Annotated in this window: 102 protein-coding genes, 1 pseudogene and 1 riboswitch (2 of these 104 only partly in view); of the genes and pseudogenes, 17 read left to right on the forward strand and 86 right to left on the reverse strand. The window is 48.0% G+C overall.

Annotated elements, in window-relative coordinates:
- A protein-coding gene (locus MRBLPE1_RS03290) for a hypothetical protein (RefSeq protein ID WP_364141465.1) crosses the window boundary here: on the forward strand, positions 1 to 161 show its 3' portion. 100 nt of this gene lie to the left of the window's left edge; only the last 161 of its 261 coding nucleotides appear in the window; its start codon lies beyond the left edge, outside the window; its stop codon occupies positions 159 to 161.
- 70 nt (positions 162 to 231) lie between these two features.
- Here the strand turns inward: MRBLPE1_RS03290 and MRBLPE1_RS03295 are convergent, their stop codons facing one another.
- The 26 genes from MRBLPE1_RS03295 to MRBLPE1_RS03420 form a co-directional block, all read right to left on the reverse strand.
- On the reverse strand, positions 232 to 999 hold the full coding sequence (locus tag MRBLPE1_RS03295; RefSeq protein ID WP_364141467.1) for a class I SAM-dependent DNA methyltransferase: 768 nt from the start codon (positions 997 to 999) through the stop codon (positions 232 to 234).
- Complete coding sequence (locus MRBLPE1_RS03300) at positions 996 to 1943, reverse strand: CvfB family protein (RefSeq protein WP_364141469.1); 948 nt, start codon at positions 1941 to 1943, stop codon at positions 996 to 998. The genes MRBLPE1_RS03295 and MRBLPE1_RS03300 overlap by 4 nt, the downstream gene beginning before the upstream one ends.
- Entirely contained in the window at positions 1940 to 2287 is a 348-nt protein-coding gene (rsfS, locus tag MRBLPE1_RS03305) for a ribosome silencing factor (protein WP_364141471.1), read from the reverse strand. Before rsfS ends, MRBLPE1_RS03300 begins: the two co-directional genes overlap by 4 nt.
- Positions 2288 to 2311: 24 nt before the next feature.
- Entirely contained in the window at positions 2312 to 2866 is a 555-nt protein-coding gene (gene yqeK, locus MRBLPE1_RS03310; protein WP_364141473.1) for a bis(5'-nucleosyl)-tetraphosphatase (symmetrical) YqeK, read from the reverse strand.
- On the reverse strand, positions 2856 to 3428 hold the full coding sequence (gene nadD / locus MRBLPE1_RS03315; RefSeq protein ID WP_364144458.1) for a nicotinate-nucleotide adenylyltransferase: 573 nt from the start codon (positions 3426 to 3428) through the stop codon (positions 2856 to 2858). Before nadD ends, yqeK begins: the two co-directional genes overlap by 11 nt.
- Before the next feature lie 137 nt (positions 3429 to 3565).
- Positions 3566 to 3871: a ribosome assembly RNA-binding protein YhbY gene (gene yhbY, locus MRBLPE1_RS03320; RefSeq protein WP_364141476.1), complete on the reverse strand. Its 306-nt coding sequence runs from the start codon at positions 3869 to 3871 to the stop codon at positions 3566 to 3568.
- Positions 3872 to 3941: 70 nt separating this feature from the next.
- Entirely contained in the window at positions 3942 to 4811 is an 870-nt protein-coding gene (gene aroE, locus MRBLPE1_RS03325; RefSeq protein WP_364141478.1) for a shikimate dehydrogenase, read from the reverse strand.
- 29 nt (positions 4812 to 4840) lie between these two features.
- On the reverse strand, positions 4841 to 5965 hold the full coding sequence (yqeH, locus tag MRBLPE1_RS03330; RefSeq protein ID WP_364144461.1) for a ribosome biogenesis GTPase YqeH: 1125 nt from the start codon (positions 5963 to 5965) through the stop codon (positions 4841 to 4843).
- On the reverse strand, positions 5965 to 6489 hold the full coding sequence (locus tag MRBLPE1_RS03335) for a YqeG family HAD IIIA-type phosphatase (protein WP_364141480.1): 525 nt from the start codon (positions 6487 to 6489) through the stop codon (positions 5965 to 5967). Before MRBLPE1_RS03335 ends, yqeH begins: the two co-directional genes overlap by 1 nt.
- Before the next feature lie 135 nt (positions 6490 to 6624).
- The gene (locus tag MRBLPE1_RS03340) at positions 6625 to 8880 is read right to left on the reverse strand and encodes a DUF4129 domain-containing transglutaminase family protein (protein ID WP_364141483.1); all 2256 of its coding nucleotides are present in this window, start codon (positions 8878 to 8880) and stop codon (positions 6625 to 6627) included.
- Positions 8877 to 10124 (reverse strand): DUF58 domain-containing protein, encoded by a 1248-nt coding sequence (locus tag MRBLPE1_RS03345; RefSeq protein WP_364141485.1) that lies wholly within the window; start codon positions 10122 to 10124, stop codon positions 8877 to 8879. The genes MRBLPE1_RS03340 and MRBLPE1_RS03345 overlap by 4 nt, the downstream gene beginning before the upstream one ends.
- A 3-nt stretch (positions 10125 to 10127) precedes the next feature.
- Entirely contained in the window at positions 10128 to 11084 is a 957-nt protein-coding gene (locus MRBLPE1_RS03350; RefSeq protein WP_364141488.1) for an AAA family ATPase, read from the reverse strand.
- Between the two features lie 140 nt (positions 11085 to 11224).
- Positions 11225 to 11575: a stage V sporulation protein AE gene (spoVAE, locus tag MRBLPE1_RS03355; protein WP_308998461.1), complete on the reverse strand. Its 351-nt coding sequence runs from the start codon at positions 11573 to 11575 to the stop codon at positions 11225 to 11227.
- A gap of 6 nt (positions 11576 to 11581) precedes the next feature.
- Entirely contained in the window at positions 11582 to 12595 is a 1014-nt protein-coding gene (spoVAD, locus tag MRBLPE1_RS03360) for a stage V sporulation protein AD (RefSeq protein WP_364141490.1), read from the reverse strand.
- 1 nt (position 12596) lies between these two features.
- On the reverse strand, positions 12597 to 13049 hold the full coding sequence (gene spoVAC / locus MRBLPE1_RS03365) for a stage V sporulation protein AC (protein ID WP_364144464.1): 453 nt from the start codon (positions 13047 to 13049) through the stop codon (positions 12597 to 12599).
- A gap of 387 nt (positions 13050 to 13436) precedes the next feature.
- Positions 13437 to 15461, reverse strand: a complete 2025-nt coding sequence (locus tag MRBLPE1_RS03370) for a beta-galactosidase (RefSeq protein ID WP_364141492.1) — start codon at positions 15459 to 15461, stop codon at positions 13437 to 13439.
- Positions 15462 to 15553: 92 nt separating this feature from the next.
- The gene (locus tag MRBLPE1_RS03375; RefSeq protein WP_364141494.1) at positions 15554 to 17263 is read right to left on the reverse strand and encodes an ABC transporter substrate-binding protein; all 1710 of its coding nucleotides are present in this window, start codon (positions 17261 to 17263) and stop codon (positions 15554 to 15556) included.
- Positions 17264 to 17338: 75 nt separating this feature from the next.
- Entirely contained in the window at positions 17339 to 18232 is an 894-nt protein-coding gene (locus MRBLPE1_RS03380; protein ID WP_364141497.1) for a carbohydrate ABC transporter permease, read from the reverse strand.
- 12 nt (positions 18233 to 18244) lie between these two features.
- A complete protein-coding gene (locus tag MRBLPE1_RS03385) occupies positions 18245 to 19204 on the reverse strand; it encodes an ABC transporter permease (protein WP_364141500.1) in 960 nt (319 codons plus the stop codon).
- A gap of 293 nt (positions 19205 to 19497) precedes the next feature.
- Positions 19498 to 21054, reverse strand: coding sequence for a response regulator transcription factor (locus tag MRBLPE1_RS03390; RefSeq protein ID WP_364141503.1), 1557 nt, complete (start codon positions 21052 to 21054; stop codon positions 19498 to 19500).
- Positions 21047 to 22849: a cache domain-containing sensor histidine kinase gene (locus tag MRBLPE1_RS03395; RefSeq protein WP_364141506.1), complete on the reverse strand. Its 1803-nt coding sequence runs from the start codon at positions 22847 to 22849 to the stop codon at positions 21047 to 21049. The genes MRBLPE1_RS03390 and MRBLPE1_RS03395 overlap by 8 nt, the downstream gene beginning before the upstream one ends.
- Before the next feature lie 175 nt (positions 22850 to 23024).
- Entirely contained in the window at positions 23025 to 23375 is a 351-nt protein-coding gene (locus MRBLPE1_RS03400; RefSeq protein ID WP_364141509.1) for a hypothetical protein, read from the reverse strand.
- Positions 23376 to 23538: 163 nt separating this feature from the next.
- The gene (locus tag MRBLPE1_RS03405) at positions 23539 to 26370 is read right to left on the reverse strand and encodes a glycoside hydrolase family 3 C-terminal domain-containing protein (protein WP_364141512.1); all 2832 of its coding nucleotides are present in this window, start codon (positions 26368 to 26370) and stop codon (positions 23539 to 23541) included.
- Between the two features lie 5 nt (positions 26371 to 26375).
- Positions 26376 to 28760, reverse strand: a complete 2385-nt coding sequence (locus MRBLPE1_RS03410) for a glycoside hydrolase family 95 protein (protein WP_364141515.1) — start codon at positions 28758 to 28760, stop codon at positions 26376 to 26378.
- Between the two features lie 235 nt (positions 28761 to 28995).
- Positions 28996 to 29832 carry a sugar phosphate isomerase/epimerase family protein gene (locus MRBLPE1_RS03415; protein ID WP_364141518.1) on the reverse strand — a complete coding sequence of 279 codons (837 nt, stop codon included), beginning with the start codon at positions 29830 to 29832 and terminating at the stop codon, positions 28996 to 28998.
- A gap of 31 nt (positions 29833 to 29863) precedes the next feature.
- The gene (locus MRBLPE1_RS03420; protein ID WP_364141521.1) at positions 29864 to 30946 is read right to left on the reverse strand and encodes a Gfo/Idh/MocA family protein; all 1083 of its coding nucleotides are present in this window, start codon (positions 30944 to 30946) and stop codon (positions 29864 to 29866) included.
- Between the two features lie 157 nt (positions 30947 to 31103).
- On the opposite strand from MRBLPE1_RS03420, the gene MRBLPE1_RS03425 reads away from it, so the two are divergent.
- Positions 31104 to 31988 carry an AraC family transcriptional regulator gene (locus MRBLPE1_RS03425; protein ID WP_364141523.1) on the forward strand — a complete coding sequence of 295 codons (885 nt, stop codon included), beginning with the start codon at positions 31104 to 31106 and terminating at the stop codon, positions 31986 to 31988.
- A 349-nt stretch (positions 31989 to 32337) separates the two neighbouring features.
- Here MRBLPE1_RS03425 and MRBLPE1_RS03430 read toward each other — a convergent pair whose 3' ends face one another.
- Positions 32338 to 33567 carry an MFS transporter gene (locus MRBLPE1_RS03430; RefSeq protein ID WP_364141526.1) on the reverse strand — a complete coding sequence of 410 codons (1230 nt, stop codon included), beginning with the start codon at positions 33565 to 33567 and terminating at the stop codon, positions 32338 to 32340.
- Positions 33568 to 33765: 198 nt separating this feature from the next.
- Here MRBLPE1_RS03430 and MRBLPE1_RS03435 point away from each other — a divergent pair, with 198 nt between their 5' ends.
- Positions 33766 to 34440: a GntR family transcriptional regulator gene (locus MRBLPE1_RS03435; protein WP_414698844.1), complete on the forward strand. Its 675-nt coding sequence runs from the start codon at positions 33766 to 33768 to the stop codon at positions 34438 to 34440.
- Between the two features lie 180 nt (positions 34441 to 34620).
- Here the strand turns inward: MRBLPE1_RS03435 and MRBLPE1_RS03440 are convergent, their stop codons facing one another.
- From MRBLPE1_RS03440 to fabF, 7 genes are all read right to left on the reverse strand, one after another.
- Complete coding sequence (locus MRBLPE1_RS03440; protein WP_364141532.1) at positions 34621 to 35436, reverse strand: uroporphyrinogen-III synthase; 816 nt, start codon at positions 35434 to 35436, stop codon at positions 34621 to 34623.
- 95 nt (positions 35437 to 35531) lie between these two features.
- The gene (locus MRBLPE1_RS03445; protein WP_364141535.1) at positions 35532 to 36611 is read right to left on the reverse strand and encodes an AI-2E family transporter; all 1080 of its coding nucleotides are present in this window, start codon (positions 36609 to 36611) and stop codon (positions 35532 to 35534) included.
- Between the two features lie 189 nt (positions 36612 to 36800).
- Positions 36801 to 37763 carry an ABC transporter substrate-binding protein gene (locus MRBLPE1_RS03450; protein ID WP_364141538.1) on the reverse strand — a complete coding sequence of 321 codons (963 nt, stop codon included), beginning with the start codon at positions 37761 to 37763 and terminating at the stop codon, positions 36801 to 36803.
- A 1-nt stretch (position 37764) separates the two neighbouring features.
- Positions 37765 to 38802, reverse strand: coding sequence for a FecCD family ABC transporter permease (locus MRBLPE1_RS03455; protein WP_364141541.1), 1038 nt, complete (start codon positions 38800 to 38802; stop codon positions 37765 to 37767).
- Position 38803: 1 nt separating this feature from the next.
- The gene (locus tag MRBLPE1_RS03460) at positions 38804 to 39808 is read right to left on the reverse strand and encodes a FecCD family ABC transporter permease (RefSeq protein ID WP_364141543.1); all 1005 of its coding nucleotides are present in this window, start codon (positions 39806 to 39808) and stop codon (positions 38804 to 38806) included.
- A 147-nt stretch (positions 39809 to 39955) separates the two neighbouring features.
- A complete protein-coding gene (locus MRBLPE1_RS03465; protein ID WP_364141546.1) occupies positions 39956 to 41575 on the reverse strand; it encodes an AraC family transcriptional regulator in 1620 nt (539 codons plus the stop codon).
- 100 nt (positions 41576 to 41675) lie between these two features.
- Positions 41676 to 42914 carry a beta-ketoacyl-ACP synthase II gene (gene fabF / locus MRBLPE1_RS03470; protein WP_364141549.1) on the reverse strand — a complete coding sequence of 413 codons (1239 nt, stop codon included), beginning with the start codon at positions 42912 to 42914 and terminating at the stop codon, positions 41676 to 41678.
- Between the two features lie 127 nt (positions 42915 to 43041).
- On the opposite strand from fabF, the gene MRBLPE1_RS03475 reads away from it, so the two are divergent.
- Complete coding sequence (locus MRBLPE1_RS03475; RefSeq protein ID WP_364144466.1) at positions 43042 to 43884, forward strand: helix-turn-helix transcriptional regulator; 843 nt, start codon at positions 43042 to 43044, stop codon at positions 43882 to 43884.
- A 47-nt stretch (positions 43885 to 43931) separates the two neighbouring features.
- Here the strand turns inward: MRBLPE1_RS03475 and MRBLPE1_RS03480 are convergent, their stop codons facing one another.
- The 14 genes from MRBLPE1_RS03480 to MRBLPE1_RS03545 form a co-directional block, all read right to left on the reverse strand.
- Positions 43932 to 44528, reverse strand: coding sequence for an ABC transporter ATP-binding protein (locus tag MRBLPE1_RS03480; RefSeq protein WP_364141552.1), 597 nt, complete (start codon positions 44526 to 44528; stop codon positions 43932 to 43934).
- The gene (locus MRBLPE1_RS03485; protein WP_364141555.1) at positions 44518 to 45441 is read right to left on the reverse strand and encodes an ABC transporter ATP-binding protein; all 924 of its coding nucleotides are present in this window, start codon (positions 45439 to 45441) and stop codon (positions 44518 to 44520) included. Before MRBLPE1_RS03485 ends, MRBLPE1_RS03480 begins: the two co-directional genes overlap by 11 nt.
- Positions 45442 to 45488: 47 nt before the next feature.
- On the reverse strand, positions 45489 to 46349 hold the full coding sequence (locus MRBLPE1_RS03490; RefSeq protein ID WP_364141558.1) for an ABC transporter permease: 861 nt from the start codon (positions 46347 to 46349) through the stop codon (positions 45489 to 45491).
- Positions 46346 to 47341 (reverse strand): ABC transporter permease, encoded by a 996-nt coding sequence (locus MRBLPE1_RS03495; protein WP_364141561.1) that lies wholly within the window; start codon positions 47339 to 47341, stop codon positions 46346 to 46348. Before MRBLPE1_RS03495 ends, MRBLPE1_RS03490 begins: the two co-directional genes overlap by 4 nt.
- A 21-nt stretch (positions 47342 to 47362) precedes the next feature.
- Positions 47363 to 48952 (reverse strand): ABC transporter substrate-binding protein, encoded by a 1590-nt coding sequence (locus tag MRBLPE1_RS03500; protein ID WP_364141564.1) that lies wholly within the window; start codon positions 48950 to 48952, stop codon positions 47363 to 47365.
- A gap of 163 nt (positions 48953 to 49115) precedes the next feature.
- A complete protein-coding gene (gene nikR / locus MRBLPE1_RS03505) occupies positions 49116 to 49565 on the reverse strand; it encodes a nickel-responsive transcriptional regulator NikR (protein WP_364141566.1) in 450 nt (149 codons plus the stop codon).
- Between the two features lie 49 nt (positions 49566 to 49614).
- The gene (locus MRBLPE1_RS03510; protein WP_364141568.1) at positions 49615 to 49917 is read right to left on the reverse strand and encodes a Dabb family protein; all 303 of its coding nucleotides are present in this window, start codon (positions 49915 to 49917) and stop codon (positions 49615 to 49617) included.
- A 180-nt stretch (positions 49918 to 50097) separates the two neighbouring features.
- Entirely contained in the window at positions 50098 to 53130 is a 3033-nt protein-coding gene (locus tag MRBLPE1_RS03515; protein ID WP_364141571.1) for a glycoside hydrolase family 2 TIM barrel-domain containing protein, read from the reverse strand.
- Positions 53131 to 53204: 74 nt separating this feature from the next.
- Positions 53205 to 54029, reverse strand: a complete 825-nt coding sequence (locus MRBLPE1_RS03520) for a carbohydrate ABC transporter permease (protein ID WP_364141574.1) — start codon at positions 54027 to 54029, stop codon at positions 53205 to 53207.
- Positions 54022 to 54861 (reverse strand): carbohydrate ABC transporter permease, encoded by an 840-nt coding sequence (locus tag MRBLPE1_RS03525; protein ID WP_364144468.1) that lies wholly within the window; start codon positions 54859 to 54861, stop codon positions 54022 to 54024. The genes MRBLPE1_RS03520 and MRBLPE1_RS03525 overlap by 8 nt, the downstream gene beginning before the upstream one ends.
- Before the next feature lie 187 nt (positions 54862 to 55048).
- Positions 55049 to 56350 (reverse strand): ABC transporter substrate-binding protein, encoded by a 1302-nt coding sequence (locus MRBLPE1_RS03530; protein WP_364141577.1) that lies wholly within the window; start codon positions 56348 to 56350, stop codon positions 55049 to 55051.
- 175 nt (positions 56351 to 56525) lie between these two features.
- A complete protein-coding gene (locus MRBLPE1_RS03535) occupies positions 56526 to 58301 on the reverse strand; it encodes a sensor histidine kinase (protein ID WP_364141580.1) in 1776 nt (591 codons plus the stop codon).
- A gap of 3 nt (positions 58302 to 58304) precedes the next feature.
- Complete coding sequence (locus MRBLPE1_RS03540) at positions 58305 to 59882, reverse strand: response regulator transcription factor (RefSeq protein ID WP_364141583.1); 1578 nt, start codon at positions 59880 to 59882, stop codon at positions 58305 to 58307.
- Between the two features lie 23 nt (positions 59883 to 59905).
- The gene (locus tag MRBLPE1_RS03545) at positions 59906 to 60835 is read right to left on the reverse strand and encodes an ArsR/SmtB family transcription factor (protein WP_364141586.1); all 930 of its coding nucleotides are present in this window, start codon (positions 60833 to 60835) and stop codon (positions 59906 to 59908) included.
- Between the two features lie 159 nt (positions 60836 to 60994).
- Here MRBLPE1_RS03545 and MRBLPE1_RS03550 point away from each other — a divergent pair, with 159 nt between their 5' ends.
- Positions 60995 to 62500 (forward strand): alpha-N-arabinofuranosidase, encoded by a 1506-nt coding sequence (locus MRBLPE1_RS03550; protein ID WP_364141588.1) that lies wholly within the window; start codon positions 60995 to 60997, stop codon positions 62498 to 62500.
- Between the two features lie 92 nt (positions 62501 to 62592).
- On the opposite strand, the gene MRBLPE1_RS03555 is transcribed toward MRBLPE1_RS03550, so the two are convergent.
- From MRBLPE1_RS03555 to MRBLPE1_RS03600, 10 genes are all read right to left on the reverse strand, one after another.
- Positions 62593 to 63864, reverse strand: coding sequence for an ABC transporter substrate-binding protein (locus MRBLPE1_RS03555; protein ID WP_364141591.1), 1272 nt, complete (start codon positions 63862 to 63864; stop codon positions 62593 to 62595).
- 113 nt (positions 63865 to 63977) lie between these two features.
- The gene (locus MRBLPE1_RS03560; RefSeq protein WP_364141593.1) at positions 63978 to 65069 is read right to left on the reverse strand and encodes a response regulator; all 1092 of its coding nucleotides are present in this window, start codon (positions 65067 to 65069) and stop codon (positions 63978 to 63980) included.
- On the reverse strand, positions 65062 to 66849 hold the full coding sequence (locus MRBLPE1_RS03565) for a sensor histidine kinase (protein ID WP_364141596.1): 1788 nt from the start codon (positions 66847 to 66849) through the stop codon (positions 65062 to 65064). The genes MRBLPE1_RS03560 and MRBLPE1_RS03565 overlap by 8 nt, the downstream gene beginning before the upstream one ends.
- A gap of 251 nt (positions 66850 to 67100) precedes the next feature.
- Positions 67101 to 67322, reverse strand: coding sequence for a hypothetical protein (locus tag MRBLPE1_RS03570; protein ID WP_364141599.1), 222 nt, complete (start codon positions 67320 to 67322; stop codon positions 67101 to 67103).
- 155 nt (positions 67323 to 67477) lie between these two features.
- Positions 67478 to 67738, reverse strand: a complete 261-nt coding sequence (locus tag MRBLPE1_RS03575; protein WP_364141601.1) for a hypothetical protein — start codon at positions 67736 to 67738, stop codon at positions 67478 to 67480.
- A gap of 256 nt (positions 67739 to 67994) precedes the next feature.
- On the reverse strand, positions 67995 to 68873 hold the full coding sequence (locus tag MRBLPE1_RS03580) for a TolB family protein (protein WP_364141604.1): 879 nt from the start codon (positions 68871 to 68873) through the stop codon (positions 67995 to 67997).
- A gap of 33 nt (positions 68874 to 68906) precedes the next feature.
- Positions 68907 to 69596, reverse strand: a complete 690-nt coding sequence (locus MRBLPE1_RS03585) for a metal-dependent hydrolase (RefSeq protein ID WP_364141607.1) — start codon at positions 69594 to 69596, stop codon at positions 68907 to 68909.
- A gap of 74 nt (positions 69597 to 69670) precedes the next feature.
- Positions 69671 to 70288, reverse strand: a complete 618-nt coding sequence (locus MRBLPE1_RS03590; protein ID WP_364141610.1) for a cyclase family protein — start codon at positions 70286 to 70288, stop codon at positions 69671 to 69673.
- A gap of 192 nt (positions 70289 to 70480) precedes the next feature.
- Positions 70481 to 70747 (reverse strand): hypothetical protein, encoded by a 267-nt coding sequence (locus MRBLPE1_RS03595; RefSeq protein WP_364141613.1) that lies wholly within the window; start codon positions 70745 to 70747, stop codon positions 70481 to 70483.
- Positions 70748 to 70949: 202 nt separating this feature from the next.
- A complete protein-coding gene (locus MRBLPE1_RS03600) occupies positions 70950 to 71675 on the reverse strand; it encodes a hypothetical protein (protein ID WP_364141616.1) in 726 nt (241 codons plus the stop codon).
- A gap of 396 nt (positions 71676 to 72071) precedes the next feature.
- Here MRBLPE1_RS03600 and MRBLPE1_RS03605 point away from each other — a divergent pair, with 396 nt between their 5' ends.
- A complete protein-coding gene (locus MRBLPE1_RS03605; RefSeq protein ID WP_364141619.1) occupies positions 72072 to 72287 on the forward strand; it encodes an alpha/beta-type small acid-soluble spore protein in 216 nt (71 codons plus the stop codon).
- A gap of 89 nt (positions 72288 to 72376) precedes the next feature.
- Here the strand turns inward: MRBLPE1_RS03605 and MRBLPE1_RS03610 are convergent, their stop codons facing one another.
- Positions 72377 to 74194 carry an APC family permease gene (locus MRBLPE1_RS03610; protein WP_364141622.1) on the reverse strand — a complete coding sequence of 606 codons (1818 nt, stop codon included), beginning with the start codon at positions 74192 to 74194 and terminating at the stop codon, positions 72377 to 72379.
- Between the two features lie 130 nt (positions 74195 to 74324).
- Positions 74325 to 74482, reverse strand: a riboswitch (cyclic di-AMP (ydaO/yuaA leader).
- A 282-nt stretch (positions 74483 to 74764) separates the two neighbouring features.
- Between MRBLPE1_RS03610 and MRBLPE1_RS03615 the strand changes: the two genes are divergently transcribed.
- Together MRBLPE1_RS03615 and MRBLPE1_RS03620 are read left to right on the forward strand one after the other, a co-directional pair.
- On the forward strand, positions 74765 to 75175 hold the full coding sequence (locus MRBLPE1_RS03615) for a VOC family protein (protein WP_364141625.1): 411 nt from the start codon (positions 74765 to 74767) through the stop codon (positions 75173 to 75175).
- Positions 75176 to 75356: 181 nt separating this feature from the next.
- Positions 75357 to 76430, forward strand: coding sequence for a GIY-YIG nuclease family protein (locus tag MRBLPE1_RS03620; RefSeq protein WP_364141628.1), 1074 nt, complete (start codon positions 75357 to 75359; stop codon positions 76428 to 76430).
- A gap of 56 nt (positions 76431 to 76486) precedes the next feature.
- Here the strand turns inward: MRBLPE1_RS03620 and MRBLPE1_RS03625 are convergent, their stop codons facing one another.
- The 17 genes from MRBLPE1_RS03625 to MRBLPE1_RS03705 form a co-directional block, all read right to left on the reverse strand.
- Entirely contained in the window at positions 76487 to 77116 is a 630-nt protein-coding gene (locus MRBLPE1_RS03625) for a spore coat protein (RefSeq protein WP_364141631.1), read from the reverse strand.
- Positions 77117 to 77253: 137 nt separating this feature from the next.
- Positions 77254 to 78804: an ABC transporter substrate-binding protein gene (locus MRBLPE1_RS03630; protein ID WP_364141634.1), complete on the reverse strand. Its 1551-nt coding sequence runs from the start codon at positions 78802 to 78804 to the stop codon at positions 77254 to 77256.
- A 225-nt stretch (positions 78805 to 79029) separates the two neighbouring features.
- Positions 79030 to 80556, reverse strand: coding sequence for an ABC transporter substrate-binding protein (locus MRBLPE1_RS03635; protein ID WP_364141637.1), 1527 nt, complete (start codon positions 80554 to 80556; stop codon positions 79030 to 79032).
- A 30-nt stretch (positions 80557 to 80586) separates the two neighbouring features.
- On the reverse strand, positions 80587 to 81477 hold the full coding sequence (locus tag MRBLPE1_RS03640; RefSeq protein ID WP_364141640.1) for a carbohydrate ABC transporter permease: 891 nt from the start codon (positions 81475 to 81477) through the stop codon (positions 80587 to 80589).
- A 15-nt stretch (positions 81478 to 81492) separates the two neighbouring features.
- Positions 81493 to 82398, reverse strand: coding sequence for an ABC transporter permease (locus MRBLPE1_RS03645; RefSeq protein WP_414698845.1), 906 nt, complete (start codon positions 82396 to 82398; stop codon positions 81493 to 81495).
- 252 nt (positions 82399 to 82650) lie between these two features.
- Positions 82651 to 84225, reverse strand: coding sequence for a response regulator (locus tag MRBLPE1_RS03650; RefSeq protein ID WP_364141643.1), 1575 nt, complete (start codon positions 84223 to 84225; stop codon positions 82651 to 82653).
- A 5-nt stretch (positions 84226 to 84230) separates the two neighbouring features.
- Positions 84231 to 85973 carry a sensor histidine kinase gene (locus tag MRBLPE1_RS03655; RefSeq protein WP_364141645.1) on the reverse strand — a complete coding sequence of 581 codons (1743 nt, stop codon included), beginning with the start codon at positions 85971 to 85973 and terminating at the stop codon, positions 84231 to 84233.
- 171 nt (positions 85974 to 86144) lie between these two features.
- Entirely contained in the window at positions 86145 to 87248 is a 1104-nt protein-coding gene (locus MRBLPE1_RS03660; protein ID WP_364141648.1) for a Gfo/Idh/MocA family protein, read from the reverse strand.
- A 22-nt stretch (positions 87249 to 87270) separates the two neighbouring features.
- Positions 87271 to 88140: a sugar phosphate isomerase/epimerase family protein gene (locus tag MRBLPE1_RS03665; protein ID WP_364141651.1), complete on the reverse strand. Its 870-nt coding sequence runs from the start codon at positions 88138 to 88140 to the stop codon at positions 87271 to 87273.
- Positions 88141 to 88427: 287 nt separating this feature from the next.
- A complete protein-coding gene (locus tag MRBLPE1_RS03670; RefSeq protein ID WP_364141653.1) occupies positions 88428 to 88907 on the reverse strand; it encodes a DinB family protein in 480 nt (159 codons plus the stop codon).
- A gap of 115 nt (positions 88908 to 89022) precedes the next feature.
- Positions 89023 to 89430: a response regulator gene (locus tag MRBLPE1_RS03675; RefSeq protein WP_364141655.1), complete on the reverse strand. Its 408-nt coding sequence runs from the start codon at positions 89428 to 89430 to the stop codon at positions 89023 to 89025.
- Positions 89431 to 89450: 20 nt separating this feature from the next.
- Positions 89451 to 90659 (reverse strand): MFS transporter, encoded by a 1209-nt coding sequence (locus MRBLPE1_RS03680; RefSeq protein ID WP_364141658.1) that lies wholly within the window; start codon positions 90657 to 90659, stop codon positions 89451 to 89453.
- Positions 90660 to 90735: 76 nt separating this feature from the next.
- On the reverse strand, positions 90736 to 91740 hold the full coding sequence (locus tag MRBLPE1_RS03685; protein ID WP_414698827.1) for an ROK family protein: 1005 nt from the start codon (positions 91738 to 91740) through the stop codon (positions 90736 to 90738).
- Positions 91741 to 91940: 200 nt separating this feature from the next.
- The gene (locus tag MRBLPE1_RS03690; protein ID WP_364141663.1) at positions 91941 to 92510 is read right to left on the reverse strand and encodes a manganese catalase family protein; all 570 of its coding nucleotides are present in this window, start codon (positions 92508 to 92510) and stop codon (positions 91941 to 91943) included.
- Between the two features lie 41 nt (positions 92511 to 92551).
- Positions 92552 to 92815, reverse strand: coding sequence for a spore coat protein CotJB (locus MRBLPE1_RS03695; protein WP_364141665.1), 264 nt, complete (start codon positions 92813 to 92815; stop codon positions 92552 to 92554).
- Between the two features lie 2 nt (positions 92816 to 92817).
- Complete coding sequence (locus MRBLPE1_RS03700) at positions 92818 to 93042, reverse strand: spore coat associated protein CotJA (protein ID WP_364141668.1); 225 nt, start codon at positions 93040 to 93042, stop codon at positions 92818 to 92820.
- A 91-nt stretch (positions 93043 to 93133) separates the two neighbouring features.
- Positions 93134 to 93763 carry a LysE family transporter gene (locus tag MRBLPE1_RS03705; protein ID WP_364141670.1) on the reverse strand — a complete coding sequence of 210 codons (630 nt, stop codon included), beginning with the start codon at positions 93761 to 93763 and terminating at the stop codon, positions 93134 to 93136.
- A 272-nt stretch (positions 93764 to 94035) separates the two neighbouring features.
- Here MRBLPE1_RS03705 and MRBLPE1_RS03710 point away from each other — a divergent pair, with 272 nt between their 5' ends.
- From MRBLPE1_RS03710 to MRBLPE1_RS03730, 5 genes and pseudogenes are all read left to right on the forward strand, one after another.
- Positions 94036 to 95253, forward strand: coding sequence for an MFS transporter (locus MRBLPE1_RS03710; RefSeq protein WP_364141673.1), 1218 nt, complete (start codon positions 94036 to 94038; stop codon positions 95251 to 95253).
- A 137-nt stretch (positions 95254 to 95390) separates the two neighbouring features.
- Positions 95391 to 96244, forward strand: a pseudogene (locus MRBLPE1_RS03715) (manganese catalase family protein).
- 156 nt (positions 96245 to 96400) lie between these two features.
- Positions 96401 to 97723 carry an amino acid permease gene (locus MRBLPE1_RS03720; RefSeq protein WP_414698846.1) on the forward strand — a complete coding sequence of 441 codons (1323 nt, stop codon included), beginning with the start codon at positions 96401 to 96403 and terminating at the stop codon, positions 97721 to 97723.
- 114 nt (positions 97724 to 97837) lie between these two features.
- The gene (locus tag MRBLPE1_RS03725; RefSeq protein WP_364141678.1) at positions 97838 to 98629 is read left to right on the forward strand and encodes a DUF2935 domain-containing protein; all 792 of its coding nucleotides are present in this window, start codon (positions 97838 to 97840) and stop codon (positions 98627 to 98629) included.
- 173 nt (positions 98630 to 98802) lie between these two features.
- Positions 98803 to 99678 (forward strand): arylamine N-acetyltransferase family protein, encoded by an 876-nt coding sequence (locus MRBLPE1_RS03730; RefSeq protein ID WP_364141681.1) that lies wholly within the window; start codon positions 98803 to 98805, stop codon positions 99676 to 99678.
- Positions 99679 to 99699: 21 nt separating this feature from the next.
- Here the strand turns inward: MRBLPE1_RS03730 and MRBLPE1_RS03735 are convergent, their stop codons facing one another.
- The 5 genes from MRBLPE1_RS03735 to MRBLPE1_RS03755 form a co-directional block, all read right to left on the reverse strand.
- Positions 99700 to 99978, reverse strand: coding sequence for a DUF2277 domain-containing protein (locus MRBLPE1_RS03735; RefSeq protein WP_364141684.1), 279 nt, complete (start codon positions 99976 to 99978; stop codon positions 99700 to 99702).
- Positions 99979 to 100057: 79 nt separating this feature from the next.
- Positions 100058 to 100948 (reverse strand): glycoside hydrolase family 43 protein, encoded by an 891-nt coding sequence (locus MRBLPE1_RS03740; protein WP_364141687.1) that lies wholly within the window; start codon positions 100946 to 100948, stop codon positions 100058 to 100060.
- A 139-nt stretch (positions 100949 to 101087) separates the two neighbouring features.
- Entirely contained in the window at positions 101088 to 102254 is a 1167-nt protein-coding gene (locus MRBLPE1_RS03745) for a sn-glycerol-1-phosphate dehydrogenase (protein WP_364141690.1), read from the reverse strand.
- The gene (locus MRBLPE1_RS03750; protein ID WP_364141693.1) at positions 102251 to 103057 is read right to left on the reverse strand and encodes an HAD-IIA family hydrolase; all 807 of its coding nucleotides are present in this window, start codon (positions 103055 to 103057) and stop codon (positions 102251 to 102253) included. The genes MRBLPE1_RS03745 and MRBLPE1_RS03750 overlap by 4 nt, the downstream gene beginning before the upstream one ends.
- 105 nt (positions 103058 to 103162) lie before the next feature.
- Positions 103163 to 103942 carry a DeoR/GlpR family DNA-binding transcription regulator gene (locus tag MRBLPE1_RS03755; RefSeq protein ID WP_364141696.1) on the reverse strand — a complete coding sequence of 260 codons (780 nt, stop codon included), beginning with the start codon at positions 103940 to 103942 and terminating at the stop codon, positions 103163 to 103165.
- A gap of 289 nt (positions 103943 to 104231) precedes the next feature.
- Here MRBLPE1_RS03755 and MRBLPE1_RS03760 point away from each other — a divergent pair, with 289 nt between their 5' ends.
- A complete protein-coding gene (locus tag MRBLPE1_RS03760) occupies positions 104232 to 105281 on the forward strand; it encodes an ROK family transcriptional regulator (RefSeq protein WP_414698847.1) in 1050 nt (349 codons plus the stop codon).
- 61 nt (positions 105282 to 105342) lie between these two features.
- Here MRBLPE1_RS03760 and MRBLPE1_RS03765 read toward each other — a convergent pair whose 3' ends face one another.
- The 3 genes from MRBLPE1_RS03765 to MRBLPE1_RS03775 all read right to left on the reverse strand — a co-directional run bounded on the left by MRBLPE1_RS03765 (position 105343) and on the right by MRBLPE1_RS03775 (position 110234).
- Positions 105343 to 106590: an MFS transporter gene (locus MRBLPE1_RS03765; RefSeq protein ID WP_364141700.1), complete on the reverse strand. Its 1248-nt coding sequence runs from the start codon at positions 106588 to 106590 to the stop codon at positions 105343 to 105345.
- Positions 106591 to 106767: 177 nt separating this feature from the next.
- Entirely contained in the window at positions 106768 to 108186 is a 1419-nt protein-coding gene (locus tag MRBLPE1_RS03770; RefSeq protein ID WP_364141703.1) for a glycosyl hydrolase family 28 protein, read from the reverse strand.
- A gap of 155 nt (positions 108187 to 108341) precedes the next feature.
- Positions 108342 to 110234 carry a beta-L-arabinofuranosidase domain-containing protein gene (locus MRBLPE1_RS03775; protein WP_364141706.1) on the reverse strand — a complete coding sequence of 631 codons (1893 nt, stop codon included), beginning with the start codon at positions 110232 to 110234 and terminating at the stop codon, positions 108342 to 108344.
- 151 nt (positions 110235 to 110385) lie between these two features.
- On the opposite strand from MRBLPE1_RS03775, the gene MRBLPE1_RS03780 reads away from it, so the two are divergent.
- Together MRBLPE1_RS03780 and MRBLPE1_RS03785 are read left to right on the forward strand one after the other, a co-directional pair.
- Positions 110386 to 111258 carry a helix-turn-helix domain-containing protein gene (locus MRBLPE1_RS03780; protein ID WP_364141709.1) on the forward strand — a complete coding sequence of 291 codons (873 nt, stop codon included), beginning with the start codon at positions 110386 to 110388 and terminating at the stop codon, positions 111256 to 111258.
- A gap of 163 nt (positions 111259 to 111421) precedes the next feature.
- On the forward strand, positions 111422 to 112489 hold the full coding sequence (locus tag MRBLPE1_RS03785) for a LacI family DNA-binding transcriptional regulator (protein ID WP_364141712.1): 1068 nt from the start codon (positions 111422 to 111424) through the stop codon (positions 112487 to 112489).
- A gap of 67 nt (positions 112490 to 112556) precedes the next feature.
- Here MRBLPE1_RS03785 and MRBLPE1_RS03790 read toward each other — a convergent pair whose 3' ends face one another.
- On the reverse strand, positions 112557 to 113507 hold the full coding sequence (locus tag MRBLPE1_RS03790; RefSeq protein ID WP_364141714.1) for a nucleoside hydrolase: 951 nt from the start codon (positions 113505 to 113507) through the stop codon (positions 112557 to 112559).
- Between the two features lie 142 nt (positions 113508 to 113649).
- Here MRBLPE1_RS03790 and MRBLPE1_RS03795 point away from each other — a divergent pair, with 142 nt between their 5' ends.
- Positions 113650 to 114426 carry an AraC family transcriptional regulator gene (locus MRBLPE1_RS03795; RefSeq protein WP_364141716.1) on the forward strand — a complete coding sequence of 259 codons (777 nt, stop codon included), beginning with the start codon at positions 113650 to 113652 and terminating at the stop codon, positions 114424 to 114426.
- Positions 114427 to 114452: 26 nt separating this feature from the next.
- Here the strand turns inward: MRBLPE1_RS03795 and MRBLPE1_RS03800 are convergent, their stop codons facing one another.
- Positions 114453 to 115343, reverse strand: partial view of a Ger(x)C family spore germination protein gene (locus MRBLPE1_RS03800; RefSeq protein ID WP_364141719.1) — the 3' portion only. It continues 282 nt past the right edge of the window; the window shows 891 of its 1173 coding nt (coding positions 283–1173); the start codon falls outside the window, past its right edge — the gene reads right to left on this strand; the stop codon is at positions 114453 to 114455.

Here is a 115343-nt window from a genome sequence, read left to right on the forward strand (position 1 = left end):
ATGCGACCCCGAAGCCGGCTCTCTCCTATTTGGACTATGAGATTGCTTACGAGCCCGCAGGCGATGGATTAAAGATTCTGAGCGTGGATTCGGGAGGGAACAATACGCCGGGGAAAGGCAAATGTTCAGGTATCCCCAAAAATCATTTAAGCAGCCGATAAAAAAGGGCGATCCTATAAGGTAAGATTACCTTTTAGGATCGCCCTTTTTGTTTATGTTTAGCATAAGTCATTATTTGATAGCGGCAAAGAATAAACGCTCTGAATCGCCGTTTGCCGGCCTCAGCTCAAAATCCGCATAACGGTCTACCGTTTGGAAGCCGGCACGCCGCAAGGCAGACTCGATCCAATCCGGATCATAGGCACGCTGCACATGCGATTCCTCGAACCGGTGAAATTTCGAATCCGGGTCACGCGAGAAAATCGTTAAGTGATGCTCAATCTCACAGCGTCCTTCATCAAAATCACAGGTCCATATGTACGCGACATCCCGCTCATCCAGCACAAAGGGCTGCTCCTCCGCATAGCGGATAAGCTGTTTTTGAGGGTGCATGTCAAACAGGAAGGAACCGCCGCTGCGCAAGCCCTCGTAAGTTGCACGGAAGGCTGCTTCAATATCGTCTTCCTCGGTTAAGTAATTTAGACAATCGCAAAACGATATCACCGCGTCAACGGGCTCCTGAAGCTCCCATTCGCGCATATCCTGCTGCAGCCACCGAAGAGAGCCTGCCCGCGGCCTTGCCACTAACTGAGGCGTCTCATCCCATTTACTGCGGGCAACGGAAAGCATATCAGAAGAGAGGTCAATGCCATAGACATGGAAGCCCGAGCGGGCCAGCGGAATAGAGAGACTCCCTGTGCCGCAGCCAAGGTCAACAACGGTCGCCGGCATCCCGTAACGCGACCAGCTTGCCCTTGCAAAGCCCAGCCAATCCGCGTAAGGCATGTCCTCCATCAGCTGATCATATACCGTTGCAAACTGTCCGTATGAGCGTGTCATTGCCCGTCAGTCCCTTCACCTTCGGTTCCTGAAGCGCTCGCTTGCTCCGTCGCTTCAGCTTGCGGATTTTCCGCCAGATATGTCCAGCTGCCTTTCTGCGTTACGAGTCTTTCACGCATCAGCTTGCCTATCGCGCGTTTAAATGCGCCTTTGCTGATTCCGAATTTTTGTTTAATAATGTCGGCATCCGTTTCGTCGGAGTATGGCATGCCGCCTCCTGGTCTTTCTTTCAAGAAAGCGAGGATCCGATCGGCATCCTCAATCCGTCCTACTTCCTTACGCTGCGCCATCGACAGGTTTGCTCTGCCGTCCTCGCGAATAAAGGTGACCCGGGCGCTCACGCGTTCGCCGAGCCGAAGCGGACGAATACGTTCAGCGCTTGGAATCAGACCGTAGACGCCAAAGCCTACAACGCCTCCGTCGATCATCACAAACGAACCGAGCTGAAGCGTTTTGGTTACCCAGCCCTCAACCCATTGGTTATTCCAGCTCTCGGGCGCAGGAAATACGAGCTCCGATAGTTCTTCCTCGAATGCGATCTTGGCAACGAGCCTTCCGATTTTGTCATGCTTCATGACAACGAAAACTTCGTCGCCAGGCAGAGGCCTATAGTCGATGCTCTCCGGCAGTTCCGAGAGAGGAAGCAGCAATTGCCTGCCAAGTCCCATTTCTAGAAAGCAGCCAAGTCTTGGATGAACGTCCGCGACACGCAGCCTAGCAAGCTCGCCGAGCTGCAGCAATGGCTTCTTCATGGTGGCGGCCAAACGATCCTCCGAGTCATAAAACAGGAAAGCCTCTACATCATCGCCGATTTTAGGCTTAGAGCCCACGAGCTCCGTATAATGCATAAGCACATCCGACTCCCCGTCGCTCAAAAAATACCCGTAGGGCGACACCTCGCGTGCCACCCTTAACGTTTGAGTCGTACCGGCTACAAAACTCATGCGAACTCCACAACCTTCGCGTCGGACCAAAGCCGCTCGATGTTGTAATATTCACGCTCGTCGCGGTGGAATACGTGAACAATCACGTCGCCGAGATCGATCAGTACCCATCTAGCCGAATCCATGCCTTCGATTCCCCGAACCCGGGTTCCGCTTTTCTCGGCTTGCTTGCGAATTTCGGTTGCGATTGCTTGTACCTGCGTATCCGAATTCCCGCTGCAAACGACGAAATAATCCGCAACCAATGATATTTCTTTTAGATTCAAAGCCACTACCCGCACTGCTTTTTTGTCTTCTGCCGCTGCAACCGTAATTTGAAGCAATTCATCTGAATGTACCGCCATAGCTCAACCTCCTGTAAAATATAATTATTCCAATAAACCGTTTCTCGCTTCTACCGTTAGCGGAAATATTCGTTTCCCTTTTTCTAACAAGAAGAAAATCGTAGAATTAAACCCTGCCAGCAGCGCCTTATCCAAAAACTGCTCGCTAAGCTCGCGTATCGTATCCACGCCCGGAAAGTCGCGCCCTGGTTCCATATAATCCGCCAGACACACAATCTTCTCAAGCTTCGACATTCCTCTGCGTCCAGAAGTATGATATCGGATGGCATCGAGCACTTCGGCATCCGTTACGCCGTATTCATGCTCAGCCACCCAGGCTCCAACCGGCGCATGCCACAGCTCTTTATCATAAAACAGCAGCTCGGCGGGCAAGGATTGCTCGCGTATGACTTGCTGCATGCGCTCTGTCGGCCAGTATTTGGCTACGTCATGCAAAATGGCAGCAAGTTCTGCCCGCACGGGGTCCTCGCCGAACCGTTCGGCCAGCAGGACAGCCGTTTCCATGACGCCTTGCGTATGAAGCCATCTCCGCTCCGGCATTTCTGCTTTTACCTTTTCGATCATTTGCTCACGATTCATACAGTTTGTACCTCCTCATGTAGCTGTTCACCGAATCCGGCACTAAATATTGAACCGTTTGCCCCGCATTTCTACGGCTTCGTATCGCCGTAGAAGAAATGTCGATTGCCGGCATATGAATAAGCTTTACCCGCTCCTGCAAGTAACGCGGCAGCGCGGCCAGATTAATCGGATCCCCGGGACGCTCCAAACCGATAAATGAAATACGGGAAGCAAGCTGTTCGATTTCATACCATTGCGGCAGGTCATTAATCCGATCCGATCCGATAATATACGAAAAAGAATCGTTCGGATTTTTTTTCTGCAGCTCCTTAACCGTATCGTAGGAGTAGCTGACACCGCCGCGAAGCAATTCGATATCTAGTGCGCGGAAAGCCGAGTTGCTGCTGATGGCTTCGCAAACCATCTCGTAGCGCCGCTCTCCGCTAACACCCGGCTCGTTAGCCTTAAGCGGAGGACCGTAAGACGGAATGAACCATACCTCGTGCAGGTCACACTGCTCGCGCGCTGTTTCCGCCGCAATCAGGTGGCCGATATGGATGGGATCGAAAGTGCCGCCCATTATGCCTATCTTGCTCACTCGTTGAACGCCTCCATTCGTCAAGCCGGATCAGAGCTCATAAACTCGCTGCGGTATTTTTAGTATGCCCTTTATGGTAAAAACCACATCCGGCATTAGCTCTGATCCATCCTAAGGCTTTACTTGCGAGCAGCGCTTGGAAGCTCTATTTGTTTGTAATCTTTTGATTCCTTATAGAGGACGATCGTTTTCCCAATGACCTGTACAAGCTCAGCTCCTGCTGCCGCGGCAACTTCCGCGCCGATTTCCTTAGGATCGTCCAGGCAGTTATTAAGCACGGAAACCTTAATGAGCTCGCGTGTTTCAATAGCCTCTTCGATATGGCGAACGAGGTGGTCGTTTGTACCGCCTTTACCCACTTGGAAAATAGGCGTCAAATGATGGGCAAGCGATCTTAAATAACGTTTTTGTTTACCTGTAAGCATAATAATGGTTCCTTCTTTCATCTCGATGTTTCGTCTGTTTATTATTTAATAAGAGTTAAAAAAATATCGGTCAGCCTTGCAAAGAAGCTAAGACCGTCTCGCGCATCGCCGCTGCCGGGGCAGGCTGTCCTGTCCAATATTCGAAGGCATATGCGCCTTGATAAATGAACATGCCTAGACCGCCGTGGATACGGCAGCCGCGCTGCTCGGCCTCGTGAAGAAATCGCGTCTTTAAGGGATTATATATTAAGTCGCTTGCGACCGCACCCGGCCTAAGCCAGCTTGCATCAATCGGTGTCTCATCCGTATTCGGGAACATACCGACGGAAGTCGTATTGATCACGATGTCCGCTTCCGTGCAGGCGCTTTGCAGCCCCTCCATTGAAATAGCTCTGATCTCGACTTTTCCGTGCAAGGAATCCGCAAGCGCCTTGGCGCGCTCAACGGAACGATTGGCTATCGTAATGCGGTCTGGCATCTCGTTTGCGAGGGCAAAAATAATTCCCCGGGCAGCGCCGCCTGCGCCGATCACGACGATTCGTTTGCCCGCAAGCTCGCGTTCCGCCTCTTCTTTTAGAGAACGAACGTAACCTATTCCGTCAGTGTTGTAGCCGATGAGCCGTCCGTCGTCATTGACGATCGTGTTTACTGCGCCGATTGCCTGTGCGCTCGGGTCGATCTCGTCAATCGCCGACATGATATCGAGCTTATGCGGTATCGTGACGTTAACGCCGCGAATCCCCATTGCCCGTACGCCTGCCGCGAAATCCCGGACGCGGTCTGAGGTTACGTGAAATGCCGTGTATACGCCGTTGATTCCCGTCTCCCGGAAGGCGCGGTTCATCATGATCGGTGATTTCGAATGTCTAATCGGATCGCCGATTACACCGAATAATAAAGTATTGCTGTCGATCCGGTTTCCTGCGCCCGCGTTCGTCACAGAGAATTCCCCTTCCGAGTCCCATGTCGTTAAATCATTGAGTCGCGAAGCATGACCTTTACGCCTTTTGGCGCGTAGATATCAATGACGGCTCCGCCTGTGCCATTCACCTGAATCCAGCCAAGACCGGAGATGAACACATCCTTGTTTAAGCCGCGTTTAACGCGCAGCGAATGTCTGGTCCAAGCCGGAATGGTCTCCAGCTCTTCGAGCGATGGGCCGCCGAGCAATTGCCCGCGGTGATCGGCATAAAGCTCATCCGCACGCTCCAGCTTCGTCCGGTGCATATTGAGCGCATTGGACACATAGAACGTAAAGGATTGACGATCGCCCTCAACGAAATCAAACCGTACCAAGCTGCCGATAAACAGGGATTGACCTGAATTCAATTGATAAACAAGCGGCTTGATCGGCTTGTCCGGCAGCAAAGAGCCTAGGAAGCTGCGCGGTACAACCTCCGTCATCCGCGAGGTATATACGATACCCGGCGTATCAATAATCGCTTTGCCGTCCTCAAGCGGAATATGAACGGCATCGAGCGTGGTTCCCGGGTACCGGGATGTTGTCAATTCGCGTTCCATATCGCTGTAATCGCGGATAAGCCGGTTAATTAAGGTAGACTTGCCGACATTCGTTGCGCCGACCACGTAAACGTCGCGGCCGTTGCGGTATTGCTCAAGCGCTTCAATGATACGCTCGAAGCCCATGTTGCGCTTCGCGCTGCACAGAACGACATCCACCGTGCGCAAGCCCTCTTCCTTCGCCTGCTTCTGTACCCAGTTTCTCAGACGGTTGACGTTCATCGCTTTCGGCAGCAGATCGATCTTGTTGACGACCAGCAGCACCGGGTTATTCCCGACAAACCGCTGCAAGCCTGAGATCAAACTTCCCTCGAAATCGTACAAATCGACAATATGCACGACTAAGCTGTCCGTGTTCCCAATGCTGCCAAGCAGCTTTAAGAAGTCATCCTGGTCAACCGCAACGGATGAAGCTTCATTATAATTGCGAATCCGAAAGCATCTTTGGCAAATCACCGGTTCGCGCCCAATAGCCGCTTCCGGCAAATATCCCGGCAAATCGGAGCTTTTTGTCTGAAGCGCCACCCCGCAGCCCGCACATGAACCAGATGCCTGACTAAGCTGTTGTTCCATCACTTTGTTTCCCCCTCATACCATAACCCTTTTTTCCTCAAGCGCACTAATGCAAAACGTTCGATCCGGCGGTTCACCCGCGTCATGATTCCTTCATCTAACGGAGCGATCGGCGTAACCAAAATCGTGTAAAGTCCCATTCGATTGCCGCCAAGCACATCGGTAAGCATTTGATCGCCGATAACAACTGTATGATCTGCTTCTAGGCCTAGTACCCCGAGCGCCTTCCTGAACGCTTTTCCAGCAGGCTTGCGAGCAGCGTGAATATATGGAATATTCAGCGGTGCCGCGAACTTCCCGACACGGGTTTCGTTGTTGTTCGACACGATCACAACCTGAAACCCGCGTGAGCGCACGTAATCAAGCCACTGCACAAGCTCAGGCGTAGCTAACGCCACCTTGGCACCGACGAGCGTATTATCCAAATCCGTAATGATGCCGCGAACGCCTCTCGCATGCAGCTCATCTAAATTAATCTCATAAACTGTATTAACGCGCATATGCGGCAACAGCCGTTCAAACATAATGGATATCCCTCTGCTTTCTGCCTGCTATCTTACGAAACTATACCATACAAACCAAATTAGTTGCAAAAAAATACCGCTGCCAATTTCTCAGGCAAGCGGTATTTTTTCATGCCAAACGACAAAATCCGATAATCACCTTAATTGATCGATTAACGATCTTACTTTAACAACAAATCGATCCGCTTCTTCCGGTGAAGCCATGGACGGGCTGTATTTTGCCTGCTCAAACCGGTCCAGAACCGCTCTGAAATCATCTCGCAGGCGCTTCTGGCTCTGAGACCAGCGCATAACCGCTTCCCGCAGCGTCTCATGCTCCTCGCGCTCCAGCCCTCGCTTCTTGCATACACGAAGCAGTTTTTGCGTCTCGATCACGATGCGGTCATTTGAAGTGTATGAGCCGTGCCGCAGCTTGCGCCAAGCAAAAACAAGTTTGTCGCGCCGAATGAAAAGCCAAGCCGCCGCAGCAATGAATAAGATTGCAGCAGAACTCCAAACCCAAAGCTTCGAGCTCGATGAGCTTTCAGTGCTGCTTACTGCAGCAACATCGCTTTCTTCCGTATCGACATCCGGCAAAGCTTCAGGCTGATCTTCCGCTAACGTATAAGGGAAAGTAAAACCGGCCGTTGCCTCGAACGGAATCCAGCCAAATCCGTCAAAATAAATCTCAACCCAGGAATGGGCATCTGAATTCCGTACCGTATAAGTACCGGCGCCGCTCGGATTAATATTCTCATCCGTAAATCCGCCCGGTGGCCCGTAATCGCTAATCGGCAGGACGCCTGGAGCGAAGCCTTTAACCCATCTGGCTGGGAGTCCCAAGCTTCTCGCCATGACCGCCATAGAAGTAGAGAAATAATCGCAATAGCCCTCTTTGAGCTCAAAAAGAAACTGATCCACGAAATCTTGCGACGATCCGGTAAGCTTGGTTTCATCAGGCAGGTTATTGTAAGTAAAATTAAGCCTCAAATAAGCTTCCAGCAATTTGGCCTTGTCATAATCGTTCGTGGCCTCCGCGGTAACTTCCTCCGCCAATTGCTTGACGCGATCCGGCAAAGTTTCCGGAAGATCCAAATAATAAGCATTTCTCGACGCGGCTTCCTGATCGGGCCAGCCCGCCGTTGTCTCCCGCAGCAGTGCCTCATCAATGACAGGCACCGAAGAGGTGACGGAATAGGTCTGCGGATATTTACGGTTTTTCATGGACCAGTTCAATAAACGCAGCTCGCCGGAGGAGGCTTCCCATCTTAAGCCAGAAGGAAGGGATGCGGTATCCTCATCCATCCAGTTTACGCTCGTCAGCGGAGCAGCCGCGAACAAGACCGGATAAACATCCTTTCGAATCATCGTAACAATTTGATCAATCTTGGTTGTTCCGGCTGCAGGCGGAGGATCGAGTGAAGTGAGCGTCTCGCCCTTAGGAACGGTAACAAGAACCTCACCGCCTGTTGCCGAATCAACATCCATCCAGCCGACACCCGTATAGACGGCTTTCGATTCACCGCGCCAATAACTGCGATGCGAGGTCGTGACGGTCATCATCGGCGAATAATCGAATTCAAATCCGCCGCCAAGCTGATCATCATTGCGGCTGTAACCAGAGCTCGCATTGCCGGTTTTATTCGGTGTTATCGTATCCGTGCCTTTATCGCCAAGAAATACTTGTACTTGCTCCCCTTTTGCTTCCTTCCAGATCGTATAGGGATCCTGCAGAAGCGGCGAAATGGACGGCATGTTTAGACCGACGGTCATCAGTACGGTAAGCACAAGCGCAATCGGCAAAATTAATTGCAGCGGATATTCGACCAGCTCTCTCCAACTGCTGGGATGCTCACGCTGCAGCCTTGCCATATGGCTGGCAACAAGCCAGAGCAAGCCTACGAACACAACCATCCCTACTTCATCCCACAGCCAGATTGGCGTAAACGAATCCGCAATGGTCAAGACCAAGATACTTACGCCGACGAAGCCGAACATCCGGATCCGCGTGGCCGTCCAAATGCCAAACAGAATATATAATAGAAGCAAAGCCAAGCTGATCCAAATAAATGGATTTAGCTGCGCCGCATGGACTTGAAGCCACCAAATCCATTCCTCCCAGCGTTTCGGAGCAGCGATAAGCCAATCCATTTGCGCCAGCCGGGACGTAATCACGATCGACGCTGCCGCTTGAAGCAGCAGCTTCAGCAGCTTCATCCGAACCGGCAGCAGAACATCGATTACCACTGCGGCAAACAGCGTATAATACGCAACGGAGAAGGTTTCCTCCCACCAAAAGTCTTCAAAAATCGTAATCGTATTGGATAGAATGATGGCAATAAAAATAAATCTGAGCTTATCGAACCAATTCTTAGCAAGATAGAGGCCTATCGATTTCATGCTGCGCTTCATGCAATACCGCTCCCTTCTAAGACAGCAGGGAGCTCTTGGAGCTGCCGAATTTCGAATATCGGCCAGCCGCGCTCGCGCATCACATGCTTCCATGACGTATTATGGCTTTTTGCGTCAACAGAGGATGAGATATGCAGCAAACATGGCGTAATTCCTTTTCGGGTCAGCCACTCCATGCTCTTAATCACGTCAGCACCGGTCTCTGGGGTTATCAAGACCGCAAAGCTGCCTGGCTCTAAAATCGTATCCGCCTGCTTGAGAGAAGAATACATGGGCCGCGGCGCATCCGCATTGACAAAGGTAAGATGTCTCATCATCACATTTCGTTGATCGACGCCTGACTTAGGAGGAATCATGGTCAACGATTCGCCAATGGAAAGCAAGCCCATTGCCGTGTCGTCTTTTAATCCATTCTCCAGCAATGAAGCAGCTGCAGATACGGCTACTTCAAAGCGGGTTGTCAATTCCCCGCTATAGCCGCCCGCATGCCGGTCAAGGATGACGACCGTACGCGGCAATGACTCACGTTCGAAAGCCTTCGACTTCCATTGTCCCGTCTTCGCTGTCGCATTCCAATGCACGCGCGATAAACGGTCGCCGTACAAATATTCCCGAACGCCGTTGATTTGGGTCGTCTCCTTCGCGGAACGGGAAGCAATGGCATGAGAGTACGGACCCCGAATCCCGCGTTGGATCCCATTCCATTGCCTAAGCGGAACCGTTTGAGGAAGCACGTTGAACACCGTTTCCGTGCCAAATTGGCCCGAATGTTCGAATAAACCGAATACATCGTAAGACAAGCACTGCGTGTGCGTAAATCGGTATTCTCCGCGCAGCAACGGAGGGGTCTGGTACGCCACCTGTCCCGATCGTTTCCAATTCGGCACGAAGGAGGTCTCGAAAGCCAGCTTTTGCCCGTTATGACGCTGGAGCTGATCTCTTACAATGACATAAGGAAGCGGATAATAGCCTGGTATTTTCATGGTTAGATTCACTTCTAGCGAGCTTCCGGCCGATAGGGACTGATCAAGCGCATTCGAACTCGGTACCGAGTAGCTCCTGCTTCCCGTAACCCTGTTTATGCCGCTCCAGCGCCCAAGCACTAAATAAATGAGCAATAGATTTAAAATCATGAAAAGCATCATAGCGGTTTTCCCGCCTTGGAACAAAAAATAAAAAAGACTGCTCAAATAAATAACGGCGACAAGCTGCCAGCGCAGCTTCGAAGATTTAGCCGCTGCCATCGATTAACGCTCTAGCCGAACCGGCACTTTCGTGGACTGGATCACCTGTTCGATGATGTCCTCCGCTTTAAGCCCGTTCATTCTAGCCTCCGTGCGAAGCAGAAGCCTATGGGAAAGAACATGGGGCGCCAGCTCCTTTACGTCGTCTGGCGTTACGAATGTACGCTGCTGGATATACGCACTCGCTTTAGCCGCTCTTGCGAGGGCCAGCGCCGCGCGGGGGCTTGCTCCAAGCATGACATTCGCGTGCTCCCTGGTTCCTCTAATTAAGCTTACCAAATATTTGCCTACCGCTTCATCGATATGCACCTGCAGCACTTGATCCTGAATATGAATCATATCTGATATATTGATCATCGGCTCTATTCGGTCGGATGGGTGTATTCCTTCATTAGATAGCACCATTCGCTGCTCATCGGATTCGCTCGGATAACCAAGCGAGAGCTTCATCATAAAGCGGTCGAGCTGCGCCTCGGGAAGCGTGTAGGTGCCTTCAAACTCGATAGGATTTTGTGTGGCAAGCAGAACGAATGGCCGGGGAAGCTCGTATGTATCTCCATCCACCGTTACATGCCCCTCTTCCATCGCTTCAAGCAGCGCCGATTGGGTCTTGGTTGTCGCCCGGTTTATTTCATCGGCTAGCAATATATTAGACATGACCGGACCCGGCCGAAATATAAAGGTTTCCTGCTTTGGATGATAAATGGAAACGCCTGTAATGTCAGTCGGAAGCAAATCAGGATTGCATTGAATACGGCGGAATTGACCTCCGATTGATTTGGCCAACGCTTTAACGAGCTGCGTTTTGCCTGTGCCGGGCACATCTTCCAGCAAAACATGTCCGCCTGCAATAACGGCGATGAGCAATCTCTGGATTTCTTCCTGTTTGCCAAGGATACAAGTTTCTAAGTTTCGTAGAATCGTAGCACATAATTGCATGTCTGCAGGACGAATATCCATATCATTACCTCCCGAAATAACGCTAAAGTACCTACTCAATACTACTATTTTACAGTACTTCCTTTCCCGTGCACAAACTTTTTCGCTACAAAAAAAATTGGAAGATCCCACAGGATCCTCCAACTTATGTCCTATATTTATTATCCTTTTGGTCTGACCACAAGCGCTGCCAGAAAGGAGAAAATTATAGCTGCAGAGATGCCGGCGCTGGTAACTTTAAAAATACCGGAAATGACGCCAATCCAACCTTGACTATGCAGCTCGGTCAATGCCCCGTGGACGAGCGCATTGCCGAAGCTTGTGATCGGAACGGTGGCTCCCGCTCCTGCGAACTTGACCAATGGCTCATATAAATCAAAGCCGTCAACAATGGCCCCGATAACCACCAGCGTCGCCATCGTATGCGCAGGCGTAAGCTTAAGCACGTCAAACATGAGCTGGCCGATTACGCAAATCCCTCCGCCGACTAGAAAGGCCCATAAAAAAATCATACTGTTTTACCCTCCTTTTGCGCTAATGGCGACAGCATGCGCGATACAAGGAATACTCTCCCCTTGCTGGAACGAGAGCGGTGACAGCAAGGCGCCAGTAGCAACAACTAAAATTCGCTTTAATTCACCCTTTTTGATTCGTTTAAGCAAATGCCCATAGGTCACTACGGCAGAACAGCCGCAGCCGCTTCCTCCAGCCTGCACCTTTTGCTTCTGCACGTCATATACCATCAGGCCGCAATCGCTGAAGACCGTATCATTCATGGGTACCCCGTTTTTCAAAAGCAGCTCTTTCGCAATCGGATGCCCTACTCCAGCCAAATCGCCCGTTACAATTAAGTCATAATCGCTGGGCGTGCGACCGGTATCGTTAAAATGGGCTTGTATCGTATCGACAGCGGCAGGTGCCATTGCTGCTCCCATATTAAAAGGATCCGTAATTCCTAAATCGATGACTTTACCGATTGTCGCGCATTCAACGACCGGGCCGTTACCTTCCGCTGCGACGACGGCAGCGCCTGACCCCGTAACGGTGAACTGCGCCGTAGGCGGCTTCTGAGATCCGTATTCGGTTGGATAACGAAATTGCTTCTCCGCGGTACAATTGTGGCTGCAGGTTCCCGCAAGCACATGCGTACCTGCTCCGGAATTCACGAGCAATGAAGCGAGCGCAAGAGTTTCCATCGATGTGGAGCAGGCGCCAAAAACGCCGATGTAAGGAACACCGAGCGAGCGAGCCGCGAAGCTGTTGCTTATGATTTGGTTCATCAAATCTCCGCCAATAAAAAATTGAAGCTGATCACGCTGTATGCCTGCATTTTGTATGGCAAATTCGGATGCTTGCTCAAGCAGGAGCCGTTCCGCCTTCTCCCAGCTTTTCTGCTGCATATCAAGTTCGGGATGTACGAGATCAAAATCAGCCGCGAGCGGTCCCTCTCCCTCGTCAGGACCGACCACGGTTGCTTCGCCAATAATAACCGGGCGCTTCTCAAACCACCACGTTTGCTTCCCACGCAGCATATTACTGACCCCCAGTACCAAGTATGAGATGGGCAATTCCGACGAAAAAAGCAGCTACTGTACCAAAAACGATGACGGATCCCGCCAGCTTAAACATATTTCCGCCTACGCCGAGCACAAGTCCCTCGCTTCGATGCTCCAAGGCTGCCGAACACATCGAGTTCGCGAACCCGGTCACGGGAACAGCGGAACCCGCACCGGCCCATTGCGCGATTTTGTCATACACGCCGAGACTCGTCAGTATAACGGATATTAAGATAAGCGTCGCAACCGTGGGGTTGCTTGCTGCTTCCTGACTCATTCCCATCAAATGAACGTAAAGCTCTTGAATGGCTTGTCCAAGCACGCATACTGCTCCGCCAAAAACAAATGCCTTCAAACAGTTTCCCAAAATCGATCTTGGCGGCTCCATGGATTTCGCGAAAGATTGATATTCCTTCGGCGACATCGCCATTTTTTTGTAGTTATTTCGGCTTTTGCTTTTTGTAGCCACTGCGCCATCCTCCTTTTCCGGCACGGTATCTCGTTAGGCATAAGCTCGAGGTTCCGTATCCGCATTACTTTCTTCCCGTTCATTATTTGTAATAGGAGGAAGCAATATTCCAGCAAAAAAAGGATTGTCTCAGACGAACATCCGTCTGGGACAATCCTTTTCTCAAATTAAAATCGCTAGCAATAAAAGAACGAGCAATACATACAATACAAGCACAAGTATGCTCAATAAATAACGCTGCCGTTTTTTCGACACAAGCGCTGCTCCCCTCACATCGGGCTTATAACTACAACATATGCCAAATACCCAGCAGGAGAGCTTGTTTAGATCGAATTTTCTAGGCAAAACCTAATCTTCAATGATCATAACGCCTTTCGCAGCAAGGCTGTGCTTGCCGTTAACAGGCTCGCCCGTCAACATTTCGGGACGCGGCTCAGCGCCCAGCTCGATCTCTGCGGCCTCTGCGTTATGGTTCAATATAAAGGTGTACGATTTGCCGTCCTTGCTTCTGCGCGTGACTTCCACGCCGGAAGGCGCTGCCAGTAACGGTTCGATGCCTTTATCTTTGCAAAGATTGCCAAGCAGCGCTTGAAGGAAATGCTGATCAGGGCTGGAAGCGATATACCAAGCTTCCCCTTTGCCAAATTTATTGACGGTAACTGCCGGCATGCCTTTGTAAAAATCAGAGCCGTACTCCGCAACAACCTCCGCGCCTTCGGAGTGAATCAAATCGCATAACAAGCTGCAGGTATAAGTGCCGCTTAAAGCGCCGTCAACTTTCTTCATAACCATTTGATTTTGTTGGCCCGGGAGCAGCGCGTCGATTTCTTCCGCCCAAATGCCAAGGACCTTGCGAAGCTTGCCCGGGTAGCCGCCCGTCGTTACCAGATCATTTTCATTGACGATGCCGCTGAAGAAAGTGGTAATGAACGTGCCGCCCCGCTCAACGAATGCTTCAACCTTCTCGGCAAAGCCGGGCTTAACCATATACATAACCGGAGCGATCACCAAGTCATATTGGTCGAGCTGTTCTTCGACGCTGATCATATCGGTTTGAACATTGAGCTCAAACAGCGCGTCGTAATATTTATGGACTTCATCTACGTATTTAAGCGCAATGCTAGGTCCGCTCGAAAGCTCGACGGCCCAGCGGTTTTCCCAGTCAAAAACGATCGCTGCCTTCGCATCGATCCGTGAATCGAGCAGCTTGTCTGAAAGCTTGGTAAGCTCATGCCCCAGCTCTGCGCATTCGCGGAAAACACGTGTGTGCTCATGCCCAACATGCTCGATGACTGCGCCATGGTATTTCTCGCAAGCACCGATAGAGCGGCGAAGCTGGAAGAACATGACCGTATCCGCTCCATGAGCGACCGCTTGATAGCTCCAAAGACGCATTACGCCGGGACGCTTCAAGGCATTGTAGGCCTGCCAGTTCTGTTGGCTTGGCGTTTGCTCCATCAGCATAAACGGCTGTCCGCTCTTAAGGCCGCGCATTAGCGCATGCGTCATAGCCGTAAAGCTAACAGGAGTGTCTATGGAAGGATAGTTATCCCAAGAAACAACGTCCAAATGCTTTGCCCATTTAAAATAATCAAGCTCCGGATAAGTGCCCATTAAGTTGGTCGTAATTTGAATATTAGCCGAATGCTTGCGAATTTCATCGTATTCGATTAAATAACAGTCAAGCAAAGCATCCGATTGGAATCTGCGGTAGTCAAGCGAAATGCTTTGGAAGTTGGTGCGGTTTCCTCCCCACTCCTCGCTTAGCGCATTGGGAGGTACAATCTCATCCCAATCATAGAACGTATGTCCCCAAAAACTCGTATACCATGCTTTATTCAATTGCTCAATCGTGTTATAGCGCTTTTGAAGCCATACGCGGAAAGCGTCGGCGCAGTTGTCGCAGTAGCAATAACCGCCGTATTCATTCGAAATATGCCATGCAACAAGCGATGGGTGGTCTTTGTACCGCTCAGCTAATTTGCCGGCGATCAGCTTCGTGTATTTACGGTATGTAGGGCTGCTAGGACATGAATTGTGGCGCCCGCCGAATTTACGCTTGCGGCCGTCATAGTCAACGCGGGTAACATCAGGGTAACGCTTAGCCATCCACGCTGGATGAGCCCCCGTGCTCGTAGCAAGGCAGACAGCAATATTGTCGCCGTGAAGCCTGTCGATAATTTTATCCAGCTCGGAAAAATCATAGGATTCCTCGCCCGGCTGAATGCGGGCCCATGAGAACACGTTAACAGTCGCAACGTCGATGTCCGCAAGCTTAAACATGCGAAGATCCTCCGACATCGTTTCATCGTCCCATTGCTCCGGATTATAATCGCCGCCATACCAAATTTTCGGAAGTTTATTATTTATCATGTTATTGTATTTCTCCTTTCATTCTACGCATATTGAGAACGAGTGAAGAGAGCTCATCAAATGAGCTCTCTCCTTCCTCGCCTATTTTAAACCTATTTGGACCAAAGCGCCACGCGGTCTTGCACCATTTTTGTAAACTCGGCATTCAATTTTGCTACGTCTGCATCTTCAAGATCTTTCAGGAATGCATCGTAGACTTTGTCGAAGTCCGCTGGTTTAGCAAGAATAGCTTCTGGAATTCGTTTTTTCATAATATCTTGCGTTTTTTGGAAAATAACGTTTGCTTGGGAGCCTGTTTCGAAAGGAAGCGTCCAAGCTGCGCCGTATTTACGCTCTGGGAATGCGTCGTCAGCAGGCCACAGATCTTTGTACGTCGTCGCATTGTATTTCGCAAGCGTCTTTTTGTCTTCTTCGGAATAAGCCGTTTGGATTTGCTCCGGGAATGTCGTTGTATAGTAGTTTCCGGATGGATCCTTCACGCCGTCACCGTAACGAGCGGATAGCAAATAGTTGCCGATACCCGTAGTTTTCTTGAATGTGTTGTTGTCATTAGACTTTTGAGCTTGAACATCCGCAGGAATGACGCGTTTGCCGTCTTCTACGTTATAATGTTTGCCTTCGATACCCCAGTTAACGAGTACCTGACCTTCATCGGAAGCAAGGTAATCAAGGAATTTAATCAAACGTACAGGATCTTTAGCGTTCTTCGTAATACCGATTCCGTAGCCGGAGAGGTAGCCCGTGCCTTGGAACGAGTGATCTTGGAACGTTTCATTCAACGTTACAGGGAAACGGGCATAAGTCGCTTTGAAGTTGCCTGCTGCTTTCAGAGCGTTTTCTGCATCGCCGTAGTCCCAGTTCTGATCGATTAGACCAAGAACGCGGCCGGAAGCGACTTTCGCTTTGTATTGATCGTATTTTTGAACGAAGCTTTCTTTGTCAAGAAGGCCGATATCGTTCATGTGGTTCAGCCAACGGAAATATTCTCTTTCCTCTGGACGTTGGTAGTGCATGATCGCTTCATGCGTTTCTTGGTTAACGTAGAATTCACCGTCATCAGGAGCGCCAGTAGCATAGAAAGCAGGGTTTGTTACGGAAATCAGAATTTGCCACTCGCCGCCGTTAAGCGACATGCCGATTGTCGGTTGGCCGTCTGCCGTTTTTGGGTTTTTCTCAATGTAAGCTTTGATTGCTGCTTCATAATCTTGAACGGTTTTGATTTCAGGGTAACCTGCTGCTTCAAGCACTTGGTGCTGCAATTGGAAGCCGCCGCCTGCTTCAAAATACGTTTGTCCTACGCCGTCTTGCGGAAGCATGTAAATTGCATCGTCATCCTCGCTCCAGCGAAGGCGGTTGAAGTATTCGCCGTAAACCTTTTTCAGGTTCGGCGCGTGCTCCTCGATCAATGGACGAAGGTCAATCATTGCGCCGGCATCAACCAATTTGCCTGCGCTGCCTTTTGGCATAACAAGGTCCGGATAATCGTCGCTTGCCACCATTAGTGCGAACATATCGGAATCGGTTCCGCCAACAGGAAATTCCTGTTTAATTGTGATACCTGTTTTTTCTTGAATAAATTTACCGACATCGGATTGCATGTCATCCCAGTTCGGGTTGTTGTCTCCTGATGCTACACGAATGGTAATCGGTTCTGCAGCTGCGCCTTCGTTTGCCGAATTGGTCGCTTCATTCGTCGTACCGTTGTTCGTGCCGCCTTCGTTATTCGAGTTGCCACATGCGGTGACGAATACGAATACAAGTGCCAACATTAAGCTTAGTGCCATCTGCATCTTTCTTTTCATTGCTGGAAAGCCTCCCTTTTTTCTTGTACGTACGTGATAAACATGTATATAACAGGATACCTGCTACTACCAAATTTAGCTTTTTACAGCCCCAAGCGTCATACCCTTCACGAAATACTTCTGAAGGAAAGGATATACCATCAGGATTGGAACGGTAACGACAATCGTAATCGCCATCTTAATGGATTCAGGTGAAACCGATGCGATCGCCTGCTGCGCATTCGGGTCGCGGTAATTACTGCCCGTTTGCGTGGACAGCAGCACCTTCATTAGTTCGTACTGCAGCGTCGTGTTCTCAGGGCTCCGATTGTTGAACAAGTATGTGTCAAACCAGGAGTTCCAGTGTCCGACTGCAATAAACAAGGCAATGGTTGCGAGTACTGGCTGGCAAAGCGGAAGGATAACCTTCCAAAATATGGTCCAATCATTCGCGCCGTCGATTTTGGCAGACTCTTGCAGCGCATACGGGAGTCCGTCAATGTAGGAGCGGACAACGAACACGTTCCAAACGCTGAGAAGTGCAGGAATGATATAAACTGAGAAAGTGCCGATCAAGCCAAGATTTTTCATAAGCAGGAAGCCTGGAATCAGGCCGCCCGTGAAATACATCGTCAAGGCGAATACGACTGACATCCATCTTCTAGCTTGGAAATCGGGACGGCTTAGCGTGTAAGCCATCATCGATGCGGATAGTACGCCGATTGCTGTACCGATTACTGTACGCAATACGGAGTTTTTAAAGCCGACAAGCAACCCGTCGAAACCGAATATCGTTTCATAGTTTTTCAACGTAAATTCACGAGGGTATATGGTTAGACCGCCTCTTACCGTATCCACAGAATCATTGAATGATATAGCGAGTACGTTGAGGAACGGATATAACGTTACGATTGCAACGATCGTCATGAATACAAAGATGAAGGTATCGAATATTTTGTCGCCCGTATTTCTTTTGATAGTTCCTTGCATATGCGTTTCCTCCTATATGATTGATTCTTTGGTGACTCGTTTGTATATTCCGTTAGCGATGAACACTAATAGGATGCTGACTACGGAGTTAAAGATACCGATGGCCGTACCATACGAATATCGGCTCATTTGAATACCGTACTTGAGCGCATACAGGTCGAGCACCTCTGAGTAATCGGATACGAGAGGATTGCCTAGCAAAAACTGTTTTTCGAAGCCAATGCTTACCAAATGGCCGATCGATAGGATGAATAGCACCATAAAGGTTGTCCGGATACCCGGCAGCGTGATATGCCACATTTTGCGGAACCGGCCTGCGCCGTCAACCGTCGAAGCTTCATAAAGCTCTGGATCAATTCCTGCCATAGCCGCTAGGAATATGATCGAGTTCCAGCCCATTTCTTTCCACAAATCGGAAAGCGTTACAATGCTCCAGAACCACTCGCCTTTGGCCATAAACTGTACCGGCGCATCAATAATGTTCAGGTACATCAGCAATTGGTTGATGGCACCGCCGTCAGTCGACAGCATTTTGGATACGAGCCCCGCCACAACCACCCATGATACGAAGTGAGGTAAATAAGAAATGGTTTGAACGGAACGCTTGAAGAACTGTCCTCTCATTTCATTCAGCAATAATGCGAAGATAACCGGTACGGTGAAACCTACAATTAATCCCATCGTACTCATGGCCAGCGTATTCCGCAAAACGATATAGAATCTTTCGTCCTGGAACAACTCTATGAAATTATCCAGCCCTACCCACTTCTGATCCAATATAGAGTTTTTTGGTTTATAATTTTGAAAAGCGGTAATCCAGCCCCATACCGGCACATAGCTGAATATGAATATCCAGATGACGAATGGCAATGACATCAAATACAAATAACGCTGCTGGAATGCTTTGAACCAGAATCGGTTCTTTTTGTTTGTCGTCCCAATTTTCGGGCTACCTTCTGTTAGCGGTTTCATCGCTGCTCCTCCTATTGTTTTTGCTTCCTGCAAAAACGTCGTTCGTAAGCTTCCTCTTTGTATGTGTAGCTTACCCTCTCTTATCTGTACTTATCATAAACGATGAGGGCCGCTCTCTTAAACCCGGTAAATTAGCTCTAAAATCATATCAAAATACGTACTTTCAAGCGCTTTCATAACCAATGGTTATAAAGTTGAAACGCAAAAATAACGCCTATAGCGCCGGCTGCTCCATGAGCATGGCGGTATAAGCATTATTGGACTATAGCTATCTTTCGAATCGCAGCCAAAAGCTAATCAGAAATCGATTTGCCTGAAATACTCTTAAAGGAAGAAGGAGAAACGCCTTTATACTTTTTGAATTTGCTATGGAAGTAATCGACATTCGCGTAGCCGACGCGTTCTGAGACTTGATGCACCTTAAGACCTTCCTGCAGCAGCTCGATCGCATGCTGAATGCGCACTTGATCCAAATACGTGTTGAAATGTTCGCCGGTATAGTTTTTGAACATTTTGCCCAGATAACCGCTGTTGTAATTAAATAGCTCAGCCAGCGTCTCCAGCTTAATATTCTCGCTATAGTGGCGTTCAATAAAATCCGTCATCTGCTTCATGACTGACAAACTGTCGGATTTCCCGATCTTTGCGGTCAGATCCAACAAGCGCTGCTGCAGCTGAACGATCATTTCTTGATAGTGATGGGCAAGATACAGTGCGGTAATCAGGGATAGATCCTCCTGCATCGAAACTTGCGGGTTTGAAATCGTTGCTTTATTTAGTACAATCGTCAACAGCTGCGCCCAGCTTGACTTTACGAATTGCTCCGACGTACCCCGTGCGCAAATTTGATCAGACGCCTCTTGAATGGCTTTATCTACGCCGTCCTTGCTCCCGATATCAATCATGTAATAAAGCTTCTGCGCCAGCGTATCAATCGGCAGCTCCTCTTCCTGCACGGGCGCCGATTGTTTCGCATCAGCGGATTCGGCAGTGAAATGAATATGTTGTCCCTGCAGCATGAAACGCTGTTTAAGCAGGCCTCTCACCGAATGGACATAATGCAGCAGCTCTTTCGGTTCGCGTACCGGATCACTGGCAACCGCAGCAAATCTAACCTTCGGACCGCAGCATTCTTCTATCCAAAGCTTCATTTGCTCTTGCGAGCCGTCTTGCAATAAATAGTCCTTCAGCAATATGCCTACGTACGGCTCTGCGGAGAAGGCCCAACCGATTTGCTTTTGCGTCACGATATCCGAGAGCTTCTTCTTAAGCGTGGCATTCATCGTCAGGGAATGCTCCCGGCTGTACAGCTCGATCAGCAGCAGCTGATAATATTTCGCCGGTTCACCCAATAAGGCTTTTAGTTCTTGGCTCCCGGCTGCCTCCGTGTCGAATTTCCCGGCTGCAAGCTGCTGAAGCATTTCCTCCCGCAGCAGTACGGTCGTCTGCACGGAATTTTGCTGCTGCTCGGATTTATTTTTGAGCTGGCCCGCTATTCGCTCGACATTGCTCTCCAGTTCGTCCTCGTCAATCGGCTTCAAAATATAACCGTCCACATTATGCGCAATCGCCTGCTTGGCGTAATTGAATTCCGCATACCCGCTCAAGATCAAGAAATGGCAGACCCCGTCTGTTTTTCTTATTTCCTCAATCGCTTGAAGCCCGTCCATACCCGGCATGCGAATATCTATTAATATCAAGTCGGGTGCAAGCGATGCGTGCTTTTCTACCGCTTCTCTTCCGTTCGAAGCGATTCCCACGACCTTAAATCCGTATTTGTTCCAATCGACTAAGGTTTGCAGCCCTTCCCGAATCATTGGTTCATCGTCGACGATCAATACTTTATGCATAAGGATGACCCCCTATCGGAATTTCAAACGCGATTTTTGTTCCGGCTCCCAGCTCGCTTTCAATCTTCAAGCCGATTCCGTCTCCATAAATCATAACGAGCCGTTGGTGGACATTCCGCAGTCCTATACGATATTCTTCCTCTTCTTCCATGTCGTGAAGCGAGGCATTGATTTGCTTGATTTTATCTTCGCTGATCCCCACGCCGTTATCCGAGACCTCTATGCGGAGCATCTGATCGATTACTTTCGTCGTCAACAAGACAAAGCCGCCTTCCGCCATATTTTCCAAACCGTGCACGACCGCATTCTCGATAAGCGGCTGTATGATAAGCGGCGGAATTTCAGTTTCCTGCCCGGTTGGATCGATCTCCAGGCGGAAGGTAAGGCGTTCATTCCCGTATCTGAATTTTTGGATTTCCAAATAGCAGCGCACGGTTTCCAGCTCTTCCTTCAGGGCGATTTTTCTCGTGCCGATTTCTAAGTTTCGGCGGATCATTTTGCCCAGCATGCGAACGATCGAAGAGATTTCGGTCTCGCCCTTTATATGTGCCTTCATGCGAATCGATTCGAGCGCATTAAACAGGAAATGCGGGTTGATTTGGCTGGCCATCATCTTAAGCTTAATCTCTTTTTGCCTGAGCTGAAGCTGGGCTTGCTGCATGTGCGAATCTGCGACCTCGTCCATCAAGCCCCGGATGCTGACCACCATGTTATTAAATTGCTTGGATAAAATGCCGATTTCGTCATTGCCCGTCACATGGGAAATCACGTTGAGATCGCCCATCGCGACTTTGTTAAGATCCTTGTTCAACACAAGCATCCGTTTCGCCAAAATGGTTGAAAAAATATAGATCAATATGAAAGCGATAACCAGACTCAGCATAATGATGCCGAAGCCGAGCAAGCTGATACGGTTAGCCCCGCTTACGATGCTGTCAATCGTAAAAACAGACACGATTTTCAGTCCGTTATGGCTGGATTCGGGAAGCAAATCCTCGATGACGATTTTGGAAGGCTTGCCATCGTATTTAAATTCGTAGGTTCCCTCCGCTTTATCCGTCAATTGGCTGGCAAAGTCAAGCTCATCGATCTTCTTGCCTACCCACTTCGGGTTTTTTGCCGCAATCATATAGCCGTTATCATCAATAATCATCGTATCAAAGGGCTCTTGGCTGATCATCGCATTTAATTCATCTTGATTGACGTCGATAACCAGCACGCCGCTTGTCCGATAGGTAGGAAACGAAATCTTGCGGATGAGGCTCAAATAATTGCGTCCGCCCTTCGTCTCATCAGCAATATAGGCCCAATGAATGCCGTCATGTTCCATGGCTGATTGATACCAAGGCAGTTCCTTTGTCGTCTCCGTCAGCTTCAGAAATTCCCAATTGTCTAATATCGACATGTTGGACGTATAGAAGCGAATATTGTGGATTTCACTATACTGCGTGATATAGTCGCGGAAATCCCGATACTCCCAAAATGCTTTCACGACTTCAAAGGTGGAATTGTAATGCGTGTTGACGACGTTCGTTAAGCGGCTGTCGACAAGCAGCTTATCTGAAATCCCAATCGGCATGCGAATGATATCCATGGTTTGTTTTTTTACCCGTTCCACGTTATTCGTAATTTGCTGGGTCGCTTGATCCAGCACGTTCTGGCGAAAAGCAACGGTAAGAAAAATACCAACGATCAGCACAGGCACGAATACGACGAGGATAAACGAAAAAATCAGCTTTTTTTTGATACGAATATTGTTCATTTTAAGTGCAAGCGCTCTGATGCTCATCATCATATAGGCTGCTCCTCCTTCACCAAGGAAAGCGTTTACTTTTTTAATCTCAGTTTGAAGCATCCTATATTATAAAGCGGGTATAGTTGCATTCATACATGGCTTATTCGTTATTTTATCATATAAAAATTAGACATTACTGTCCGCAATTTCACTTTATTAAAAAAAACCGCTCTGATTAGAGCGGAATACGGTAAGACGAAAGCTGTTCGACGATATGCTCGCCTTTGTTGTAAACCCACTTAAATACAAAATCATCGCCTGAATAGCTTGTTTTGCTGCGAATATCCGGGAGGATCACCGATTGGAAATTTTCCAAAATGATCTGCTGGAGCGAATCGAGACGCTCTTTATTCTGCTCTAGCTGCGATTCCGCCTCCTCCGCCGATTGCGCGGTTTGCATGAAATACGCGAGGTCTGCCTCCCTGTCGCTGACTCCCTCCGGAAAAGGGTGGCCCGAGCCCCGGAATATTTCTTTTACCGTATCGATCCAGTCCTTGTATAAGTTGATTACGATTCCATTTTTCACGACGTTAAGCTCCTCTGCCGGTGGTAATTGCTCCTTTTAAGGATAAAGAAGGCTTCCTAAAAAAGCAACCGCGGCCTAACATGCGGAAAAAGCAAAAAAACGAAGCTGTGCCAATGGCCTCTTTCGGCCTATGGCACAGCTCCGCTCGTCGCCTGGATCTATTCTATTCTTGGATGCGGAATCCGCTAAGTTTCACGCTTCCCTTTAAGCCGATAACCAAATCTCCCTCGGACTTCGCGTCCGGCAGTTCGATTCGAACGTTTTGCCACTCTTGCTCCCCGCTCGCATCAACCGGGCAAGAGCCGATAACCGCCGAATCCAATCCGCCGATTCGAATGGTTAGCTCGCCGCCTTGTTCACCGCCGCTAACGCGGGCTTCGAATACGGCGGATCCGTTCGACCAATCAACGTCGGCGAATTTGATCCAGCCTTCCGCCTGCGACAGCCGTACCGCCGTGCCGCCTTCCTTGCTCTCATCCAAATAAACATTGGCGTAATCGTCATAATTTTCTGCACGGGTCTGCTCGGATAGATTGCGCGCCGGGATAATCTCGCCATCGATTCGAATGGAGGCAGAAGCTTTCACGTCAGCGGAGGAACTGCCTGCGCTGAACGTGTACTCCGCAGCTTCCAGGCAGAAGCGGTCACGCGTGACATCCCAAAGGGCCAGCTCTTCCGCGGGAACGATGAGCTGAACATCCTTCGTCTCGCCCGGCTGCAGCGTAATGCGCGTAAAGCCGACCAGCTTCTTCAACGGACGCGCCACTCTCGAACCTTCCGTACGGACATACAACTGAACAACCTCATCGGCTTTCAAGCCGGACGTGTTCGTCACCTGAAGCTGAACCGTTACGCTTCCGTCAATGCTCACGGCATCGTTTGTAATCTCCAGCGCACTATACTGGAAAGAAGCATAGCTGAGACCATAGCCAAACGGATACAAAGGCTCTCCGTCAAAATACAAATACGTCCTTTTCCCCTTCAAAATATCATAATCCATCAGATCCGTCAGCTGCTCCTCCGATTTGTACCAGGTCATATTCAGGCGTCCCGCAGGGGAGTAATCGCCGAATAGAACGTCTGCGATGGCGTTGCCAAGCTCCTGCCCCGCATGAGACAAATAGATAATCGCCGGAATTTGCTCATTAACCGCATTCAGCGTAAACGGATAACTGCCGATTACGACAACGACCGTATTCGGATTCGCGGCGTACACTGCGCTGATCAATTCATTTTGAGAAGCGGCAAGATCAAGGCTCGGACGGTCAATTTCTTCCTTGCCGTTAATTAGCGGATTATTGCCCACGACGACGATCGCCGTTTCCGCTACCTTGGCTGCGGCTACCGCCTCAGCGATACCATCCGCTATCACGTCTTTCGTAAACAGCTCGGTTGCTCCGATTTCCGCAGCCTCCGTCACTTGAAGCGAATCCGCGCCGCCGCTCGGAGCAGTAACCAGTCTGCCGTTCCATGTGCGAATCGCGAATTGATTATCGGATTGCTCATCCAGCTTAAATACTTCCTTCACATACCAACCGAAGGCTTCGCTCGCTGCCGCAGCGATATTCACGTCATCAGCGCTTGTCAGCAGCTTGCCATTCGTCTTGCTTTCTAGCGTAAAGCTTCCCCAGCCCCAATCGGATACCTCGAACGTTTCTCCTGCTACATCCGAACCGCCCGCCTGCAGACGGCTTTCGTTGTCAGCTGAAGCGCTAAGCGCTTTGCCGTTAGCCGCTGATTTCAATACGACGCGGTCATTTCCGCTGCTGTAAGAGACCGTTTTACCGGCCAGCTTGCTTTGGATGCCTTCAAGCGGTGTGACTTTATACGGAAGAGAACCGGAATACCAGTCACGGTAAACAACGTCGGCAAGCGGTCCGATTACGGCTACGTGATTTAGCTTCTCTTTGTCCAAAGGCAAAGTCTTATTCTCATTCTTCAGCAATACGATGGACTCGCGTGCAGCCTGCAGCGACAGCTCGCCATGCTCAGGGGCGCAAAGCTTCGATTCCGGCATATTCGCGTATGGATTCTGGTCGGCCGGATCGAATTCGCCAAGGCGGAAGCGAACGCGGAATGTGTTGATGAGCGCTTTGTCCAAATCCTGCTCCGTCAGCAGCCCTTCGGCCAAAGCCTCGCGAATGGCGGCGCATGATTTTTCCTTGTCATCGGTAATGCTGTCGATTCCCGCTTTGATGGAATGCGCAACGGCATCTTTATAGGATTCATAATATTTATGATCGTTGACGATTCCGAGAAGATCACCCGCATCGCTTACGATGAATCCGTTCATGCCCCATTCTTCTTTTACCACTTTGTTCACGTCTTCATGCAAAATCGTCGGCGTGCCGTTAACCGAATTGTACGAGGTCATCATGGAATGCGCGCCGCCCTTAACGAAAGCAGGCTTAAACGCGGCTTGGTAATATTCCTTCATATTGCGCGGGTCAATGCTTGCCGAGCAGCTGCCGCGATTGATTTCATTATTATTGCCGATAAAATGCTTCAAGGTAGCTACGGCTTTGAAATAAAGCGGATGATCGCCTTGAATGCCTTGCACGAGCGATGCCGTCAGCTCGCCAGTCAGCTTCGGATCCTCCCCGTATGCTTCCTCCGTCCGTCCCCAGCGCGGATCACGCTCCATATCAACGGTCGGCGCCCAAAGGGTCAAGCCGTTAATGGCAGGGTTGCGCTGAAAATAGACGCGCGCCTCATCGCCGATAACGGAGCCTACCTCTTTGAGCAGCACGGGATTCCAAGTACAGCCCAGCCCGATCGGCTGCGGGAACGTCGTCGCTTCGCCCAGCCAAGCCATGCCGTGTGCAGCTTCCGTTCCGTGCTTGTAAGGCTTTACGCCTAACCGTTCGATTTCAGGCTGATACTGGACCATGGAATCGATTTTCTCATCGAGCGTGAACCGGGAAACGAGGTCGGTTACCCGTTCTTCCAGCGGCAGCTCTGTATTTTGAAATGGGAAATGCGTATTCGTTGTCATTAAGGTTACTCCCCTTCTATAGTTGCAGGTATGATGCTGTACCATTCGTTAACAGCGGTCTTGAACGGCTTGGACCCGTCAATGACGGTGCCATCCGCGGCTTGAATTCGGATAGCTTCTTTGGAATGAAGTCTGCATACCGATCCATGGGTGGAATAAATCCGGCCTCCTGCCAGCTTTCCGTCAGCCCATCCGATCTCAACGACAAAACCCCCTCTTGCCTTGATGCCTTTGACAGAACCGCTCGGCCAAGCTGCAGGCAGCGCCGGCAGAAGCTCGATGCTGTCCAAATGGCTTTGCAGCAGCAGCTCGGCGATACCGGCCGTTCCGCCAAAATTGCCGTCAATTTGAAACGGCGGATGGTCATCGAACAAATTCGGATGCGTCGAGCGCGCGAGCAGCGTATGAATAAAGCGATACGAGGACTCTGAATCCTGAAGCCGCGCGTAGAGGTTAATGAGCCACGAACAGCTCCAGCCCGTATGGCCTCCCCCGCTCCGTATCCGGCTTTCCAGCGACAGCCTGCTTGCTTCCACGAGCTCCGGCGTCGCTTTTGAATTAATGGTCGTACCCGGATATAAACCGAACAGATGCGAGACATGGCGATGCCCGGGCTCATGCTCTTCGAAATGCTCATGCCATTCCTGCAATAAACCGTTTGGAGAAATCTGCAGCGGAGGAAGCTTGCGCTTTGCCTCTTCCAGCCGCTGAACAAAGGAATCATCCAGCTGCAGCAGCCCCGCCGCGATGAGGCAGTGATCAAACAGCTCACCGATTAAGGTAATATCCATGGCAGACGATTCCGCTACGCTGCTTGCCTCGCCCTGCGAAGTCAAAAACTTGTTCTCAGGCGACGTGGAAGGCGACGTCATCAGTTGTCCGTCTTCGTTTTCCTGCAGCCAATCCAAACAAAATAACGCCGCTCCCTTCATGAGGGGATAAGCTTTCTCCCTTAAGAAAGCTTCATTCGGATTATATAAATAATGCTCCCACAAATGCTGCGTCAGCCAAACGCCGCCCAGCGGCCAGAAGGCCCAGCTCGGATGGCCTGCGGTCGGTGTCGATGTCCGCCAAAGATCGACATTGTGATGCGCTACCCATCCCGCGCTATCGTAATGAATGGCTGCCGTGCGTGCGCCGGTCTCGCTAAGCTCGTCGATCAGCTTAAGCAAAGGCTCATGGCATTCGCTCAAGTTAGCCAGCTCGGCAGGCCAATAATTCATTTGCGTATTTATATTTGTTGTATAATCGCTGTTCCACGGCGGCTGCACCCGGTCATTCCATATTCCCTGCAGATTGGCCGGCTGTGTGCCGGGACGGGAGCTGGCCATGAGCAAATATCGGCCATATTGGAAATACAAAGCTTCAAGCTGGGGATCCTGCTCGCCGCGCTTATACGCTTCAAGACGCTCGTCTGTCGGTAACAGCGCATTCGGAGTTTGACCTAAATCGATGCTGACCCGCTGAAATAATTCGCGGTGATCCCGAATATGCCTCTCTCGCAGCTGATCATAGGTGTAACTCAATGCCGCAGTAATCACCTTGTTATTTCTCTCGCTTAACTCTGCCTCGCTCTTGATCGGCGGTTGATCGAATTTCTCGAAGCTCGTCGCTGCGCTGAGCAGAAAAGCAGCCGTACGGGCGCCCTGAATCTTAAGTTGGTTATCTTCGCTAATCGTTACATGACCGCCGTCAACGATGACCTGCAGCTTGGCCTGAAAAGTAATGCCTCGGTTGTCCTCATACTGCACCGCTCTTGGATGGTCGCCCCAGTAATTGTCAGCCACATGGCTCGGACAGCGTCCGTGCAGGACGATCGCCCCGCCTGACGCAGAAGAAAGAGTGTACTGTACCGATGCTTGCAGCGAAGCCGTAAGCTCCAGCCTCTGATCGCCGTTCGCTTCATATCTGGCGCACATCACCTGATCGACCGCGCTTATGAATATCTCGCGCATAAATTCCGTTTGCCCGACTTGAAACCGCGTAGAAGCGATCCCTGAGTCAATATCAAGCCTGCGGACATAATCTTCCGGCCGACTATTATTTGCAGAAAAATGCTGCTCAACGTACCAATCGCCCATAGGCTGGTAGGATTCCGTATTCGTCCCAAGCATTTTCGCTTCTATAAGCTGCTCTGCTTCAACGAATCGTTTTTCCTTGATTAATTCCCGTGAGCGCTTTAAATAGCGCAATGCCTCGTAATTGTTCGTATCGCGCGGAAAGCCCGACCACAACGTATCTTCATTTAATTGAACGCGTTCCTTATCCACGCCGCCAAATACCATGCCGCCCATTCGGCCATTGCCGACCGGCAGCGCTTCTTCCCACCGGGAAGCCGGCTGCTTATACCAAAGGTTCAACGGATGTCCTTGCTCTGACCCATAGCTCATATTGTTGGTCTCCTGTTATCTCTCTCGACTTAATAAAATAAAAAAACGCTTATTATCCATCATAACGGAATATACCTCTCGTACAGTACCCATCAGATTTCATAAAAATTCATATGGAAATTAGCGCTTGTCCGGTGCAGGAACGCAAAAAGACCGAAGAACAAAAAAATCGTTGCAAGCACCTGCCGATGCCTACAACGATTTCGATCGAGAATGGAGAAAACCGATTATACCTTTACAAGCCAGCTGCTCCGAATACCTTGTCAAATCCGGCTTTGGAGCGCTGAATGAGCTCCTCCGGTGATTGCGCTGGCGCTTCAGCCGTTAAAATCTCCTGCGATACGGCTCCTTTGTAGCCGATTTTCGCAAGCGACTGCAGGAATCCCGCCAAATCAATAACCCCTTCGCCAGGATAGATTCGGCCATTATCGAGCGCTTCTTCCACAGGAACATTTGGCGCGTCATTAATATGCACATGCACGATTTGATCGGCGCGGAGCGCTTCAATATCCGCAGTAGTCAACTCGTTCGTATACCAATGATAAGCATCGAACAACAAGCCGACATTGCTCTCGCCAATCGCGTCAATCCACTCCAGCGTCTCCTCAAGCGTCCAAATAAACGGGTTCGCCCAGCGAGTGCGCAAATGATGGGGTCCAACGAACTCCAGCCCCAGCCGAATGCCGTAAGCCCCTAATATTTGCGCACAGGTACGCAGCCTGCGCGTGGCGAGCGCCATGAAACGCGCTGCTTTCAAATCCGTTGACGGCAGGATATAAGTGCAGCAGCTTGTGCAGCCTAGAGCCGCCGCTGCCGCAGCAGCGCTTGCCAGCTTCTCTAAACCTTCGAGAAAAGCCTCTTCGGTCGTTCTCCATTCAACAGGCAGTCCGATCGATCCGATCACCAAGCCGTTGTTCGCTAGAAGCTCGCGTGCTTTCTCCACGCCATGGCGTTCGATTAGCGATCCCGCATCTAAATCCACGGCTTGGAAGCCGTATGCGCCAGCAAGCTCGATGAGGCGCTCATCGCTCTCAATGCGTCCAAGCCCTGCGCCGGTTAAACCTCTCAGCATTTCATGTCCTCCTCTAATTTCATATCGAATATTATTGCTTTAAATTCCAATCCAGCTTTACTTCATTGCCCGTGCGGGATGATTCGTAAATGGCATCAAGCACCAGGTTGTTCGTAAAGCCTGACAGCACGGAAGTAATCGGCTGTTTGCCTTCACGGATGCACGCCAGGAAGTGGCGGCTCAAACGCGCGCGCTCTCCCTCGTCATTATCCGGTTTGCTCAACACGCTTTCAATAGGACGGTCGAATTTTTCAGTAAGCAGCTTGCCTTCGGAACCGCGGTAGCTGGCTCCTCCTTCGGAACCCATGACATGGATGAACGGGGAATTGTCCGTATCTATATGTACAGCCCAGCTAACTTCCAGCGACAGCGTGCTGCCGTCTTCCATTTTAATTAGCGCGGTTGCCAAATCTTCCACATCATAAGTCCCGTCCCAATCCGGCGTACCCCATGTGCCGATGCCTTTGCGGTTTGGACCAAATTCTGCATAGGTTGAGCCATAAACCGAAACCGGCTTAGGATTGCCCATTAAGTACAGCGCAAGGTCAAGCATGTGAACACCGATGTCGATTAGCGGGCCGCCGCCGGATTGCTCCGTTTGCGTAAACCATGTGCCCCAGCCCGGGATGCCTTTGCGGCGGAACCAGCCGGTTTTTGCCGAATAGATTTTCCCAAGCTCGCCCCGCTCGATTTGCTCTTTGATCTGCATCGCGATAGATTCCCAACGCATTTGATGCGCAACCATAACCACGCGGTCCGATGCTTCGGCAGCATGCAAAATTTGGCGTGCGGCTTCGCTGTTGATGCCCATCGGCTTCTCCAAAAGCACATGCTTGCCTGCAGCCAGCGCCTGTACGGCCAGCGGGGCATGAAACTGGTTAGGTACGCCAATAATAATTGCATCGATATCCGAACGCGCGATCAGTTCGTCATTTGTAGCGATTACATTTTCAATGCCGTACTGCTTCGCCAGCTTCTCCGCACGCGCCAAATCCAGATCGGTTACCGCCGTAATGACGCAATCATCGCCCAGCTTCGAAAATTCGCCTGCATGGACATTGCCGATATTACCCGCGCCGATAATACCTATTCTTGTTTTATTTTCTGTAGACATGAAGATTCCTCCTACGTTTTTTATAAGACAAAGTCCGTTTTATAAGCATTGATTTTGCTAACGCCCGATCTCGTTATTTATGTTAGAATAAACGGGATTGGAAATCGTGCTTGTTTTTCGTTAAATGTCTCAGTTTTTCGGAGGATATCAACCATTCATGACTTACATACCTGATTATCTGAAAACGTATCCAAATATGAATACCTCTTCGCCTCTCCACATCAGCTTGAACCGGCTCTATCACGGCTTTCGTCCGCACCGTCATGACTTTCTGGAATTCTCGTATGTCGTCGACGGCAGAGGCTCCGAATCTATCAATGATGCCAGGCATCAAATGCTGCCAGGCACGTTTACATTCGTATTGCCCTATCAGGTGCATGAGCTCTTTACGGAGCCCGGAAGCACCTTGGTCTTGTATAACTGTATGTTCAGCATGGATTTATTGATGGAGCCTGGCCAAGATGAGGGCTTATTGGATTTGATTGACCAGAATACGCTGCCTCCGTTCGCTCAGCTAAGCGGCGCCGGCAATGAACGGATGAAGCAGTTGATCGAGGAGATGTTCCAAGAGTATGAGGGGAAAGAGCCTTGGCGCCGCACGATGCTGCAGGTAAAGCTAAAGGAAATCTTGGTTTGCTTCGACCGGTACCGCCGGAGAGAGGAGCCTCTAGCGGACATCTCGAAGCATGCGTCGAGGTCAAGCGCCTCCATTTGGCCAATCATTCATTATATCCATCGCCATTATCAGGACGAGCTTGCGCTTTCGGACCTTGCAAGCCGCTTTTCCCTAAGCGTTTCCCGGATCAGCGAGGTAATTAAGCAGACAACGGGACAGACCTTTGTTCATTTCCTCCATGATTTGCGCCTGCGGCATGCGTGCAGCCTGCTTGTTTCTACGGATATGAGTGTCGCCGAAATCGCGCTCGAGGTCGGCTACGGTTCCTACAAAACGTTTTCACGTATTTTTCGCGAAACAAAGGGCGTCGTTCCAAAGGATTACCGTAAAATGAAGCTTAGCCAGGAGACGCTGGTACAACAATAGCTTACTTCCATAAACAAGGGCTGCCCCAAGTAGATTTTTCTACTCGCGTGGCAGCCCTTGCGCTGTTATGTGTTTAATCGAAAATAGACAAAACCACGAATATAATGGCTAGCAATACGTAAATGACTAGCGACACCACCATTAAAGTCCGCTTACTCACAGCGCTACTCCCCTTCCAGCACCGATTAGGCTATACACCATTATTGTATGTGTGCGGGGACAACGCGGAAATTGTCCAAGTGAGAAAAAACGTCCTCCTATGGCTTCTGGTCTAAAGGAGCCTGCCTTACCTTATTCGCCTTGCGCATCCAGCGGCTTATAAATCCTTGGTTCCCATATACCGTTTGAGCTACTTGTGTGCCTCGGCTTTCCGATCGGAAGGCAGCAGGATCGTAAGCATGCCGAGCAGCGGCAAATACGAGGTGCAGCGGATAACGAACTCGATGCCCATGGCATCCGCCAAATTGCCGAGGATCGCAGAGCCAATTCCGGCAAGGCCAAATGCCATTCCGAAAAACACACCCGAGACAAGCCCGACCCTGCCCGGAAGCAGCTCGTTCGCATAAACCAAAATGACGGAGAAGGCAGAAGCCAATATTAGCCCCGCGCAGAAGATTAAAATGACTGAAAAGGTTAAGTTCGCATAAGGAAGCAGCAGAGCAAACGGCGCCGTCCCTAAAATAGAAAACCAGATTAAGCTGCGCCTGCTGAATTTATCCGCCAGCACGCCGCCAAGCAGCAGTCCGATGACATTCGCGGCGAGAAAGACGAACAGCACCATTTGCGCAAGGCTGACGGAAAGGCCAAAATGGGCAATTGCGTAAAAGGAATAATAGCTGCTGATCGCGGCGATGTATACATTTTTAGAAAAAACAAGAATCATGAGGATCGTAATCGCAAAGACGACCTTACCCGCAGATACGTTAAGTTTCGAGGCGGGCTTAGCCGCGTCCTTTTTTTGAACGGCGGGTGCGAGCGCAAGCTGTTTGCCGTACCATTTTGCCACGTTGAATTGTATAAAGATCCCGACCGAAACGACGAGAGCGAACCAGATGACCCCGCGCTGACCCGTATGCACGAACAGTACGGCCGTCATGATGGGCGCAAGCGACTGCCCGATATTTCCGCCAAATTGAAAAATGGACTGTCCCGTTCCTTTTTTCACGCCTGAAGCTAAATACGAAACGCGCGCGGATGCCGGATGGAAAACCGCCGAACCGATACCGATCAGCATCACCGCGGCCATCACCATCCAGAAGTGTGTAGCGTAGGAAAGCGCCGCCACGCCTCCCAACGTGAACAGCATACCGATTGGGAGCAGCATCGGCTTCGGATGCGAATCGGATAAAATGCCAATGACAGGCTGCAGCATGGCTGCCGTTATATTGATCATTAACGAGATCAATCCGATTTGCGCGAAGGTGAGGGATAGCGAATCCTTCAGGATCGGAAATAATGCAGGAACGACCGATTGAATCGTGTCATTAATTAAATGAACGAAGCTAATCGCAAACAATAACGGGTATATCGTCTTCGTAACAGACGGCGGCGCCGCAAGGGAAGCTTGGGTGCTTGGCATGGACAATGCTCCTTCCAGAATAGATATGATTTTGTGATATGCAATATATCGCATATTATATTTCCATTTTCGGTTAAAAGCAACAAAATATCATTTGCCCGGTCGTTTGCGTCCACCGTCTCCCCTGCGATATATTATATATTGATATATTTTCTAATTCGCTAATAAGATAACCACATCATATAAGGAGGGTCTCCGCTGCCTATTCCAACCGACTATTCATCCCCTGTCAGACTATCTGCCAAAGAGCGAACCTTGAGCCAGCTGCAAAAATGGATTATCGACGGCACGCTCCAGCCTGGAGAAAAGCTGAACGATACCGAGCTGTCCGAGGCGCTTGGCGTAAGCCGCACGCCGATAAGAGAAGCGTTTCAGCTGCTTGAGGTCCAAGGGCTGATCCAAACCTTTCCCGGCAAGGAAACACGCGTAACGACGCTGGAGAAAGATGATATCCTCAAGCTGTATGCTCCGCTTACGGCGCTTCAAGCATTAGCTGCGGAGCTCGCAGCCCAAAATGTGCAGCAGGAGCATATCGACCAGCTTCGGGCAATCAATGCCAGCTTCAACGAATATGTGAACAACGAGCAGCTCTATGAAGCAATGGAATATGATGAGGAATTTCATGAAACGATCTTGCTTATCGCGAATAACCCCCATATCTCATCCTTTTGCTCCTCCCTGCAAATGCATATCAGAAGGTATAAATATATCTTCATCAAGCGGCCGAATTGGGAGTCCCAAGCAGCCGTCGATGATCATGAAGCAATCATCAAGGCACTTGAAGCGAGTGATTCCGAAGCGGCTGCGCGATTAATGAAGCATAACCTTGAAAGACCGCTCGAGCATTTGGATAAAATGCTTCGCCCGCTTTAAAGCTTGTGCTTATCGTTCATAAACAAAAGGGATCAAGCAGCGGCTGCGCCTGCTTGATCCCTTTTTTTGCTGTCGCGATGACTTGCATCCTGCCATCGCCCTTTATTACAGCTATTTCGTTTGGAGAAAAGCTTGGAAATGATCTGAGCGCTGGCTGCCGCATGGACAGTCCTCTCTCATTCATTCTCGCTCAAAATAACGTGCTATCTCTATGATCAAAGCACCCATTCTTTCGATTTCCGGAACAACCATGCGTTTGACGCCGTATTCCTTCAGCGCTTCAGCCGTTACCTTGCCTACCGCGGCAGCGACAACCTGCTGCTCAAAGCATGCCAACAGCTGCTCCATTCGGCCTGCTTCGACCGCATGCCTGAACAAATAATGCACCTGAACCGCCGTTGTAAAGCACACCGTATCGACGGATCCTTCCGCAAGCTCTTCCATAAGCGTTGCCAAGGTATCTTCGCTTGGCGGAACATGTCTATATGGCAGCACCGACTCCACCTGTGACGCGCCTTTGCTTTCAAGAAAACTTACCAGCTCCGGCGCAGGTTCGCCATGAAGCTGGATCCAAACGCGCTGCCCGGAAAAATCATAGTCAGATAGGTTTTCTATGAGCCCCTGCATCGTTCCGTCATCATCGCTGACGACCGCCTTAAGCCCGTTCCGCTTCAAAAACGCTGAGGTTTTATACCCCCTTGTCGCGATCTTCGCTTCGGACAGCCGGGCAAGCACATCTTGCCCGAGCCCCAGCTTCTCAGCGGCGGCAACCAAACTGTCCGAACCCAGTCCCGTCGTCAAAATAACCCAGTCCGAGCCCAGCTCCGCGAAACTGCGCAGCGGTTTTTCCAGCTGTTCCTCTTCAAACATCGTTAATCCCTGCAAGGAGCGAATGATAGGAACTCCGCCCTGCTTCTCTATGATCAAGCCCATTTCATCCGTTTTCCGCGATCCGGCAATAACGACCCGTTTTCCCTGTAATCCGTTGATTCCCATATTATTCAAGCCACCGTACTTTCGGTAAATTTGCCTTAGTCGAGGTCATTATACCAAAAGGAGCTGCAATACGCATCCTTTATGTCAGATAGATGTCAGGCATTTTCCCATTGCTGCTTAAAAAAAATCTCATACACCCTGCAATATACAATTTTTAAGATCAAATAAACCGGAATAATTAGCAAAATTCCTAGAATGCCTGCAATGTCTCCGCCGACAAGCACTAACACGATCGTCGTCATGGGATGGATATCAAGCTGCTTGCCGAAGACGTATGGCGCAACTAAATTATCTTGAATCTGCTGGGATAACGTAATAATAACAATCGACCAGATGGCAATGGAAGGAGATTCGATGAATCCGATAATTACGATGGGTACGGAAGACAAGAATGATCCGATAAAAGGAATAAAGTTCAAAATGACTGCGACAACCGTCAGCAAAAGCGCATATGGCAGGTCGATGATAAGGAAGCCGACATACATGAATACGCCTAGCGCCAGATTCACAATGACACGGCCGACTATAAAGCTGCTCAGCATATGATCGATATCCTCCATCACTTCCGTTCCGTCCTTGCGAAACCTCTTGGGAATAAAGCTGACGATTTGTTCGCCAAACTTCCCGCCTTCCTTCAGCATGTAGAACAGAAGAATCGGAAAGGTGACGAGCGCAATCGCAAAATTAGAGAAGAACGTTAGCATGCCGGAGAAATAGTCCGTTAACAGCGTAAAGCCTTTGTTTAAATATTCGGTCAGCTTGGTTAACGGATTGGCGTTCTCCGGCAGGAAGGATGAAATAAAACTATTATGCTCCAGCTCTGCCACCTGCTCGCTTAAGGTGATGAACAGCGTAGGCGCGTTTTCAAGCAAATTCAACAATTGCGTCCGAAGCGATGGCCATACTCCTATACTGAAGACGACAAAGATAGCGGCAAAGGCCAAATAAATAAGTAAAACCGCAAAAGTTCGATTAACTTTTCGCCGTTCCATAATATTGACGAGCGGACGCAGCAAGTAATAGAAAAACCCCGCCAGCATAAGCGGAATGATAATCATGCTGAAAAGCGATAGCACCGGTTTGAAAATAAAATCGACGCGCGATCCCAAATAAATAATGATCAGTATTAAAATGATGGAAATACACCATCTGATAAACCGATTATGTCTGGCCATTTAATCACCTTCTTCTCCTTTTTAGATGGGCGGTTCATTTACGCTGCTTAATGTAATTCCCCCTAAGAACCAAACGTCTCCCCAAAAATAGGTTACACACCTCTTACCCGCTGCTGCCTAAGGTGAAACCTTGGCACAAAAAAAAAAGGATCGTATCAGGGACGGCTGCTCCCTAAGGCGATCCTTTTCTTATTTCGCAAACAGCTTTTCCGCATCATCAAGCGCCATACTATGGCCGATAGAAGAGTAATCGAGCCACTTCTGTCCGTCCAAAACATAGACATGATTGTTTTTCACGGCCTTCAAATTTTGCCATACCAAATTTTTCGCGAGCTCGTCAAATTTGGCTTTCGCTTCGTTCCCTTTGCTTATGATAACGAAAATCGCATCCGCATCAAAGTCCGGGAGCACCTCTTGCGAGATGACTGCATAAGGATCTTCCGTTATTTTTTCTACTCCTGTCGCCGGATGTAGAGCAAGATCCTCAAACATGATAGGTCCAACCGGCCGTTTCATTCCCATGACTCTCAGCTCCTTGGCTGTCATGCGAATAGCCATTACCTTCGCGTCTTCCCCCAGCTCCGCGTTGATTAAACCCTTTACCCGCTCTGCTTTTGCTGCGTATTCTTTAATGAACGCCTCGGCTTCTTTCTCTTTGCCGACCTGCTGTGCAATCCGCGTCAAATGGTCTCGCCAAGTGCCTTGCTCCATATCAATGCTGATCGCAGGCGCAATTTTCTCGAATTTTTCCTGATCGTCGCCGGAATAAATCTCATCCAAATAAATAACATCCGGCTTCAGCGCCAGTACGGATTCCATGTCCGGATCGGTGACTACGCCAAGCTTCGCAGAGCCTTGCAGCCGATCAGCGACATGGGGCAGAAAATCCTTAACATCGCCGCCAACTACCGAGCCTGCAGGCTTAATGCCGAGTGCGAGCAGATTATTCGTAATATGAATGGACATCGATGCAATTCTCGCATTCGCATCATGGGTGGTTGCTCCTTCCTCGGCAGCAGGCGCTTCGGATGGGGCTTGCGACGGCGTGTTCGTGCCGGATTCCGATTGATTGGATGCTGACGGCTTTCCGCATGCAGAAAGGACAACCATAAGCATTAGTACAGCAAACAAAGTAACCATTTTTCTGGTCATATTAACGATTCCTCCGGGTGTTAGGTTTTGTGTGCAAAAGTAAATATAGAAAAAACGGACCTCCAATTGCCGCTACGACAACGCCTGCCGGGATGGCACTCGGCTGAAAAAGCGATCTGCCAACGGTATCTGCCGTTACAAGAATGACAAGGCCAACGAGACCGGCGATCGGCAGAAAATGCCGATGCTGCGGCCCAGCCAGCCGCCTCGCAACATGCGGCGCAATAAGACCGATGAAACCGATTCCCCCGGCCATCGACACGCTTGCGCAGGCCAAAGCAACAGCAAAGCTTGCCAAAACTAAGCGGCTTCGCCCGACCTGGCTTCCGACGCCTAATGCGGTCTCATCACCAAGGGCAAATAAATCGAGCGAGCGCGAACGCATATAAATGATCGGTACAAGCAAAACAATCCACGGCAGCAGCGCCCCCGCATTCACCCATTCCCTGCCCCATACGCTTCCGGCAAGCCAACGGGCTGTGAAAGCATACGTATCCTCGTCAAGCCGGAGCGAGAGAAACAACGTAAATGCGCTGACTCCTGCTTCCACTGCAATGCCGACTAATAGCAAACGAATCGGAATCAAGCCTTTAAACCGGTCGTAAGCAAGGAAAAATATAAGAACCGATATAGCCGCCCCGCCGGCAAAGGTAAACAATGGAATAAGCAGCGCCGCAGGACCTTCCATGGTTCTAAAATAAGTAACAAACATAATTAAACCCAATGCCGCCCCTGCATTTATGCCCAGAATTCCCGGATCTGCAAGCGAATTGCGGGATATACCCTGCAAAACCGCTCCTGATATGCCAAGACCGATGCCTGCAAGCGCAGTAACAACGATACGCGGCAGCCGATATTCAAACAGCACAAGCCTCTCGTCTTCAGTGCCGCCGCCAAGCAGCGTCCTCCAAATTTCAGAAAGAGACAATCGGATCGTTCCGGTATTTAAACTCACAATGACAACAACGATGGCAACCGCCATCAAAACAATCCCTATGAGAATTGCTCTAGCTGCTCGTTTTTGCTCCAAGCTAGCCATTCTAAAGCTCCCGCCTTTCTTGCCTGGCCAGATATAGAAAAAATGGCACGCCTACTAATGCAACCATCGCGCCAATCGCAAATTCCCGCGGCGGATTAACCATGCGAGAAGCAAAATCCGCCCAAACGAGCAGGATCGCGCCAAGCAAGGCTGAGAAAGGTATCAATTTCCGGTAGTCTACGCCGATCAGGCGCCGGGCGATATGCGGCACGACAAGCCCAACAAATCCGATTGAACCCGCAACGGCCACCGAGGCTCCCGCAAGAATAACCGCAGCCGTCATTCCCAGCATTTTCACCCTTCCCGTATGTATACCGAGACTTGCTGCCGTCTCATCGCCAAGCGACAAAAAAGAAATGGATCTTCCCATTGCCGAAATTCCAATAATTACGGCCAGAACAATGGGCGCAAGAAGCTTAAGTTGCTCCCATTTCACTCCCGCAACCCCGCCGGCGTACCAAAAAGCGAGGTCTTGGCTCAGCTCGTAATAAATAGCAATCCCGCTGCTAAAGGAGTGGAGAATCGCAGCAAGGACGGCTCCCGCTATCGTTAACCTAATGGAATTCATTCCTCCTTGCGTTGCCGATCCTAGCAAAAGAATGAGCAATGTGCTGAGCGCAGCCCCGGCAAATGACATGAGTATAAGCTGCATATAGGTTAGATTCGGCAAAAAAGCGAAACAAAGCGCAACGACGAATGCTGCCCCCGCGTTTACGCCCAAAATGCCGGAATCCGCCATCGGGTTTCTTGTAACGCCCTGCATTAGCGCGCCGGCAACAGCAAAGGCCATGCCGGTAACGACTGCGCCAAGCACGCGCGGGAGCCTGTATTCCTGTATAATTTGATGGGCAGTCAAATCCGGATTGTAATGAAAGACGGAAGCCCAAACCACAGCAATGCTTAGCTCCTTCGCCCCGAAGGATACCGACAAAAATATGGATAGCAAGAGTACGGCCCCGGCCGCCGTGAACCAAACGCCGGTCACCCATGATTTCATCCGTTTCATCTCTCTATAGATCTCGATATCCCCCCAATTTGATAATATTGATAATCATTATCATTATTTAATTATAACTTCCCCTCATAACCCGTACATGACATATTTCAAGAATCATTCATGGATTATTCCAAGATGGACACACTTCGGCTGCTGTCAAAGGAGCAGCAGCCGCTCGACCTCTTCTAATTGTTGGTTAATTCCGTGCGGAGCATACACGATCCACTTCGCCCAATCCAGAAAAAAAAGCTTACCGCTTATAATAGCCGGATGCTTTATCCAGTATGGATTTGTTTGAATATATTGCAGAATTCGCCGGCGGTCATATTCCGTCTCGCAGGATATAAATAAATAATCCGCTTCAAAATCTTTGATTTCGTCCGGTTTAATAGACATCCAATTGAAACCTGTTCCTGCTGCGTGAGCTCCCTGCGCTTGTCTAATCCGATCAGGCATGGCCAGCTGCAGCGAACGGTAAAATACATGCCCGATATTCCTCGTCCCGTACATTCTCAGATCATTTTTACGGGAAACGCATATGGCAACGGAGGCATCACCAATTAACGCCTGTACTTTTTTTCGCAAACGCTTTGAGCTCCGTTCGTGGTTATCCATCCAGCGGAGCGATGACGATTTCCTGTCCACCAGCTCAGCGATCTCTTGATGATGGGCATATATATCTTTGCTCGCCCAGGAAATCGGGATGATCGGAGCGATATCGTTAATATGGGCTTTCGCTTTTGCCAACACATTGTCCTTACAGAGGATTAAATCAGGCTTCATATCGCTGAATGCCTGCCGGCTGATATCCCAAGGATCCGATGCATGCTTCGGCAGTGTAAGCTCCCTAGTAACGAGCGGCATAAAACGATGTACCTGCGCTGCGCAAGGGTGAAGGCCAAGGGTATAAAGATGGTCCGTATAAGGCGAGGAAAGGGAAATGATGTTCAAATCCTGTTTCTTTGTATAAATGGTTGGAGAATACCCGTTTGTTTCCTTAAATCGCCGGCTAAAATAAAACTCATCCTCGTAACCCACATCGGCAGCGATATCATTAACCGGCTTATCGGTTGTCAGAAGCATCTCTTTCGCTTTGTTCATGCGCAAATGGGTTAAATACGACACGGGCGTTTTATCCATCGTTCTCTTAAAGATTTGCGAATAATAAGACGGATGAAGCCGCGCTAATTCAGCCAGCTTATTGACTCTGATTGCTTCCCGGTAATGGCTTTGCATATAATCAACCGTCAATCTTAGCCGGTCTGCCATCTCGTTATTGTCGGCAGGCTCCGCATGCCTAAGCATCGCGTTCAGCAAATCAGACAAGTAATGCTGTGCAAGCAGGTGGCTTTGCCCGCTGTCTTTCTCCCCGGCAGCGGCCAGCAAATATAAATAACGCTTGAAGAGACTTCCGTTCATTTGCAGCTTCCCTTTCAGCGGAAAAGTAAGCTCGCGCCGATAGGATCTCCCCACTTCCGTTCGTTCCGTCAAGCGGTACCAATCAAATGTTACCCAATATAGCTCCGTGCCAAGCAATGGCAAAAGCTCCATATCCGCAATCGTTCCCGGGGCAAGCATATGCAGCGAGTCCCGCTCCAAGATGCAAGATTGTCCATTTATCGTTAAATGCCCTTCGCCTTTGGCCAGATAAAGCAAAGTATGCCGGGCTAACGGCGTGTATCCGTCAACCCAGCCTGGCTTCTCTATTCCTGTTCCCGCATGTCCGATTTCAAAAATGACATCGCGCAATAATTGATAATGATCAAGCGTGCTCATTTCAGCCGCGCTCCTCTCCTTAACCTTACCGCTGCCTTCGACAGCAATAAATGAAAATCATTATCAATTGTAATGAAAAACTATGCTCAGTACAACGCTTTTATTTTGTATATTTCTTCAAAATAATAACCGCGTTATGACCGCCGAAGCCAAAGGAGTTGGACATGCCGACTTCGATATTCGCCTGACGTGCTTGGTTCGGCACGTAATCGAGATCGCAAACGGGATCAGGCGACTCTTGGTTGATTGTCGGCGGGATCATGCCCTCCTGTATGCTTTTCACCAAAGCGATCGCTTCCACTCCGCCTGCTGCGCCGAGCATATGACCTGTCATCGACTTGTTCGCAGTCACTGGAATGCGATAGGCTTGCTCGCCGAACAGTTTTTTGATCGCCGCGGTCTCCGAGCGGTCGCCGATTTCCGTGCTGGTAGCATGCGCGCTGATCACATCAATCTGGTCAGGCGCTAGGCCCGCTTCTCGCAAAGCATGCTTCATTGCTTGGTAAGCACCAATGCCTTCCGGATGCGTGGCGACCATATGATAGGCATCTGAGCTGGCGCCGTAGCCGACGACCTCTGCATGAATACGGGCGCCTCTGCGCTGCGCATGCGATAAAGACTCCATCACAAGTATGCCGGCACCCTCAGCCATCACAAAGCCGTCGCGGCCGGCATCGAAGGGCCGGCTTGCCTGTTCCGGCTCCTCGTTTCGGGTCGAAACGGAGGTTGCGTTGCCGAAGCTAGCGAGCGATATATCCGTAATGGCCGCTTCCGCGCCACCTGCGATGACTACATCCGCGCTGCCTGAACGGATAAGCCGCCAAGCTTCCCCGATCGCCGTATTCCCAATGGAGCATGCCGTTACCGGAGCCATGGAAGGACCCTGCGTGCCGAAACGAATGCTGATCATGGCTGCGGCCATGTTTGCGATCATCATCGGGACGAGAGTCGGACTTACCCGTTCAGGTCCTCTCTCATGCAAGAGCTCGGCTTGGCCGAGCAAGGTTTGAATGCCGCCGATGCCGGAGCCTACATAAACGCCTACGCGTTCACGATCCGTATCGTCCATTGCAAGAGACGCATCCCCCAGTGCCTGTTCAGCCGCTGCAACCGCAAATTGGCTGAAACGATCCATGCGGCGGGCTTCCTTCCGTCCGAACAGCGCCTCTGCGTCAAAATCCCGCACTAGGCCTCCGATTTTCGATTTATGCTTACTGGTATCGAAAGAATCGATTGATGATATTCCAGATCTCCCGTTTACTAATCCGTCCCAAAACTGTTCTACGTTGTTTCCCAGCGGCGAGATAACGCCCATCCCTGTAATTACGACTCGTTCCATCGTGAATCCTCCTTCGCAAACTCCTTTATGGATTGTAGTTTGTCATAGAAGTTATCCTATTACAAGTTGTAGTTTATTATAGTATAATGAGTACCACGATATTGGAAGAACGGGGATGACAAGAATGATTAACCAAGAAACAAGATTGCAGGCTCTCTCTTCGTTCTTAAAATCAAAGCGCGCCAAAATCTCGCCCGAAGCGGCCGGATTTCCTTCCGGCACCCGGCGAAGGACACCAGGCTTACGCAGAGAAGAAGTTGCGCAGCTTGCAGGCGTAAGCCCAACCTGGTACACCTGGCTCGAACAGGGCAGGGATATTAAAGTATCCGGCTCCGTTCTCGATTGCGTGGCTGCCGCCCTGCAAATGAATGAAGACGAGCGAAAATATTTATATGCCCTTGCCATAGGGTCCGGACATATCGCCCATGCGTTGGACGAGGAGCATTCTGAAATGACGCCTTCGCTCAAGCGCATACTGCAGGAGCTGCGTTTTTGTCCAACCATCATATCGGATCGCCGCTGCCAAATTGTCGGCTGGAACGCAGCTGCCTCGCATGTATTTATGGATTTCGAACAAATTCCTCCCGAGCAGAGAAATATGATCCGTCTGTTATTTACGCGGAAAGAGTTTCGCAGGCTTGCGGGAAATTGGGAGCATTTTGTAGGCGGCTATCTTGCCATCTTCCGCGCCTATTACGGCCAATATGTGCAGGATGATTGGTATGAGCGGTTTATTGAGGAAATGAAAGGCAGCCATCCGGAGTTTCAATATCTTTGGGAGCAAAGCCAGGTCAGCTCCGCTCCGGATGTGCTGCTTGAGTTTCGGCATGCGAAGGTGGGGAAAATGCTGTTTCACCTGACTTCTTTTCAAGTGCAGGGTCCATCCGATTTGAGATGCAGCGTTTATACGCCGGCGCCGGAGTCGTCGACCGAGTCCAAGCTGCGCCGGTTAATGGAAAAACAAGACTAACGGCAAATCCGGCGCGTTTGGACTTTATGCAAAATGATACGGGGCATTTATCCGAATGACACCGTCCGATCGCAAATTTTGTTCACAAGCGCATGATCATGGCTAATGACCAGCAAACCGATTTGCCTGGCCGCTGCGATATCGAGCACGGTATGCCAGATTTGAGCCTGCGTAATCGCATCCAGCATCGTCGTCATTTCATCCGCGATCAGAAATTTAGTACCCGGCCCGAGCGCTCTGGCGATGCAGCAGCGCTGCAGCTCCCCGCCGGACAATTCGTTCGGATAGCGCTGCAGAAAGTCCTCTCTGATCCCGAGCGCTTCAAGCAGCGAAGCATCCGGAGACCAGCCTTCTGCCACCGTTTTAGCCAATCGCCATCTTGGGTTGACCGCGCGCTCCGGATGCTGGAATATCATTTGAACCGGATCATAGCCGCTATTTTGCTTGCTTCGGCCCGCTACGGTTACCTCGCCCGTGATTGGCTTCGCATAACCTGCCAGCAGCCGGCCCAGCGATGTTTTCCCGCTTCCGCTCGGACCGGTCAGCCCAACGGTTTCTCCCGGCTGCAGCGAGAGGTTAAAATCCGTAAACAACCATGGGCCTCCTTCGTATCGCCAGCTAAGATTCCTGCCTTCAAGTCGCATGCAGGCACCTCACGATCCCGCCTCGAATGGATCGAGGCTCCGGCCGAATCGTCCCGCATTGCTCCTCGGCGGAAGGACAGAGGTCAACAAAGAGACAGCCTGGCTGAGCAGAGCTTCTTGCAGGCTGCGATCCCGCTAGCGGAACAAAACCGTTTTGCGGCAGCGCGCGCCATAACGCTTGGCTGTACGGATGCCTCAACCGCTCGCCATTTCCTTTAAAATCACTGGCTGGAGCAAGCTCGACCGACGTTCCCGCATAAAAAACGGCAACCTTATCCGCTATTCGAACAGCCGCTTCAATATCATGCGTAATCAGCAGGACGGCGCAGCCTCCTTCGGCCAGCAGCTTGAATTGCTTCAGCGCTTCTTCGACATCGCCCGGATGCATGCCCGGAGTCGGTTCATCCGCAATAATGAGCCGTGAACGGCCAAGCGCTGCCGTCGATACAAGTACCTTGCGGGCCATGCCTCCCGAGAGCTGGAAGGGAAATAGCCGGTCTACATGCTTACCCAAACGAAAACGCTCGAACAAGCTTTTGCGTTCCATATGCTGTTCCTTGCCATCCTCCTTCGTCCGCAGCAGCTTGCCTACCCGCATGAGCGGATTCAAATAACTGACGGATTGCGGAACAAAGGCGATTTCACGGCCTCGATAGCCTCTCAGCCTAGCTTCGTCAAGCGGCTCCCCGCCGTAGGAGATGCTGCCGGACATAACGACATTTTTGGGGAGAATGCCCATGATCGCATGGGCGAGCAGGCTTTTTCCCGATCCGCTTGCTCCGACGAGCGCAACGATTTCTCCTTCGTTTATCGCAAAATCGAGCTCTTCGATAACGGTGGCCTTATCCTGTCGGCTTCCCTTCGTGTATTGCATGAACGAAATCGATAGTTTATTTACCTCTAACAAGGGCACGGGTTTCCCTCCTTTCTAATTGATATGACAAGCGGAATGCATAGCCCTCAAAGATGGGTATTGCGAGGATCAACCAGCTGCCGGAGATGATTGCCCAGCTTATCGAAGGCTCTAACCGTGAGCAGCAGTCCTATTCCCGGGAATACGGCAAGCCACCACATGCCGCTCGATAAATAACGCATTGATTCAGAAAGAATGATGCCAATCGCCGGCTGATGCGGGGACATGCCTAGGCCAAGGAACGTTACGGCCGCTTCATGCAGCACGGCATGCGGAAAAAGAATCAGGAATCCCACAAGCAATTGCGGCAGCAAATGCGGAGCCAAATGCCGCGTCGCAACGGCATAGCGGGAGCTTCCGAGCTTCCGGGAAACGAGTACATATTCCGCGGACATCAGCTGCAGCGCTTCTGCGCGGATGATTCGGGCAAGGCCTGGCCAGTGGGTAAGCATAATGCCGATCGCAACTCCCTTCAGACCGCCTCCGCAAACAAATGCGATAAGGATGAGCATGACGAGATGGGGAACGCTTAAGAACACATCGATCAGCCATGTGATGATTCGATCCGCTGTCCGGCCAAGCGAAGCGGCCATAAGCCCCATGATGGCAGCGATTGCGACACTGCATGCCGCACCGAGCAACCCCACCTGAATGCTTAAGGCAAGCCCTTTTACGGTTCGGGAGAGCATATCCCTGCCCAGCCAGTCCGTGCCGAACAGGTGGGCAAAAGATGGCGGCAGGTTACGGCTTTCCAGCTGAACGGAGAGCCCCGATGCGCCAAGCAGCCAGCTGCCGATTCCAATGCTTGCAAGCAGCGCTGCCGCAGCTGTCGCGGATGCAAGCGTCCGCTGCCTCTCGTTCCAGCGCTTCCGCTTGTTCTTCTTTTGAATGGCGGCCTGTTGATTCATCTCCGCATCTCCTTCCCCAGCCGCAGCCTCGGATCCACCATGCGGTAAAAGTAATCTGCTAGGGCATTTCCAGTAAAAACAAACAACGTACTGCACAGAACGAGTCCCATAAGCAGCGGCACATCTCCTCGCAGTCCCGATTCTACTGTAGCTTGCCCAAGCCCGGGATACGAGAATACCTGCTCGGCGAGCACGGCTCCCCCGAACAGTTCACCGAATGAAGCAAATTGCAGCGTGATCGCAGGCAGCGCAATATTGCGCAGGCTGTGTCTGAAAAACAAGCCTGCTCCTCTCTCGCCTCTCGCCCTGGCAAATATGATATAGTCGCTATCCATTACATCGATCAGCTTCTGCCGCGTATGCAAAGCGATAGGCGCAATCCCGACTACGCTCAGCGTGATCCCGGGCAAAATCATATGACGGATAAAGTCCCCTGCCGTGACGCTCCCTGCGAGCATCCCCGCCGGCACGCCAAGCCCGACAGGCAGCCATCCAAGCCATACCGCAAAAATCATCATGAGCAGCAGCCCGATCCAAAAGGCCGGCGTCGAGGCAAGCGTATAACAAAAACCGGTGATCATCCGATCGAACCAAGTGTCTCTTTTTAATGCCGAGACTACCCCGGCTGCGAAACCTAAGACGCCCGACAGCATCCAAGCGAACGCCATCAGCAAGGCCGAATGCATGAATCGCTCCGCGATTACCTTGGTTACGGCCTCCCGGTAAATCATCGAGGTTCCCATATCTCCTTGGAGCAAAGCAGTCCCCCACTTGAAGAATCGTTCGGCAAACGGCCGATCAAGCCCCCAATATGCGGCTATCGCTTCCCGCTGCTCCGCTCCGACACGCATCACATCCGCCCCGATATAGGATTGTACGGGATCGATGGGCGACATGGCGACAAGCGCAAAGGTAATGATGCTGACCGAGGACAGCAAAAGAAACAGACGTATCATTTTTTTACCTATAAAAACTGCAATGCCTTGAATCATGCCTGAACCTCTTCCCGCTCTCTACTGTATCCAGCTCCAGCTTTCGATATTGTCCGTAACCGGCCATCCGTGTCCATGCGGCTGAATGCGCTGCTTGCCGATGTCGAGTCCATCCTTTACCAAATAAAGATGATCGATATTAACAAGCCATGCCCATGGCGCGTCGCCCTGCACGCTCAGCCCTGTTTGGCCGTCCCACTGCGCTTTTTTCCAAAAGGACAAAGCTTCTTCTTCGGTACGGGCATCTAGCGCTTGCTCAAACTGCTTATCTACGCTCGAATTGCTGTAAAAGCCTGTATTGTAATAATCGACGCCGCCAAATGCACTGCTGTAAAGATTGAACATTTCCAGCGGATCATGGCTTCCCCATCCTAACAGGACCGCGTTTGCATGCATCTGCTTCTCGATCTCATCCCAGCTCTTGCCTTCGACGTTGATTTGAATGCCAGCTTTTTTTACCATATCGGCGGCCGCCAATGCGAGTGATTGACGGGTTACGTCTCCGGAAGGATAAAGCAGCGTAAACTCCGCTTTATGCGTTCCTTTCTCGACAATACCGTCCTTATCGCTGTCAACCCAGCCGCCATCGGCTAATATTTGCCGTGCAGCCTCCGCATCGTTGTCCTTGATCACGGTGTTCTCGTTCCACCAGGGAAGACCGTCATTCGCCGTGAAAGCTGGAGACCCGTACCCTTCCAAAATGCCCTTGACCAGCTGCTGACGGTCAATGACGGTGTTGACCGCTACACGGATCGCCCGATCGGCCGTAACGTCGTTCCCGATCTCATAGCCCTTATCCGTTTTGCCGCCAGCCTTCACATATGGAAAGGCGATTCCCCGGTTATCGACCGACTTGACCGCTTCGAGACGCATCCCCGCCACCTCTTGATGACTAAACGCGGAAGGAATGTAGGCCACATCGACGCTGCCCGCCTTGGCTGCCGCAAAAGCCGCATCTTCATTTAAGAATAGAAAGGTCAGCTTATGAATCGAAGGCTTAGCGCCGTAATACTTTGCGTTCGCTTCTACGATCAGCTGCTGTCCGCGATCCCATTGCACGAACGTAAACGGGCCGGAGCCGATCGGGTTTTCCGCATAAGTGCTGCTGTATGCATGTTTAGGAACGATACCGGTTGTGATCAGATAATATACAAAAGTGGATTGGGGTTTCTTTAGCCGGAAAACAACTTGATCCTGCCCTGCTTCCACGCTTGCCAAGTTCTTCAAATCAATGGCTGCTCCGTTACCGGCGGCTGTGTCGAAGGTAAATTTAACATCCTCGGAAGTTAGCGGTTCTCCGTCCGAGAAGGCGACATCATTGCGAAGCTTTACCGTCCAGGTCTTGCCATCCTCGCTAACCTCGTAGCTTGTCGCAAGATCATTTACGATATTTAACTGGTCATCTCGCTTCAGCAGCGTGCTCTGGAAAAGCGGCGAACCGTACCGGCCCCAGCCCTTTGTGGGGTCAAAGCCCGTTTCCGGCTCCGCGCCGATGGCAACGACAAGCTCATCCGTTGGCGGGGAGCTCTCTGCCGGTTTTGCCGTGCTGCAGCCTGCTGCAAGCAGGAGCACTGCGAGCGCAAATGCAGCAATGGAATAAAATCTTCTCATTTCAATCCTCCTGTTTGCGTTATGTTTCGTAACACGATTATGTGATATTGTAACACGATGCACTTGCGATTTCACCCTATTTTCAAGCTCGAAAGTCAAATAAGGCCGTAAGCACGTTTTTGTGCTCACAGCCTCGGGTTATCGATTATCCATTCCCCAACGATCAATCATGCGTATGCTCTTTGCCATGATCATGCTTGTCCGCATAGGTCACCGAAAGCTCGGCATAAATGACGCCCTTCTGCGCTTGAATCTGCTGATGCAGCGACCGCAGACGCGCAAGCTGCCCTCTTACGACGATCACCTCCAGGCATTGATCGTGATTCAAATGGACATGCATATTGGAGATGATGTCATGGTGAAAGCGATGCTGTACCTCCATCAGCACGACCGGAAGATCGCTTGCATGATGGTCGTAGACGAGCACGATCGTTCCCGCCACATGCTCCTGTCCGTTCATTCGATCCGGCTCCAGCAAGGCTCGCCTAGCCAAATCACGAATGGCTTCGGATCGGTTTGTATAGCCTTGCTCATCGATATAACGGTCAAACTGATCGATTAAAGGCGCCGGGAAGGATACTCCGAACCGGACCAACTCTTCCTTGTCTGCCATACTTTCACCCTGTCTGATTCATTTTCGAATTTCGTTATCGAAACAACCTTTAAACGATCGGATAATCAATAACGATCACATTATCAAGAATTCCGTCCAGCAAGCTCACGAAGCTCTGATGCGCGGGATGCGGGCCATAATCGAGCAAAGCCTGTTTATCGGTGAACGTTACCCGAAGCCCGAGCGTATAACCTTTGATATTGCCGGTTTCACTCGTTTCGTTATTGCCGGCTGTCAATTGAACAATTCCCGGAATTTGCGACGGCAGTGAATATAACGCATCCAGCAGTTCCTTTTCTTTGCTGGCGGACAATTTTTCTTTAAATTTAAAAGAAACCAAATGCTCAAACATATGACGACAATCTCCCTTCCATGCTCAAAGCGTTAATTCACCTTATCATAACATGCATAAGTCCGTATAAACAAAGGCCGTTACCTATTATACACATGTACAATAGGTAACGGCCTTTCATTTTACAGTGCCTTATTTCATTATCTCTTGATAAATTTTACCCTGCTTACTCGTTATGGCTTACAAGCGGTGGATATTGAATTCAAATGCCAGCTCTTGGTTCGCCGGAATCAAATACTCGTCATGGACAGGCGCACCCCAGCTGTCGTCGCCGCCGACACCCATTTGCCTGCCAGCTACCGTAACTACAGTGTAGTGAACGTTAGGAAGCTCATAATGGTGATAAGCACTCTCCAGCTCAAAGGCTGTGAACGGCGAAATATTGCATTCGACCGGCTGCTTCGCAGGAGCCGTAATCCGAATGCCTTGGCCATAATCATTGCTGATGCTGACACGGCGTACTCCCGTGCGGTTGCCTGATTCCTGTGGAACCACATACCCCGAAACATTATCGGCGGCGTCATTTTGGAATACGCCAAGCCTCGCTCCGAATGCCCGGTCAATATAGTTTTCCTGCGGTCCCATCGCATACCAATCCAAATGGCAATAATCTGCCGGGACCTTGAAAGAAAGCGCAAAGATCGGCAGCTTAGGCAGTCCTTCTGCTCCTTCATAACGTGATTTCACATTCAGGCTGCCGTCTGCAAGCACTTTATAGGCAACCGTAACCAGCACGTCAGCACTAATGCTAAGCTTGTAGCGGAAGGTAACCGTCGCGCTTCCCGCTTGTTCCGATAACTCTACGCCAATACATTTGCGCGTCAGGCTCGCCGCGAACCAAGCGCCGGAATCGAAGCCGAGCGAGAAGCCTTTATCATTATCGGTAGTCGCGCGCCAAAATAAAGGAGCCGGCGGAATCGCAATCATCTCTCTGCCTGCGTAATTCAAGGAAATAAGCGTTCCCGCTTGCTTCGAGAACATGATGCTGAAATCCCGGCCATGTACGCCAATGTTCACATCGCCCTCAACGACTCTCAGCGTCCCTGCTGGTTCTGATTGTGCCGTTTTCCGTTCCGTTACAAACACGAATTGTCCAAAGGAGGTCTCATGGCCCGCATCCGCCCACAGCGTGCCCTCTTTCAATTGAAGAGAGGCATGGAGCGCATACTCGCCCGGCTCGTCTGCGCTTGGCAGCTCCAGCTGCACATAAGCTTCCGATTGCGCCGCAACGTCAACTGCCAGCTTGCTTCGGAAAATCTCTTGGCCTTCAAGATGCAGCGCGATCACCAACTCATAGGCATCCGTGCCTTCGAACAGATTTTCATTGATTACTTTCACGCCATGCCGGTCCGGAATAAGCTTGATATTCTGGTATAAGAACTTAACCTCCTGCATCTTAGGCGATTCCTTGCGGTCCGCAAATACGATGCCGTTCGTACAGAAATTGTAATCCGTCGCGCGGTCGTCGAAATCACCGCCGAAGGCTAGAAACTCTTTGCCGTAACGGTCCTTCTTCACAATGACTTGGTCAATATAATCCCAAATGAAGCCGCCTTGGTACATCTCATATTTCTGTTCCAGCTCCGTGTACTTATGCATGCCGCCAACCGAATTGCCCATGGCATGCATATACTCACAGCTGATAAAAGGCTTCTCAGGATTTTCGTTCAAATATTGCTCAATATCCGCAGGTTTGGCATACATCCTGCTTTCCATATCGCTGGTCGCATTATATTTCCGGTTATGGAACACGCCTTCATAATGGACAAGCCTGCTCGGATCCGTCTCGCGGAAGTAGTTCGATACGTTTAACAACACTTCCCCGGCATAAGCTTCATTGCCGACGGACCAGATCAGAATCGATGGATGGTTCTTATCGCGTTCCACCATGGAAATGGCCCGGTCCATAACGATAGGCTGCCACTCCGGCTTGTTTTCCGGGATATTCCAAGACGGTTCGACAGCGCCCATCTTTTGCCATGAGCCATGCGTCTCCAGGTTCATTTCATCGATTACATAGACGCCGTAAATATCGCAAAGTTCATACCATAACGACTGATTCGGATAATGGGAGGTGCGGACAGCATTCAGATTGTTGCGTTTGATTGCTGCAATATCCCACAGCATATCTTCCTTCGTTATCGCACGGCCTCTGCGGCTGTTGAATTCATGCCGGTTGACTCCCTTGAATACGATCCGTTTGCCGTTTAGATGCATGACCTTATCTTTCATCTCAAAGGTACGGAAGCCGACTCTTTGCGGGATCGCCTCGACAAGATTACCCAGTGAATCATATACCGAAATATACATCATGTATAGATAAGGCTTCTCTGCGCTCCAAGGCGTAACTTTGCCAGCCTCAAGAGAAATAGGCAAAAGGTCGCCGTTGACCGTTTCCGACTTGACCGTCGCTGCGGTATGTCCGTCCGCATCTTTTAACTCGATAAGTATGCTGGACGGCTGAGCTCCGGACATCTTCAAATCCACGCGCAGGCTGCCCTGCGAATAGGTATTATCCAGTTCCGCGTGAACAAATAGATCGCGTACATGGATGCTTGGAACGGTATATAAATATACATCGCGGAAAATTCCCGAAAAACGCCAGAAATCCTGATCCTCCAGCCAACTGCCGGTGCTCCGCTGATAGACCTCTACGGCTAGTTTATTTTCACCCTCTGCCAGAAACGGAGTGAGATCAAATTCTGAAGGCGTGAAGCTGTCCTCGCTGTAGCCGACGAATTCGCCGTTCAGCCATAAATAAAAGGCCGATTCCACCCCTTGAAAGGAAATGCTGACAGGCTTGCCCTTCATATGGGCAGGAACAGAGAAATATTTCACATAGCTGCCAACCGGATTATGATCCTCCGGAATAGCCGGCGGGCGTATGTCGTTATGACCGTCCCATGGGTACATCGTATTTACATATTGAGGCTTGCCATAGCCTTGCAGTTGAATATGACCGGGAACTTCAATGTCTTTCCAAGCATTCACATCATAATCGACTTGGTGAAAATGTTCGGGACGGTCCGCGGGTTTTACCGCGTAGCTGAACTTCCAGCTACCGTTCAGCGGATGGCGCATTGCCATTGGCGCTTCCGCAGCGGCTTCCTCTATCGTCTCGTAATAGCGGTGATCGGAATGCGCCGGCAATCGATTCACGGCAAATATGCTCACGTCAGTGAGCCAGCTTATACTCGGCTTCATCTTATTCATTGCTTTTCCCCTTAAATTTATTTAAAAGCCAGGGGCCGCGTAAGAAGCGCGCAGCCGCCTGACTTTTCGTTTAACTATTTCACTGAGCCTGTCATCCCCGCTACAAAATGCTTCTGCATTAAGAAGAACACGAGCGCGGTCGGAATCGTCGAAATGACGATCGCCGTCATAATAATACCATAATCCGGGGAATAGCTTGATCCTAAGTTGGAAATCAACATCGGGACCGTCTTTTTCTCCGGCGATTGCAAAACGATGAGCGGCCACAAGTAGTTGTTCCAGCTCGACATAAACGTGATGATTCCGGCTGCGGCGTAGGTTGTCTTCATCGTTGGCACATAGATCCGGAAGAAGAGACTAATCTCATTCAGGCCGTCAATCCGGCCGGCTTCAAGGAGCTCCCGCGGAAACATTTTCGTGTTTTGACGGAAGAAGAAAATTAGGAAAGCGGTCGTAAAGGTCGGCAGCACCACCCCTGACAACGTGTCCAAACCGATGAACGGAATGATCTGCGAAATTCCCCCGAACATTTGATACAACGGTACCATAATGGCCGCGAATGGGATCATCATGGAAAGCAGCAGGATGTTAAACACGACGTCCTTTGCCTTGCTGCGGTAAATTTCAAAGCCGTAGCCCGCTAAAGAAGCAATCACCATGGCGAGAACCGTCGTCGTGATTGAAATTTTAGCGGAGTTCAGCAATGCCGGCACGATGTCCACCGTACTGAACAACTGATTGATATTTTCAAATAGCTGGCTGCCGGGAAGCAATCTTCCTTTGGTTACGTCAGCCGATTTATTCGTAGCGCTGATGATCATCCAAAGGAACGGGAAGATCGAAACGAAAGCAAGCACGCTCAGAAAAATATAGACCAAAACACGCTTGAGCTTATCCATTTTTATCACCTGCCGCTTTGAACTGAATGAACGCCAAGATGACGATCATGATAACGATAGAATACGAAACGGTGGCCGCATAACCGAAATCGGCCGAATATTTGAAGGACAGGTTATAGATATACTGGGAGATGGACATGGACGCATTGCCTGGTCCGCCCTTCGTAATATTGACAACCTCGTCGAACAACTGCAGGGTACCGATCGTTGACGTAATGGACGTGAACAAAATGATCGGCTTAAGCAGCGGCACGGTGATTCCGAAAAATTGTCTCGTGGAAGAGGCGCCGTCGATTTTTGCTGCTTCATAAATCGAATGATCAATATTTTGAAGCGCGGACAAGTAGAATATCATGTTATAGCCTGTCCAGCGCCATGTGATTGCGATAATAACGGTTACTTTCGCCCAGAACGGATCCGTGATCCATTGAATTGGCGTTACGATCAAATGAAGATTCGTTAACAGCTTATTGACTAAGCCTTCCGTAGCAAACAAATATTTAAAGATGACAGAGTAAGCTACGAGCGAGGTAACGGCAGGCAAAAAGATGGCCGTACGGAAAAATCCTTTAAATTTCAATTTGCTGTCATTTAATAATACGGATATAAACATAGCGAGTACGATCATGACCGGGACTTGAATAATCAAATAAATAAACGTGTTCTTCACTGCGGTTAAAAACGTCTTATCGCTAAAAAGCCGAACATAATTGTCTATACCGGTAAATTTCAAATTCATGCCTTTACCTGATTTAAACGATAAGAGTAGCGCCTGTATCATCGGATAAAAATAAAACGCCGCAATCATGACAACCGCCAGTGCTATAAACATCCAACCCGTCAAATTAGCTCTAGTGCGAATTCTCACGCCAGGCTTCGCTGCTTTCACGTTAGCCTAACCCCTCTCTTTACGGGAATAAAACCAAAGGGTCTTCCCCAGCTCCTGTAGCCGGATCAAGCAAATGCAATGCAGGAGAAGGAGAAGACCCCGGTCTTATTTCATAGCCGTATGGTCTGTTTTATTTGACCTGCGTTTCAGCTTGCGCTTGCGCGTCGCTGAGCACATCGTCAATTGCCTTGCCGCCCAAATAGTTTTGCATTTCCACAACAAGGATATCTTCAACGGCGTACGTATGCATGCCATAGTTCACGCTAGGAATTTGTTCTGTCCATTTCGCGAAATCCTCGATAACCTTTTGTCCGCCAAAAAACTCATCCGCTTGCTTGTAAGCATCGCCGGCAGCCGCAGCTTTCAACGTACCGATCGCACCGATCTCCGTCACGAGCTTCTGATAAAGGTCGACATCGGAGCCGAAGGTTTGTTTCAAAAACTCTGCCGCTGCTTCTTTGCCGTCAACGTTCATGACATACCACGAGCTGCCGCCCAGGTTTGAAGCATTTACGGAATTCGGGTTGTTAGTCAGCTTAGGGAAAGGAACGACTGACCATTTGCCTGATTGTGAAGCCTCTGCCTTAACGGAAGCCGTGATCCAGTTACCAGTCGGAACCGCAGCAACTTCACCGCTGTTGAAACCGCCGACAAACTGGCTCCAATCGGAAGTAACCTTCACGATGTCTGCGCCCATAAGCTCTTTGTAGGTTTCGAACGCTTCTTTAAGCGCTTCATTTCCTGCAAGGTTCGGAGTCGTGCCGTCTTCCTTCAGGTACCATGAACCAGCCGATTGAATCATCATACGGATCAAGCCAAGGTCATTCGGATCTTGCGTAAGCAATGCCTTGCCTGTTTTTTCTTTCACTGCTTTACCGATCTCAATGAATTTTTTCCAGTCGATATTTTGCAGGTCTTCGATTTTATAGCCTGCTTCTGTCAAATAGTCGTTTCTTACGTACAAGCCGGCTACGCCTGAATCGAACGGTACACCGTATTGCTTGCCGTCTACGCTTGTAGGACCGATTTTGTAATCCGCGAAATCAGCCGGTTTAATGAAATCCGTTAATTCGAAGAAAGCATCCGGGTACGCTTGCAGGAAGCTTTGCGCACGGTAATCTTCGATTAACACGATAGTCGGCAAGCTTTTTGTCGTTCCTGCATTCAAGCCTGCGTTCAATTTTTGAATAATATCGGCCTGTGCGTTTTCCACGATGTTAACCTTCAGGTCGGAATCGGGATTTTTAGTCTTGTAAGCTTCGCTTGCACGTTCCATTGCACCGATGTTAAAAGCTTTATCCCATGCCCATACTGTAATTTCTTTCGTGCCTTCAGCGGCCGTACCGCCATTTTCAGGTGCAGCGTTCTCATTGCTTCCGCATGCTGTCAGCAAAACGAAGCTGGCAAGCATAACTGCGAGTAGTTTTTTCAATTCCATTCAACCCCTTTAAGCTTTGTCTAAGCACATTTACCGGCTAACGGTAATCAGTATAACAATTCATTAAAACGACTCGTTAGCAAAATATTTGTGTGGATTTGTCATTCTATTGTTACCTTTCCCCCCGTAAATATGTAATTAGAAATTAATTTGTTAATTGGTACTTTCTTTAGGTTTTATGAAGAGGCAGCTTGATTTTCACTCTTGTTCCGTCTCCGATATTGCTCACGATAGCAACACCGAATTCATCTCCGTACAGCAGCCTGAGCCGATCATTCACATTGCGAATCCCGATGCCCGAGAAAAAGTGGCTAGAACTGATCGAGCGGTGTGCAGGATTCTCATGATCATAACCCTCCATGCCTACGCCGTCATCGACGACCTCGCACACAAGCGCATTTTCCTCGCGTGAAACAAGAACATAAATATGGCCTTCGCTTCGTTCCTGGAATGCATGGAAGAAGGCATTTTCAATAAATGGCTGGATGATCAGCTTTGGAATGTGGTAACCGTAACAGTCCTCCGCAATAAAATAATTGACCGCAATCTGCTCGCCATACCTTACATGGTTTATGAAAACGTAGTTTTTCAAATTGACGAGCTCTTGGGCTACGGTGATCGTCTCGCTAATATTGCTTACCGTATTTTGCAGCAGCGATATCAGCGCATTAATGGTAGCAGCCGCTTTTTCCTTGTTTCCCTGCTGGACAAGGATTTTGACGGAAGCGAGCGTATTGTACAGAAAATGAGGATTGATCTGCATTTGCAAAGCGGAGAGTTCCGCATTGCGTTGATCCTTCTGCGTCTGTATCAGCTTTCGGATATAATCGTTCAACTCATCCAGCATGTAGTTGTAGGCTTTTCCAAGCTCCTTGATTTCGTAACTGCCCGTAACGGTTATATAATTGTCGAAGTTATTTTCCGCAATGCGGGGCATTTGCCTCGCAAGGAGAGTCAAGGATTTCGTTAATCGCCTGGAGATTAGAAAAACAATGATGAGAGCGGCAAGCACGATCGCAACGCAAATAAGCGCGACTGTCTTGAAATCGACCATCTCGCTCAGCACCTCTTGCTTATCGATGAAATTAACCAGATAAAAGTCATATACGGGTAAATATTCGGACAGCACCAGGCTGTTTTTCCCCAGCACGCCGACTTCTTTATATTTCAGTTTTTGCTTCTCGATTTCTTGCGCATAGCTGAGCAGATCCTGGTGTTCTTTGCCAATCAGATCCGTACGGTTGCTTGAGACAACCATGCCGGAACGATCCAAAATAGCTACGTCATTGCCGCTGCTTGTAAAGCTTGCATAGAATCTCTTGAAGTCGCTCTCCCTTATGGCAAAATACAGAATTCCGTATTGATTGCCGCTCGTCCGCTCCATTAACGCTCTTGAAGCGACGATGACCGGATCCTCATTGGAAGCTCCGGTTAAATTTTCTTTATCCAGCTGGTAGATCAGGCGTTTAGGGCTGATGAGCGTGTTAACCGTCAACAGGCTTTTTCTCAGCTTCTCCAATGAATTCGGCCAATAATAGCTGTCCGTTGAATGGCTTTTTCGATTGATTCCCGTAATGGTCATCGTAACCGGATAGGCCGCGACGTTGGATTGAATCCGTTCCATCTGCTGACTTGCTTGATAATAGCTTTTTAACGAAGCTAAGGTGTCCATTTCCGGATTTGTCAAAAACCCTTTTATTGCCCCGTTCTGCAGAACGTTGTTGGAAGCCGTAACGACCGAATAATTAAATGACTCAAAATTCGCTTGGATTTGGCTGATGATCTTTGAGTTCGTAATGCCGAAGGTATTCATAAACAGCTTCTCGGACATTTGAATCGTGACCAGGGAGGTCAGCAGCGATACCGTGATAATGCTGACTAGCGTTACCATAAACATTTTAATAAACAGACCGTGGTACTTGAATTTATCCAAAAAACCTTTCATCGCTTAATCCCTCTTCTTACCTGTGTATTGTTTTCTGTAATGGCTTGGCGACAAGCCCGTTAATTTCTTGAATACCTTCGTAAAATAGCTGTGGTCGGAATATCCAACCATGCCGCTGATCTCAGAAATCGAGGATGAATCGTCCTGCAGCAGCTCTGCGGCTTTCTCCACCCTGATCTTATTCAAATATTCGCTGAAGCCCTCCTTATTATGCGAGGTGAAATAGCTTGATAAATAGGACGGGTTAAAATGGAAATGCTTGGCTAATTCCGTGAGACTCAGCGGTTCCGCATAATGCTCGCGAATAAAATGAAGCAGCTGCGTCATGTTTGAATTGCTGCCTGCGGTCCCTCTCTTCCCGATCACATCGTTTGCTTCATCTATAAAAGCATTAAGCAGCGCGACCGCCTCACTCGCATGGGTCGTATCTCCGATCAGCTTGAAGTATTTATATTTCGATTCCTCCAGCTTCTTCATATCGGACTCCAGCCGGCCAAGCAAAATCGTAATATTGAAAATCACATTGCCTACAAAAGACTTAAATTCGAACACATCCGTCTTATATTGGCTGGCGAGACCGTTCACATGTTCAAGGAGCTTTCCGAAAGCTTCGTCAAATTGCCGCCTGTTCATCAGCTCGGAAAAATGATTCATGTTAAAAATCCGTTCTTCGTCCGTGCTTTTCGGAAGCTCGTCAAAAACGATCAACTGCCGGGATTCCGGAAGAAAGAAACGATAAGCATTCAGTTTGTGGAAACGTTCCTTATAATACATGCCCAGCTGGCTCAAATCAGAAAATGATTCGCCTAACGTCCAGCCAATCTCCGGGAACTGCGACCTCGTCCATGCAGCCAACCTGCGCGCCGTATGGGTTAAAGCAGCCATCTCGCTTTGATCCAAGTTAATCAGCCAAACGACCATATTCGGTTCGGTGGGCAGGTGAACATAAACGGCATGCGGCAGATCCGCTTCAAGCTCCGCTTTCATTCGGTCCAGCCACCGCGAATCGCCGCTTTGATCTCTGCCTTTGGTTTGGATTTGCTTTAAATCGGCGCCGAACAGTTGATAACGGTTATACGGGAAAGCCTCTGCAAGCGTTGTATCCTGCGTATCCATTTCGTACCCCGACAGGAGCTTGTCCAGCATCGCATGGATCGACAACCCGCCGTCATCATCCGATTCCACAAGCTTCAATGAAGGAATTTTCCGGGCTGTGCGCTGCACAATATCCAATAACTGAAAGGCCTCAAGCTTTGGCTTTAAGATATAATCGGCTACCCCGCTCTGGAAGGTCGACCTCACGTAATCAAATTCTCCAAAGCTGCTCAAAATAATGACTTCGATTTGCGGAAACCTTGATTTTATCGCACGGGTCAGCTCCTCACCGCCCATGACAGGCATTACGATATCCGTAATGACGATGTGGGGCTCCAAACGCTCGATCAGCTCAAGCGCCTCTTTTCCGTTAGAGGCTTCACCGACAATTTGAAAGCCCTCATGCTCCCAATTCAGCAGGTGCTTAATCCCCTGCCTGACTAATAATTCATCATCTACGATGAGAACGCGACATGAAATGGCCATATCTATACCTCCGTAATCATTATCTATGTCTTGCTGCTTTCCGCGTCCAGCTCTTCATAATAGCTCCGAATGACGATATCTTGATCATAATTGCCAAATCCTTTTCCGTACAGCGTAAGTCCGCCCCGGCCTTGCGAAGTATCCTCCGCGCATATTCGAAAAGTCCATTGGGTGCTGTCCCATGGCACATCCATTATCGTAGTATCGGATATTTGCAGTCCGTCAATGAACGAACCGAATTTATTAATTCTCAGAACCTTCATCAAACCGTATTGATTCACATCGTTTTCCCACCATTCCGGGGAAAACCGTCCTCTCATCCGGCCAAAATCCCCGGGACTTGTCCATGTGCCAAGCTCAATCCCGTTGATTGTGAATTGAATATCCGAAGGCCAGTTTTCATTGATATACGGGGCCTCCGAGCCAATTTCCATTGAAATCTCGATTTCCTCCACCCGTTGATCCTTGAACAAATAATTAGGTATTTTATATTCGACAAATCCTCTGGTAAACCATAGGATGCCGGCATGGACGCGTTCCGGATCCAAAAAATAAGCGGGATTGTCGTAATGCCCGATCATTTTCTCCGTAGAGGCAAGTCCGCAGGTAGGCGAAGCCTCGATATCCGTATAATGGCCAATCGGCACGGAAACCTCCTTGAATTTTCTTGAGGCGGGCGCAACTCGGGAAAGCTTGATTTGGAGATACTCTGCAGACAAGGAACAGTACTTATAGGTCCCGCCGTTGATCCTGCGCATCCTGCAGCCGACAAGCCCCGCTTTCTGAAGCTTATTAACATGCGTGCTGACGATCGCGCTGCTTAGAAACAGCTCGGATGCAAGCTCTTTGATATGCATTTCTTTCTTATTTAATAAGTCAATGATCTGCAAGCGAACTTCGCTCGCCAATGCCTCGTATACGCGCAGCGACTCTGCATCAGTCGATAAATACATGAACACTCACCTGCTTTTACAATTAGTAATTTAGTTAATCCTAAAACAATCGAGATAAATCATATTGAATCTAATTCGTTATTATGATAAATATGATATAGAATATTAACAATTATGAATTAGTTTATTAATTAATTCAACTAGGAGGTAGTTTTTTTTATGACAATTCAATCAACCATGCTAATCGATAAAAACTTTTCCGTCTCCGAGGTAGATCCAAGGCTCTATGGTTCCTTTATTGAGCATTTGGGAAGAGCGGTTTACGGCGGGATCTATGAGCCTGGCCATCCTACCGCCGATGCAAACGGCTTTCGCCAAGATGCGCTGGAAGCGATCCGTTCCTTGAACGTTCCGATCATCCGTTATCCGGGTGGCAATTTTGTTTCCGGTTATAACTGGGAGGACGGCGTCGGCCCTAAATCGGAGAGGAAACGTTTGCTCGATCTCGCTTGGTGGACGACGGAAACCAATGAAGTGGGCACGAATGAATTCGCCGATTGGGCGAAGCTTGTCGGCTCGGAGGTTATGATGGCGGTCAATCTCGGTACTCGCGGCATTGATGCGGCAAGAAACCTCGTTGAATATTGCAATCATCCTTCCGGCTCGTATTACAGCGATCTAAGAATCGCTCACGGCTATAAAGAGCCTCATAAGTTTAAAACATGGTGCCTTGGCAATGAGATGGACGGCCCTTGGCAAATCGGCGCAAAAACCGCTGTGGAATACGGTAGACTAGCGAACGAAACAGCCAAAGCGATGCGCTGGGTCGACCCGTCCATTGAGCTTGTCGCATGCGGCAGCTCATCGAGCGGAATGAGCACCTTTGCCGATTGGGAGGCTACGGTACTTGATCTCACTTATGACCAAGTCGACTTCTTATCGCTGCATACCTACTACAATAATAATGAAAATGATTCGTCCAATTTTCTTGCGAAATCGCTCGATATGGATCAGTTCATCTACGATGTGACGGCTATTTGCGATTATATCAAAGCCAAAAAGAAGAGCAAAAAGAAACTTATGCTGTCCCTCGATGAATGGAATGTTTGGAATTCCATCGGTTCCAGCCGGGCCGAGGTGTTGTGGCAGGTAGCTCCTCCGGAATTCGAGGATGTGTATACGCATGAGGATGCGCTGGCTGTCGGATGCTTCATCATCACGTTACTAAAGCATGCTGACCGTGTGAAAATGGCTTGCATAGCTCAATTAATCAATGTCATTGCTCCGATTATGACAGAAAACGGCGGACCTCTCTGGTTGCAAACAACCTACTATCCTTATATGCACGCTTCGATTTACGGCAGAGGCACGGTGCTGCAGCCGATTACAACTTCGCCTAAATACGATTCGAAGGATTTCACGGATGTTCCGTATTTGGAAGCGATCAGCGTCTTCAATGAAGAGAAAAACGAAGTGACGATCTTCGCTGTCAATCGCCATTTAACAGACGGCATGGAGCTGAATGTTGACGTTCGCAGCTTCGGGAACGTAAGCGTGATCGAGCATATCGTTCTGGAAAATGACGATTTAAAGGCAAGCAACACGAAAGCAAATCCGGGACAAGTTGTGCCTCACAACCGCGGAAATGCAAAAGCCGACAATGGTGCGGTAACATCCGTGCTGGGCAAAGCGTCTTGGAATGTAATCAGGCTGCAAGTGAAATAATGCGGTACCTTCTCTTTCTTTAAGCTTAAATCAAAAAACCGCCGGAGCGTGTGCTCCGGCGGTTTTTCAGCATGAACGCTGATTGAACTGAATTAATGAGTGCTTTTGATTGCCGTGGCCCATGCCTTATCCATGCTGCTTATAAACTGCTCCTTCGTAACCTCTTTGGCGTAGTAGCTTTGAAGTAATTTGGCCTGTTCATCTGTCACGCCGTTTGGCAGCTTCAGATCCTGATAGGCTTTGCCAAGCGCCACGTATTCGGATGCTTCATTCACCCACGGGAACACTTCATACTGATGCACGGTAGACGCGAGATTAAATTTAAGCTCCTGGAATAACGCGGAGGAATCCTTCTCATCGTAGAAATAGTTCAACAAATCCAGCGCCACTTCTTTGTTTTTGCTTTTTTTCGATACGGCTAGCGTTGTAGAGGTCGACAGATTGATCATCGTGCCTGCCGCATTATTGCTTACCGGCAGCGGCGCAACGCCAAATTCCATTTCCGGATTTACTTTTAGGATCGTTTCCGCGTTCCAAGGCCCCTGCACCCACATTGCTGCCTTGCCGGCTGCAAAATCGGCAGAACCCGCTTCATTTCCGACCTCGAACGGTTTTGCGGTACCATTTTCCATGATGAGATCAATTATATTAAAAATATCCTTGACATCGGCGTAGGACGCTTCGCCTTTATTCATTTTCTCGATCCAATCCGGATGCTCCGAGGATACGATCCCGCCTAATGTCAAAGCAGTCATTAGCTGCGGAACCCATGATTCTTGAAAGGCTAGCAGGAACGGCTTCGTGTCCGCTTTATTCAATTTTTCTACAACCTCTTTCATTTCATCAAGCGTTTGCGGCGGCGTTAGGCCTAGTTCGCTGAATATCTTTTTGTTGTAAAGATAACCCCATGACAAGCTCTCAAGCGGCAGCGCAATGATCCGTCCGTCATTCATGACCGTATTTTTAACCGTGTCGTAAAGGGTTTCGGCAGCCGGCTGGCTTGTAAGATCCTCTAAATATCCGGCTCTATCATACGTACTCAAATCATTGGCATGAACGTCAAAGATATCTGGCGCATCGTTTGACGCAAGCCTTGCCTGCAGCACCTGTTTCGCTTGATCGGGATTTGGCATTTCCAGATCAATGGTTACGGCAATATTTTTCTCGGCGAGCTCTTTCGCTTTGAACTGCTCGAAATATTTCTCGAACTGCTCCTTAAATCTTGGCGACCCGATTTGCACCTTCAATTCAACCTTTTGCGTGTTTTTCTCTACGCCGGTGCTCGCCGTGTTGTTCGAACCGCAAGCGGACAGCGACAGAATAAGCATGAGGCTTGCGAGACCTAACGTAAGCATTTTCTTCATAGGAATCCCCCCCTGTTTGTTTGGTTGGTCCTCTTAAGTACAGTTAGGCGGGAAGCAGGAAGCATTCAGACGATTATCGGCATTAATTGCATCATATTGATCATGCACCGTTGTTATTTTCCGCTCTGCATCTCGCCAGGCGTGACGCCAAAATGTTTTTTGAACACACGATGGAAGTAAGGAAGCTCGGTATAGCCGGTTAGCCGCGCTGCCTCTTTAATCGAGACATGCGGCATAAGCAGCATTTCTTTGGCCTTCTCCATCCGTTTGCGAATGATATATTCCGTCAGATTCTCCCCTAGGGCTGCTTTAAAGGTTCGGCTTAGATGCTCCTTGCTGACATAAAATTGATGGGCTACGCTTTCAAGCGCGATCGGCTCTAAATAATGCTTATCCAGATAACCCTTCACCTCTGCGATAACCAAATTTCCTTTTGTTTTTTGGAGAGCCTCCATCCTATCGATCGCTTCGCTGTACATTCGTCCGATGCTACCGATTGTCTCCGTGAGGCTGACGCTGAGGCGGCCTTGCTCTTCTTGAAGCATTGCTAGGCTGCCGCTTCCCAAAGATTCATAATCGGCCAGGTACTGCTCGAGTGTAGCTTTAAAATCCAATTCCAGCCGTTCAAGCTGCTCCGCCTTTAAACCCTCGGGAAAAGCATCTGCCACTAAAGCTTCTATCTTGCCCAGCGTATGCAGGACTGATGGCTTGTTCAGCTCAAATAAAGCGGCGAGCGCACGCTGCTTTAGCGCTAAATATCGATCCGTTTGAGGTACGCTTGAAAAGAGCAGCGGCATTATCCGATGCGGACCTTCCTCTGATTGCCGCAACGCGTTCAGCTCCTCGACACATTTCCGTAAAGCGGCATTAAGCTCTATCGGATCTACGGGTTTCAACAAATATTCCACTGCACGCGACCTTATAGCCTGTTTTAAATACATAAAGTCGTCATAGCCGCTCATGACAATAATTTTAAGGAGAGGAAATTGTTCATTGATTTGTTTTAACAGCTCGACGCCATCCACGCCGGGCATGCGCATATCCGTAACGACGATGTGCGGTGCATGCTCCTGAATGAATCGAAGCCCCGATTTGCCATCCTCTGCCTCGCCGGCGATCGCAAGCTGCAGCTGCTCCCATTCACCTAAAGATTTTATTACCTCTCTTGCCCATGGCTCGTCATCAATAATAAGTACGTTATGCATGATGTTCCTCCTTCATTGACAATGGCAGCTTCAGCGCAAATATTGTTCCTTTTCCCAGCTTGCTGTATATTCGCATTGCAGCGCGCTCGCCAAAATGCAATTTCAGTCTTGCATTCACGTTTTTCAGGCCAATTCCTTTACGCATTCTAGGCATTTCTTTTTCCAGATCCGGACGATCATTCTTTATGGCTATTCCTTCATTTAGTTCTGACCGCAGCTGCTTCAGCCGCGCTTGATCCATACCCATTCCGTTATCCTCAATCAGGATAACCATATGCTTTCGGATTACTTTTAACCGGATCCGGACCTGCCAGCTGCCTTCCTTCGCCTGCAGCCCGTGCTCAAAAGCATTTTCAACCAACGGCTGCAGCGTAAACCTCGGAAGCTGAAGACCGTAATCCGCGCCGTCATAATCGATGGTAACCGTGCAGCGTCCCGCAAAACGCTGCTCTTGTATAAATAAATAATTGCGAATATGCTTTAGTTCTTCTTCCAAGGCAGCTGCGTCATACCCGGAGCTTATCGAATAACGCAGCAGGTCGCCGATAACCTTCGTTATTTTATAAATTTCCGGCGCGCCCTTCACCAATGCCATGCCGCCTATTAAATTCAAAGTATTATTTAAAAAATGAGGATTAATTTGCGCTTGCAGCGCCATTAGCTGCGCGTTCTTCACCTCGATCTCCTTCTGGTATTCGTTCTCTACCAGCTCCTTCATCCGCTGCATCATGGAATTATATCCTCGCTCCAACAGCCCGATCTCATCTTGGCTGCGTACCGAAGTAAGCTCAAATTGCTGGACGGGCGTCATTCGCATCGTTCTCGCTAAGCTGACAATCGGCCTGGTAATTCGGAGAGACACCATAATGGACAATAAAATGGAGGCTAGCGCAAACAGCAAACCTGTCATAATGCCTGCTCTAACCGTATTGTTAGCGCTCTCAGTAATCGTCGTGATCGGTAAAGCTTTAATCAGAGTAAGCTCGCCGTCATCCACCCGTTTGATAAATATAAAGTGGCTGTCGGTTTTCTTGATTTCCAATTCTTTGTTTATCAAACCGTCATGATTCAAGCTTTGGATACCGGGTATAGCGTGAAAGCTTTGCTCCGTAGGCGAGGCAGCCAGCTGCTCCCCCTCATCATTGATTAAGAAAAATGAGCTGTCATCTTCTTCCGAGGTTAAAATCGTGCTGACCTCCTTCCACACTTCCTTGTTCAAGCGGATGGATAACCCGCCAAGCAATTGCTGGTCGGCAAACCGGTTCATGCTGTGGAAGGCGTAAATCCCGTTCCCGGATTCCTTGAAATACAACGTAATTGGGGTTTGCAGCATGCGGCTCCAGTTCCCTTTCGTTATATCCAGCGAATAAATTAAGCCGCTGCTCGCATAATTGACCGAATAAACCTTTTGGCTTCGATGCGTATACAAAGCCAGCTCATCTATTTTTTTTGAATTTGCATAAAAAGCATTCGTTAACGTTTCTTGAATATATTTCTGCGTCCGAAACTGTCCGCTCCCGCTTTGGATATCGATTGCGTTTAAACCCTCGATCAACGGCTGATTGACCTGAAGCGAATAAAATAAAACATTCATTTGCCGGATCAGCTCATCCAAATATTGATCGGCAGACATCATGCGGGAGCGGTTGGCATCGATGATTTCTTTTTCGACCGAGCTTCGCGTATTATGAATAGCTATCCATGTGACCGTCAATACGGGCAGCGTCGTCAAACAAATCATTAAAACCATGAGCCTGTAGCGTATACTGGTCCGTTTCATATCGCTCTCCCTCTTCCTGTGAAGTCCTACGCGTGACGATCTAGTTCAAGTGTACCAAATTAATACACCTTTTCATTGCATTAAATTAACGTTTCGCATTGTATTTTATTGATTCCCGTCTTTCTTAACCAGCGTGTTTTCTAGTATTGTAGAAACAGCCATGGAAAAACGCAAAAAACCTCTGTCTTGCCGTGCATAACATAGGTTATGCGCTGCTAGACAGAGGTCTTTTTTCTATTATCGGTATTTTGTTAAGGAGTGCTGACCTCATCGGTAGCCTCTGGTTCGGCAGTGGCCTCCGGTGCGGTTGTATTGCCTGAAGCATTGTTATCGTCTTCTATGATCACGTTTCCATTTGCATTATCCACGTTGTTGTCATTATTGCATGCAGATGCGGCGAAGACGACGGTAACGCTCATCAAAGCAATGAAAATCAGCTTAGTGAGGCTGCTATTCTTTTTCGTTTTATTCATTTGTGGTGCTCCTCTCGAGTGGTTGTTGAATTGCTTAACTATACTTAACCACTGAGGAAATTCTGAATCATCTTTACCATGAGAAAATTTTCAGAAAAAAAAAAGACCTTGCTCGGTCTCTTTTCTCTGAAATCGCCTATGAAAATAAATTTAAGTCAATAAAAAGATTCCTGGCGGTATTCCGTAAAATGAAATAACCCCGTTCGATGATTTGATTCCCGAACCTTCTCAATGATTTCGCAGATATTAATCATCGAATCAGCATCTTTCGTCGACGAAGCGATCTGATAAAGGGTACTAAAGCTGCCTAAGGCATTTTCTTTGTTAACTGCCCCAGTCTTTAGGTTGATTAGCACGCGCTCGATTTCGCTGTTAATGAACCAGACAATTCTTTTTTTAAAATTTGAATTAATCATGAGCAACCCTCCGCTGTCAATGAAATAGTACCAGTTAAGTATATCTCCGCGGATAATAAAACTCTGTCGAAGTACGTAGTCGAATAAAATTTTTTTATCAACAAAAATCCCGTTCCTTCACACACGCGTGAAAAGATACAGGATCCTTGTGATTTCCGATATATAGTCAAAAGCTGCGATTATGCAACAGCATAAAACACTTTTTTTGTCGTATTTCGTATGTTTGAAGCAACACCTTTCGACATCAGCCTAGCCCCTACAATTGATAGCTGACAAAGGCCAAACAGCGGCTGTCAGGCGACCAAGAGTTTACATTGATGGTCCCTTGCCCGCCAAACAGCTTAACCAAGGTACTTGATGGGCCTCCATCGCTTCCCATAAGGCGAATCTCAACATTTTTGTTTGCAGGATGGTCGTTCGGAGCCACATCCCCCTTGCGGTAGGCCAGATAAGCGATGGAATTCCCATCCGGCGACACATGCGGAAACCAATTATTGCTTTCATCGAACGTGATTTGTTTCTGGTCGCTGCCATCCGGATTCATCCGCCATATTTGCATCAAGCCCGTTCTCGTCGAATTAAACCAAATATGGCGGCCGTCTGGCGAGTATTCGGGTCCATCATCAAGGCCTGGAGTATCCGTAAGCTGTGTCTCCATCCCGCCGCCTTCAGGAATCGTATAAATGTTATACTCGCCTTTTCTCTCTGCGCAGTAGGAGAGTACGGCGCCGTCAGGCGACCAGCCATGCAAATAGCTAGGAGCCATCGGGGTAACCAGGACCGGTTGACCTCCGGTAAGCGAAAGCACGTAAATGCGTGATTGGCCATCCTCCTTGGTATGATGACTGACCGCCAATCGTTTATTGTCAGGTGAAAGCACATGGTCATTGTTGTTTTGGTTGACGTATCCCGTTTCAATTGGGTTGCTTTCGCGGGTTGCGAGGTCAAATTTATAAATAAGGCCTTTGCTGTTATAAATCAGATAGTTATTGTCTTTCGTCCAATTCGGCGCTTCAATTAAATAATCGAATTCGGCCAAGACCGTACGTTCTCCTGTATTTACATTTACCGTTTCCAAAAGGCTAACGAGTCCCATTCGTATACCACCCTTTTCATCGTATGAACGCATGTTCATTATGCTCATCCTACGCAATGCCCAAAATGCTGATTATAACGTTACTTTCTCTCCCGGGCTCAGTACCAACCCGTTCATCCCTTTGCTTTGAAGCTGCTGAACAAAGCTTTCAGCTTCCTGGCGGATAACGGGAAACGTATTGTAATGAACGGGAACGGTCAGCTTCGCGTTATACCACTCCGCTGCTTGCAGCGCATCCTCCACTCCCATCGTATAATGGTCACCGATTGGAATGAACGCTACATCAATCGCATGCCGGTCACCGATCATTTTCATATCGCTGAACAAAGCGGTGTCTCCCGCATGAAGGACATTTATTCCCGCCATGTTCACAATAAAACCGGCTGGCATGCCGCCGTAAATCACGGTTTTTTCTTCCGCCAGCACAATGCCCGAAGAATGGAAGGCCTGTACCATTTTGGCCTTGGCGAATCCTAAATCCACCGTACCGCCGATATTCATATCGATGGTCTTGACGCCCTTCCAAGACATAAATGCCGCCAGCTCTGCAATCGCAACGACTGGCGCATCATTATTTTTGGCGATCAGGTCGGCGTCCAAAATATGGTCCATATGCGCATGCGTCAGCAGGACTGCATCCGTTTTAATTTCTTCCGCCTTCGTCACTGCTAAGGCATTACCTCGAAGAAAGGGATCAATAATAAGTGATTTATCGCCTTCAATCATTTGAATACAGGAGTGCCCGTGGTAAATAATTTCCATAATCGCATTTTCCTCCAATTTATATGATGTCCGTCACTGCGTCATTACCCACTTGCGACGTCGTATTACCAAGCTTACTCCGTTACTCTGGCTATAACCCTTGCGACCGAAGAATCCGCTTGAATACGGAGCGGAAGCGCAATAACTTCGAATGCTTTAACACCGAGTAAACGTTTTACATTTTTCAAGTTTTCAATAATGTAAATGTGATTGCGAAATAAGCTTTTATGGATGTCAAAGGGATAATGATCCGGTGAAGGTGTGTCTAAACCAACCATCTTAACCTTTTTCCGAATAAGAAGTTGAACAAATTCCGCTGTTAAAATGGGATAATCGGTAAAATACTCCGGCTGGCCATAACGCTCGCCATGCCCCGTGTGCAGGATGACGATTTGAGATTCTCTAATGATGTCTTCATACTCGGCCTTATAAGCAACCTCGGCTGCTCCGCTTACATCGAGCAGCACGCCGTCGCCGACAAAGTTTTCTGCCGATATTTCACTGATGTACTCCACAACGTCTAATAAATGCATGGGACCATCGATATGAGTGCCCGCATGCATATTAACGGACAGCTGATGATTATTGTAGCCATCCTTGCCAAATTGCCGGGAATGCTCCAACCGGGTCTCTTCATCGCCGGGGTAAACGGGCATCCCCGTCTTTATCGTATGCGTCAGATCAATGATCACACCGCTGCTGCCCCTTCCTTCCGCCAAAAACGCTAAGCCATTTGGCTTTCTTTAACTATTTTCGCTTCCAATCCAAATATAGCACAAAAGCCATGCTTGCCAAAATAATGAAAGGTATAAGAAACAGCAGAAGAATGAAAAAAATTTGGCGGAGGTTTGGTGTTTTCCGGTACTCGGTCAGAAGGGAGTGAATTACGGCGAAGGTTGTAATACGGATGCTTTGGTTTGCAAGGAGTGCTTGATGGCCATACGTTTGACCTGCTGCTTCTGCAGTTCCGGGTACAATGAAAAAAAGGATTCATCCCGCAGCAAAGCCGCCAGCGTATCCGATGCCGCACGGGCAGCCAGCGCCTCGTCTTCAAGCAAGTAATAGGCCGCCTGATAGGCGTATGCTTCATGCTGTCTTAATACTGCCGCTTTCCTTAAAAGCTCTCGATTCGTCATCGTTATTTGCTTCACGGCTTTTCTTCACCTTCCCGCTAACCTTGAATCGACGGTTTGATTGCTTTCGTTGAACGACTTCGTTTCATTCAACTATACACAACTCAATTGCATCCACCAAGTACCATTTTTCCATGGTACTTGACAGCTCAGGAAGTTGGGAATAAAAAAGATGACCCCGTTGTTAACGGAGTCATCTGCTTGCGTTTGCCGCTTCGGATTAAGCCAGCGGCACGCGCTTCGCCAAAGCCTCAAATTTGACTAAATGCGGATTGATTTGAGTTTGAAGTTTTTTCAAAAACTCAAGCGTTGCTTTGTTTTGTTTTACCAATGAAGGGTTTTCGTTAAATTTCACGGCATAGTGCTTCGCGACGTCGCCTTTCATGTATTGAATGGTCGTAAATTTCCCGTTTTTCCAAGCATCCTTCATATTCACATTCGTGCCCATGATTTGAAGGTTCAGATTAGCATCCTTATAGTTAAAGCTGTATACCGGATCCTTTTCACTATGGGCGACGGAATAGCCTGCTGCAAATCGGTCGTCGGCGAAAGTACCGAACTGAATTTTGTGGTACTCCACTTCACCGTCAAAGTCTGTTACTCTCGTGTACAGAGCGCCATTTCCAACCTTTTGGTCATTTTTCCAAGCGCCGTCATATGTAATCTTTGTTTCTTTGCGATCACTAGTGGAATTAGCGACATATTTACCTAAGCCGTTCCGTTTGCCGTTAACCCAATCACCCGCATAGGACTTCGTTTGATACCAGGTCATTGTTCCTTTTCCATGCGGCTTACCGTCTTTCACTTCTCCGAAGTACAGAACGTTCTTGGAAATTTCAAGATACTCTTTTTTTGTAGCTGCTTCAACCTTCGACGTCCCCCCTGCGGCTGCTGCTAGAACAAATACCAACGCTAAACTGAACATCGTCATGACCATTTTCTTCATCGACAATCACTTCCCCTTATCTGGTTATATTAGTTCATTCTATTAGGATAATAAACGCGGTATGCGGTTTTCGAAACAGGCTTAAGTCCTAAAAAAGGATTTCTTTTCCTTATGGAATGAAAATAACCGTTAATGGTCCTCCTTTCTGTCATATAATCCCTGCTATTCACTCCTCGTTCCATCCAATATCCAAGGTTCGGCACTCTGCCATCGGCAGCAGGTAGACATTTTCACCTTGCATCATTCTTTTCTCCTTTCGTAAAAGTCAGGGTTTTTCTTCCATTTCCGATGTCTTGAAACATTTCGAAAAAAAATTGAAAATTCTGACCGTATCTCTGTATACATTTACAATTCACACCACATAATAACCTCACATCCCATGAAGGAGTGATTGTAATGAGCAGAAGAAAATCGAATACATTGGTTGTACCGCAAGCAAGAGTAGCCCTTGATCAATTGAAAACCGAGGCTGCGCAGCAGCTTGGCGTTTCGTTCTCGCAAGATGGATACAATGGTAATCTATCCACGCGCGACGCTGGATCAATCGGCGGATACATCACGAAAAAGCTGGTTCAAATCGCGGAACAACAATTAGGTGGGCGTAACTTCTAATCAGCCGACGAAAAGCCCTCCTTTTGCAGGAGGGCTTTTCATTTATAAACGTATCGATCCTGCAGCTAAACGGCAGCATTGTGCGGATCCTATTTTTGCAGGTGGTATGGCACGGTTGCGATGACTACGTCCTTTTGCGTAAATAAATAAGCGCGGAGCATTAAGCTCGTTTGGTTGTGCAGTAAATAATGCCACCAATGCTTCGTAATAAACTGCGGGATGAGAACCGTAATATGATCCGTTTCTGCCGTTTTCCATTCAATCGTATCAATGAACCGCATTAAAGGCCTAATGATGCTCCGATAGCTGGAACGGAGAACGATGAGCCGGACGCCGGGGTTCCATTCTTCCCACTTCTTTTCCATTCGCTCGATATCCTCGTCATCAAATCCAACATACACGGCAACGACATTATCCGTCAACGATTTGGCATAGCTTAGGGAATGATTGACGACACGCGTTATGCCCGCAATGGGAACCACGATCGTGCTCCCTTTAATAACCGGTTTATCTATCGCCATATTAATCCGCAGTTCGTCTGCCATGTTGCGGTAATGGCGGTGAATCCCATAAAACAATAAAATAACGAGCGGCAGGAAGATAAATACCATCCAAACATGGCTAAACTTCGTGAAAATAAAAATTAAGGTAATCGCCAGCGTCGTCAGCATCCCGATTGTATTAATGATGAAACGCGAGAGCCAACCGGCAGGCTTCAGCTTCACCCAGCGTACCATCATGCCCAGCTGGGAAAGCGTAAACGGAATAAATACCCCCACTGCATATAGCGGAATTAAATTTTCGGTATTGCCGTGAAAGGCGATAACCAATAACGCGGATAAAACGCCCAGAATAATGATGCCGTTAGAAAAGCCCAAACGGTCGCCCCGCGCCATGAACATATTCGGCATATATTTATCTTTCGCCAGCATGAAGGCAAGCAGCGGAAATGCCGCATAAGCCGTATTGGCCGCCAGAAATAAAATGAGCGCCGTTACGCCTTGAATCACATAATAAATGACGCCTCTGCCAAATGTCGCATTCGCAATTTGCGATACCACGGTTTCTTTCTCATTCGGTATAATACCGTACCAATAAGCAAGGAGGCTTATGCCGATAAACATTGCGCCTAGAATCGTCCCCATCATGATTAGCGTAGCTGCCGCATTGCGCTCGGCCGGCTGCTTAAAGTTCGGAATCGCATTGGACATCGCCTCTACGCCCGTAAGCGCCGAGCAGCCTGAGCTGAAAGCCTTCAATAAAAGGAATAAGCTTATGTTCGAAACCGCGGCACCCATCTCAGGCGCTGCTCCCGGTACGCCGCCTGCCAAATATTTGATTATACCGGATATAATCAGGATAAAGATAGCAATCACAAACAAGTAGACCGGCATGGCCAGCACGGAAGCCGACTCCGTGATTCCCCGCAAATTAATAAGGGTCAGAAGCGCGATCATCACTAATGCGATAAGGACCCGGTGATCATGCAGCGACGGAAAAGCGGACGTAATGGCATCCGTACCCGCGGAAGTGCTGACCGCAACCGTCAGAATATAATCGACAAGCAGCGAGCCGCCTGCTAACAAACCTGTAGAAACGCCGAGATTATCCTTCGCGACAATATAAGCGCCGCCGCCGGTAGGGTAAGAGAAAATCGTTTGGCGATATGATAAAATCAGCACCAATAAAAGACCGAGTACAGCGATGGAGATCGGAATAGAGTACCAAACCGCCGTAAAGCCGGCAACCATCAGCACAATTAAAATTTGCTCCGTCCCGTATGCGACCGAAGATAAAGCATCGGATGATAACACGGCAAGCGCCTTAAGCTTGCTAAGCTTTTCGCCTTCAATTTCCGAGCTTTTCATCGGACGACCGATTAACAACCGTTTAAATCTGCTGACCATCATAACTTCCCCTTTTCCAACCCATGAAATAAAATAACAAGCTAACTGCCGCATGGAACACAAAAAAAAGCCGCAGGAAAGTAAGGACTTTCCCACGGCTTTACCCAAATAGCTCGGTTCGTTCGTGATAAATTCCTCTTTTGGACGCTTACGAGGTTAGCTGACGGATTCGGGCGCAAAAGTCGCCCTACGCTTGGCATGGCCAAGTGATTCACCCCTGAGACAAGATCGCATGATCTTGCTCGATGGTTCCCCCGCTTCTTTTTCAGAACTCAGCGATTAAGGATATTACATGAAATAATACGGCAATAGATTACGTTTTGAATCTTACTCCTCTCCTCCGGCATTGTAAACAATCATAAAGGTCTAAATTGATTAAATTTCGAGTCATGCGGAATCATTTAACCGATTACATCCTATGCATTCTTTGCATATCGTTTGTATGCTTACGATCTCTTTGGATTATGAGAAAATCATTGGTGAATCATAGCAATCCATAAGAAACTGCATCACGTTTTATATGTTACGATTGGATTATCGTTACAACCCAATAAGAGAGGATGTTTTAGAATGGCAAAATACACGACCTACATCATTTCCGAGGACGCAAGAGCACAATCCGAATTTTACATGCAGGCACTTGGAGGAGAAATCAATTCCATTATGACGCATGGCCAGCTTCCCGACGCACGTGAGGAGCTCAAAGACAAAATCATTCACCTCTGTTTCAATGCCGCAGGCGTCAATTTCTTTATGTCAGACTCCGTGTTTGAACCTGTCCAGAGCGGTAACGCCGTTCATTTGAACCTTGAATTCGCTTCGGAAGAAGAAGCACGGCAAGCCTTTAATCAATTAGCGGTCGGCGGTCAAATCCATCAGCCTTTGGAGCCTGCTTTCTGGGGCTCTCTATTCGGACAAATCGAAGACAAATTCGGCATACGCTGGATGATTACCACCGAGGCAGCCGTAAGCCAAGCCTAACCCATCCGAATAAGGATAAGCTTTTTCATCACATCAAGAGGAGACGGCCCTTTGCTGAGGGCTGCCTCCTCTTTGCTTCGTCTATTTCTCCTATTATCAAAACAAGGAATTATTCACACGGATGTCGAATAGTGTCGGATGAAATATTTAAATACCATTTTGATAAGGAGGATGATGCTGGATGCCATTCTTGTTCAAAGCAGCTGAATACCCGTCAAGCCCCGGCTGCTATCTGATGAAAAATGAAGAAGGCAGCATCCTTTACGTCGGAAAATCCAAAAACCTGCGAAGTCGGCTGCGTTCCTACTTTACGAAAAACCATACCCATCGCAGAATCAAGCAGCTCGTACAGGAAATAGCGTCCATTGAAGTCGTGCTTGTCAATAATGAAGCGGAGAGCTTGCTCCTCGAAAATAATTTGATAAAAATCCATAAACCTCCCTTTAACCGGGCATTAAAAAAAGATAACAGCGGTTATGCCTATCTGCAGCTGACAGCTGACGAGCTTCCGCGATTGGATGTGTATTACCGGAACCGCAGCCGTCATCGGAAAATCGCTGAACCAGAGGAAATGCACCGTTTGGGTCCCTTCAAAAACGCCCGGTTCCGTGATGCGCTGCTTGAATTTGTAACGGAGCATTACGGTCTTCGAACCTGTAAAACCATGCCCAAGCAAGTCTGCCTGCTTTACCATATCGGGAAATGCAGCGGCGTGTGCGAAGGCAAAATATCGAAGCAGAGTTATTTGAATAACGTTCGCCAAGCCTCGGAGCTGCTCGCCCATCGAGGCAAAGGCCTGATTGAAACGTTGTATGACCGGATGGAGACTTATGCGTCAAAAATGGAATTTGAAAAAGCACAGCAAATGCTCATCAGTATCCGAAATTTGGAGCAAGCAGCAGACAAACAAATTGTAGACAGGGAAGCCGTTATCGATCAGGATGTCATCTACTTCGGCAGCTCCCATGCGCTGGTTGCAAAAGTCCAAGCAGGCATGCTTAGCGACTTTCAGATGTTTGAGCTCGAAAAACCGAACGATGCTGCTGCCGGCGACCAATTTATGATCACCAGATATGCCGAGGCGAAGCCTGATGAAATCATAGCGAGTCGCATCTGCGACCGAAAAAAGGTATATGCATCCTTAAAAAAAAGAGGAGAAAAGCAGTTTATCCTCACCGAGCCCAAGCGGGGGTTAAAATATGACCTTCTGCAGTTATGCAAAAACAATTATGAGTACCGATTCAACCGGCTTTAGTTCATCCCGGGATTAAAAAAAGGCCGCCAAAGGGCGGCCTTTTCTTATATGCCCATTTAATGGACCGTATTTGCCGGCATTTGCGGCATTCCGTTTGCCGGTACGAACGCGTTAATCATAATTTGCATATCATTGGCTGCCAATTGCGGCACTTGGTAATAGGCACGTTTATTTTGATACATAAATAATTCATAGGCCATTTCAACAAAGTTTTGCACTTGCGAAGCCAACACCCGGCGTACGACTGGATTCGTAACTTCAACCGCGGCCATTGCCAAGAGTGAAGCATGGGATTTCACTAGTCCAATCATATATCCGCTGATGCCTGCGTCTTTTACATCCGCCAGTGATTGATTGGGCTTTTTCGGCTGAGTCGCTTGTAAACCGTAGAGGGGCTCGATTATTTCTTTAATCATATACGTTGACGTTTCTTGGCTTGGCTTTTGGCCTGTGGCAAAACATTCCGCTGTCAGATTGTATTGGGAAAGGGCAAAGTTGTATTGACGATCCAATATGTCCAGCAATTCGACATCTTGTACATACTGCCTAAAGATCATAAATTGATCCAACATGCCGATTGAACAGGACAATACTTCATGCATATCAAAGAGCTCGTGACCTCCATGATTGAATGCCTGCATACCTGTACCTTGTAAATTTGTGTTGCTTTGCGTTTGCTGCTGCATGTTAAGTCTCCTTTGTTATTGATTGATTAACTTCTTTAATATCAATAATTTAAAGGAAACTTATTCATCCTGCCGGTACAAATCATGAAAAATCCCCTGTTATGACTCTACGTCATAACAAGGGGTCAGTCGTTCCTTTACTTCTTGTTAGCTGCAGCCCATTCGTCCAGCTGTTTTTGCTTCTCTGCGATGATCTTGTCAATACCCGCTGTTTTTTGCTGTTTAATAAATTCAGGCAGCTTAGCCGCGGGATCGACGGTTCCTGTTTCCAAAGCAATTTTATATTGATTCTGAACGTTCGTCACCGCCGCGATTTCCGTTTTGACGGCGTCGGCATTAAAGGTGAAGCCCAGCGCTTTCGATTTAATAGCGTTTCTGTTAAAATCCGCCAGCTGATTCCACAGCTCCGGGTCATCCCCGTTCCAAATGTGGGACAGGGACTGATTCCCGAACATCCATCCCATTTGCAGATTATAGCCGGAATTCGTTGCATCCACCCCTTGCGGGTAATCGATGACATTGTCGGACACCTTCACGTAATGTTTTTCTTCGATCCCGTAATCCAGCAGATTAATGAAATCTTTATCGGTGTACATCATGTTAAGCAGCATCATCGCTCTCTCCGGATCCTTCGAATTTCTTGCGACGCTCCACATAATGGATGTAATGTTAGACGTCGCAGTAACTGCAGGTCTGAAGTGTACTGACACCATCTCTTTGCCAGTCGTTCTCGATTCTTGGGTCTCTATGCCGGGCTTCATATGAGAGATAAACGAGAAGGCTTTGCCGGATTTAACCAAATTGTATTGCGTCTCGGTGCTTGTAGCGGCATCCTTGGCAATGTAGCCTGCTTCATACCACCTTCTGACCGTATTCAACATTTCCGCATATTCCGGCGTCTCATACATGTTCACGACCTTGAGGCTGTTATCATGACCTGGCAGTACGCCAAATCCATCACCTAAGGTATCAAAGAAGCTGCCTACAAAAATATCCAGAATAGAGATACCGTACTTGACTGTCGGAATGATACCCGGCTCATTATCTTTAATCGTTTTAAATACAGCGTCCAGATCATCCAGCGATTTTATCGCAGCCGTATCGATGTCATATTTATCAACTAAATCCTTGCGCATCGTAATGCCATAGTCCGCAGCCAAATCCCTGATGCTCGGAACGGCATATATTTTCCCGTCAATTCTTGTTGCGTTCAAGAACGCAGGATCAAGGGAATCAAGCGCTTCCGTAACTCCCTGGCCTTGCTCAGCCAAATAACCGTCGAGCTCAAGAAACTGCCCTTTAGCCACATCTTGGCTGTAAGTTCCGAGTCCGCTTACGATCAGGTCTACCTGCTCATTGCCAGACATCATCAACGTTTTTTGCTGCGTCCAAGCTCCAAATCCGATCGGAATCAGCTTGACGGTCGCATTGATTTTTTCCTTCGTCAATTTGTTGATCGCTTCCGAAATCAGCTTCATATCCTTCGGTTCCCCGCCTGCGGGAAATACCATTACTAGCTCGACAGGCTTCAATTCTCCGCCTGCGCTGCCGCTTTCTCCTTCTGAAACGGCTCCGTTGTTCCCGGAACTTGCTGCATTGCTGCCACCGTTGCTGCACGCGCCAATAAGCATGGTCATTGCAAGAGCCAATAACAAAAACATTTTAGCTGCATATTTGTTCTTTTTCATTGATGTGACCTCCCGGTTTCTTTTAATGAAAGCGTGTACACTTAGTAGAATAGATGAAAATGCCGGAGCATACTTTCATATTTCCGACATCCTGTTTTCGATTTTCCGATGTATATGAACATGGGTTTCAAAATCGTTTCCAATTGCAAACCCGCCTTTTCATTTGGTCTTTAATATAGCAAGGGCGGTGCATCCGGATGTCTGCACCGCCCTTTCATCGTTTCGTCATTGCTTTCCAGCCGACGCCCAAGCGTCAAGCTGTTTCTGCTTCTCGGCAATGATCTTGTCTATTCCCGCTGCCTTCAAGGCTTTATTAAATTCCGGCAGCTGCTTCGCAGGGTCTACCGTACCCGTTTCCAGCGCGATTTTGTATTGGTTTGACACGTTCGTTACAGCGGCAATCTCCGTTTTGACCGCATCGGCATTAAAGGTGAAGCCCAGCCCCTTCGACTTCAAAGCGTTTTTGTTAAATGCCGCAAGCTCGTCCCACAGCTCCGGATCATCCCCGTTCCAAATATGGGACAGGAATTGGTTGCCGAACATCCATCCCATCTGCTGGTTATAGCCCGAATTCGACGCATCTACGCCTTCTGGGAAATCGATGATGTTATCCGATAGCTTTGCGTAATGCTTTCCTTCAATGCCATGATCAAATAAATTGATCAGATCTTTATCGGTATACATCAGGTTTAGCAGCATCATTGCTTGTTCGGGATTTTTTGAGTTTCTCGCGATACTCCACATGATAGAGGTAATGTTATACGTCATACTCGCGGCAGGCCTCAAATGGATCGACACCATAGCGGTTCCTGTCAGTTTTGATTCTTGGTTTTCAATGCCTGGCTTCATGTGCGAGATAAACGAAAACGCTTTGCCTGCCTTCACCAAATTGTATTGCGTCTCCGTGCTTGTTGCCGCATCCTTGGCAACGTAGCCTGCTTGATACCATCTTCTCACCGTATTTAGCAGCTTGGCATATTCCGGAGCCTCGTACATATTGACGACTTTAAGTCCATTGTCATAACCCGGAAGCACGCCAAAGCCGTCTCCTAAATTATCAAAATAGCTGTTTAAATAAGTATCGATAATAGAGTTCCCGTACTTTACGGTTGGAACGATGTCAGGCTCATTTTCCAAAACCATTTGAAACACTGCGTCCAAATCATCCAGCGAATGAATGGCTGTTGTATCGATTTTGTACTTGTCTATCAGATCTTTACGCATCGTTATGCCATAATCGGCAGCCAAATCACGGATACTCGGGATGCCGTAAATCTTGCCGCCGATTCTGGCGGCATTCAGAAAATCCGGATCTAGGCTGTCAAGCGCTCCCCTGATCCCTTGGCCCTGTTCGGCCAGATACCCGTCAAGCTCCAGCAGCTGTCCTTTGGACACCTGCTGGCTGTATGTGTTAAGACCGCTGACGATTAAATCGACTTTCTCGTTACCAGAGAGCATCAGCGTCGTTTGCTGCGGCCATGCTCCCCAACCGACCGGAATAAGCTTTACGGTTGTATTTATTTTCTCTTTCGTAATCTTATTGATTTCATCCTGGACAGCCAGCAAATCCTTTGGTTCTACGCTCGCCGGGTAAACCATCGTTACCTCGTAGGCAGCCTTAACGGATTGGTTTCCGCTTTCCGCCGAGTTACCCGCGGAACGGTTCTCTTCCGATGCGCAGCCCGTAACCATTAGGCTTGCTGCAAGCAGCAGCTGCGCAGCCGTCTTGCATGCTTTTCTTTCCAATCCCATCCTGCTCCCCCATGTTCGTTTGTTTCTCTATTATCCTTTTACAGCGCCGATAGTCAGGCCCTTGACGAAATACTTTTGAAAGAACGGATAGGCGATCAACAGCGGGATAACCCCGATCGCGGCCATCGCCATCCGCATGGATGCAAGAGGAATATTAGCCGCGATTTCAGCGCTTCGGCTGCCTGCTTGCGTAGAGCTCTGCAAGAACTGTACATCCAGAAGGATTCGGTTCAACAGGTTCTGAAGACTGTAGTACTGGCTGTCCGTTATATAAATCAAACCGTTGAACCAGTCGTTCCAAAACAGTATGGTGTAAAACAAGCCGACCGTCGCAAGCACCGGCGTTGACAGCGGCAATACGATGCGATAAAAAATTTTCCACTCCTTTGCCCCGTCGATGTAAGCCGATTCGATAATCGCCGTCGGAATCGAGCTCGCAAAAAAAGTGCGCATCAGGATAATGAAAAATCCGTTCATTAGCAAGCCAGGTATGATTAAGGCCAGCATCGTATTTTTCAAGTCGAAATAATTAGTATAGAGCAAATAGGTCGGTACTAGGCCCCCGTTAAACAGCATCGTGAAAAAGACGTAGAAAGCGAGCGAGTTGCGGAACGGCATTTCGAGCCGCGAAAGCGGATAAGCCACCATCGCCGTAAGCGTCAATCCGAGTGCCGTGCCGATCACCGTCGTTAAGACCGTGATGCTGTAGGCCCGGATGATTTCCGAAGAGCTGTTCCATAAATAACCGTATGCGGAGAAGCTTATTTGATCTGGAAAAAAGGCGTAACCGCTGCGAACAAGTTCCATATCGTCAGTTAGGGAAGCGGAGAACAACAGCCAAAACGGCATGACGCAAAAGAACGTGAATACCAGCATGACGATGTTAATGGCCCATTGATAGAGCTTGCCGGATGATTGCATATAATCTCTCCCTTTCTAGAACAACGCGTTGTCTTTGTTATATTTTCTTACGACAGCATTTGATACGATGACTAGAATGAAACCAACAAGCGCTTGGTACAAGCCGGCTGCGGAGGACATCCCGATGTCGCCTAGGTTAATCAAGGCGCGGTATACATACGTATCGATCGTGTTCGTAACCGGCATCAGTGCGCCTGTATTCAGCGGAACCTGGAAGAATAAGCCGAAGTCGGAGTAGAAAATACGGCCGATGGCAAGCAAGGTCATAATCGTGATTACCGGCGCAACGAGCGGGAGTGTTATTTTCAAAATTTGCTGCCATCTGTTAGCGCCGTCAATCGTCGCCGCTTCATAATATTCGCTATCGATTCCAATGATTGCTGCTAAATAGATGATGCATAAGTTACCTACGCCCTTCCATACGCTCACGATGGTTAAGATCCATGGCCAGTACATCGTTTCACTGTACCAAGAAATGGAATCCAATCCCAAGAAAGGAAGCAGGGTCTTGTTCATGAACCCGTTTTCAACATCCAGAAAACCAAGCACCAGGTAGCCTACAATAACCATGGAAATCAAAAAAGGAAGCAGGATCAACGTCTGGTACATTCTGGACAAGAAACGTTTACGGATTTCATTCAGCATAATGGCTAAGGCTAGCGCGATTCCGGTATTCAATAAAATAAAGGAAATATTGTACAGCAGCGTATTCCTTGTAATGATATAAGCATCTGTCGTTTTAAACAAATATTCGAAATTTTTTAAACCGATCCAATCACTGCCCATAATGCCTTTTGCAAAATTGATGTCCTTAAACGCGATGACAATGCCAAACATCGGCAAATAGTTGTTAATCAGCAGGTACAAAAGGCCGGGAAGCGCCATCAGCACCAATGCACGGTATTTCTTTACTTTTCTCATCTCCAATGCGAACGTTGCTTTCTTCTCCATCTTCAATGAGACCTTTTTCATAACGGGGGTTGACGTCTCGGTATTTGCTTGCAAGGGTCTCGACCACCTTTAGCTTTAATTATTTTATTGCTTGGTCTAATACTATCGCAAAGCAAATACACCAACTATTAATAATCCGACATTCAGCTTTCGAGTTTCCGACATGACGGAAAGAGTAAAAAAATGGCCGTCAGAGGCGTTCAATCCTCTAACGGCGCCGTTTTATTGTGATAGACAACACCCTCTGCGGTAATCCTGGGGTGTCATCGAAACTTCTTTTTTAAACAGCGTGGAGAAATATGAAAAGTTGGAGAAACCAACCGTAAGCGCTATATTACTGATGGTCGTATCCGTCATGGACAGCAGCTCCTTCGCCAGACTGATCCGTTCCCTCAAAATATAGTCGGATATCGAAAGCCCCGTTTCTTTCTTGAACAATTTAACGATATAATCCGGGCTTAGCCCTATATAGTCTGCGATGTACTGTCTTGAAAGCTCCTCATCGATGTGAAGCGCGATATACCGCTTGATCTTCTCTACGACGGTTTCATTCGAATCCAATCCCTGAATGTGAACGAGCGCTTTCTCTAATACATCCTTCACCCAATCCTGAAGATCCTTCACGCTGCGTGTCGCAGACAGAATCCGCTCTGGGAGCAAATGGTCCGAGAAAATTTCATCCGCGCGCAGCCCTTGCTGCTGCAGCGTATGCAGGATCATCTGCAGAAAGCTTTGGTAAAACTGCTGCAGCCCCTTGGTTCCCAAGCACTCGATGCGCTTCCATGAATCCAGAAATTGCTGCGACTCGTCGAGCAGCTTTTTCTTATTTCCCTGCTTGATGAGCTCTGACCATACATTCATGGGCGGCAGCGGGATTTGGGATTCTTTCTTCATCCGCTCATCGATTAAGATCACGCGGTCCACGCAATTCACTTGGTTCTTTTTGAACGCCATTAAGTCTTCAACCATATTCCGTACTCCATGCGCCTGTACCGACTTGCCGATCATGCAGGAGAGATGGCAATACAAATAATGATTGCATACCTCGATAAAAGCCTTGCAGCGGACTTTAATTTCCTTGAGAAAATAATCGCAGCCTTCATCAGGCAGCTGGTCCTTCGTGAAGACAATCAGCAGGTGGTCCGGATTAATTCTTACGATCTGTGCGGTCTTGTCTTGTTGAATAACGACCTCTTCCAAGGCGTTGCGCAGCGCGTACTCCATAATTTGCGAGTCCCGTGCCGTTAATGATTTTTCCCAATGCTGAATGCTGATAACGACAGGTAAAAACCTCATGTCCCTGCCATACGGAAGCTTCTGCTTTCCGATGACCTCCATCATTTTATCCAAATTCGAGGGAATCGCTTGACTGAGCACATCCTGCCAAAAACGCTCGTTCTCCCTTGTGGCCGATTCCTTTTCCTTTCTGATCTTCTCGATGAGCTTCGTCATCACCAACTTCAATTCGTCATGGGGAACCGGCTTAAGCAGATATTCGAAGCTGCCCAGCTGCAGCGCTTTCTTGGCATATTGAAAGTCTGCGTGACAGGTCAGGAAGACGCACTCTGTTTGCGGATACTGCTCACGTACCCACTCAAAGAGCTCAAGTCCGTTTCCCTGCGGCATTTCGATATCGCAAATCATCATATCGAACGGCTGGTTATCGAATTCTTCCTTGGCTTGCCGGAGGTTGTGGGCTATGGATACGTTTACTATGCCTAGCTTTTGCCAATCGACGCTCGATTTAATGCCATTCGCAATAACGGCCTCATCATCAACAATTAATAATCGGTACATTCTCTCTACCTCATTTCTCTCGATAAAGGCAAGATCATTTCCACAACAGCTCCATTTTCGTTTGAAAAAGCTATGCCAGCCTTATCTCCGTACAACAAACGCAATCTGCGCCTCACATTCCAGATTCCGATATGCTCGCCCTCCTCATTCATCAGGTTCATCTCCTGATGGAGCATCTGCAGCACATCCTCTGAGAAGCCTCGGCCAGTGTCGCGAATTCGGATGAGCAGCCTATCTTCAGGCATGCAATCGTTTCTCCCGATCTCTATAGCGATATGAGTGGGATCATCCGTATTAATCGCATGCTTGATGGTATTTTCCGCAAAGCTTTGGATGATTAACGGCGGAATGTAACAATCTCGCAGCTCATCTTCGGCGGAAATCGCGTAAGTCAAGCTTCCGGGAAAACGGAAATTTTGGATTTTTAAATAATTTTCGGTATGGCTTAGCTCGTCCTGCAGCAGAACATAATCCGTCTGGCTGCGAAACATAAATCGGAAGTAGCGGATCAGAGAGAAGGAGAGTTCCTGAATTAATCCGTATTTCTTCTCCTGGGCCAAGTAATATACGATATTTAAGCTGTTCAGAAAAAAATGAGGGTTTATCTGAAGCTGAAGTTGCTTAAGCTCTGCTTTCTGGTTAATCAATTGTTCCTCGTAGACGTCAATTTTCAACTGTTGAATATCACAAACCATGCTGTTGAACGTCTCGTTCATCATCTCGAATTCATTGGAAGCCGGTTTATTCGGTATTCTTGCTTCCATATAGCCTTCTTTGATTTTGCGCATCGCCACGACGATCCGGTTGATTGGCAATAAAACGACTCTCCGCAGGAAATAAACGGAAACCAATAGGATCAAGATAGATCCCGTTGCAATTAGCAAAATGATCCTCTGCAAATAAGGAAGCTTTTCTAATATGTTCTGGTCGGGAACGACGGCCACCAGTCCGAATTCACCAATGCCAGACTCCTCGCCAATTACGAGATATTGGTCTTCGGCGCCGGTTAGCCGGTACGTATGGGGCGTGTAGGATAAATCGATTTCATGTTCTTTAAAGAAGGCCGCGTCCTGGAGGGGGGCATTATTTCCGTCCACCAGCAGCGATCTGCCTTCGGTGCCCAGATCGAGAAGATCAAGCGGGCCCATCACATCATCCGCGTTAACGCCTGCTCCTATGTACAAGTTGCCGGCTTTGATAATATGTAAAAGATAATTCTGCCCGTCCATAGGCAGGACGGTCCATGTGTCGTATGGATAGTTCTTCATGGCTTGTTCATCGCCCAGCAGCCCGGAAATGGCTTCCTTAACGGAATCATTATTCGTATAAACGGAGCCCGTCAGCTTAGGCGCGAACAGCAAATCCTGATTCAAAGGAGAATACACGAAGAAATAATCCAATGCCTTGTAATAGGTGGCATTGTCTCTCAGCTCCGTAAAAAGCCATATCCGTTCCAGATTGTACAAATCATCATCGACCTCGGGCAGACGGTCGAGTATATATAAGCCGGTTTCTTCCGCGGCGAATTTGAGTAAGTAATTGTCGATATCCAGCAGCGTAGTATCGATTAAACCCATGTATAGATTTAGCATGTTGCTGTTGGATTGCGCCACTTGGTTACGCACGACATCCATCGAATAAAAGTTGTTATAAATTAGAAATGATACCATCGGCAGCATGATGAGCATAAGTCCTGCTACCAGCTTAAAGCGGAGTGAGTTAAATAACGAACGATTGAATAACTTCAAGTGCCCGAATGCCTCCTTATGCCAGACAAATAAACAATGAGCATTATACCACGATTAGCCGGAGACCGCTCCTTAAAAGATAAGCGATTTCCCATACGAGTGCAGAAAAACCTTTCCAAGTGCTGGAAAGGCCTGCTTTTCTATTCACTATCGACGGATCCTGCGAGGAGGCTATTCGAATTCTACGACCTTGCCCGTTTCCGCCGAGGTATAAATAGCTTCTAAAATCTGCGTGACAACCAGGGCTTGCTCCGGTTTAACGAGCGGCTCTGTATCATTTAGGATGCTTTCAAGCCACTGCCTTGCCTCCTTCACCCCATCTTCCTCTGCTCCTGGACCGAAATAGGCGATCCCGCCGCTAATGGAAGGTTTCGTTTCTACGAGCTGGCCATGCTTGGTGCTGTTAAAGATGACATCGCTTTTGCCAAAAACCGAACTGGCTCTCATTTCTGCTCCGCCTTCCGTTCCGCAAAGCGTAGTCATGGCTTCCTTTGCGTCGGTCGTATTTAGCGCCCATGCCGATTCCAAGAAAATCGTAGCGCCATTTTCCATTTTAATAAATCCGAACGCGGAGTCTTCCACATGATACTTTTCCGGATCCCAAGGCCCCATCATATTGCCTTCGAACTTATCGGACATTTTGTAAAATACGGAGCCTGACACCGATTTCGGCTTATAGTTGTCCATAAACCATAAGGCTAAATCGAGCGCATGCGTGCCCAAATCAATTAAAGGTCCGCCGCCCTGCTGCTCTTTGTCAAGGAATACGCCCCATGTAGGAACGCCTCTTCTGCGAACCGCATGCGCCTTGGAAAGATAGATGTCACCCAATTGGCCTTCGCGGCAAGCTTTATGCAGCACCTGAGAATCGTTCCTGAACCTGTTTTGGTAACCAATCGTCAGCTTCTTACCCGTCCGGTTTGCGGCGTCCACCATTTTTTTAGCTTCTATGGAATTGATCGCCATCGGCTTTTCACACATGACATGCTTGCCTGCCTCGAGCGCATCTACCGTTATGTAGGAATGCTGAAGGTTTGGGGTCAGAACATGGACCACATCGATGGATTCATCTTTTAACAATTCCTTGTAATCGGTGTATACCTTCGCGTTATCACTGCCAAAATTTTTGGCTGCTTTTTGAGCGCTCTCTTCTATGACATCACAGAATGCAACCATTTCGCCCAAATGCGTGAGCTTGGCTAGCGACGGCATATGCTTTTGGTTGGCAATGCCTCCGCATCCGATAATTCCGATCTTCAACTTTCCGTTGTTCATGTTAAACTCTCCTCCTTATGGTCTAAACATATTTCTGAAGCACGATTAAATCATTGCGGATGCTGCCAATCTTGTCATCCGACTCTCCCTCGTTCTCGACAAGCGCATAACGGATATGTCCCATCGCGCGGATCTGCTCGTAGGCCGCGGCGAAATCAAAGATACCCGTTCCGAGATCAACGAAATCACCGGGCCCAATATATTTCCGGTAGACCTCAAAGGGTTCAAGAGCCTCGTCGCCGCCCTGCTGCATCGCTTCCATAATGTTAAGCTGGCCCGCAAGATTTTTGCTTAAATCCTTCTGATGAACAATATCGCAGCGGTCTCCAAGCTTCTCCAGAACGGCAATCGGATCTATGCCTGCGCGCATCACCCACGCAAGATCAATTTCGAATTTCACATAGGATGGATCCGTATTTTGCAAAAGAAGGTCGAACAGCGTTTGATCGCCGATTTTTTTGAATTCATGGGCATGGTTGTGCAGATAGAACTGAAAGCCGCCCTCTTTCATTTTCTTCCCGACGCTGTTCATTTGTTCGGCGGTACGCAGCGTGTCCTCGCGGTCTTTGATCCATACGGAAGGGAGTACGATGTTCTCGCACTCGAGTCCTGCATAATACTTCATAATGGTATCCCAATCATGAGAAATCAGTTCTTGCCCCGGGGCCGTGCCCTCGTGGACAGAAACCGCCTTCAGGCCAAGCTCTTTGAATTTATCCCTAGCCGATTCCATTGGAATCTCGTCGATGTAACGCGTAAAAGTCTTCATGTTAAATCCGACAAGTTCAATATTCACATACCCTGCATCGGCGACCTTCTCCAGCGTGCCAAAGTAATCCTCGCCTAGTTCCCTGTACACAGAAAAAATATTAATGCCCGTTGCGATCGTCATTCGAATACATACCCCCGTCAACATTTAATTTTCAGCACTTCTTGAGCTGTCGTTCTTATTTAATATAATAGAGGAACGCAGCCTTTCTTTCTTTCACGTATCCGTCATTCCTCTATTGAATTTCCGCACTTTTTTTCTTTTTTCAGCTTTCAGCTTATCGGATTTTTTTGGCGCCATTCTATTTGAAATAATAAAATGACTTCACAAAAAAACCTCCCCGCGACTATGCTCGCAACGGAGAGGTTAACTTTTATAAAAAAAACTTATTGTCCAGCTGCTCTGTTAACTCAATTGCCTTGTATGGTACGCTTCAATGCATTGATGTACCCAAGGTGCATGGCCTCATGAAAAACAAAAAAGTTCAACACCTCACCAATGGAATCTAACTCATAACCTTCATATAAGGACAATTTAAGAGGGGTTTCCAGCTTTTCGTCTAAGCGATCCGAAAAAATTTCCTGCATCGCTTGTTTTTGCTCTTTCAGCTGTACAAATAATTCCTGTAAGGACGGAGCGTCAATTGTCCAATTTTTCGGTGAAGTACCGGTTAAAAATAATGATTTGTAATCGGGCGGAAGTTTTGTCGTTAAATTTGCAATGGCAAAGCTTCGATCAGCAGAAGTAAGAATATGGCCAATATTCCATCTTATCGTGTTATTAAATCCATTAGGCATAACATCGGCATCTGCATCTGAAATATCACGAATCGATTTCAATAGGGTATCTCTAGTCATATTAAATTGTTTCAAAATATTAGTCTTAAACATCCGAATCCGCTCCCTCAGCCAAGGTTATTTTAGCTTTCGCCTCTTTGTTACCATGTAAATTTTACCAAATACTTACTCCCAAAGTAAATCACTTTTACGAAATGGAAAAGTCTTTTCAGGTAATATTCTCTATGCCAATCCTATTCTTTGAACGGATAATTCTCTTACAGTTTAGAAGCACGGTATTCAATTCTATCCGATCGACGGGCTTAAGCAAATAATCCAAAACTCGGTATCGAAGTGCTTCCGCCGCGTAATGATAATCAGTAGAGGCGCTGACGACAATCGTCCTTATTTGAGGATAGCGTTCATGCAGGGTTTGCAGCAGCCCAGCTCCGCATGTGCCTGCCATCTGTATATCTGTAATAACGACATGCGGATGCAGCTCCTCCGTTTGGCGAAGCGCATCTTGTCCGTCCCCTGCTTCTCCGACTAGCTCCATTCCAAGCTTTTCCCATTGAACAAACGTTTTAATGATATCTCTTGCCCTGCTTTCACCATCCACAATCAATACTTTAATCATGAAATTCACCTCGGATATTTCTATAAAGACCTTTGTTTCAATGTTCGGTTTACTTTCTCTGAACTGATCAGCATGAAAAGAATAAAGGCCAGTGCGGATACCGGGAACAACGAAATGCTTGCATATGAAGCGATAACACCAAAAAGAGGGGGCAGCAGCGTAGTGCCTGTGTAGGCAACTGCCATTTGATAGCCCATCAATTTAGCCGAGTTTTCTTTTCCGAACCGTTCCGGCGTTTCATGAAGCAGACCCGGATAGATAGGTGCAAGACCTAAGCCGATAAGAATAAATCCAATGAGAGTGAATAGGTCAGGCAATGGCAGCAATAGTATCAGTCCGCCCGTAAGCGCAACGAGCTGGCCGAGCAGAATGAGTACGCGATTGTTCATTTTAAGCGTTATGAATCCGGTGATGAGCCTTCCCGCCGTTATTCCGCCGTAGTACAAAGATATCCAACTAGCAGCGGTTTCCGCAGAAATATTTTTCGAGCCGACCAAGTAGCTAGCCCCCCATAAACCGACCGTTGCTTCAACGCCGCAGTAAAATAAAAAGGCAATGAGCGAAGGCTTAACGCCTTTTATGCGGAGTAGATTGGTATGCCTCATCGTTTCGGATTGCGTTACCATGTTTTTGCTGAGCGGTTCGGCTTTCCCGGCTGATTCGGAAGACTGTTTTAGGGAGGCTACTCGTTTCCATAATGGAAGCGTCGCAAGCAAGACGATTACGAGACCAAATTGGATCATCGCTACCTGCAGATAGCCCTGTCTCCATGAGTTTTGATTCGCAATAAAGTAGGACATAATCAGCGGACCCATGGTCGCTCCTACACCCCAGAAACAATGCAGCCAGCTCATATGATGGGCTTTATAGTGTATGGCTACATAGTTATTGAGCCCTGCATCGACAGCTCCTCCTCCAAGTCCGAGAGGGATGGCCAAAATCAAAAGCCACAACAATGAAGGCGAAAATGAAAAGCCCAGCAGCGCCCCGGCCGTCAAGATACAGCTGATTAAAGTCACCTTGCCTGTTCCGAACTTCTCGATAATAGCGCCGCTGAACAAGCTGAATAGTATGGTTCCGGCTGATACTATCATGGACAGCATTCCCGCCGATTCGAACGAAGCCCCGATTTCAGGATGCATGACCGGCCATGCGGCGCCAAGCAGCGAGTCAGGAATCCCTAAGCTGATAAACGCAAGATAAATAATGATTAGAAACCATGTTGCCATAAGTAAACTCCTTTTAAATGTAAAATAACTCTGTCTGCCTATCCAAGAGTGATCCTTTTCGTTATAGCCCACTTTACTAGAAATTCAGAGCAGACGGGTTTAGCTCCTGTAAGGCTAACCATTTCATGCCCTCTTCGAAATCCTTAATAAACGTATCGGATACGCTAATTTCAGGGAGCGATGGAAGGTTATATTTTGCTATAAACGATTCCCATGCCTGAAGCAAAGCGCTTTCTTCTAAATTTTCGCGATAAATCACGATCTGATCCGGCGCAAGTACAGCATGGAGCGTTTGCATAACTTTACAAACGATCTCTAAGAATTCTTCTGTGGATAACCTTATTTTCCAATCGATGTCCATGGGAAGAAATTTGATTTCTCCCGCCATGCCGTTTTTCCCTTTTACAATTTTTCCATCCAGAAAAATGCCTAACCCCGGTGGAGATTTTTCGGGGAAATAAACACCTAATACGATCTGATTCTCGCTTAACTGTTCTTTGAAGCAATAACCGCTAACGGCAGCATTCACGTCATTCTCCAAAATCACAGGCAAACTAAATTTGGACTGTACCTCTGCCAAAAGGCTGATGCCTTGCAGTTCTTCATGGCTGGTCACTGCAATTTTGTCATTTATGGTCTGTCCGGGAATTCCGATGCCGATCGATTTAATGGAAGGGAATAAAGCAAGAATACGATCGATCATTTCTAAGAAACGATGAAGATCGAACACTTGGATCACATGTTCTTCTCTCATTAAAATGTCCTCGCGTAAATTAACTACCGATGCGAAAATGACGTCGCTGCCTTGTTTTTCATTCAAGTGTATGGCTAGCGCGAGACTGAAATCATAATTGAACCGATAGGTTAACGCTGGTCTCCCTCCGTTCGAGGGAATTGATTTATCTTCTAACAGCTCTCCAAAATCAAGCAGTTCTTTCACAAGCGAGTTGATGGTTACGACGCTAAGCCCCGTCATTGCAGCAAGTTGGGGCTTCGTTGCTATTCCTACCTGCTTCAACACGCGACGCAGATTATTCAAGTTTATTTCTTTCATTAAATTTGCATTGCCTTTCTCCACCATGGCCCTCCTTATTAAAGACATTTAATAAATACACTTTATAAACATACTTTATTTATATCTCGATCCTCCATCGGTGTCAAGATGCGTCATTAAAATGAGATAAGAAGTGAACGCATTTTCTGCACACCCTAACTCACGTAAATGGATTGAAAATAAAAAAACCTCCCCACAGTCAAACATGACTGTAGAGAGGCTAATCATTAATAAAATATCTTTTCATCCCGCTTTTCCTTAAGTATTTCTACCGCTTCCCGGAACCGCAGCGAATGCACGATTTCCCGCTCCCGGAGGAACTTCAAGCTGTCCTGCAAATCCACGTCGTCCGTCAAATCGATCAGCCATTGATAAGTCGCACGCGCTTTCTCTTCCGCCGCAATGTCCTCATACAAGTCCGCGATCGGGTCACCCTTCGCTTGGATATAGGCAGCCGTCCACGGCACACCGGATGCATTCTGATAAAATAAGGCGTTGTCATGCGCGACAAAATGATCGCCCAAGCCCGCTTTCCTTAGCTGCTCCGGCGTCGCGTCCTTAGTCAGCTTGTAGATCATGGTGGCGATCATCTCGAGATGCGCAAATTCCTCTGTGCCAATATCCGTAAGCAATCCAATAACTTTATCCGGAATCGAGTAACGCTGGTTCAAATAACGAAGCGCCGCTGCGAGCTCCCCGTCGGCACCCCCATATTGTTCCATTAAAAACTTAGCCATTAAAGGATCGCATTTGCTGACTCGAACCGGATATTGCAGCTTTTTCTCATATACCCACATTTACGGCACCTCCTCCAAAATAAGAGCTTTCCAGACGCGATCTAAACCTGCCAAGGCCATGGCGCATCATTCCAACACCACGGCGTGCTGGAGAGACTCTGTCCGAAATTTTTCAAGGGTCCGTACTGTGACTCATAACGGTGGGCAATTTGCTGCCTGAGCTGCGCATATTGGTTGTATTGCTGTATGGCATTCGAATCCATCGGATGTGTATCCAAATATAAATTCAACTCAACTAAAACAAAATCAACAGCCTGCAATTCATGCAGCAGCTTGTAATATTCCTCATTCAATACGATGGACACCTTTAATCACCTTCTTCCGCTCTAACGTTTTTAGACCCGTAAGGACTATATAGCTGCGGCCAAAGGGTACCGTATTTTAATGCTTCGAAGGGCGTGAATTGTGGAAGATTCGGCGGCTGGAACGGGATAAACAATTGCGGCGGCGTGCTATAGCTTTTTATGCGAATCGGCGGACATGGATCTAACGGACTAACGAAGGGCTTATAGTATCGCACCTGTTCGTTCACGATGATGTCTCCTCTCACCTCGTTAAATGCTTCAAAACATCATATGTATAAATACTTGTATTTAATTCCTGCAATATGTATAGACAGACGGTTAGGCCAATATAAATTGAATTCCTTTATATCCAAAGTGTAGGCCAAAAATGACAAGGGATAGGCCTGATAGGATAGAGATGGATTTAAGCACGCGGTCAGTTAACCATTTACGGGCATAGCTTGCTATTCCGGCCATGGTTACATCCCAAATCAAAATACCGGAAATAATTGCGCAGCTATAAATAATTAAGTGTTTCAAATCATATTTAGAGGCGGTATCCGCAAGCACGGAACCATAAATGCCAAGCCAAAACAAAATGGTCATTGGGTTAGACAGCGACAAAAAAAAGCCGGACAAAAAAGCTTTCATATACGTTTGTTCTTTTTGCTTTCTAAACTCCGATACAAGTATACGACTGCTTTTTAGGCTCTCAATGCCAGAGTAAATCAGGATGAAACTACCGAATAGCCATAAAAATGCTTGCACGAACGGTATCTTAATCAAATGGACGCTTCCCATAAAGACGACGAGCATATAAATAATATCCGCAATCAAAGCGCCAAGTCCCAGAAGCCAGGCATACCAAAACCCCCGTTTAATTCCCGCATTTAATTGGGCAGCATTTATTGGCCCAATCGGTGCAGATAAAGATAAACCCAAAAATACATAACCGAATAATATGTTCATTCCTGTACACTCCCTATAAATAAGCTTGTACTATTCTATTGTTCGAACAGTGACTTATTACAAATAAGGAAACAGAGCCTACAGAATAAAACCAAAATTTTGAATCATGATGATCTTTACATCTGGCAGCCTCAACGCATAAACGGATTACTCAAGGAAACAATACAGTTGTTTCATTCCCTGAATAAAAAAAATGACGCATAACGGATGATTACGTATATGCGGCATCATTAATTTTCAACAATAAATCTGAGCAAGGTGGGGGAATATTAGTGATCGAGAAAAAAAAATGGGATTTAGCAGCTCTCGCCTCCATTCCGCTGATAATGACACTTGCGAATTCAATGCTCATTCCCATCCTTCCGCTCATACAAAAAAAATTAAATATCTCTTCGCTTCAATCTAGTCTAATTATTACGGTTTACGCCGCCATATCGATCTTATGTATTCCAATAGCCGGTTTTCTTTCCGATCGTTTTGGAAGGAAATTAATTATCCTCATTGGATTATCGATAGCCGCACTCGGCGGATTAATCTCAGGACTGGCAGCATGGTTAATGGATAGTCATGTTTACGAAATTATTTTGGCAGGCAGAATTATTCAGGGAATCGGGGCCGCCGGAGCTTTCCCAATCGTATTGCCATTAGTTGGCGATATGTTTCAAAGCGAGGAAGAAGTGAGCAATGGACTTGGCATGATTGAAACTTCTAATACGTTCGGAAAAGTTTTAAGTCCGATTCTTGGATCTGCATTAGCGCTAATTGTCTGGTTCCTCCCGTTAGTTGTTATTCCGGTTATATCAGCCATTTCGATCATCGCCGTTATATTTTTGGTAAAAGCACCAAAACAAACAAATAAAAAAACGGTCCATTTCAAACATTTTTTAACCGGCTTGAAAGGCATACTCTCTGAAAAAGGCCATTGGTTATACGTCATATTTGTAATTGGTGGAAGCGCCATGTTTATTATGTTCGGCTTTCTCTACTATTTATCATCTGTACTTGAGAATAATTATCATATAAACGGTATTTGGAAAGGCATGCTGCTTGCTATTCCACTCTCTGCCATTTGCGCAGCCTCTTTTGCAGCAGGAAAATGGGTTGGTGAAAATAAGCAGAAGATGAAATGGTACACGGTGATCGGACTGGGTCTAGTGGCTGCAGCCATGCTTGTCTGCGGATTCACAAATACAAAAAGCTTATTTTTTCTGATTTCCTTAATGTTTATAAGCGGAATAGGCATTGGTCTTGCTCTTCCCAGCTTAGATGCACTTATTACGGAAGGAATAGAGAAGCAAAAACGCGGAACGATTACCTCTTTGTACAGCAGCACACGATTCATTGGCGTTGCGTGCGGTCCTCTGGTCGCTTCTATTCTTTTAAAACATATTGAATGGTTATTTTACATTTTTGCTGCCATCGCTTGTGCTTGCTGCTTCATAGCACTGTTATTTATTAAACCGGGTACTGAAAAAGCAAAGGCCCAATAATCGTCCATGCTTTTTGGAAATCAAATTGCAAATGTATAAATATTACGGTTAGAGATAATATAAGCAAGCCAGTTAGACAAGCGATAACATTCAATTTTTTTCTTTACTCCAATCACTGTATGAAATGAGGTTAAGAGTTGTATTTCTACAAAGAAGATTTAATCAATAACGTTGTCGTTGATAAGCCTGATCCCGCAGCAGCAAAGGTACTACAAGAAACACTTACGGCCAATTCGGAGAAATGCGAACGATGATGCAATATTTCTTCCAAAGCAGCAATTTCCGCGGAAATGCAACACAATACCGTGATTTAATCCGTGGTGTGTTTCTAGAGGAAATCAGCCATGTAGAACTCGTTCAACATACGATTAACCAGTTGCTGAACGGGTCCGGCGAAGAACGCCCGGGAAATGCAGGAGTCGATTCTGCTCCGCTTGACGAAGCGGTTAAGCACGCTAATCCCCATCATTTTATCGTGGGTGCGCAAAGCTCGCTCCCTCTTGATGCTGCAGGTAATCCTTGGCTAGGGAATTACGTGTACAGCCATGGGAATTTAATCAGTGACCTATTAAATAATTTGATGCTGGAGTCAACCGGAGTTCTTCAAAAGTCCCGCATTTATGAAATGAGCTCGAACAAGACGTTTCGGGAGACGCTGGCCTTTTTAATGGTCCGTGATAACGCGCATCAGAACGCCTTTGCTAAAGCTCTTGAAACGCTGGGGGTCGATTGGGGCAATCTATTTCCTGTGCCGAATTACGATGTTAACAAGTATCCAGAATGCCGCAAATATGTTGAATTGGGCTATCACAACGCTAAGTTTAATTTCCGAATGGATTCTACACGAATCGGTGAAATATTCAACGGCCAAACGCCAAGCAGAAACGATGGAGAATTGAAAGTCGTTCAGCCTCCGGATGGATTTCCATTGCCTGTTCTACCCGAGTTGCCAAGTGAGCATAGCCCTGGGCTATACGATATGAATGCATAAGCGGTTTAATGAAAATGTGTATTCCTTCCTTTAATGAAAATGTATAAAACCCTGCTTTTAAAGCAGGGTTTTATTTCCTTGATGCGAAGATTTGTTGCGAAGACTCGCAATATCATATAGCGGGAGAGGTTTAACTTGAAAACAAAAGAACAACCCATGCAATGGTGGCAGCTTTCCTTAATGGGCGTTGCATGTACGATTGGTACAGGTTATTTTTTGGGAACGGGCGTTGGAATAAGCATAGGCGGACCTGCAATCATACCTGCCTTTATTATTGCCGCCATCGGCACGTTTGTCGTTTTTGATGTTTTAGCGCGCATGACCGCCACGGATCCTAAAGAGGGATCTTTTTGCGTATACGCCGCTGAAGCCTTTGGGCGATGGGCTGGTTTCAGCAGCGGCTGGGTTTATCTTTCTTCTGAGCTGTTAATCATGGGGAGCCAAATGGCAGCCTTATCTCTTTTTACCCGTTTATGGTTTCCGGGGGTTCCCATTTGGATTTTTGCAGCCGTATACGGCGTATTAGGTATCGGGGTTATTTTAATCGGAACAAAAGGTTTCGAACGCGCAGAGCATTTGTTTGCCGTTCTAAAGTTAGCCGCTATTGTCGCTTTTCTGTTGATTGCAATAAGCGCGCTTATCGGATGGTTCGGAGATGGTAAGTATGCGCCCAAATGGCCTGTTCCTATTTTCCCTACGGGATTGCGAGGGGCATGGTCGTGTTTGATCTATGCGTTCTATTCGTTTGGCGGGATTGAAATCATGGGGCTTATGGCGTTACGCCTTAAAAATGCTAAGGATGCGCCAAAAGCAGGCAGACTTATGATCGGCCTACTGGCGTTTTTATACATGGCATCTCTATTGCTTGCGCTAAGCTTGACGCCCTGGCATGCAATCAGCGCCAATGAAAGCCCGTTTGTTTTCTCTCTAAAAGGATATGGCATCGCTTTTGTACCTCATTTATTCAATGCGGTATTTATCATCGCCGGCTTCTCGACCATGATTGCTTCCCTTTTTGCCGTTACAACCATATTAGTCACGCTTGCGAAAAATAAAAATGCGCCGCCCCTATTCGCCAAGCTCAGCAAAAACAAAAAAAAGACGCCTTATTGTGCGATTGGCGTGACCACTTTCGCTTTATTCGGTTCGATTCTCTTGGCATTGTTAATGCCCGATAAAATATATGAGTACATTACGACGGCTGCCGGCTTAATGCTGCTGTACAATTGGATGTTCATTCTGGTCACATCCAATAAATTATTAACCCAAACGGTTTGGGGCCGAATAAAATGCTGGACCGGCATAAGTCTTGTACTCTTAGCAGTCATTGGCACGTTATTTCACCACAAAAGCCGGCCTGGTTTCTTTATCAGCCTAAGCTTTCTTGCATTGATTTTTTGCGTCACATGGATCATGAATAGGAAATGGAAGAAAGACAAACCGGATAGAATGAATCCTCAAGAACGGACTAGGAGTTAAAAGTAATGAATCGAATTTCACAGAAAGGCTCCTAACATCTAGGGGTCTTTTTCATATTCGCTTGTTTTTAATCATATGTTTGGTCTTATGGATGCATTTAAAGGAGGAAAATAAATGGAAGATCAAGCCCTATTTGAACATCGATTTTGGCTTCAAATTTTGGGTGATCATGCTCGTTTTATCTTCTATGCTTTATCGCCAGCAGCGATTGAAGCAGAGAGGGCCAGCCTATTTATCCAGCAATCCGATCAGTTACTCGAACAGGCTCGTCAGCCTGATGCTTCTGCACGTTTGTCGCTGCTCAATAAACAAGCATATGAGTTAGCCTCCAATCTCCGCGAATTCAAGCTAATGCTGCTGGATCGCCTGCTGCTTGGACAGCTCGCCATTGGCATGCCTCCTACCTTTATTAATCATATGGTCAATGAGCTTGAAGAATATATCAAAATACTGAATGCGTTAGTAGAAGGAAAACCCGTACCCCATTTTTCATCCTTGCACCATGATTTGTTATGGTTACCTGATGCAGCCGGGCATGCTTCGGCGATTGCCATGGAACTCGATGGCGTGGAAAAAAGATTAATCCAAAAGAGTAAACGATTCGAACAGCATTTTAACGAATTTTATTTAAAAGCAATTGAACTAACCGGATATATGAGGACGATGCGTGAACACTATCCCGCGCTGGCAAGATTTCATATCGACGTCAATATGGAAATGTCCGTCTTTATGATGTTCTTAAACGAAATTGAAGAGCTTGAATTAAGCGCCGAATTGCTAAGCCGAATAAATCCTCTCATGCCTGACCATATGTTTCGCGAAGAGTGCTACTACTTATTAAAATTAGCCGAATGCGGCGCCGTTCCTTTCCCCACATGTGATCCAGCAAAACCTAGAATACAATAGCCAATTGCTATGAACGAATGCTTGTCATCATATTTCTTCTATAAAAGATCAATTGTACCGGTACAGTTGATCCAATTCTATATTGCCTGCCGGACCGTTCAAGCTTACGATGTTATTCAAGACGCATGAAGCAGCTGCTTCGGCAATGATTTTGAATAGCAGAGGTGATGTGGATGAATCTATTAACGAAAGCGGAAATAAAAGCTTATTTAAACAGAATCGGGGTCACAGACGTCGAAGCTCCGACGAAATACTATTTATTCGAGCTGCACAAAGCCCATGTAAAAAATCTATCTTGGCAAACGCTCGATATTTTCGGCCGCAAACCTGCAGCTATAGATAGGAAACAATCCGTACAGCTCATATTAAACGGCAGAAGCGGATACTGCTTTCACCTTAACGGAGCGTTCAGCCTCCTGCTCCAATCACTCGGCTACAAGGTTTCTATGCATCGAGCGGGCGTTCAGCCAATGGGCGCTGAGCCTTGTATTAATTCCTTTCACCTGGGATTAACGGTTAGCTTAATGAATGAACAGCTTGAAGAAGAAACTTGGATCATTGATGCCGGCCTCGGCGATCTCCCCTTTGAGCCTTTGCCGCTTCAATTCGGAACCTATCCGCAAGCTCCATATCTCTATAAAGTAACGGGATCCAGCGTGGCATCTAACGGCTGGCGCATCGAGCATGACTCCCTCGCTTCCTTTGTCGGCGTAGATTTTGACCCTGCCGTAGTGCTAAATATCGATGAATTTATTCCTAAGCATGAGCATTACAGCCGTTCAACGGCATCCCCATGGTTTGATGCTTTTTTAATTCGGAATCGAAATGAAACAGAAGGACATGAGCTTAGAGGTTGTGTATGGAAGAAACGCGTGAATAGCGGCCTTGTGAAAGCAGAAATCCAAAATCAGTCCCAATGGCTTGAGGTCCTAGCGGATATTTTCGGAGAAAAGCTCGTTAACTACAGCAGCTTAGAGCGGGATGAGCTTTGGAAGAGGGTATGGCGAGCTCATTTGGAGTGGAAAAAAATGAACCTCAGTGCAACCTGAGGTTCATTTTTCATTCTATGATCAAGATTCAGCCGTACCGAATCTTTTGGCATTTCTTATACGGGCACGCTCAATCTCGATCTCACGGTCTCGCGGCTCAGCATTCGTAACCAAGGAGTCTAACAATTTCTGCGCAGCCGCGGCTACTTCAATCACAGCCAGATGAAACGCCTCTTCATTCGCTTTCGAGGGCGAGTTAAACCCGGATAGCTTTCTTACGAATTGCAGTGAAGCTGCTTCCACTTCCCCTTCCGTAGCCGGAGGCTCGAAATTAAATAAGGTTTTAATATTTCTGCACATTGCTCTCTCCCTTTCAGTCGACGATTGCCTAAGAAAAATTATAGTACCATTCCACAAGTGAAGCAATCGCGTGCGAACTTTACCAAGCATCCGTCATGACGATCGGCTGAATCACTCCGTTTGCAATCCTCATTCGGTCTATGCACAGCATTCGGTTTCCTGCTTCCTTGTCCCCAATGGCTCTCCGATGGTATACGATAAGCCATTCGTCACTATCAGCCAAATGGAGATAACCGTGATGGCCAGGTCCTTCCGCTACCGGCTCTTGTCTCTCAAGAACGGTTCCCTTATTCTCGAATGGCCCAAGCGGGCTCTCGCTGACACCGTAGGCAACGCGATAGGAGCCGTTCACCCAATCGCCTAGTGACCACATCAGATAATACAGCCCCTCTTTCTTAATCATACACGGTCCTTCAACATAGCCCTCAGGCGTGATAGACAAGAAGGTTTCACCGTTATCAAACGGAATGAACCCTGTCATATCCTCGTTCATTCTTGCTGCGTTACAATGACGCCAGCCGCCGTAATACAAATAGATAATCCCATCGTCATCTTTAAATAAATGGGCATCGATCGGCTGAGCCGCGTGGATGAAGCGATCAATAAGGGGTTTGTCCAAATAACCTCTGAAAGGACCCTCCGGACGGTCAGCCACTGCAATCTCCAAGCCTCCAACCTCGCCATTCGTTTGGATATCATTCGATGCAAATACCAAATAATATTTCCCATTCTTCTCAATGATCGTAGGCGCCCATACCGCTCTCCATATCCATGGAAAATCAGACATTTCAATGATGCCTTCATGCTTTTCCCAATGAATCAAATCACTGGAACTGAACGCATCCAAATTCATTTGCTTCGTATACTCCGTATAAGAACGAGTCACATATATCCAGTGCTTTCCTTCATAGGTTCTTGCTTCGGGATCAGCGTACCAGCCTGGCACAATCGGATTATGATTACCTTTCATTTACAAACAGCTCCTTTTATGGGGATACAGCTATAACGATATTGTAAAACATTGCAAATGGTTTGTCTTTGTACGAAATAAGAAAATAGGCTTATCTGCATGTCCTAAGGACATGCGATAAGCCTATTTTTTGCTCGCGTTACAAGCTGCCTTCATTATACGCACGTAGCAGCGTATAGCGGTTTGGCCTTATATGATGAGCTTCCCGCAAGCTTCTCTCTAACAGCGCTTCATCTATACCTAAGTCCCTTGGCTCCGACGGCCCGCCTACGGCTGCCAATAATTGACGGATCGCCGCTTCATTAGGAACCTGACCAATAAGCTGCCGTGCTGCTTCTTGCTGATCAGCCGTTAAGAAAGGCAGCGGTTCATTGGTTAACCGGTGGTAGAGGGCGGAAATTTCCGCGCAAGCAACGCCTACTTTAGCGCCGTGCAAAATTTGTCTTCTTTCCAGGCGCAGAAACTCCATTTCCCAGTAATGCGAGAGATGATGCTCGGCACCTGAGGCAGAATGGGATTGGCCGAATAAAAGCATAGCGAAGCCGGAAGTGAGCAATGCGTCAGTCAGGATTCTAATGCCTTCCGGCGTCCGTTTTGCAATCGCGTCGACTTGCTCAACGCATTGGCGCAGGGCATTTTCGGTTATATCCGCCACAGCTTGCGAATAAGGCTCTCCGCCAGTCATCGCGCCGAATTTCCAATCAAATAACGAGGTGAATTTACCAAGCATATCTCCAAATCCGGCAGCAACAAGCGATGGGGGTGCCTGCGCCAAAATATTCAAATCCGCGAAAATCGCTGACGGGCCGATCGATTGAATCGTTTTTTTCTCTCCGCGAAGGATAACCGGAGCCCCCTTGGAGTTAAAGCCGTCCACAGACGGCGCCGTGGGAACCGATACAAAGGGCACGCTCGTAGCGTAAGCGGAAAAACGGGCGATGTCATGCAGCGTCCCCGAGCCGACGGCAACAACCACTTCGGCAGACTGTGACTTTAAATCCAATAGGCATTGCACCAATGATGCTTCGTCGGCAATGACATCCCCTTGCGGATTGGGTGAAATCAAGGTGACATGCACAGCAATGCCGGCTTTGGCAATCGCTGCCTCAAGTGACTGCCCTGCAATTAAAAAAGTCGTCTTATCCGCAACGATGATCACTTTCGTATACCTGCACGATTCGAGATAAGGAGTAATCTGCTCGACAGCCCCCGCTTCCAATACAACGGGACCCATATCGAGCACTTGGAAATCCATTCCCGTTTCCCTTGCTGCTTCTTTTCTAATAGCGGCTAACCCTTCATTCATACAAGCTCCTCCTTCGGTTCTAATAAGGAAACCAGTTCTGCAATCGAATCCCAAATTGCATCCGGCCGCTCCATCGCTAATTCCGCATCCTGTCGGCTCGTTGAGCCGCTAAGAACGAGAGCTGTTTTCATTCCTGCCCGTTTCCCTAGAGCAATATCCGATGGCAAGCTGTCGCCAATAACGACACATCTCTCAGGCGGAAGCCCAAGCGTACGGAGCGCAGCTTCCGCCATGACCGGCGAAGGCTTGCCAATGACTGTTTTCACTTCTTTTCCCGTTGCCGAGACTATAGCTCCAATCATCCCGGCGACGTCAATCGACTCTCCTTCTTCACCCGGAAAGGATTTATCCGCATTGGTCGCTATAATCTCCGCCCCGCCGCGAACGGCCCGGAAAGCCAGGTTGAGTTCTTTGTAGGTCAAATTTTCATGCAAGGTAATGACCAGTTTATCGGCTTCCTCCGGGATATTTGCCAAGGTGATGTCCCAAGACAGCAGTTCCTCTCTTAATCCAGTGTCGCCAAGCGTCCAAACCTTTGCCTGCGGATCGTTCATCTTCAAATACTCCGCGGTTACGCTTGAAGACAATAGGATCTCTTCCGCTGCCGCTATGATCCCCATACCCAGCAGCTTTTCTTGACACATCACCCGGGAAATATTTCCTCGATTGCTTAGGAACACAACTCTTTTCCCCAGCTTTCTTAGGCTGGCGATGGCTTCCATCGCTCCTTCGACAGCTTGGCTGCCCCTATAAACAGTCCCGTCTAAATCAATGATAAAACCTTCGATACCGTCCAGTCTCATGCAAATCCCCCCTGTTCATCCCTCCTCTATTTTCCTTTCATTTGTCTTCATATGTCAACGATTGAATGCTTTTGCCGGCGTTTTGAAATGCGTGCATATGACGGCTCATTTCCTGTCATTTATTGAGGCTATCATTATTTCAACGCCTTTGATTTTCTCTAAATACGATTTATCCGCTTTCGCATCCGTAATTAGAGTATGCAGTTGAGCCATTTCCACGGACGTCGCGATCGAACGTCTGCCAAGCTTCGTGTGGTCAGCCAGCGCGATGGTTTTTCTCGCATTGGCGGCCATCCGTTTTTTCAACTCTGCTTCATATAAGCTAAAGTCCGTCATGCCCTCTTCGATGCTGACGCCTTCGGCCGAAGTAAAAAACAAGTCGGCATGGATGCCATCCAGCACATTTTTTCCCAGTACGCCCTCTACCGTTCTTGAGCCCGACCGCAGAACGCCGCCGATCAGGATGACATTGATTCTAGGGTTCTGATTCAATATCATCGCGGCATCGAGCCCATTGGTTACTACCGTTAAATAATCGCAATCGGCAAGGGCCTTAGCGAGTTCTAACACGGTTGAGCTTGCATCCAAAAGAACACACTGTCCTCTGGACACGAGGCGGGCCGCCTGCATCCCGATCGCTCTCTTCTCCGGATAGTTCAACTCGCTGCGCGTGAAGAAGGAGTCCCCCCGATGCACCGCTTTCTTATTCGCCAGAACAGCGCCGCCATGGGTCCGTTCAATAATGCCTTCATCCTCAAGCAAACGAAGATCGGTACGGAGCGTTCCCTCCGATACGTTCATTTCCTTAGCCAGCTCCTTCACGACAACCTGCCCTTTTTGATGTAAACACTCTACGATCTTCTCTCTTCTTTTCGAAGCAAACATCCTATCTCCACCTTTTTGATTCATGACATAGATGCAGCAGAAATCATCAATAAACGAAAATAAAAATCAGAATATGCTACTATGTAACATTTATTCTGACACAAAACCGCAAGCGCAACAACAAGGATGCGATAAACCGCAATAAGGACGCACTTCACGATAAGAAGGTAATTTGAAGAAATATGTCGAAATTGGATAGTGGCAAAAATGAGGCATACCCCGTTGCGATAAGAGCTCATTATTTATTTCCGATAAAATGCTGTACAATTTAGGATATTAATTTGACTTGGTGGTGAATGTGATAAAAAAGCCGTTTATAACACCAAAACGAATGAATCAGGCCATTCACAGCCAAATCCGCTTAACGCTGTTAGAGCTTAGTCATGCAACAAAAGCCGAGATCAGCCAACGGACGGATATCAGCTTCCCAACCGTAAGCAAAGCCTTAGAGCAGATGGAACAAAGCGGCGAAGCCGTTATGGCCGGAATCGATGAATCCAGCGGCGGAAGAAGACCGGTAAGGTACGCATTGAATGCTGAGCATCGCTATGGTTTAGGCGTTTACCTGGAAAAAGAGGAAACGGTATATACCGTCATCAATTATAGGGGGGAAGCCGTCGCAACCCTGAATCTGCCCAGCGTTTTAGAGGAGGGTCCCGAGGCGTTCACCGCGCAACTGCAGACAGTCATCAACCGTTATCCGAGCATTCAATCCGTAGCTATAGGCGTACCTGGATCAGTGAAGGACGGAAAGATTTTTTTCATCCCCGAATATGAGAAGTTTTCACAATTTGATATGAAAGCCTTCTACGAGGAACGCTTCAACCTGCAGGTTGTCGTTGAAAACGATATGAATGCAGCCGTGTTAGGATACCACGACCTGAGCAGAAGAGTGGATAATCAAACGTTGGCCTACGTCTATTTAGGAAAAAACGGCCCGGGAGCCGGCATATTGATTAATGGCGATGTCATTAGGGGGAGCACGTTTTTTTCGGGCGAGGTTTCTTTCGTGCCGCAATATGATCGGTACAATTTTCTGGAAGCCGTCAGAAAATCGCGCCAAGCACAGCAGGAGCTTGGCAAATCAGATGAGCTTGGAGACGATATGATCGATGCGATGAGCCGATTAGTCGCAGCATTAGTATCTATCATTAACCCGCATGCCGTTATCTTTTGCAAAGATGATATTAACAGAGCCGATGCCGATAAGATCGCGTTACAATGTGCAAAATACGTCCCGGATACCCACATTCCGGAGCTTGTCATAAGCGATTGGAAAGAAGATTATCTGCATGGACTGCAGCGTCTTGCGCTCCATCGCATGATGGAAGGCTTATAAATCACAACAGCCCCTCCTTTTTACCAGGATGGGCTGTTCTTTTTACCTATGTCTGCCGACTTTAAATCAGTTCTTTGCGCGCCTTCAAATATCGGTACAAGAAACAGCCCGATACCGCACAAATCAAAGCGCATAAACCTATAAATCCATAACCGGCCTGAAGCCCCCTCAGCAAGCCCAGCTCCGTATCTGCGCCATAGCTGTTTCGGATCCCTTTGGTGATCGCGCCGATCGCATAATTGCCGATGACGCTGCCGATCCCCATCAGAGTAACGGTAAAGGTAATTGCGGTATCGCTTCCGCGCGGGTATCTTTTGGCAATAAAAGCCATGACGGTGGGATAGATCGGCGCTATGCCAATGCCTGCCGCAGCGAACATAAAGGCCAATGTTTCACCGCCTAATACGGCAATAAAGGTACATACGGCCGAGAAAGCGGAGAAAATAATGAGTGAAAGATTAAATCCGATTTTGTCCGTCACCGGACCGAGTAAAAGCCTGGCTGCAGAGAAGCAAAGAAAAAATACGGAGAGCATGCCGGATGCGGACACGCTGTCCCACTTATAAGCTTTTTCCAGAAAATTGACCAGCCAACCGCCTACGGCCAATTCCGATACGACGCCAAACGAAAGGATAAGCACCAAAAGCCATAAAGCCGGATCACGCACTAAGCTTTTCAGCGGAATCCGATCTTCGCTGGATAAATCATCGCCCGGAAATTTACTTAAAAAAGCCGGGATCATCGGAAGTACAGACAGGCACAGCATGATCAGATACATCTCACGCCAATCGATCGCATGCCCGAACAAACTTACGGTCATTAATCCGGAAGCAACCATGGGAGCGACAGTCGAGCTAAGCCCGTAAAAGAAATGGGATAAGTTCATCATCGTGCCGGTGTTCCTCACAAAAATGCGCGCGCCGAGAATGGCCAAAGCAATTTCCAGCATTCCGTTGCCGATATACATGAGGAAATAAGAAGAAGAAAAAACGGGATAGCTGTGGGAGAAATAAATAAGAATTCCCGACAGCAGCATCGACCCGAAAGCCATAATGCTTACGGCTTTGATTCCCAGCTTGTGCGTTAAAATCGCGGTAAAGGAGCAAGCGATCAAATACCCCAGCGCATTAAGCGACAAAAGCGTTCCGAGCTGCATCTCATCCAACATGAAATCAAATTGAATGCGAGGAATCGCCGGCCCTTTAATATTTTCTGAAATGCCAAAAATAATAAATCCCAAAAAAATGGTCGCGAGCTGCATGGCATACGAATTGTTAATCTTCTGACGTACTTGCATTTGTTTATTCATCGTTAAAAATCCCTTCGTTTTTCTCGCATGTTTCGAACATACCGAACTTATTAAAGGCCTTTAATTTCTTTCAGAGCTTATCACAGGCAGCACGGAAACACAATGAAAAATTCTCGGTACCGCATACAAAAAAAGCCACGCTGCGAGTGGCTTTTACATGTTTGCTAACTGTATGTTTTATTGCTTGTCCTCATTCACAAATGAGATATTGCGAGCAAAATCGTTAACAGATAATGAATGATGATTTATTCGATTAACCGTCTTCCCGCCAATTCTTAGATTGATAAACGTGACCCCGTCTAATGCCCGCTCCTCGTCAAACCCATGGATTCGCGACGGATGCGCCGTGCCGCCGGCAAATTCGACGTTTTGAAACACAATCTGCTCGATTCGTTTTCCTGGCGCAGGGTTATAATCGGGGTTATGGACGACGCGAATATCAAATAACTGTCCCATTTCAATGGACTCAACCCGAATTCTGTTATATAAGACGTTTCGCACAATGTTTTTATCCCCTGCATTAATGGACATGGCTCCCCAATAATTAGGTTGAGGCTCATGATGCTCCAATATATCTATGTTTTCAAAACGAATGTCTTCAATAATATCCCCGTCCGCGTCATAATCACCGTGAGTACCGATCATTAGAGGATGAGCGACATCTGCCCAAAGCACCGAGTTCGTTACTTGTATGCGCCGGGAATCTCCGCGGTACTCCAAACGGCTGCCGTAAATGGCGATGCAATCGTCAGAGTTTCGCATAAATACGCCATCAATGCGGATATCCGAGCTCGACATGATATCGATCCCGTCCGACCATCCGCGTGTGCTGAACGATTTGAGACCTTGTATGCTTACATGATTGGAGCCTCCGACATAAACACTATAATGAGGCGTATCGATTGTCATAATTCCTTCAATAGTTATTCGTTCAGAATGCATGATACGCACCCCGCGGAATGCCGAGTAACGATGAAAATCTGCCAAATAAATCATACCGCGTCCTCGAATGGTTATATCGCTTACGTTATCGCAGACAAAAGATCCTACGACGGCTGCTCCTCCATCGATATAGACGGTCTTCCCGGAAGGCAGGCGAACGATGGTTTCTTCGATATAATGCATGCCTGGGGCAAAATACAAAATGCTTGCATCCGTCTCCAGCCACTCCTGCCGATGAATGCCTGGCTTAATAACCTTTACGTCTTCATCATTTAGCGAAGGAACGTTAATCTCGAGCGCATTACCGAACAAATGCAAGTTGCGGAAGCGATCATCATTGACCTCTATGGACAGCATCGTTGGCTGATCTATTTGAAACGAAATAGCATTGCCATTCTGCTCGGGTACGATCCCTAATGCCAACGGACGCATAATAACGGTTTCAACATGGGTATAACGACAAGATATTTCCACATCAACAGGACCCTCTAAATCAAAATAAGCCATCGAGGCTTTTCGCACCTGATGCATATCCACCTTGACTTCGTAAACCGGCAGCATTATCCATTCTCCGCCGCTTGCGCGTATCTTTACTTCAAAATCGCCGTTTTTGGGGATATCCCGTAATTCGGGATAGATGTTGACTTGGCTCATTAGGTTTAACTCCTTTTTGAAAAAAGCGAATGCTTGCAATTTCAAATCGATAATAAAGATTGTTCTTGATTATAACGCGGCATTCGCTCAAAAAGTGTTGATTTAATGCTTATATATGTTGATATTTTGCGATGCTTAACCATCTGGCCTTACGATTATTCCCCCTCGCGCGGCTCGATCGGAAAATATACGCTATAGGTCTCATCCTTTATTTCATACAACGGAATGAATCGAAAACCGCGGTCCTGCCCTTTGGTACGATAATAGCCTGGATTCCACCAGCTGTGGTAACGTTCCCGATCGGGCACAAGCAATGACTCCAGCTGCTCCGGTTTACCGACAAGTCGTCTCTCCTCCTCCACCAGGCCTGCCAAGACGATTGGCCCGTCCATAAATGCGTACATCTCCGTCTCGCCCGGAAGCAGTTCAGCCGTTAATGTCTTCCGCAGCTCTATGCGTACAATATCTCCATCCGCCCATTCCCGGTGCAATTCCGCATACGATGACGGCTGCCAATTCCCTTGCTGCTGCACGCCGTTGATTGAAATCAATGTATTGCCATGCACCCACCAAGGCAATCGCAGCTTCAAACAGAAAGGCTTGCGGGAAGCAAGCGAAAGCTTGACTTCATAGATGAAGCTATTCGGCCGGTGCACCGGCATAGGCGGCACATCGACTTTCGTGATTGCTGTCATCCCCTCTACATTCCATGCCTGAAGAGGATACAGCCCGTTTTGCCCGTCCTGCCTGATCGATAAACGAATGATTGTATCATCTACGACCGCTGACAGCGTGGAGGGCAGCCACTGCATAATCGCGATACCCTGCTCGTCTTGCAGAAATATTTGTTCCTGGTAAGCAGCATTCGCTTGCACCAGCGTACCGTGACAGCACCAGAAATGCTGTGTGGCAGAACCCCATTTCTTTTGGCTGCCCGCACCGATTCCGAGAAAATACGCAATCATCCCCGTTTCTCCATGCTGGTGCGCAAGTACGCCATTAACGAATCTTCGTTCCCAATAATCAGCGTAAATCGGATTGCCTGTCCAGCGCAGCAATACATGCGCCAACCGCATCATGTTATAATTCACGCAGTGCTCCTGCCCGACACCCATCCGTGTCATATCCGCTCCCGGCATCCAAAGCTCCGCATCGTCTACGGCACCTGTCGCTAGATAACCCCGATCCTCTACCGCGCACTTCCAGAACGCCTCGACAATATGACGGTAACGTATTTCTCCCGTTGCCTCCCATGCCTTCGCAGCGCCCAAAATTTCCGGAATCTGCGTATTGGCATGTTTATTCGTCAATACATCCTGTCCCTCTAGAAGCGCATCAAAGAATCGCCGCCGGTCGTAACGATCGATCAAGTCCCGATGCTTCGTCTCCTTCGTCAAGGCGTACAGCTCCACCCAAGTCTCCAGCATTCCACCGGTCTCCAAATCAAGCAGATCATCCATTTGCTCGCGGTTAAATGAATCTGTCCAGCGGTGGAACCAATCCGCTATAGCAGCCATCATCCTAAGCGCTTGCTCATTTCCGGCAAGCACATGCATTTCACGGAGGCCCATTAACAGCTTATGAACCGTATAATGCGGCGCCCACACCCATTTGCCGTTCACGATCCGGTGCAAATAGGTTTCCGGAAAAGCGGCCAAAAACCCGGTCCCGATGGCTTCCTGGCACTTTGCCAGCTCAGAGACGATAAAATTGGCTTTGGCCTTCACAAGATCATCGTCCGTTTGCTTGTAAATACGGGCAGCAGCAGATAACCAATGTCCCATCATATGGCCGCGCAGCTCACAGGTTGGCGACTCCCATCCCCAATGCCAATTTTCAGGACCATCCATTCTCGTTGTTGTAGCGCTGGTCGTTCCGCCGTTCCCGCTATAGCTCCATAATCCCGCTTCCAAATAAAAATTCCGGAGAAGATTTTCGTTGGTCAAACTCATGACATATTGTTTGTTTAACTGAAACCGTTCCTGCAGCGGGCCTGGGGCAAGCTGAATGCTGCCAGCTGCAAACTCATGAAATTTCATGTGCGTCATTTTGATAAACCTCCCTTTTTTTGTTCGGTGAAATTATCATATAATCGATAGATACAAAGAAAAATACACGAATCCACAGGTTTCATATCTTTTTTTTAGGTAATCAATTGAAAGCCGCCGCCGATCATTCTATCATGGGGAGGTAATCATTTTGGAATGCAGCCTGTATTTGAGCGCAGATCGCATGCCTTTGGTCAGGGATATTGGAATGAACCGAACCGACTCCCTCTACACGCACCCCGACCGCACGGCGGGCTATGACGTTTTTCTATTTGTCGTCCACGGCTGCATGCAGGTCATTGAGGAAGGAACGGAGTATTTTGTCAGAGAAAACGAACATTTGTTTTTGAAAAAAGGAAAACATCACTGGGGTCTCCCCTTAACGGTTCCGGGAACAACCTGGTATTGGATTCACTTCAGCGTGCCGACCGATGAAAATATAACGTATCGCGAACACCCGCCGCTGCCGGAAATTGATTATTATCAGCCGGATCATTATCACTACTTGATTCAAATGCCAAAACACGGAACCTCCCCTTTTCATTCCGTATTGGAAGCGCGCCTGCAAGCGTTGGCAGCCGATTACTTTTTTCCCGCCAAACACGGCATGATGCAGTTGAGTCTGCGGGTATGCCAATTGTTTCTCGATCTGCAGAAGCAGATGAAGCAGCAGGAAAAAGAAAAGCACACGGGTAAAGCCGACACCGTCGCCGGTAGAGTGATTGCTTTTTTATTACAGCACTGCGAAGAAGATTTTGATTCCGCCAGCCTTGCAGGTAGCATGAAGCTCAATTACAGCTATCTCTCTGCCGCGTTCAAGGAACAGACCGGTCAAACGATCGTCGAGACGCATGCGCGATTGCGGATGGGCAAAGCAATTGAATGGATGAGAAATAGCTCCCTCAACGTTTCTGAGATCAGCGAACGGGTTGGATACCGCAATCCCTATTATTTCAGCCGCGTATTCAAGAAGGTGCTTGGCGAATCTCCCTCCTCCTATATGCGCAATATTTATAAAACCTAGCAAAGGTTTGTTCATCGGACATATTTTTATTAAACGTTTAGTTATTTAACCTTCATAAAAACTAAAATTTACATAAAATCAGAGTCCTCCCATTGCATATTTCCTCTATTTTTATTAAACTAAACGTACTAAACAACTGATAATCGTTAGGGGATATATAACCGTGAAAATGGAAGATATAGCAAAGCTCGCAGGCGTATCGAAAGCAGCCGTATCGCTTGCATTGAACGGAAAACCAGGCATAAGCGCGGAAACCCGCGCACGGATATTGCAAATTGCCGATGAAAACGGCTATGCGGCAAAAACCAAGACCGCTGCAGCCGAACCCGCTCTGAAATCTTTAACTTTCCTTGCCTTTGCCAACTCGGGCATCGTATTGGAACAGTATTATGAACAGCCTTTTTTCCGCGAACTCATCCACCATATCGAAGACCGGTGCGGTCAAAACGGTTTTTCTCTTATTTATGCGTCTGTCGAGCATGAGAACTATGGGGAGAAGATTAGAGCTTTGGCTGAGGAAAAGCGCAGCGATGGCGTCATCCTGCTCGGAACGAATTTAAATCAAACCCAAATCGCCCAAATTAGTCATGATATAGCGGTGCCGCTCGTCGTTATGGATACTTGCTTCGATACGCTTCCGGTTCATTTCGTCGGGATCAATAATATGATGGGAGCCTATCAAGCAGGGGCTCATCTGTGCGGCATCGGGCATCGAAGCATTGGATATATCGCTTCGAATGTACGCATTCATAATTTCGACGAACGGAAACGGGGCTTCGATGCCGCCTTGCATGAAAACGGCCTGCGCTTCGACGAAAGCTGCACCTTCTCCGTAGCGCCTACCATACTTTCTTCGCAGGAGGCGTTAAAACAACAGCTTACGGATTACCTCAAAGCGGGAGACCCGCTCCCTACCGCCTTTTTCTGCGAATGCGACTATATCGCGATCAGCGCGATCAAGACGCTTGGGGAGCTTGGATACCGTATTCCGGAGGATGTTTCGGTCGTAGGCTTCGATAATATCTCGGAGTCCAGAATTATCACGCCCGAGCTTACAACCGTACATGTCGCCAAAGAGAGAATGGCTCATCTTGCCGTCGATTTGCTGATCAACGCGATCGCCTTTCATGATCCGATCAAAACGAAAATTACGGTAGATACGGAGTTTGTCGGGAGAACTTCTTCCGCGGCGCCAAAGCAATTAGCGGCTTCCAGCCGTATAGAGGCTTAACGGATACGATAAAAAAAGCGATGCTCGGCTCAAATGGCCGGGCATCGCTTTTTTTTAAAATTAACGATTATTGATCATTATTGCTGGGATCCCTTCCCTCTCTATTGGCTAGTTTGGAAAACAGGTCATGGAATACCGCATCACGGTCAATATAGCTTGCGCAGCGTATCAAATGCCTGGAGGAATCGATGCTCCACCGGAAATCCCCTGCCAGTCTTGGACTTTGCGTAAGGCGAGAGGGAACAAAGCCCGGCTGATTGAGCCAAGCGATGACCGAAATATCCCAAATCACCCTGGAGTAAGCAAAATGATCCTCCTTGCAGTTTCGGTAAGTTTCGTAAAGGTACTCACCAATCTCGCCCGAGGGCTTCACATAATCTCGAATCTCGGATAATGTCGTTCGCAGATTCGATGCCGCACCCATGCATGGTATAAGCACCAATGGCACGCCGCAGTCCAACAGTATTCTCGAGGCGTGGATATCCTGCGCCAAATTAAACTCTCGCGTATCCGGCCACTCCAGTGCGTGGCCGCCTAGCCAAATGACGACAATCCGCTCGATTATTCCCGGCTCCAATAGAATCGCGCTCGCGATATTCGTAATCGCTCCGATGGCTGCGACATATAACGGATCTTCCGGCTCGCACGCCATTGCCCGCTCCACCAAATTAGCAGCCGCATCGCTATGAACGGGAGAATGAGCCGACGGCAAATAGGCCTCTGAACCGCGGTACACCGGGATATCTTCCCTGTCCATTAGCTTCAGAATGCGGTTAATCTCCTGAAAGCTTTTTTCCATGCCATCCTTGGGTCCCGTCGACAGATCGTTAAAGAACGGCGCCGCGTAAAGCGCTTGAAGCTCGATCTTCTCCGGCGAAAGGAGCGCGTAAATGACAGCGAATTGATCATCAATTTCATTAAACGTATCGGTATCCAGCACCATTCTGACTTTTCCTTTTGGAGCCTCCAGCTTACGGACCAGCTCATCCGCTGATAATACCGGAAATTGCACATCCATGACAACATCCTCCATCCATATAATGAATTGGCTTTCAAGCGATGCTATAATGAATTCATTTTATAAATAAATTAATCATTACAGTAGCCTTATTCGGTTATCGTTTATCACGAATTGGCTAACTTGATGGGAGATGCGTCTGATGGCAGCTTCGTTTGATTTCTTTTATCAAGCTACACGCATGAAAAATGAATGGATTGCGCCTCATCACCATCCATGTTATGAGCTGGTCTATTATGTCAGTGGACAAGGACAAACCCGGATAGGAAAAAAGGATTATTCCTTTAATGCCGGGGATTACGCGATTATCAACCCTTCCACCATTCATGAAGAACGCCATGAATGGCAATCCAAAGTCATGTTTTGCGGTTTCGCAAGCAACGTTTACCCTCCCTTGGTAGAAGGAATCTACCATGAGACTTCCAGCCTGCCTATGGGCAGGCTAATGCGCGCTATCGCAAATGAGCTTCGCGACAAGAAACCATTCCATAAACAAATGCTGGATAACCTGGTATCTCACTTATATTTAGAGCTGTTAAGAGCTCATCCTTCACAAGTAACCGAATACCGAACGGATGTCATTCAATACGCCCAGACCTTTATAAACGAATATTTTATGCACAAAATTGATTTTCGCGCGTTGGCAGCCCAATCGGGTTACAGTTATGACCGGTTTCGTCATTTATTCAAAATCAAGGTCGGCGCTTCTCCTATTCAATATATTTTGGAGCGAAGAATTGAGCATGCCAAAGCGATGCTGCGACACACACATATGCAAGTCTCGGTTATCGCAATGGAATGCGGATTCTCTACGGATGCGCAGTTTTGCAGTATGTTCAAGCGAGAAACAGGCATCACTCCAATTCGCTACAGGGAGAGCGCATGCCTTACCTCTCCTGATCCCGTAACGTATCAATAGTCAACAAATGACATTTCGCGTATCGGCTACTTTGTTTCTTTGCTGAGACCGATTCTCTTAATGCTTACTTTAGACTTAATTGTCACCTCTAGTTCTGGAAATACCGTATCCCATTTCTCTTTATAGCTCTTATTCCATTGTTTCGGATAGGATTGGTAAACGATTCTTCCGAATCCGAATATGTCCGAACGAAATTGCTTTTGCGCTTTCACTAAAGCCAGCTCCATCCGCTGCTTAATGCTCTCTTCCAGCTTGGTCTCTATAAAAGCCAGCTCTTTGGATTGCGAAAGATTTATCGGGGAGGCATTTTCCAGCACGGTTACTTTAGAGTCGGATTTAACCTCCATTTTTAATTGGCCGCCTTGGAAATAGGGTTTGAAGTCCGTATCCGCTTTTATAAATTTAACGCTTACCTTGCCGCCCCCCTTTTCCTCGGGAATGTTGACGGTAATCACGCCAAGATCCAGCTCGTTTCGAAGATGCAATATTCCCCGGGATTCGGAAGCATTCATCCAGCCGATCAATTTATCTTTCTTGAACACAGCGGCCCCTGATATGGCTTGGACGATTTGAGAGGCAGAGCTTTCTTGGCCTGAATCATTTTTTGATTCTAAAGGTACTAATTTAAATCGTGGAGCTACCGGCTCTACTCCATCCGAAAGGAGCATATCCCAAAAATCTTTTATGGACACCTTTAGGCCAATGCCTTGTTTCATGATCTCTCTCGTTTCTTCGGAAGGAACCTTCTCTAATAAAGGTCTGCTTTTCAAAAATTCGGAGGCTTCGCCGTTTGTAAATACGATTAGGGCATTTACGCGCGGCTCTTGATATCTGGCAAAAAAATCAATGATGTACGAAACGCCGTCCTTAGCTGATTTTTCTCCAATGATTAGGACTCTGCTATGCGAAAGGAAAAT

The sequence above is a fragment of the Paenibacillus sp. LPE1-1-1.1 genome, from assembly GCF_040676435.1.
Taxonomy (GTDB): Bacteria; Bacillota; Bacilli; order Paenibacillales; family Paenibacillaceae; genus Pristimantibacillus.

Bases quoted from the DNA above. Each gene is read 5' to 3' on its own strand.
- MRBLPE1_RS03295 (WP_364141467.1), bottom strand. From the start codon at position 999: ATGACACGCTCATACGGACAGTTTGCAACGGTATATGATCAGCTGATG.
- MRBLPE1_RS03300 (WP_364141469.1), bottom strand. From the start codon at position 1,943: ATGAGTTTTGTAGCCGGTACGACTCAAACGTTAAGGGTGGCACGCGAG.
- rsfS (WP_364141471.1), bottom strand. From the start codon at position 2,287: ATGGCGGTACATTCAGATGAATTGCTTCAAATTACGGTTGCAGCGGCA.
- yqeK (WP_364141473.1), bottom strand. From the start codon at position 2,866: ATGAATCGTGAGCAAATGATCGAAAAGGTAAAAGCAGAAATGCCGGAG.
- nadD (WP_364144458.1), bottom strand. From the start codon at position 3,428: ATGGGCGGCACTTTCGATCCCATCCATATCGGCCACCTGATTGCGGCG.
- yhbY (WP_364141476.1), bottom strand. From the start codon at position 3,871: ATGCTTACAGGTAAACAAAAACGTTATTTAAGATCGCTTGCCCATCAT.
- yqeH (WP_364144461.1), bottom strand. From the start codon at position 5,965: ATGGAACAACAGCTTAGTCAGGCATCTGGTTCATGTGCGGGCTGCGGG.
- MRBLPE1_RS03335 (WP_364141480.1), bottom strand. From the start codon at position 6,489: ATGTTTGAACGGCTGTTGCCGCATATGCGCGTTAATACAGTTTATGAG.
- MRBLPE1_RS03340 (WP_364141483.1), bottom strand. From the start codon at position 8,880: ATGAAGCGCAGCATGAAATCGATAGGCCTCTATCTTGCTAAGAATTGG.
- MRBLPE1_RS03345 (WP_364141485.1), bottom strand. From the start codon at position 10,124: ATGGCAGCGGCTAAATCTTCGAAGCTGCGCTGGCAGCTTGTCGCCGTT.
- MRBLPE1_RS03350 (WP_364141488.1), bottom strand. From the start codon at position 11,084: ATGGATATTCGTCCTGCAGACATGCAATTATGTGCTACGATTCTACGA.
- spoVAE (WP_308998461.1), bottom strand. From the start codon at position 11,575: ATGATTTTTTTATGGGCCTTTCTAGTCGGCGGAGGGATTTGCGTAATC.
- spoVAD (WP_364141490.1), bottom strand. From the start codon at position 12,595: ATGCTGCGTGGGAAGCAAACGTGGTGGTTTGAGAAGCGCCCGGTTATT.
- spoVAC (WP_364144464.1), bottom strand. From the start codon at position 13,049: ATGGCGATGTCGCCGAAGGAATATCAATCTTTCGCGAAATCCATGGAG.
- MRBLPE1_RS03370 (WP_364141492.1), bottom strand. From the start codon at position 15,461: ATGATAAATAATAAACTTCCGAAAATTTGGTATGGCGGCGATTATAAT.
- MRBLPE1_RS03375 (WP_364141494.1), bottom strand. From the start codon at position 17,263: ATGAAAAGAAAGATGCAGATGGCACTAAGCTTAATGTTGGCACTTGTA.
- MRBLPE1_RS03380 (WP_364141497.1), bottom strand. From the start codon at position 18,232: ATGCAAGGAACTATCAAAAGAAATACGGGCGACAAAATATTCGATACC.
- MRBLPE1_RS03385 (WP_364141500.1), bottom strand. From the start codon at position 19,204: ATGAAACCGCTAACAGAAGGTAGCCCGAAAATTGGGACGACAAACAAA.
- MRBLPE1_RS03390 (WP_364141503.1), bottom strand. From the start codon at position 21,054: ATGCATAAAGTATTGATCGTCGACGATGAACCAATGATTCGGGAAGGG.
- MRBLPE1_RS03395 (WP_364141506.1), bottom strand. From the start codon at position 22,849: ATGATGATGAGCATCAGAGCGCTTGCACTTAAAATGAACAATATTCGT.
- MRBLPE1_RS03405 (WP_364141512.1), bottom strand. From the start codon at position 26,370: ATGACAACGAATACGCATTTCCCATTTCAAAATACAGAGCTGCCGCTG.
- MRBLPE1_RS03410 (WP_364141515.1), bottom strand. From the start codon at position 28,760: ATGAGCTATGGGTCAGAGCAAGGACATCCGTTGAACCTTTGGTATAAG.
- MRBLPE1_RS03415 (WP_364141518.1), bottom strand. From the start codon at position 29,832: ATGCTGAGAGGTTTAACCGGCGCAGGGCTTGGACGCATTGAGAGCGAT.
- MRBLPE1_RS03420 (WP_364141521.1), bottom strand. From the start codon at position 30,946: ATGTCTACAGAAAATAAAACAAGAATAGGTATTATCGGCGCGGGTAAT.
- MRBLPE1_RS03425 (WP_364141523.1), top strand. From the start codon at position 31,104: ATGACTTACATACCTGATTATCTGAAAACGTATCCAAATATGAATACC.
- MRBLPE1_RS03430 (WP_364141526.1), bottom strand. From the start codon at position 33,567: ATGCCAAGCACCCAAGCTTCCCTTGCGGCGCCGCCGTCTGTTACGAAG.
- MRBLPE1_RS03440 (WP_364141532.1), bottom strand. From the start codon at position 35,436: ATGGGAATCAACGGATTACAGGGAAAACGGGTCGTTATTGCCGGATCG.
- MRBLPE1_RS03445 (WP_364141535.1), bottom strand. From the start codon at position 36,611: ATGGCCAGACATAATCGGTTTATCAGATGGTGTATTTCCATCATTTTA.
- MRBLPE1_RS03450 (WP_364141538.1), bottom strand. From the start codon at position 37,763: ATGACCAGAAAAATGGTTACTTTGTTTGCTGTACTAATGCTTATGGTT.
- MRBLPE1_RS03455 (WP_364141541.1), bottom strand. From the start codon at position 38,802: ATGGCTAGCTTGGAGCAAAAACGAGCAGCTAGAGCAATTCTCATAGGG.
- MRBLPE1_RS03460 (WP_364141543.1), bottom strand. From the start codon at position 39,808: ATGAAACGGATGAAATCATGGGTGACCGGCGTTTGGTTCACGGCGGCC.
- MRBLPE1_RS03465 (WP_364141546.1), bottom strand. From the start codon at position 41,575: ATGAGCACGCTTGATCATTATCAATTATTGCGCGATGTCATTTTTGAA.
- fabF (WP_364141549.1), bottom strand. From the start codon at position 42,914: ATGGAACGAGTCGTAATTACAGGGATGGGCGTTATCTCGCCGCTGGGA.
- MRBLPE1_RS03480 (WP_364141552.1), bottom strand. From the start codon at position 44,528: ATGCGACTTGAAGGCAGGAATCTTAGCTGGCGATACGAAGGAGGCCCA.
- MRBLPE1_RS03490 (WP_364141558.1), bottom strand. From the start codon at position 46,349: ATGAATCAACAGGCCGCCATTCAAAAGAAGAACAAGCGGAAGCGCTGG.
- MRBLPE1_RS03495 (WP_364141561.1), bottom strand. From the start codon at position 47,341: ATGATTCAAGGCATTGCAGTTTTTATAGGTAAAAAAATGATACGTCTG.
- MRBLPE1_RS03500 (WP_364141564.1), bottom strand. From the start codon at position 48,952: ATGAGAAGATTTTATTCCATTGCTGCATTTGCGCTCGCAGTGCTCCTG.
- nikR (WP_364141566.1), bottom strand. From the start codon at position 49,565: ATGGCAGACAAGGAAGAGTTGGTCCGGTTCGGAGTATCCTTCCCGGCG.
- MRBLPE1_RS03510 (WP_364141568.1), bottom strand. From the start codon at position 49,917: ATGTTTGAGCATTTGGTTTCTTTTAAATTTAAAGAAAAATTGTCCGCC.
- MRBLPE1_RS03515 (WP_364141571.1), bottom strand. From the start codon at position 53,130: ATGAATAAGATGAAGCCGAGTATAAGCTGGCTCACTGACGTGAGCATA.
- MRBLPE1_RS03520 (WP_364141574.1), bottom strand. From the start codon at position 54,029: ATGGATAAGCTCAAGCGTGTTTTGGTCTATATTTTTCTGAGCGTGCTT.
- MRBLPE1_RS03525 (WP_364144468.1), bottom strand. From the start codon at position 54,861: ATGTTTATAGCACTGGCGGTTGTCATGATTGCGGCGTTTTATTTTTAT.
- MRBLPE1_RS03535 (WP_364141580.1), bottom strand. From the start codon at position 58,301: ATGAAAGGTTTTTTGGATAAATTCAAGTACCACGGTCTGTTTATTAAA.
- MRBLPE1_RS03540 (WP_364141583.1), bottom strand. From the start codon at position 59,882: ATGGCCATTTCATGTCGCGTTCTCATCGTAGATGATGAATTATTAGTC.
- MRBLPE1_RS03545 (WP_364141586.1), bottom strand. From the start codon at position 60,835: ATGTATTTATCGACTGATGCAGAGTCGCTGCGCGTATACGAGGCATTG.
- MRBLPE1_RS03550 (WP_364141588.1), top strand. From the start codon at position 60,995: ATGACAATTCAATCAACCATGCTAATCGATAAAAACTTTTCCGTCTCC.
- MRBLPE1_RS03555 (WP_364141591.1), bottom strand. From the start codon at position 63,864: ATGAAGAAAATGCTTACGTTAGGTCTCGCAAGCCTCATGCTTATTCTG.
- MRBLPE1_RS03560 (WP_364141593.1), bottom strand. From the start codon at position 65,069: ATGCATAACGTACTTATTATTGATGACGAGCCATGGGCAAGAGAGGTA.
- MRBLPE1_RS03565 (WP_364141596.1), bottom strand. From the start codon at position 66,849: ATGAAACGGACCAGTATACGCTACAGGCTCATGGTTTTAATGATTTGT.
- MRBLPE1_RS03570 (WP_364141599.1), bottom strand. From the start codon at position 67,322: ATGAATAAAACGAAAAAGAATAGCAGCCTCACTAAGCTGATTTTCATT.
- MRBLPE1_RS03575 (WP_364141601.1), bottom strand. From the start codon at position 67,738: ATGATTAATTCAAATTTTAAAAAAAGAATTGTCTGGTTCATTAACAGC.
- MRBLPE1_RS03580 (WP_364141604.1), bottom strand. From the start codon at position 68,873: ATGAACATGCGTTCATACGATGAAAAGGGTGGTATACGAATGGGACTC.
- MRBLPE1_RS03585 (WP_364141607.1), bottom strand. From the start codon at position 69,596: ATGGAAATTATTTACCACGGGCACTCCTGTATTCAAATGATTGAAGGC.
- MRBLPE1_RS03600 (WP_364141616.1), bottom strand. From the start codon at position 71,675: ATGAAGAAAATGGTCATGACGATGTTCAGTTTAGCGTTGGTATTTGTT.
- MRBLPE1_RS03605 (WP_364141619.1), top strand. From the start codon at position 72,072: ATGAGCAGAAGAAAATCGAATACATTGGTTGTACCGCAAGCAAGAGTA.
- MRBLPE1_RS03610 (WP_364141622.1), bottom strand. From the start codon at position 74,194: ATGGTCAGCAGATTTAAACGGTTGTTAATCGGTCGTCCGATGAAAAGC.
- MRBLPE1_RS03615 (WP_364141625.1), top strand. From the start codon at position 74,765: ATGGCAAAATACACGACCTACATCATTTCCGAGGACGCAAGAGCACAA.
- MRBLPE1_RS03620 (WP_364141628.1), top strand. From the start codon at position 75,357: ATGCCATTCTTGTTCAAAGCAGCTGAATACCCGTCAAGCCCCGGCTGC.
- MRBLPE1_RS03625 (WP_364141631.1), bottom strand. From the start codon at position 77,116: ATGCAGCAGCAAACGCAAAGCAACACAAATTTACAAGGTACAGGTATG.
- MRBLPE1_RS03630 (WP_364141634.1), bottom strand. From the start codon at position 78,804: ATGAAAAAGAACAAATATGCAGCTAAAATGTTTTTGTTATTGGCTCTT.
- MRBLPE1_RS03635 (WP_364141637.1), bottom strand. From the start codon at position 80,556: ATGGGATTGGAAAGAAAAGCATGCAAGACGGCTGCGCAGCTGCTGCTT.
- MRBLPE1_RS03640 (WP_364141640.1), bottom strand. From the start codon at position 81,477: ATGCAATCATCCGGCAAGCTCTATCAATGGGCCATTAACATCGTCATG.
- MRBLPE1_RS03645 (WP_414698845.1), bottom strand. From the start codon at position 82,398: ATGAGAAAAGTAAAGAAATACCGTGCATTGGTGCTGATGGCGCTTCCC.
- MRBLPE1_RS03650 (WP_364141643.1), bottom strand. From the start codon at position 84,225: ATGTACCGATTATTAATTGTTGATGATGAGGCCGTTATTGCGAATGGC.
- MRBLPE1_RS03660 (WP_364141648.1), bottom strand. From the start codon at position 87,248: ATGAACAACGGAAAGTTGAAGATCGGAATTATCGGATGCGGAGGCATT.
- MRBLPE1_RS03665 (WP_364141651.1), bottom strand. From the start codon at position 88,140: ATGACGATCGCAACGGGCATTAATATTTTTTCTGTGTACAGGGAACTA.
- MRBLPE1_RS03670 (WP_364141653.1), bottom strand. From the start codon at position 88,907: ATGTTTAAGACTAATATTTTGAAACAATTTAATATGACTAGAGATACC.
- MRBLPE1_RS03675 (WP_364141655.1), bottom strand. From the start codon at position 89,430: ATGATTAAAGTATTGATTGTGGATGGTGAAAGCAGGGCAAGAGATATC.
- MRBLPE1_RS03680 (WP_364141658.1), bottom strand. From the start codon at position 90,659: ATGGCAACATGGTTTCTAATCATTATTTATCTTGCGTTTATCAGCTTA.
- MRBLPE1_RS03685 (WP_414698827.1), bottom strand. From the start codon at position 91,740: ATGGTGGAGAAAGGCAATGCAAATTTAATGAAAGAAATAAACTTGAAT.
- MRBLPE1_RS03690 (WP_364141663.1), bottom strand. From the start codon at position 92,510: ATGTGGGTATATGAGAAAAAGCTGCAATATCCGGTTCGAGTCAGCAAA.
- MRBLPE1_RS03705 (WP_364141670.1), bottom strand. From the start codon at position 93,763: ATGAACATATTATTCGGTTATGTATTTTTGGGTTTATCTTTATCTGCA.
- MRBLPE1_RS03720 (WP_414698846.1), top strand. From the start codon at position 96,401: ATGCAATGGTGGCAGCTTTCCTTAATGGGCGTTGCATGTACGATTGGT.
- MRBLPE1_RS03725 (WP_364141678.1), top strand. From the start codon at position 97,838: ATGGAAGATCAAGCCCTATTTGAACATCGATTTTGGCTTCAAATTTTG.
- MRBLPE1_RS03730 (WP_364141681.1), top strand. From the start codon at position 98,803: ATGAATCTATTAACGAAAGCGGAAATAAAAGCTTATTTAAACAGAATC.
- MRBLPE1_RS03735 (WP_364141684.1), bottom strand. From the start codon at position 99,978: ATGTGCAGAAATATTAAAACCTTATTTAATTTCGAGCCTCCGGCTACG.
- MRBLPE1_RS03740 (WP_364141687.1), bottom strand. From the start codon at position 100,948: ATGAAAGGTAATCATAATCCGATTGTGCCAGGCTGGTACGCTGATCCC.
- MRBLPE1_RS03745 (WP_364141690.1), bottom strand. From the start codon at position 102,254: ATGAATGAAGGGTTAGCCGCTATTAGAAAAGAAGCAGCAAGGGAAACG.
- MRBLPE1_RS03750 (WP_364141693.1), bottom strand. From the start codon at position 103,057: ATGAGACTGGACGGTATCGAAGGTTTTATCATTGATTTAGACGGGACT.
- MRBLPE1_RS03755 (WP_364141696.1), bottom strand. From the start codon at position 103,942: ATGTTTGCTTCGAAAAGAAGAGAGAAGATCGTAGAGTGTTTACATCAA.
- MRBLPE1_RS03765 (WP_364141700.1), bottom strand. From the start codon at position 106,590: ATGAATAAACAAATGCAAGTACGTCAGAAGATTAACAATTCGTATGCC.
- MRBLPE1_RS03770 (WP_364141703.1), bottom strand. From the start codon at position 108,186: ATGAGCCAAGTCAACATCTATCCCGAATTACGGGATATCCCCAAAAAC.
- MRBLPE1_RS03775 (WP_364141706.1), bottom strand. From the start codon at position 110,234: ATGACGCACATGAAATTTCATGAGTTTGCAGCTGGCAGCATTCAGCTT.
- MRBLPE1_RS03790 (WP_364141714.1), bottom strand. From the start codon at position 113,507: ATGGATGTGCAATTTCCGGTATTATCAGCGGATGAGCTGGTCCGTAAG.
- MRBLPE1_RS03795 (WP_364141716.1), top strand. From the start codon at position 113,650: ATGGCAGCTTCGTTTGATTTCTTTTATCAAGCTACACGCATGAAAAAT.